Origin of the sequence: Desulfitobacterium metallireducens DSM 15288, assembly GCF_000231405.2 — a bacterium.
In the GTDB taxonomy this organism is placed as follows: Bacteria; Bacillota; Desulfitobacteriia; order Desulfitobacteriales; family Desulfitobacteriaceae; genus Desulfitobacterium_A; species Desulfitobacterium_A metallireducens.
Map to the genome: position 1 here is coordinate 1,496,895 of NZ_CP007032.1, position 115,343 is coordinate 1,612,237.

Annotated in this window: 107 protein-coding genes, 2 tRNA genes, 3 rRNA genes, 3 pseudogenes, 1 riboswitch and 1 other annotated feature (2 of these 117 cut by a window edge); of the genes and pseudogenes, 35 read left to right on the forward strand and 80 right to left on the reverse strand. The window is 41.1% G+C overall.

Annotation, left to right across the window (positions count from 1 at the left end; genetic code table 11):
• On the reverse strand, positions 1-747 hold the 5' portion of the coding sequence (locus tag DESME_RS07205) for an AAA family ATPase (protein WP_006715379.1). The gene continues 150 nt to the left of window position 1, outside the view; 747 of the gene's 897 nt are visible here — the first part of the coding sequence; its start codon is at positions 745-747; the stop codon falls past the left edge of the window.
• 125 nt (positions 748-872) lie between these two features.
• Between DESME_RS07205 and DESME_RS07210 the strand changes: the two genes are divergently transcribed.
• Positions 873-1,247, forward strand: a complete 375-nt coding sequence (locus DESME_RS07210; protein ID WP_006715378.1) for a NifB/NifX family molybdenum-iron cluster-binding protein — start codon at positions 873-875, stop codon at positions 1,245-1,247.
• A gap of 327 nt (positions 1,248-1,574) precedes the next feature.
• On the opposite strand, the gene DESME_RS07215 is transcribed toward DESME_RS07210, so the two are convergent.
• On the reverse strand, positions 1,575-1,865 hold the full coding sequence (locus DESME_RS07215) for a zinc-ribbon domain containing protein (RefSeq protein WP_006715376.1): 291 nt from the start codon (positions 1,863-1,865) through the stop codon (positions 1,575-1,577).
• 263 nt (positions 1,866-2,128) lie between these two features.
• On the opposite strand from DESME_RS07215, the gene DESME_RS07220 reads away from it, so the two are divergent.
• From DESME_RS07220 to pyk, 3 genes are all read left to right on the forward strand, one after another.
• Entirely contained in the window at positions 2,129-3,274 is a 1,146-nt protein-coding gene (locus tag DESME_RS07220; RefSeq protein WP_006715375.1) for a PRK06851 family protein, read from the forward strand.
• Between the two features lie 147 nt (positions 3,275-3,421).
• On the forward strand, positions 3,422-4,432 hold the full coding sequence (gene gap / locus DESME_RS07225) for a type I glyceraldehyde-3-phosphate dehydrogenase (protein WP_006715374.1): 1,011 nt from the start codon (positions 3,422-3,424) through the stop codon (positions 4,430-4,432).
• A gap of 36 nt (positions 4,433-4,468) precedes the next feature.
• Positions 4,469-6,205 (forward strand): pyruvate kinase, encoded by a 1,737-nt coding sequence (pyk, locus tag DESME_RS07230; RefSeq protein ID WP_006715373.1) that lies wholly within the window; start codon positions 4,469-4,471, stop codon positions 6,203-6,205.
• Between the two features lie 63 nt (positions 6,206-6,268).
• Here pyk and DESME_RS07235 read toward each other — a convergent pair whose 3' ends face one another.
• Together DESME_RS07235 and DESME_RS15635 are read right to left on the reverse strand one after the other, a co-directional pair.
• The gene (locus tag DESME_RS07235) at positions 6,269-6,490 is read right to left on the reverse strand and encodes a hypothetical protein (RefSeq protein ID WP_006715372.1); all 222 of its coding nucleotides are present in this window, start codon (positions 6,488-6,490) and stop codon (positions 6,269-6,271) included.
• A 157-nt stretch (positions 6,491-6,647) separates the two neighbouring features.
• Positions 6,648-6,821 carry a DUF896 domain-containing protein gene (locus tag DESME_RS15635; protein WP_006715371.1) on the reverse strand — a complete coding sequence of 58 codons (174 nt, stop codon included), beginning with the start codon at positions 6,819-6,821 and terminating at the stop codon, positions 6,648-6,650.
• A gap of 129 nt (positions 6,822-6,950) precedes the next feature.
• Between DESME_RS15635 and DESME_RS07240 the strand changes: the two genes are divergently transcribed.
• From DESME_RS07240 to DESME_RS07250, 4 genes are all read left to right on the forward strand, one after another.
• The gene (locus DESME_RS07240; protein ID WP_006715370.1) at positions 6,951-7,370 is read left to right on the forward strand and encodes an acyl-CoA thioesterase; all 420 of its coding nucleotides are present in this window, start codon (positions 6,951-6,953) and stop codon (positions 7,368-7,370) included.
• 72 nt (positions 7,371-7,442) lie between these two features.
• On the forward strand, positions 7,443-7,565 hold the full coding sequence (locus DESME_RS16375) for a hypothetical protein (RefSeq protein ID WP_006715369.1): 123 nt from the start codon (positions 7,443-7,445) through the stop codon (positions 7,563-7,565).
• Positions 7,566-7,783: 218 nt separating this feature from the next.
• Complete coding sequence (locus DESME_RS07245) at positions 7,784-8,635, forward strand: DegV family protein (RefSeq protein ID WP_006715368.1); 852 nt, start codon at positions 7,784-7,786, stop codon at positions 8,633-8,635.
• A 77-nt stretch (positions 8,636-8,712) separates the two neighbouring features.
• The gene (locus DESME_RS07250) at positions 8,713-9,957 is read left to right on the forward strand and encodes a D-alanyl-D-alanine carboxypeptidase family protein (RefSeq protein ID WP_006715367.1); all 1,245 of its coding nucleotides are present in this window, start codon (positions 8,713-8,715) and stop codon (positions 9,955-9,957) included.
• Between the two features lie 97 nt (positions 9,958-10,054).
• Here DESME_RS07250 and DESME_RS15640 read toward each other — a convergent pair whose 3' ends face one another.
• On the reverse strand, positions 10,055-10,216 hold the full coding sequence (locus tag DESME_RS15640) for a DUF1540 domain-containing protein (RefSeq protein WP_006715366.1): 162 nt from the start codon (positions 10,214-10,216) through the stop codon (positions 10,055-10,057).
• A 132-nt stretch (positions 10,217-10,348) separates the two neighbouring features.
• Here DESME_RS15640 and miaB point away from each other — a divergent pair, with 132 nt between their 5' ends.
• From miaB to DESME_RS07325, 15 genes are all read left to right on the forward strand, one after another.
• Entirely contained in the window at positions 10,349-11,695 is a 1,347-nt protein-coding gene (gene miaB, locus DESME_RS07255; protein ID WP_006715365.1) for a tRNA (N6-isopentenyl adenosine(37)-C2)-methylthiotransferase MiaB, read from the forward strand.
• Positions 11,696-11,728: 33 nt separating this feature from the next.
• A complete protein-coding gene (locus tag DESME_RS07260; protein WP_006715364.1) occupies positions 11,729-12,142 on the forward strand; it encodes a YlbF/YmcA family competence regulator in 414 nt (137 codons plus the stop codon).
• A gap of 158 nt (positions 12,143-12,300) precedes the next feature.
• A complete protein-coding gene (gene mutS, locus DESME_RS07265) occupies positions 12,301-14,850 on the forward strand; it encodes a DNA mismatch repair protein MutS (protein ID WP_006715363.1) in 2,550 nt (849 codons plus the stop codon).
• 28 nt (positions 14,851-14,878) lie between these two features.
• A complete protein-coding gene (locus DESME_RS07270; RefSeq protein ID WP_006715362.1) occupies positions 14,879-16,552 on the forward strand; it encodes a hydantoinase/oxoprolinase family protein in 1,674 nt (557 codons plus the stop codon).
• Positions 16,549-17,874 (forward strand): histone deacetylase family protein, encoded by a 1,326-nt coding sequence (locus DESME_RS07275; RefSeq protein WP_006715361.1) that lies wholly within the window; start codon positions 16,549-16,551, stop codon positions 17,872-17,874. Before DESME_RS07270 ends, DESME_RS07275 begins: the two co-directional genes overlap by 4 nt.
• Positions 17,871-19,772: a DNA mismatch repair endonuclease MutL gene (gene mutL / locus DESME_RS07280; RefSeq protein WP_006715360.1), complete on the forward strand. Its 1,902-nt coding sequence runs from the start codon at positions 17,871-17,873 to the stop codon at positions 19,770-19,772. The genes DESME_RS07275 and mutL overlap by 4 nt, the downstream gene beginning before the upstream one ends.
• 19 nt (positions 19,773-19,791) lie before the next feature.
• The gene (locus tag DESME_RS07285; protein ID WP_427846189.1) at positions 19,792-20,622 is read left to right on the forward strand and encodes a class I SAM-dependent methyltransferase; all 831 of its coding nucleotides are present in this window, start codon (positions 19,792-19,794) and stop codon (positions 20,620-20,622) included.
• Complete coding sequence (gene miaA, locus DESME_RS07290; RefSeq protein WP_006715358.1) at positions 20,619-21,563, forward strand: tRNA (adenosine(37)-N6)-dimethylallyltransferase MiaA; 945 nt, start codon at positions 20,619-20,621, stop codon at positions 21,561-21,563. The genes DESME_RS07285 and miaA overlap by 4 nt, the downstream gene beginning before the upstream one ends.
• A gap of 40 nt (positions 21,564-21,603) precedes the next feature.
• Positions 21,604-21,858: an RNA chaperone Hfq gene (gene hfq, locus DESME_RS07295; protein WP_006715357.1), complete on the forward strand. Its 255-nt coding sequence runs from the start codon at positions 21,604-21,606 to the stop codon at positions 21,856-21,858.
• Between the two features lie 258 nt (positions 21,859-22,116).
• Complete coding sequence (typA, locus tag DESME_RS07300) at positions 22,117-23,946, forward strand: translational GTPase TypA (protein ID WP_025248716.1); 1,830 nt, start codon at positions 22,117-22,119, stop codon at positions 23,944-23,946.
• An 86-nt stretch (positions 23,947-24,032) separates the two neighbouring features.
• On the forward strand, positions 24,033-25,010 hold the full coding sequence (locus DESME_RS07305) for an AAA family ATPase (RefSeq protein WP_006715355.1): 978 nt from the start codon (positions 24,033-24,035) through the stop codon (positions 25,008-25,010).
• Positions 25,011-25,114: 104 nt separating this feature from the next.
• Positions 25,115-26,719, forward strand: coding sequence for a GTPase HflX (hflX, locus tag DESME_RS07310; protein ID WP_006715354.1), 1,605 nt, complete (start codon positions 25,115-25,117; stop codon positions 26,717-26,719).
• 35 nt (positions 26,720-26,754) lie between these two features.
• Entirely contained in the window at positions 26,755-28,026 is a 1,272-nt protein-coding gene (locus DESME_RS07315) for a methionine gamma-lyase family protein (RefSeq protein WP_006715353.1), read from the forward strand.
• Positions 28,027-28,070: 44 nt separating this feature from the next.
• The gene (lepB, locus tag DESME_RS07320) at positions 28,071-28,589 is read left to right on the forward strand and encodes a signal peptidase I (RefSeq protein ID WP_174377988.1); all 519 of its coding nucleotides are present in this window, start codon (positions 28,071-28,073) and stop codon (positions 28,587-28,589) included.
• Between the two features lie 75 nt (positions 28,590-28,664).
• Positions 28,665-29,759, forward strand: coding sequence for a D-alanine--D-alanine ligase (locus DESME_RS07325; RefSeq protein ID WP_006715351.1), 1,095 nt, complete (start codon positions 28,665-28,667; stop codon positions 29,757-29,759).
• 79 nt (positions 29,760-29,838) lie between these two features.
• On the opposite strand, the gene lexA is transcribed toward DESME_RS07325, so the two are convergent.
• Complete coding sequence (gene lexA, locus DESME_RS07330) at positions 29,839-30,453, reverse strand: transcriptional repressor LexA (RefSeq protein WP_006715350.1); 615 nt, start codon at positions 30,451-30,453, stop codon at positions 29,839-29,841.
• Between the two features lie 122 nt (positions 30,454-30,575).
• Here lexA and DESME_RS07335 point away from each other — a divergent pair, with 122 nt between their 5' ends.
• The 3 genes from DESME_RS07335 (at position 30,576) to DESME_RS07345 (ending at position 32,710) form a co-directional block, all read left to right on the forward strand.
• The gene (locus DESME_RS07335; protein ID WP_025248717.1) at positions 30,576-31,388 is read left to right on the forward strand and encodes a M23 family metallopeptidase; all 813 of its coding nucleotides are present in this window, start codon (positions 30,576-30,578) and stop codon (positions 31,386-31,388) included.
• Positions 31,389-31,470: 82 nt separating this feature from the next.
• Positions 31,471-32,421: a D-alanyl-D-alanine carboxypeptidase family protein gene (locus tag DESME_RS07340; protein WP_006715348.1), complete on the forward strand. Its 951-nt coding sequence runs from the start codon at positions 31,471-31,473 to the stop codon at positions 32,419-32,421.
• Between the two features lie 58 nt (positions 32,422-32,479).
• A complete protein-coding gene (locus DESME_RS07345) occupies positions 32,480-32,710 on the forward strand; it encodes a hypothetical protein (RefSeq protein WP_006715347.1) in 231 nt (76 codons plus the stop codon).
• Between the two features lie 385 nt (positions 32,711-33,095).
• Here DESME_RS07345 and istB read toward each other — a convergent pair whose 3' ends face one another.
• Positions 33,096-33,839: an IS21-like element helper ATPase IstB gene (gene istB / locus DESME_RS07350; RefSeq protein WP_006716269.1), complete on the reverse strand. Its 744-nt coding sequence runs from the start codon at positions 33,837-33,839 to the stop codon at positions 33,096-33,098.
• Positions 33,839-35,380, reverse strand: a complete 1,542-nt coding sequence (gene istA, locus DESME_RS07355; RefSeq protein ID WP_025248718.1) for an IS21 family transposase — start codon at positions 35,378-35,380, stop codon at positions 33,839-33,841. The genes istB and istA overlap by 1 nt, the downstream gene beginning before the upstream one ends.
• Positions 35,381-36,186: 806 nt before the next feature.
• Between istA and DESME_RS07360 the strand changes: the two genes are divergently transcribed.
• Positions 36,187-37,170 carry a tyrosine-type recombinase/integrase gene (locus DESME_RS07360; protein WP_006719020.1) on the forward strand — a complete coding sequence of 328 codons (984 nt, stop codon included), beginning with the start codon at positions 36,187-36,189 and terminating at the stop codon, positions 37,168-37,170.
• 219 nt (positions 37,171-37,389) lie between these two features.
• On the opposite strand, the gene DESME_RS07365 is transcribed toward DESME_RS07360, so the two are convergent.
• Entirely contained in the window at positions 37,390-37,782 is a 393-nt protein-coding gene (locus tag DESME_RS07365) for a TfoX/Sxy family protein (RefSeq protein WP_006719016.1), read from the reverse strand.
• 2,131 nt (positions 37,783-39,913) lie between these two features.
• Here DESME_RS07365 and DESME_RS07375 point away from each other — a divergent pair.
• Positions 39,914-40,222, forward strand: a complete 309-nt coding sequence (locus tag DESME_RS07375) for a thioredoxin family protein (RefSeq protein ID WP_006719014.1) — start codon at positions 39,914-39,916, stop codon at positions 40,220-40,222.
• A gap of 81 nt (positions 40,223-40,303) precedes the next feature.
• On the opposite strand, the gene DESME_RS07380 is transcribed toward DESME_RS07375, so the two are convergent.
• Genes DESME_RS07380 through DESME_RS07390 form a run of 3 tightly spaced genes read right to left on the reverse strand, consistent with a single transcriptional unit; the run spans position 40,304 to position 42,508 of the window.
• Entirely contained in the window at positions 40,304-40,528 is a 225-nt protein-coding gene (locus DESME_RS07380; RefSeq protein ID WP_006719011.1) for a MoaD/ThiS family protein, read from the reverse strand.
• A gap of 31 nt (positions 40,529-40,559) precedes the next feature.
• Complete coding sequence (locus tag DESME_RS07385; RefSeq protein WP_006719009.1) at positions 40,560-40,784, reverse strand: MoaD/ThiS family protein; 225 nt, start codon at positions 40,782-40,784, stop codon at positions 40,560-40,562.
• On the reverse strand, positions 40,784-42,508 hold the full coding sequence (locus tag DESME_RS07390; protein ID WP_006719007.1) for an aldehyde ferredoxin oxidoreductase family protein: 1,725 nt from the start codon (positions 42,506-42,508) through the stop codon (positions 40,784-40,786). The genes DESME_RS07385 and DESME_RS07390 overlap by 1 nt, the downstream gene beginning before the upstream one ends.
• Before the next feature lie 185 nt (positions 42,509-42,693).
• On the opposite strand from DESME_RS07390, the pseudogene DESME_RS15355 reads away from it, so the two are divergent.
• Both DESME_RS15355 and DESME_RS16250 read left to right on the forward strand, forming a co-directional pair.
• Positions 42,694-43,385, forward strand: a pseudogene (locus DESME_RS15355) (IS6 family transposase).
• A 314-nt stretch (positions 43,386-43,699) separates the two neighbouring features.
• The gene (locus tag DESME_RS16250; protein WP_282432828.1) at positions 43,700-44,026 is read left to right on the forward strand and encodes a DUF1003 domain-containing protein; all 327 of its coding nucleotides are present in this window, start codon (positions 43,700-43,702) and stop codon (positions 44,024-44,026) included.
• Here the strand turns inward: DESME_RS16250 and DESME_RS07410 are convergent.
• Positions 44,015-45,355, reverse strand: coding sequence for an amidohydrolase family protein (locus DESME_RS07410; RefSeq protein WP_084553170.1), 1,341 nt, complete (start codon positions 45,353-45,355; stop codon positions 44,015-44,017). The two genes, DESME_RS16250 and DESME_RS07410, sit on opposite strands and share 12 nt — an antisense overlap.
• A 155-nt stretch (positions 45,356-45,510) precedes the next feature.
• Positions 45,511-45,726 carry a small acid-soluble spore protein Tlp gene (gene tlp, locus DESME_RS07415; RefSeq protein WP_006718995.1) on the reverse strand — a complete coding sequence of 72 codons (216 nt, stop codon included), beginning with the start codon at positions 45,724-45,726 and terminating at the stop codon, positions 45,511-45,513.
• Between the two features lie 272 nt (positions 45,727-45,998).
• Between tlp and DESME_RS07420 the strand changes: the two genes are divergently transcribed.
• Positions 45,999-46,595 carry a ribonuclease H1 domain-containing protein gene (locus tag DESME_RS07420; protein WP_006718993.1) on the forward strand — a complete coding sequence of 199 codons (597 nt, stop codon included), beginning with the start codon at positions 45,999-46,001 and terminating at the stop codon, positions 46,593-46,595.
• Between the two features lie 29 nt (positions 46,596-46,624).
• Here the strand turns inward: DESME_RS07420 and DESME_RS07425 are convergent, their stop codons facing one another.
• From DESME_RS07425 to sstT, 32 genes and pseudogenes are all read right to left on the reverse strand, one after another.
• A complete protein-coding gene (locus DESME_RS07425; RefSeq protein WP_006718990.1) occupies positions 46,625-47,152 on the reverse strand; it encodes a TIGR00725 family protein in 528 nt (175 codons plus the stop codon).
• An 18-nt stretch (positions 47,153-47,170) separates the two neighbouring features.
• Positions 47,171-47,920, reverse strand: a complete 750-nt coding sequence (locus DESME_RS07430) for a sulfite exporter TauE/SafE family protein (RefSeq protein WP_006718988.1) — start codon at positions 47,918-47,920, stop codon at positions 47,171-47,173.
• Positions 47,921-48,120: 200 nt separating this feature from the next.
• A complete protein-coding gene (queF, locus tag DESME_RS07435; protein WP_006718986.1) occupies positions 48,121-48,609 on the reverse strand; it encodes a preQ(1) synthase in 489 nt (162 codons plus the stop codon).
• Between the two features lie 15 nt (positions 48,610-48,624).
• A complete protein-coding gene (locus DESME_RS07440) occupies positions 48,625-49,314 on the reverse strand; it encodes a peptidylprolyl isomerase (RefSeq protein WP_006718984.1) in 690 nt (229 codons plus the stop codon).
• A 24-nt stretch (positions 49,315-49,338) separates the two neighbouring features.
• Positions 49,339-50,553 (reverse strand): ArsB/NhaD family transporter, encoded by a 1,215-nt coding sequence (locus tag DESME_RS07445; RefSeq protein ID WP_242837432.1) that lies wholly within the window; start codon positions 50,551-50,553, stop codon positions 49,339-49,341.
• Positions 50,554-50,555: 2 nt separating this feature from the next.
• Positions 50,556-52,013 carry a TrkH family potassium uptake protein gene (locus tag DESME_RS07450; protein ID WP_006718980.1) on the reverse strand — a complete coding sequence of 486 codons (1,458 nt, stop codon included), beginning with the start codon at positions 52,011-52,013 and terminating at the stop codon, positions 50,556-50,558.
• Positions 52,014-52,016: 3 nt separating this feature from the next.
• Positions 52,017-53,369 (reverse strand): Trk system potassium transporter TrkA, encoded by a 1,353-nt coding sequence (gene trkA, locus DESME_RS07455; RefSeq protein ID WP_006718978.1) that lies wholly within the window; start codon positions 53,367-53,369, stop codon positions 52,017-52,019.
• A 157-nt stretch (positions 53,370-53,526) separates the two neighbouring features.
• Positions 53,527-54,309, reverse strand: a complete 783-nt coding sequence (gene trpA, locus DESME_RS07460) for a tryptophan synthase subunit alpha (RefSeq protein WP_006718976.1) — start codon at positions 54,307-54,309, stop codon at positions 53,527-53,529.
• A complete protein-coding gene (gene trpB, locus DESME_RS07465) occupies positions 54,302-55,486 on the reverse strand; it encodes a tryptophan synthase subunit beta (RefSeq protein ID WP_006718974.1) in 1,185 nt (394 codons plus the stop codon). The genes trpA and trpB overlap by 8 nt, the downstream gene beginning before the upstream one ends.
• A 74-nt stretch (positions 55,487-55,560) precedes the next feature.
• Positions 55,561-55,812, reverse strand: a binding site (T-box leader).
• A gap of 112 nt (positions 55,813-55,924) precedes the next feature.
• The gene (locus DESME_RS07470; RefSeq protein ID WP_006718972.1) at positions 55,925-56,368 is read right to left on the reverse strand and encodes a DUF2383 domain-containing protein; all 444 of its coding nucleotides are present in this window, start codon (positions 56,366-56,368) and stop codon (positions 55,925-55,927) included.
• 141 nt (positions 56,369-56,509) lie between these two features.
• Complete coding sequence (locus DESME_RS07475) at positions 56,510-57,490, reverse strand: ABC transporter substrate-binding protein (RefSeq protein ID WP_006718970.1); 981 nt, start codon at positions 57,488-57,490, stop codon at positions 56,510-56,512.
• A 103-nt stretch (positions 57,491-57,593) separates the two neighbouring features.
• A complete protein-coding gene (locus DESME_RS07480; RefSeq protein WP_006718968.1) occupies positions 57,594-58,349 on the reverse strand; it encodes an ABC transporter permease in 756 nt (251 codons plus the stop codon).
• A complete protein-coding gene (locus DESME_RS07485) occupies positions 58,340-59,101 on the reverse strand; it encodes an ABC transporter ATP-binding protein (RefSeq protein ID WP_006718966.1) in 762 nt (253 codons plus the stop codon). Before DESME_RS07485 ends, DESME_RS07480 begins: the two co-directional genes overlap by 10 nt.
• A 22-nt stretch (positions 59,102-59,123) precedes the next feature.
• A complete protein-coding gene (locus tag DESME_RS07490; protein WP_006718965.1) occupies positions 59,124-59,738 on the reverse strand; it encodes a TetR/AcrR family transcriptional regulator in 615 nt (204 codons plus the stop codon).
• 227 nt (positions 59,739-59,965) lie between these two features.
• Positions 59,966-60,082, reverse strand: a 5S ribosomal RNA gene (rrf, locus tag DESME_RS07495).
• Positions 60,083-60,187: 105 nt separating this feature from the next.
• Positions 60,188-63,103: ribosomal RNA gene (locus DESME_RS07500) — 23S ribosomal RNA — on the reverse strand.
• Between the two features lie 353 nt (positions 63,104-63,456).
• A 16S ribosomal RNA gene (locus DESME_RS07505) occupies positions 63,457-65,022 on the reverse strand.
• Together the 16S, 23S and 5S rRNA genes with 2 tRNA genes alongside form the textbook arrangement of a ribosomal RNA operon.
• Positions 65,023-65,299: 277 nt before the next feature.
• Positions 65,300-65,388, reverse strand: a tRNA-Leu gene (locus tag DESME_RS07510).
• 5 nt (positions 65,389-65,393) lie between these two features.
• Positions 65,394-65,468 (reverse strand) — tRNA-Cys (locus DESME_RS07515).
• A 281-nt stretch (positions 65,469-65,749) separates the two neighbouring features.
• Complete coding sequence (gene truA, locus DESME_RS07520; protein WP_006717003.1) at positions 65,750-66,487, reverse strand: tRNA pseudouridine(38-40) synthase TruA; 738 nt, start codon at positions 66,485-66,487, stop codon at positions 65,750-65,752.
• An 89-nt stretch (positions 66,488-66,576) separates the two neighbouring features.
• Positions 66,577-67,863 (reverse strand): methyl-accepting chemotaxis protein, encoded by a 1,287-nt coding sequence (locus DESME_RS07525; RefSeq protein ID WP_006717005.1) that lies wholly within the window; start codon positions 67,861-67,863, stop codon positions 66,577-66,579.
• 714 nt (positions 67,864-68,577) lie between these two features.
• Entirely contained in the window at positions 68,578-69,012 is a 435-nt protein-coding gene (locus DESME_RS16255) for a FadR/GntR family transcriptional regulator (protein WP_006717007.1), read from the reverse strand.
• Between the two features lie 24 nt (positions 69,013-69,036).
• Complete coding sequence (locus DESME_RS07535; RefSeq protein ID WP_006717009.1) at positions 69,037-70,053, reverse strand: LUD domain-containing protein; 1,017 nt, start codon at positions 70,051-70,053, stop codon at positions 69,037-69,039.
• A gap of 6 nt (positions 70,054-70,059) precedes the next feature.
• A complete protein-coding gene (locus tag DESME_RS07540) occupies positions 70,060-72,222 on the reverse strand; it encodes an LUD domain-containing protein (RefSeq protein WP_006717012.1) in 2,163 nt (720 codons plus the stop codon).
• A gap of 118 nt (positions 72,223-72,340) precedes the next feature.
• Positions 72,341-73,069, reverse strand: coding sequence for an ABC transporter ATP-binding protein (locus DESME_RS07545; protein ID WP_006717014.1), 729 nt, complete (start codon positions 73,067-73,069; stop codon positions 72,341-72,343).
• A 2-nt stretch (positions 73,070-73,071) separates the two neighbouring features.
• Entirely contained in the window at positions 73,072-73,833 is a 762-nt protein-coding gene (locus DESME_RS07550) for an ABC transporter ATP-binding protein (protein ID WP_006717016.1), read from the reverse strand.
• A complete protein-coding gene (locus DESME_RS07555; RefSeq protein WP_006717018.1) occupies positions 73,830-74,774 on the reverse strand; it encodes a branched-chain amino acid ABC transporter permease in 945 nt (314 codons plus the stop codon). The genes DESME_RS07550 and DESME_RS07555 overlap by 4 nt, the downstream gene beginning before the upstream one ends.
• Positions 74,774-75,661: a branched-chain amino acid ABC transporter permease gene (locus tag DESME_RS07560; protein ID WP_006717020.1), complete on the reverse strand. Its 888-nt coding sequence runs from the start codon at positions 75,659-75,661 to the stop codon at positions 74,774-74,776. The genes DESME_RS07555 and DESME_RS07560 overlap by 1 nt, the downstream gene beginning before the upstream one ends.
• Before the next feature lie 18 nt (positions 75,662-75,679).
• Complete coding sequence (locus DESME_RS07565) at positions 75,680-76,834, reverse strand: ABC transporter substrate-binding protein (protein WP_006717022.1); 1,155 nt, start codon at positions 76,832-76,834, stop codon at positions 75,680-75,682.
• Positions 76,835-77,039: 205 nt separating this feature from the next.
• Positions 77,040-78,305 carry a nickel-dependent lactate racemase gene (gene larA / locus DESME_RS07570; RefSeq protein WP_006717024.1) on the reverse strand — a complete coding sequence of 422 codons (1,266 nt, stop codon included), beginning with the start codon at positions 78,303-78,305 and terminating at the stop codon, positions 77,040-77,042.
• A 40-nt stretch (positions 78,306-78,345) separates the two neighbouring features.
• Positions 78,346-79,260 carry a DMT family transporter gene (locus DESME_RS07575; RefSeq protein ID WP_006717026.1) on the reverse strand — a complete coding sequence of 305 codons (915 nt, stop codon included), beginning with the start codon at positions 79,258-79,260 and terminating at the stop codon, positions 78,346-78,348.
• Between the two features lie 503 nt (positions 79,261-79,763).
• Positions 79,764-80,395, reverse strand: a pseudogene (sstT, locus tag DESME_RS07580) (serine/threonine transporter SstT); the annotation flags it as partial.
• Between the two features lie 165 nt (positions 80,396-80,560).
• On the opposite strand from sstT, the gene DESME_RS15360 reads away from it, so the two are divergent.
• Positions 80,561-81,463: a DUF1847 domain-containing protein gene (locus tag DESME_RS15360; RefSeq protein WP_006717031.1), complete on the forward strand. Its 903-nt coding sequence runs from the start codon at positions 80,561-80,563 to the stop codon at positions 81,461-81,463.
• A 94-nt stretch (positions 81,464-81,557) separates the two neighbouring features.
• Here DESME_RS15360 and DESME_RS07590 read toward each other — a convergent pair whose 3' ends face one another.
• From DESME_RS07590 to DESME_RS07600, 3 genes are all read right to left on the reverse strand, one after another.
• On the reverse strand, positions 81,558-83,009 hold the full coding sequence (locus tag DESME_RS07590; RefSeq protein ID WP_006717033.1) for a DEAD/DEAH box helicase: 1,452 nt from the start codon (positions 83,007-83,009) through the stop codon (positions 81,558-81,560).
• Positions 83,010-83,035: 26 nt separating this feature from the next.
• Entirely contained in the window at positions 83,036-83,422 is a 387-nt protein-coding gene (locus tag DESME_RS07595; RefSeq protein ID WP_006717035.1) for a hypothetical protein, read from the reverse strand.
• 148 nt (positions 83,423-83,570) lie between these two features.
• Complete coding sequence (locus tag DESME_RS07600) at positions 83,571-83,900, reverse strand: rubredoxin-like domain-containing protein (RefSeq protein ID WP_006717036.1); 330 nt, start codon at positions 83,898-83,900, stop codon at positions 83,571-83,573.
• Between the two features lie 213 nt (positions 83,901-84,113).
• On the opposite strand from DESME_RS07600, the gene DESME_RS07605 reads away from it, so the two are divergent.
• Positions 84,114-85,181, forward strand: a complete 1,068-nt coding sequence (locus DESME_RS07605) for a 4Fe-4S binding protein (protein ID WP_006717038.1) — start codon at positions 84,114-84,116, stop codon at positions 85,179-85,181.
• 37 nt (positions 85,182-85,218) lie between these two features.
• Here the strand turns inward: DESME_RS07605 and DESME_RS07610 are convergent, their stop codons facing one another.
• The 9 genes from DESME_RS07610 to DESME_RS07650 form a co-directional block, all read right to left on the reverse strand.
• Positions 85,219-85,992, reverse strand: a complete 774-nt coding sequence (locus DESME_RS07610) for a YdcF family protein (protein ID WP_006717040.1) — start codon at positions 85,990-85,992, stop codon at positions 85,219-85,221.
• Between the two features lie 55 nt (positions 85,993-86,047).
• Positions 86,048-86,470, reverse strand: a complete 423-nt coding sequence (locus tag DESME_RS07615) for a universal stress protein (protein ID WP_006717042.1) — start codon at positions 86,468-86,470, stop codon at positions 86,048-86,050.
• Between the two features lie 31 nt (positions 86,471-86,501).
• Entirely contained in the window at positions 86,502-87,266 is a 765-nt protein-coding gene (locus DESME_RS07620) for a nitroreductase family protein (protein ID WP_041484150.1), read from the reverse strand.
• Positions 87,267-87,279: 13 nt separating this feature from the next.
• Positions 87,280-87,672 carry a (deoxy)nucleoside triphosphate pyrophosphohydrolase gene (locus DESME_RS07625; protein WP_006717045.1) on the reverse strand — a complete coding sequence of 131 codons (393 nt, stop codon included), beginning with the start codon at positions 87,670-87,672 and terminating at the stop codon, positions 87,280-87,282.
• A 385-nt stretch (positions 87,673-88,057) separates the two neighbouring features.
• Positions 88,058-88,276, reverse strand: coding sequence for a hypothetical protein (locus DESME_RS07630; protein ID WP_242837433.1), 219 nt, complete (start codon positions 88,274-88,276; stop codon positions 88,058-88,060).
• A gap of 222 nt (positions 88,277-88,498) precedes the next feature.
• A complete protein-coding gene (locus DESME_RS07635) occupies positions 88,499-88,945 on the reverse strand; it encodes a hypothetical protein (RefSeq protein ID WP_006717049.1) in 447 nt (148 codons plus the stop codon).
• Positions 88,938-89,867, reverse strand: coding sequence for a ParA family protein (locus DESME_RS07640; RefSeq protein ID WP_006717051.1), 930 nt, complete (start codon positions 89,865-89,867; stop codon positions 88,938-88,940). Before DESME_RS07640 ends, DESME_RS07635 begins: the two co-directional genes overlap by 8 nt.
• A 154-nt stretch (positions 89,868-90,021) precedes the next feature.
• A complete protein-coding gene (locus DESME_RS07645; RefSeq protein ID WP_006717053.1) occupies positions 90,022-93,156 on the reverse strand; it encodes a DEAD/DEAH box helicase in 3,135 nt (1,044 codons plus the stop codon).
• Between the two features lie 153 nt (positions 93,157-93,309).
• Positions 93,310-93,855, reverse strand: a complete 546-nt coding sequence (locus DESME_RS07650; RefSeq protein WP_282432829.1) for a DUF2726 domain-containing protein — start codon at positions 93,853-93,855, stop codon at positions 93,310-93,312.
• A 421-nt stretch (positions 93,856-94,276) separates the two neighbouring features.
• Between DESME_RS07650 and DESME_RS07655 the strand changes: the two genes are divergently transcribed.
• Positions 94,277-94,696: a hypothetical protein gene (locus tag DESME_RS07655; RefSeq protein WP_006717058.1), complete on the forward strand. Its 420-nt coding sequence runs from the start codon at positions 94,277-94,279 to the stop codon at positions 94,694-94,696.
• Here the strand turns inward: DESME_RS07655 and DESME_RS16200 are convergent.
• Positions 94,676-94,954, reverse strand: a pseudogene (locus DESME_RS16200) (hypothetical protein); the annotation flags it as partial. The gene DESME_RS07655 and the pseudogene DESME_RS16200 overlap by 21 nt on opposite strands.
• A 33-nt stretch (positions 94,955-94,987) precedes the next feature.
• Positions 94,988-95,578: a zinc dependent phospholipase C family protein gene (locus DESME_RS07660; RefSeq protein ID WP_006717061.1), complete on the reverse strand. Its 591-nt coding sequence runs from the start codon at positions 95,576-95,578 to the stop codon at positions 94,988-94,990.
• Between the two features lie 240 nt (positions 95,579-95,818).
• Here DESME_RS07660 and DESME_RS07665 point away from each other — a divergent pair, with 240 nt between their 5' ends.
• Positions 95,819-95,938 carry a DUF4023 family protein gene (locus DESME_RS07665; protein ID WP_006717062.1) on the forward strand — a complete coding sequence of 40 codons (120 nt, stop codon included), beginning with the start codon at positions 95,819-95,821 and terminating at the stop codon, positions 95,936-95,938.
• A 118-nt stretch (positions 95,939-96,056) separates the two neighbouring features.
• Here DESME_RS07665 and DESME_RS07670 read toward each other — a convergent pair whose 3' ends face one another.
• The 20 genes from DESME_RS07670 to DESME_RS07765 all read right to left on the reverse strand — a co-directional run.
• Positions 96,057-97,514: a L,D-transpeptidase family protein gene (locus DESME_RS07670; RefSeq protein WP_006717064.1), complete on the reverse strand. Its 1,458-nt coding sequence runs from the start codon at positions 97,512-97,514 to the stop codon at positions 96,057-96,059.
• Between the two features lie 218 nt (positions 97,515-97,732).
• A complete protein-coding gene (locus DESME_RS07675; protein ID WP_006717065.1) occupies positions 97,733-98,581 on the reverse strand; it encodes an MBL fold metallo-hydrolase in 849 nt (282 codons plus the stop codon).
• A gap of 76 nt (positions 98,582-98,657) precedes the next feature.
• Positions 98,658-99,824, reverse strand: a complete 1,167-nt coding sequence (locus DESME_RS07680) for a pyridoxal phosphate-dependent aminotransferase (protein WP_006717066.1) — start codon at positions 99,822-99,824, stop codon at positions 98,658-98,660.
• Complete coding sequence (locus tag DESME_RS07685; protein ID WP_084553172.1) at positions 99,817-100,917, reverse strand: iron-containing alcohol dehydrogenase family protein; 1,101 nt, start codon at positions 100,915-100,917, stop codon at positions 99,817-99,819. The genes DESME_RS07680 and DESME_RS07685 overlap by 8 nt, the downstream gene beginning before the upstream one ends.
• Before the next feature lie 91 nt (positions 100,918-101,008).
• Positions 101,009-101,839: a MetQ/NlpA family ABC transporter substrate-binding protein gene (locus DESME_RS07690; protein WP_006717068.1), complete on the reverse strand. Its 831-nt coding sequence runs from the start codon at positions 101,837-101,839 to the stop codon at positions 101,009-101,011.
• 18 nt (positions 101,840-101,857) lie between these two features.
• Complete coding sequence (locus DESME_RS07695) at positions 101,858-102,532, reverse strand: methionine ABC transporter permease (RefSeq protein ID WP_006717069.1); 675 nt, start codon at positions 102,530-102,532, stop codon at positions 101,858-101,860.
• The gene (locus DESME_RS07700) at positions 102,522-103,535 is read right to left on the reverse strand and encodes a methionine ABC transporter ATP-binding protein (RefSeq protein WP_006717070.1); all 1,014 of its coding nucleotides are present in this window, start codon (positions 103,533-103,535) and stop codon (positions 102,522-102,524) included. The genes DESME_RS07695 and DESME_RS07700 overlap by 11 nt, the downstream gene beginning before the upstream one ends.
• An 81-nt stretch (positions 103,536-103,616) precedes the next feature.
• Positions 103,617-103,720: riboswitch (SAM riboswitch) on the reverse strand.
• 122 nt (positions 103,721-103,842) lie between these two features.
• Positions 103,843-104,835 (reverse strand): potassium channel family protein, encoded by a 993-nt coding sequence (locus tag DESME_RS07705; RefSeq protein ID WP_006717073.1) that lies wholly within the window; start codon positions 104,833-104,835, stop codon positions 103,843-103,845.
• A gap of 100 nt (positions 104,836-104,935) precedes the next feature.
• Positions 104,936-105,769, reverse strand: a complete 834-nt coding sequence (gene speD, locus DESME_RS07710) for an adenosylmethionine decarboxylase (protein WP_006717075.1) — start codon at positions 105,767-105,769, stop codon at positions 104,936-104,938.
• Positions 105,770-105,851: 82 nt separating this feature from the next.
• Positions 105,852-107,375: a PAS domain-containing sensor histidine kinase gene (locus DESME_RS07715; protein WP_006717077.1), complete on the reverse strand. Its 1,524-nt coding sequence runs from the start codon at positions 107,373-107,375 to the stop codon at positions 105,852-105,854.
• Positions 107,376-107,682: 307 nt separating this feature from the next.
• Entirely contained in the window at positions 107,683-108,039 is a 357-nt protein-coding gene (locus DESME_RS15365) for an N-acetylmuramoyl-L-alanine amidase (protein WP_006717079.1), read from the reverse strand.
• 231 nt (positions 108,040-108,270) lie between these two features.
• On the reverse strand, positions 108,271-108,492 hold the full coding sequence (locus DESME_RS07725) for a helix-turn-helix transcriptional regulator (protein WP_006717081.1): 222 nt from the start codon (positions 108,490-108,492) through the stop codon (positions 108,271-108,273).
• Between the two features lie 256 nt (positions 108,493-108,748).
• Entirely contained in the window at positions 108,749-109,507 is a 759-nt protein-coding gene (locus DESME_RS07730) for an NYN domain-containing protein (protein WP_006717082.1), read from the reverse strand.
• A gap of 265 nt (positions 109,508-109,772) precedes the next feature.
• On the reverse strand, positions 109,773-110,795 hold the full coding sequence (locus DESME_RS07735) for a threonine aldolase family protein (RefSeq protein WP_006717084.1): 1,023 nt from the start codon (positions 110,793-110,795) through the stop codon (positions 109,773-109,775).
• Positions 110,796-110,932: 137 nt separating this feature from the next.
• A complete protein-coding gene (locus DESME_RS07740) occupies positions 110,933-111,334 on the reverse strand; it encodes a hypothetical protein (protein ID WP_006717086.1) in 402 nt (133 codons plus the stop codon).
• The gene (locus DESME_RS07745) at positions 111,319-112,494 is read right to left on the reverse strand and encodes an aconitase family protein (RefSeq protein WP_006717088.1); all 1,176 of its coding nucleotides are present in this window, start codon (positions 112,492-112,494) and stop codon (positions 111,319-111,321) included. The genes DESME_RS07740 and DESME_RS07745 overlap by 16 nt, the downstream gene beginning before the upstream one ends.
• Before the next feature lie 90 nt (positions 112,495-112,584).
• On the reverse strand, positions 112,585-113,910 hold the full coding sequence (locus DESME_RS07750; RefSeq protein ID WP_006717090.1) for an SLC13 family permease: 1,326 nt from the start codon (positions 113,908-113,910) through the stop codon (positions 112,585-112,587).
• Between the two features lie 11 nt (positions 113,911-113,921).
• Positions 113,922-114,350 (reverse strand): 2-oxoacid:acceptor oxidoreductase family protein, encoded by a 429-nt coding sequence (locus DESME_RS07755; protein WP_006717092.1) that lies wholly within the window; start codon positions 114,348-114,350, stop codon positions 113,922-113,924.
• Between the two features lie 5 nt (positions 114,351-114,355).
• A complete protein-coding gene (locus DESME_RS07760; protein WP_006717094.1) occupies positions 114,356-115,213 on the reverse strand; it encodes a thiamine pyrophosphate-dependent enzyme in 858 nt (285 codons plus the stop codon).
• A gap of 13 nt (positions 115,214-115,226) precedes the next feature.
• A protein-coding gene (locus DESME_RS07765; protein WP_006717096.1) for a pyruvate synthase crosses the window boundary here: on the reverse strand, positions 115,227-115,343 show its 3' end. The gene runs 1,032 nt beyond the window's last position; 117 of the gene's 1,149 nt are visible here — the last part of the coding sequence; its start codon lies beyond the right edge, outside the window; the stop codon is at positions 115,227-115,229.

A 115,343-nucleotide genomic window follows, 5' to 3' on the forward strand; every position in this document is an offset into this window, starting at 1 on the left:
AAGAATCTGTAAGGCTTGAACAAAGTCGATACTTTCGGATACACTTGGCAATTTGCGTAAGGGAAGTTTACGGACTTTCGCTACAAACTGACAAACATCTTCAATCAGTTTTGATCCTATCTTGGGATTTTTACGTTCAAGAATCATGATTTCCCTTAATATAGAAGGATAGTCGAGTTCAAGGTGCACGCACCGTCTTCGTAGTGCGTCACTCAATTCCCGGGTATTATTGCTTGTTAAAATGACGATTGGACGCGTTGTAGCGTAAAAAGTTCCTCGCTCTGGAATTGTCACTTGAAATTCGCCTAAGAGTTCGAGTAAAAAGCTTTCAAATTCTTCATCACTCTTATCCAATTCGTCAATAAGTAATACGACAGGTTTTGGAGATAAGATCGCTTTAAGCAAGGGACGGGCCAATATAAATTCCTCACTATAGAGATCAAATTTAACATCATTCCAGCTCGAATCTTTACTTTGTAAGCGTAAGAGCTGTTTGGGATAATTCCAATCATAAAGCGCTTTTTGAGCATCAAGCCCTTCATAACATTGTAATCGAATTAAAGGACGGTTACAGGCCCTGGCTAAAGCTATAGCGAGTTGAGTTTTTCCAACTCCTGCTGGCCCTTCAATAAGACAGGGCTTGTCCAAAGCGAGAGCTAAAAATAAGGTCGTCCCTTTTTGCTCGTCCAGGATATAGTCTTGCTCTTCTAAGGACCGGATTAATTCCGTAGGTGAATTCAGCCTCATTGCGAGAACCTCCTTTTTTTAGTTAAAGCGAAAGGCTATTTGACACTCCTTAACTCATCGATTATATTTATGGTGTGGACACCCCCTAGGGGTAGAGCTTTTGAATGTGAAAGGAGCGAATAAATATGGCGAAGAAAATAGCGATACCGACTGAAGGAGAGATTGTCAATGGTCACTTTGGTCGCAGCCAAGCATTCACAGTCTTTGAAATTGGAGATGGTCAGGTTCTTAAGCAAGAATTAATGGATACTCAAGGTTTCGAGCATCAACACGCCGGAATTGCACAACTCTTAAAATCAAAAGGGGTTGAGACAGTCATTTGTGGCGGAATTGGACCAGGAGCGATTCAAGGGTTGGAAAGTAATGGCTTAGAAGTCCTAAGAGGAGCGAGTGGATCGATTCGAGATGTTGCAGAGTCCTACGCTAAAGGAACCTTCAAAGGGACAGATGCTGTCTGTGACCATTCTCACGGCCATGACCATGACCATCATCAACACTAAACTAATATTTAGGTATAAGGGATTCCGTTTTTACAAAAAATAGATTGTGGTTTCTTTAAATTTAAGATCCGTGAAAGGATGGATGTGGAATGGGAGCTCATAAAAAAGTCTCACGTGCCAAATCCCCAATTAGTGTGAGAGACCCTCATTACACGGAGTTTGATGTCCAAAAGGGTCGCGTTACCTTTAAAGGAAAAAAACGACCAGAGTAAGGTAGTTGATTTTCAAAAGGAACGCAAAATTCAAAATTTAAGGAAATCCCATTTGATTAAAAAGAGGGTGCGCTTGACGCACCCTCTTTTTAACTCTAGAAGTTAATCCTAACGCTTAAAATCCTCTTAATCTTTGATAGCAGTCCCGGCAATAAACGGCTTTATCCCCTGAGGGACGGAAAGGAACTTGGGTCTCAGCCCCGCAATCGCTACAAATAGCCGGAAACATTTCACGTCGAGGCCGTTCAGCTCCTGCAACACGTTGGCGTCGAGACGCACGACAAGCCGGACAGCGCGTGGGCTCATTTTCAAATCCTTTTTCTGCGAAAAATTCTTGTTCACCAATGGAGAAAATGAATTCGTTACCACAGTCCCGGCAAACCAATACTTTGTCTTCAAATGCCATAAGAAACTACCTCCTTCCACGCATGAATCGCGCCTCCTGAGTGGAAGTAGTAGCACAAATCACCTGGTTTTGGTCCAACGTGTCCGATAAACTAACTTACACATCTAAGGCTCTAATTAATTATACTTGAAAATTCAGAAATATTACAGTCCCATGATAAGGAAGAAAAGGATTTATTTAATTGAATTGTCCGCTAACACCCTTTAAATAGTATTTGCATAATTATAATCTTGCAAAGGAATTATTTGAAAGGAGTATTGTATATGACTGAAAAAGCAAAGATTAGAAAGATGTTTCCCGGTGGAATTACTTATCAAGGTTTTTACTCCTTCTATAATTATATGATCGAGCGAGATGCCCGTCATATCTTCGTTATCAAGGGCGGTCCAGGAGTGGGTAAGTCAACCTTCATGAAGAAAATTGCTCAATCAATGTTCGAGGCAGGCTATGAAATTGAATATCATTGTTGCTCTTCGGATAATAATTCAATTGATGGTTTAGTGATTCCAGAACTGAACATAGCTCTTCTTGATGGAACGGCACCGCATATCGTTGATCCCAAAACTCCAGGTGCTGTCGATGAAATTATTAATCTTGGCGAGTATTGGAATGAAGCAAAGATGCTTGAATCAAAGGCTGAAATAATGGCCTGTAATCTTCAAGTAAGCCGTTATTTCCAAGCTGCTTATTATTCTTTAAAAGACGCTAAGAACGCAATGGACGAGTGGGAATTTTATATTGAACCCTATCAAAACTGGGATGATATCAACAAAATGTACTTAAAAACTGAGAAGAACATCTTTAAAAATTCACCTCCAGGGAATGGAAAAGCACGCCACTTATTTGCCTGGGCACATACTCCTCAAGGAAAATGTCAATATATTGACTCTCTGCTTAGTGGAATGCAGACTCTGTATACCTTAAAAGGGCAACCGGGTACAGGCAAATCGACCTTTTTATCCCGTATCTCCAATCGTGCTTCAATGCTGGGATTAAGTGTGGAGTATTTTCATAGTACGCTCGATCCCGAAAAATTAGATCTAATCCTTCTTCCAGAAATAAAAGTAGGTCTTGTTATCGATGCAGATCCTTATTCATATACCCCTGATTTTAAATGTACTGTGATAGAGTTAGATTTTGATAAAAGTTTAGATCAGATTTTACTACAAAACTATAAATCTGAGTTAACTTCTTGTAGTGAACGTGTAAACACTAGTTTGGAACGGGCTTTAGCGAATTCAAAGAAGGCAAAAATGAGCCATGATCAAATGGAAACATACTATATTCCTGCGATGGATTTCCAAGCTATTGAAGATAAGCGGGTAGAAACGTTACAAAGAATCCTCAATATGGCTGAGGAACATTCTATCGCGGTTACAACAAATTTATCCCCAACTCCTAAAATTTAGATCCGCAATGATGCATCAACAAAAAATGCAAAGTACGCTTTGCATTTTTTGTATCTCCCTTGGAAAGTTTATTATAGAAGTTTGAATTAAAGTTTTGGATATATTAAGAAGATGAAATAATTTATCTGAATAAAAGGAGGCAGTTCTATGTCTACACGTGTAGCGATTAATGGGTTTGGCCGGATAGGCAGATTATCTTTACGAGCGGCCCTCGAAAGCAAAGCCTCACTTGAAATTGTAGCTGTTAATGACTTAGGAAGTCCAGATTTATTAGGACATCTTTTTAAATATGATTCCATACATGGAATTCTGCCCTATGAAGTCGAGGTAAATGAGAATATAATGAAAGTAGATGGACGCTCTATTCAGCTGTTCGCCGAAAAGAATCCGGAAAGTTTACCTTGGAAAGACCTCGGTGTGGATATCGTAATTGAATCCACTGGCCATTTCATTGAGCGCGATAAAGCAGCACTTCATTTACAAGCAGGGGCGAAAAAAGTGGTTATTTCTGCACCTGGTAAAAATGAAGATATCACGATTGTCATGGGAGTTAATGAGGATCAATATAATCCCAGTCAACATCATATCCTTTCCAATGCTTCTTGTACCACAAACTGTTTGGCTCCCGTCGCTAAAGTTTTACTTGAAGAGTTTGGGATCGAACAGGGGATGATGACCACAACTCATTCTGTGACTAACGATCAACGTATCTTGGATCTAGAGCATAAAGATTGGCGGAGAGCACGAGCTGCTTTCCAATCCATGATTCCTACAAGTACCGGTGCGGCCAAAGCTGTTGCCCTTGTTTTACCTGAATTAAAAGGAAAATTAACGGGATTAGCAGTACGTGTTCCAACTCCGAATGTCTCTATCGTTGACTTTGTTGCTAACTTAACGAAACCGACGACTAAAGAAGAGGTTAACGCTAAATTGAAGGAAGCAGCGGAAGGAAAGCTTAAAGGAATTTTGGCTTATACGGATTTACCTCTTGTCTCACATGATTTTAATGGGGATCCACATAGCTCAACGGTTGATGGCCTTTCGACGATGATGCTTGGAGACCGGATGCTTAAAGTTCTTGTCTGGTATGATAATGAATGGGGATATTCAAACCGAGTAGTTGATCTCGTCTGCTATATTGCAAATAAGGGTTTGTAAGCTATAAGCTATAAAGTAAAAACAAGGGGAGATAAGATGAGAAGAACAAAAATCGTTTGTACAATCGGTCCAGCTAGTGAAACGCCGGAGAAGGTTAAAAACCTTCTTCAGGCGGGAATGAATGTTGCACGTCTAAACTTTTCGCATGGGACTCATGAGGAACATGGCCAACGCTTACGCGTTTTAAAAGATGAAGCTAAAAAATTAGGAAAACATCTCGGGATATTATTAGACACAAAAGGCCCGGAGATTCGAACAGGAATGGTCCCACAAACAGGTATTGAATTAATAAAAGGAGCCTCTTTTATTCTCGATACAGATATAGATAACTTAGGTTCTTTAGAAAGAGTGGGAATTACTTATACTGACCTATGGCAAGAAGTTAATCCCGGAACGCATATCCTTCTCGATGATGGTTTGATTGATTTAGAGGTTGAATCTGTCCATAATGGAAAGATTTACACTCGTATTTGCAACGAAGGTCTTCTAAAATCAAGAAAGGGAGTTAATGTTCCAGGTGTTCCGATTCTGCTTCCCGCTGTCACTGAGAAGGACATTAGTGATATCCGCTTTGGGATTGACCAAGGGATTGATTTTATCGCTGCTTCCTTTACCCGAAAAGCATCAGATATTATTGCCGTTCGAAAAATTGTTGAAGAAGCAAAAGCAAATGTTAAACTCATTGCAAAAATAGAGAGCCGTGAGGGTCTGAACAACCTTGATTCTATCCTAGAAGTTGCGGATGGACTGATGGTTGCAAGGGGAGACCTAGGAGTAGAGATACCGGTGGAAGAAGTGCCTATCGCCCAAAAAGAGATGATTCGTAAATGTCATCTCTTAGGAAAACCGGTCATCGTTGCAACACAAATGTTGGATTCCATGATCCGAAATCCTCGTCCAACGCGAGCTGAAGCCAGTGATGTTGCCAATGCAATTTTAGATGGAACGGATGCTATCATGCTATCAGGGGAAACGGCTGCGGGACAGTACCCGGTTGAAGCTGTCGTCATGATGGATAAAATAGCTCACCATACTGAAACACGCTATTTTGATGAGCAGACATCACGTCATCCTCAGTTGAACGTGGCAGAAGCGATTAGTTATGCAAGTTATACGATCGCCCATGATTTAGATGCTCCAGCTATTTTGACGCCCACCCACTCAGGTTTGACTGCCCGTATGATTTCTAAATATCGCCCTAAATCGTTAATCATTGCCGCTACACCCTTTGAAACTGTAGCTCGGCAACTTACCTTGCATTGGGGCGTTATTTCCTTAATTATTCCTGAAAGTGCTGGCACTGATCAACTTTTATCCAATGCGGTTAACGAAGCTTTATCCCATAACTTGCTTAAAACAGGTGACATTGTTGTGATTACAGCCGGGGTACCCGTCGGTAAAGTGGGAACAACTAATATGATCAAGGTCCAAGTGATTGGTAATGCAGTTGTTAAAGGGACAGGAATTGGTCGCAAATCCGCTTTGGGTCCGGCTCGTCTAATCGTCGATCCCAAGACTACACCTTTCGAAGATGGCGATATTCTCGTCTCTCGGTTTACCGATGCAGAATATATCTCTTTGATCTCTCGAGCGGGGGCTTTAGTTATTGAAGAAGGTGGCTTAACGTCGCACGCTTCGATAGCCGCGCTTAATTACGGCATCCCTGCAATCGTTGGCGTCAAGGGTGTAATGGATAAATTCAAGGACGGGCAGCTTCTTACCGTAGATGCGCTTAGCGGAGTGATCTACGAAGGAACAGTAACGATTTTATAGAGGCTAGGGACAGAGAAAGAGGCAGAAACCAGAATAAATATTTCTGGTACTGCCTCTTTTATATTAAAGTTTATTGGAAAGATCATCGACCAAATCTTGGTCAATTGTACTTTGTTCTCGCTCATTTAGAATTTCAATCAGCCCTGCATCGCTAAGCTCACTTGCGACTTCGAACAAGGAATCTTTTCTAGCTTGCGGCAACTTATTCACAAATCGGTTAATCTTCACAGGGGGTACAAGGTTCCGAAACTTGACTCCACCATATTTCATAATACGTTCAGGCAAAAAATCCCCTCCTTAATACTCTACCACCCGGATCGTTAAATCTTCCGTAAAAATAGTATGCTTTACTTTTTGAAATTCATACAAAAAAGAGGTCTATTTCCTTAAAGTAAAATAAACCTCTTTTTTGTATAATTTAATGCGCTCTAATATATCAATGCTATGAATTAGTACCTTTGACTTGACCTAATGTTGCATGAACTTGCCCACGAATAAAACCTAAATATTCTTGGCGAAGTGCTTCCTGCTCTTCGCGCTCCCATTCTTCAAGTCCCACACTTCTTTGTTTACGGGATAACTCATTAATTCTCTCGATAAGGGTATTTATCTCCACACTATTAGCTCCTTTTCATATAATAATAATTTCATTTATTATATTATAACGATCACTAGTATGAATCTCAAGTTGGTCTGAAAGTACGGGAATGATATAATAGTCTTTATTGAGTGAGGAGGGATAATCTTGTCTTTATTTTCAGAGACTAAATTAAGAGTGCGTTATGCGGAAACAGATCAAATGGGTATCGTTTATCACTCTAACTATTTGATTTGGTTTGAGGTTGGAAGGACAGAACTTTTCCGTAATTTGGGATTACCTTATACAGTTTTTGAAGAGCAAGGTCTGTCGCTAGCTGTTGTCGAGGCTTCTTGTCGGTATCGACAGCCTGCAAAATATGATGATGAACTCGTAGTCTATACACGCTTGGAAAAATTTACTTCGCGAATTATTAAGTTTTCTTACCAAGTCATGATGGAGGATATTCTTTTAACCGATGGAAAGACATCCCACGTTTTCCTTAACAAAGAAGGCAGGGTGGCTGATGTTCGAAAGTATCGAGTATGGAAAGAGGTCGCTACAAAAATTCCATCTTTAAAAATCTAGTTTTTTAATTCATCTTGAACTAAATATGTTCCCATGGTATTATGTATACATAATACAGAAGGGGGTGTTCCGATGTATCTTGTCACTTGGATCGAGGGTGAAGAAGTGAATTACAGGCTAGTAAGAAAGCAAGAACTCACCAAACTCATGACTGCCATCGGACAACACGTTATTGTTCAGAAGTTAGCATCTTAATCTTGATAGAGATAATGTTTTATGACTCATTGAGCTCACTTTAACAGTGGGCTCTTTTTGCACTTTTTAATATTTTAATCTCAGTTTTAATTCCAGGTCTAAAAGATTAAGAAAGTAATGATTGATGAGCAGGGAAAGACGGTAAATATACCGAATAAGTACGGATACCTTCAGCAATTTTTCGAAAGAACAATTCACTCTCATTAAGGAGGACTAAGATGTCTTTTGTTGTTGTCGTTGACAGTTCCGCTGATATTCTCCCAAAGGTTGCACAAGAAGAAGGAATTGTTGTAATTCCTATGCCTGTAAATATTGATGGACAAACCTTTCTCGAAGGAGTTGATATTTTTCCCGAAATCTTTTATTCTCAATTTGGATCTTTTCAAGAATTACCTAAAACGTCCCAACCTAATCCTGGAACACTTAAGGAAAAATATGAAGAAATCATAGCTAACGGGCATGAAGTTGTGGCAATTCATCTTTCATCGGGATTGAGTTCGACCTATTCAACTGCCTTGATGGTTCGGGATATGTGTACTGCTCCAGAAAAAATCCATGTTATTGACAGCTTAGGAGCTACCTTCGGTTATGGTTTACTGGCAATACAGGTAAATCATTATCTCAAAACCTCTCCTACATGGGAAGAAGCTGAACCCCGTATTGTTGAGCTAAGAAATCAAATGCGTTATATCTTCACCTTAGATACGCTCGAATATTTAGTGAAAGGGGGCCGTGTGAGTAAAACGGCTGGCTTTCTCGGTGGAATTCTTGATGTAAAGCCTGTTTTAGAAATTACACCTGATGGACGATTAGAACCTTTTGCTAAAGTTCGTTCTCATAAAGCTGCTTTACGCAAACTGATAGAGGTTATGCTTAAAGAAATTGATCATCCCGAAGAGCAAATTATAGGAATTTCTCATTCCAATTGTTTAGATGAAACTCAAGCTTTTGCTGAAGAAATCCGTAAACAAGTCAATGTCAAAGATATCATGATTAGTAACATCGGCTGTGTTGTTGGAAGTCATACTGGCCCTGGTGCCGTTGCGTTATTTTACAAGCGAGCTCTTTAATAGTATTTAACTTTATTTCAATCTTTTACTTCAATTTAACACTACTTTTTAACACTACTTTACTAGGAGGAACAGTTTTGAGAATCATCACGGCGCTAGTCTGCTTCATCTTTATCTTGCTCAATAGTGTTCCTCCTGTATATGCTCTGTCGAGTTCCAATCCTCCAGAAATTCATGGAGAAGGAGCTTATCTGATTGATGTTCAATCCGGGCAGACGTTATATAGTAAAAATGGAGATGGATTTTTCGCTCCTGCAAGTACTACCAAGATTATGACTGGATTGTTAGCAATCGAAGAAGGGAATCTTGATGATGTCGTTACTCTAAGCTCTACCATGCTCGATTACAAGACCGTTTATGGCACGCGGATCTATCTTGAACCGGGAGAGAAAATGCCTCTGCGAGATCTTCTTTATGCTTTATTGCTTAACTCTGCAAATGATGCTGCAGTAGGCATTGCTGAACATATCGGGGGGAGTCTTCCTCAATTTGTGTTCATGATGAATGAAAAAGCGAAGGAGCTAGGGCTAAAAAATACGACCTTTAAAAATCCCAGCGGGCTGACGAACGAGGGACATGTAACAACTCCTCATGATCTTGCTCGCATCGCACAAGCTGCTTATGCTAACCCGATATTCCGAAATTATGTACAGACGCAACGGCATACTATCACCCGGTCCAAATCGGATGTACCCACTGAAATGATTAACGAGAACAAACTCTTAGGACAAAATCCCTATATCAATGGGATGAAAACGGGTTATACAGAAGTTGCAAAAAATTGTTTAGTGGCTTCCGCTTCGAAGGATGGGCGAGACCTTATCGCAGTTATCCTTAAATCACAAGGCCGCGAGATTTATACAGATATGGAAAATCTCCTCAACTATGGTTTCTCTCAATTTCAGACTACGGTTTATAAACCTGCAGGAAGTGCTATTACACAGACAACAATTGGAACAGATGAAATCAATCTTGTCTTGTCGAAACCTATTTATACTACGGAAAAAATGGGGGAGCCCAGCTCAAAGTTAACACTTAAAATCATTCCTGCAGCGACGAATTTAACAGAAGTTGAGCAAGGACAAACGTTAGGAACTGTCGAAGTCTGGGAGGGTAACGAAAAACTCGAAAATGTTCCACTCACATCAGACAGGAGTGTCAAACACAAATTAAGTCTTCACAATAGCTCACCATGGGCCGCTTTTTTTCTTCTCGTAATAATGTTGGGTATAATTTTATTTTATGCTCAGACGAAGAGAAGTTCTGCCCACCGATTTCAGCGAACACGTAAAAAAAAGAAGAAAACTCAGGTCAGTAAATGAGACAATCTGATTTTTTTAAATCTTAAAAAATAAAGAGGAATCGGAGTTCCGATTCCTTTCTCAAAATAACCTAAAAGGGTGGACTAAACTATTCGCTTTACTTGCTGAGCTCAAAGGTTCCACAATCAGTCGCTTCTGTCGTTCGAACCTCTGCATGATGTTTTGTGACTTGAATTTGACCCGCAGTGCAAATTTTCGCGGATTCATTGTATTTGCACTCAACCACATTGCAAAGAACTTCAGGATTGGTATTAGGCATTCATATCACCTCCTTGTTTAAGAATAACCCAAACGTAAGGAGGTTATGTAAGCACTTGCCAAACCCTTTATCATTCGTCATAATTATACATGAATCCACAATTAGGTCAGGAGTTGAACAATAGGAATGTCCATGAATCATCAAGATAAAAAAGTCGTTACCTTAGCCTATGGGTGTCAAATGTCTGAGCGGGATGCTGACACTTTAACCGCAATATCTGCTCAAGAGGGATATATACGTTCCAATGATTTAGAAAATGCAGATCTAATTATAATTAATACGTGTTGCGTCCGTGAAAGCGCTGAAAATAAGATCCTTGGTAAAATTGGGGAGATGAAAAAACTCAAAGAAAAAAATCCCCACTTGAAAATTGCAGTTTCTGGGTGCATGGTTCAACAACCAGGTGCTTTAGAACGGTTACAACATCGGGCTCCTCATGTTGATATTTGGGCAGGAACTCATAATCTTCCTGAATTTGGTCGCCTCATCCAGCAAGCTGAGGAAAATCAAAAAGTAGCCGAAGTGTGGGATGAACCCGGACCAGCCTTGGAAGCCACTCCATTGGCTGAAAAAGGGAAGTTGAAAGCCAGTGTCAATATCAGTTATGGCTGTAACAATTTTTGCACGTATTGTATTGTTCCCCATGTTCGGGGAAGAGAGCGGAGCAGAAAACCTGAAGATATTCTCTGCGAAGTTCAAGAACTTGTAGAATCGGGTTGTAAAGAAATCACGTTACTAGGGCAAAATGTTAATTCGTATGGACATGATTTAGATATTTCTTATGATTTTGCCGATTTACTTAAACAAGTTGACAAGATACCCGGTTTGCTTCGTGTCCGTTTTTTAACGTCTCACCCCAAGGATTTATCCGATAAACTGATTGGAGCCGTTGCTGCAGGGGAACATCTCTGTGAACACTTTCATCTTCCTATTCAGTCTGGAAGTAATGAAATTCTCAAACGAATGAACCGCAAGTATACACGGGAATACTATTTAAATCGGATCGAAAAGATCCGAGAGATTATTCCAGAGGCTAGTATCACTACAGATGTTATTGTTGGGTTTCCAGGGGAGACAGAGGGAGATTTTGAACAAACATTAGATATTATAGATACGGTCCGCTTCAGTCAGGCCTTCACCTTTATGTACTCCAAGCGTTCGGGTACACCTGCTGCAGTGATGCCAGACCAAATCCCTCTTGATGTAAAGAAACGTCGACTACAGCTTCTTATGGATCATCAGAATGATCAAAGCTTGGAATGGCGCAAAGGAATGCTGGGTAAAATCTATGAAGTTTTAGTCGAAGGGCCGAGTAAATCAAATCCTGATCGGTTAACGGGACGTACTCCGGGAAACGAACTTGTAGTTTTTTCTGGTGATCTTGAACTTAAAGGTTCTCTTGTTAAGGTACGTATGCTAGAAGCGCGATCCTGGACGCTTTTAGGCGAGATTGTCACTTCACTAGCAGGAATTTCTTAATTAGTGTAGAATGAATTTAATGGAGGTGTTTTAATGACAGCGGATATCTTAGAAAAAGCTGAAGTTCTAGCAGCAGCAATTGCGCAAAGTGCTGAGCTCAATGAACTAAGAACAAGCGAAGAAGCAATGCTTGCCGATGAGCAAGCCCAAAAAATTATTGAGGAATTCAATCAAGAACAACAACGTGTATTTACTCTTCAGTCGGAGGGTAAAGAGCTCTCGGAAGAGGACAAAAAGGGAATTGATGAGATGGAGCAGAACGTTGCGAGTCATCCTTTAATTGCTGTCTATTTGCAAGCACAAGACCGTTTTACGCAGTTGTTGGATAGCGTAAATTCCGTCTTAGCGAGCGCTATTGCTTCAGTCCAAGATAATGGTTCAAGTTGTTCTTCATGCGGGTCAGGATGCGGCGATAATCAAGGCGGGTGTGGCTGCGGTGGCTGTTAAAGCCCTACTCTAAGGTGGAGTTCATTTCAATACCTTAAGCCATGACATGAAGAGAAGAGAAGGGAAGAGTTTAACGCTCTTCCCTTTAGAATATTTCCGTAGTTTTTTACTCCTTCTATTTTTCATCGAATATTTAGATGCCTTGGAGGATATAACAGATGACAACTCCAATGATGGTTCAATATAAATCTATAAAAGCACAAGTCCCTGATGCCATTCTCTTTTTTCGCCTTGGGGACTTTTATGAAATGTTTGGGGAAGATGCCCTAACAGCTGCCCCCATTTTGGAAATTGCCTTAACAGGGCGAGAAACGGGTGGAGGAGAGCGTACACCAATGTGTGGCGTACCCTATCATGCAGTTGAAAATTACCTGAACAAGCTTGTTTCGACGGGTTATAAAGTCGCAATTTGTGAGCAAGTTGAGGATCCCCAAACTGCGAAAGGAATAGTCCGCCGAGAAATTATCCGAATTATTTCACCCGGAACCGTAACTGAATCCATCGCGGAGAGAATGAATAATTATTTAGCCTCGATCTTTCACGAAACCAATTGGGGATTAGCATTTCTAGATGTCTCTACTGGGGAATTCACGATTTTCGAGAATGCTTCTTTAGATATCGTTCTTACGGAATTATCGAGGATCAATCCGTCGGAACTTGTTCTCCCTCCAGAGCTAGTTCGTTTAAAACACTGGCGGGGATACTTTATCACAACTCGGGACCGAAAATCCTTTACTCAAACGGATATAATTGAAGAACAATTTAAGAAGCAACACGCCCTCTTCGAAGAGTCTCCAGCTGCTGCCAAGGCGGCTAATGCCCTCTGGAATTATCTTGAGGAGACTCTGCCAGGGAGTGAACTTACGCATATACTTGAGATACAGACTTATCATCCTGACCAGTGGATGATTCTTGATCAGTGGACTCGTCGTAATCTCGAGCTTACCGAACCACTTCGTGGGCAAGGGAAAAAGGGAACGCTCCTTTCAGTCCTTGATTTCACAAAAACAGCTTTTGGAGGGCGGTTGTTAAGGCGTTGGATCGAGCAACCGTTGCTCTCAAAACAAGAAATTGAACACCGTTTGAATATAATTTCTGATTTAACCGAGGATAGTTTTTTACGCGGAGATTTAGCACAATTTCTGACGGGTATTTATGACCTCGAACGTTTGATGGGTAAAGTCTCTTTTGGAACAGCGCATGCTCGCGATCTTTTGGCATTGAAGCAGACTTTATCAACTTTACCTAAAATACGCTCATCTCTATTTGCGAGCCATTCAGAATCTCTCAAAAATTATCTTGCCCATTTGACTGGTTTGGATGAATTAGGCGAAGAGCTTGAGAATGCTCTCAATATTGAAGCTCCGCTTTCCTTAAAAGAAGGAAATCTACTTAAAGACGGTTATTCGCCTGAGATCGATCAACTCAGAGGAACGTCCTCTGGTGGAAAAGACTGGGTCGCTCAACTGGAGGCTCAAGAAAAAGAACGGACAGGAATTCGTTCTTTAAAAGTGGGTTACAATAAGGTTTTTGGCTATTATATCGAAGTTACCCATGCCAACGCTCAACTTGTACCTCCTGAGTACATCCGTAAACAAACGTTAGCGAATGCAGAACGTTTTATCACTCCTGAATTAAAGGAATATGAACAGAAAATTCTAGGAGCTGAGGATAAACTTATTCAGTTGGAATACCAACTCTTTTTAGAAATTCGTGAGACTGTAAGGAGACATATTCCTCAAATTATGGATGCTGCGCATGCTCTTGCAGAAATTGATGTCTTTGTTAGCTTAGCTGAAGTAGCTATCCGCCATCACTATGTTCGCCCCGAGATTACACAAGGGGGAAAGATCCAGATCCTTGAGGGTCGCCATCCTGTTGTTGAAAATATGCTTGAGAATGGTACTTTCGTTCCTAACGATACCCTTCTCTCGCGTTCTAAGCATCTTGCCTTAATCACTGGACCGAATATGGCTGGAAAGTCCACTTATATGCGACAGGTTGCTTTGATTGTACTGATGGCCCAAATCGGAAGTTACATCCCTGCTGAAAAAGCCAGTATCTCGATTGTCGATCATATTTTTACGCGGGTCGGCGCTTCAGATGATTTAGCCTCTGGACAGAGTACGTTTATGGTCGAGATGCGAGAGGTGGCGTACATTCTTCATCATGTTACAGAACATAGTCTGGTCATTTTGGACGAGGTAGGTAGGGGAACCGCAACTTTTGACGGTTTAAGTATTGCCTGGGCTGTTACGGAGTATCTCGCCGATCAAAAGGTTAAACCCAAAACCCTTTTTGCCACTCATTATCATGAATTGACATCTTTAGAAGAGAGCTTACCCGGGATTTTTAATTTACATGTTGGTGTACGCGAACATGGGGAAGATATCATTTTTCTTCATAAAATTATTTCTGGTCGAGCCGATCGAAGCTATGGTATTCAAGTTGCCAAGCTAGCCGGACTTCCTGCACCTCTCCTGCAAAGGGCAAGAATAATTTTGGAGGAGCTTGAAGCCTCCTCTACGCTTAAAGAAAAGTCTTTCCGTCCAGAAGCTGCAACACAGCTTGCTTTATTTGAAGCTCCAGCACTTCACCCTTTGCTTCGCGAAATCGTCGAGATCAATGTGGATGATTTATCACCTCGTCAAGCTCAGGAATATCTCTATGATTTACGCGAACGAATTAAGGCCTTAGAAACTTTGTAAGCTTAATCAAGGATTGGAGGAATTCTTAGTGCACCCAAAAGAAATCCAAGTCGGCATCGATGTGGGGGGGACTTTTACAGACGCAGTTCTTATAGAAGAAAATGTGATTTTTGAAAAAGCCAAAGTTGCCACTCAAGCGGATAATGTGTTGGGTACTGTTCTTCAAGCCCTTGAAGCCTTGAAAATTTACCATAAGCCAGTTACACGAATTACAGTAAGTACTACTTTGATCACGAATGCCATACTTCAACAAAGGCTTCCTCAAGTTGACCTCTTACTCTTTCCGGGTTCTGGTATGAGCCTTAATGCATTCACTTGGCCAGTCACCTATCAGGTGTTGAAAGGAGAACTTGATTATCGAGGTCGAGAGATTTCTCCCCCCGATGACCTCGAATGGCGTCGGCTTCTTAATCGATATCAAGAATCTCCGAAGTCGAAAGTGGCCATTGTAGGGAAATTCTCACACCGTAATGATCTGCATGAGCATAATTTAGCCCTTTTTCTTCACAAACATTGCCCAAATCTTGAAATGAGTTTAGGACATGAGTGGGGGCAAACTAATTTCTACCGTCGAAGCCTTTCGACTTATCTTAACTTAGCATGTGCTGAGATTTATCAAACATTTGCTCAACAATTACAGCAAGCCGTAGAGCAAAAAGGTTGCTCGGCACAGATTAACGTGTTAAAGGCGGATGGAGGAATCGTACCCCTCCAAAAACTTCGTCCAGTTGAATCGATCTTCTCTGGTCCGGCTGCCAGCGTATTAGGTTCTTTAGCTCAATCTGAACCAGGTCAATCTTTCGTGGTTGTTGATATTGGTGGAACGACGACGGATATTGGGCTTATCTTGTCAGGTGAGCCCCTCCTGAGTGCGCATGGGGCACAAATTGGTGCTTTCTCAACTTTAGTGCGTACCTTAGCGGTCCGTTCAATTCCTTACGGAGGAGACTCAGCTATCCTTCCAGAAGCAGATGACTTTAAGATTGCTCCCTATAGACTCGGCCCAGCCTACTGCTTAGGGGGGCCTACGCCGACCCCGACTGATGCCATGCGTTATCTTAATTTAATTCCCTATGGAGATCGTTCTAAAGCGGAACAAGGGTTGCTCCAACTTCTGCCCGAAAAAGATCGAGACTCCTTACACCTTCAGCAACTTTCAGAAAATATCCTTATGCGTTTAGCTGATAGTATTTCACAAGCTGTTGAAAGCTTAAACAAGGAATGGAAGAGGGAACCTGCCTATAAGGTATGGGAGGTTTTGCATCCTCATGATGATAAAAATTTTCATATTTGGGTGAGCGGTGGCGGAGCTCCGGGACTCGCGAAGGCATTAAGCAGGTGCTTACATATCCCGGTAAAGATTGGAGATTATCCTGAAGTTTCGAATGCGATAGGAGCAGCTTTAGCGCGTTCAACTTTCTCCTGCACACTCCATTTGGATACTTTTATGAATCGGTATCGAATCGAAGAAACGGGTCTTCAAGGAGAGTGGTTAGGGTCTCGCAAACCGCATAAAGAAGTTGAAGGATTTTTACAGGAGATTGCTGAAAAAATTGCCTTTGATCAAGGGATTCACCTGAAAGAGGTTCAAATTCAGCCCTTTGATTTTTTTCCGATCGTTAAAGGCTACCAAACTGTAGGCCAAATCATTCGTGGTTCACTTATCGTTCCGCCAGGAGTTCGAGGGAGGCTTGTACCATGAAGCGCAGTGGAATCGTTTTCTTCCCGGCCTTTGACTGGTCTTTAGGGGACACCCATCCTGAACGGGAGGAACGCTTACTCTATACCCAAGAACAGTTTTTTGAGGAAGGAGTCATGGAACTTCCACAGGTTAAACAATACGCACCTGGACTCGTATCCTTGCATGAGGTTCTCAGAACCCAAGCTCTTTTTCCTAATTCGAAACAACATGACCTCGCTGCTCATTTAATAGCAGCTGGAAGTGCAATTGTCTTAGGAGATGCCTGGGCTCAACACGAAATTCGGAATGGCTTCGCTTTGGTTAGACCTCCTGGACACCATTCTGGAGCTACAGTACTTGGAAACAGGGGGTTCTGCACACTTAATAATGAAGCGATACTTATCAATCACTTAAGAACAAAATATGGAATCAAGAAAATCGCGATTGTTGATACGGATGTCCATCATGGCGACGGAACACAAGATATTTTCAACCATGATCCCAATGTTCTTTTTATTTCCCTCCATCAAGACGGACGGACTCTTTATCCGGGAAGTGGATTCACCCACGAAAAAGGCGGTCCTAATGCCAGGGATACAACCCTGAATATCCCTTTACCCCCAGGTACAGGAGATGAGGGAATTCATTACGTCCTTGAAGATTGGGTGTTACCCCTCTTGAATGAATTTCAACCGGATCTCATCATCAATTCTGCTGGGCAAGACAATCATTTTACCGATCCGCTCGCCTCCATGAATGTAACAGCTCGTGGGTATGGGAAAATAACTGAACTTATCCAACCTGATCTTGCTGTTTTAGAGGGAGGATATTCTATTGAAACTGCACTTCCCTATGTTAATTTAGCGATCTTCCTAGCTTTAACTGGTGAGGATTACAGCCATGTTGAAGAACCTCAAAAACCGCAACGACCGCTTCTTAATTTTCAGGAGTTAAAACGTTATGTTAAAGAATTAAAGGTGAATAACAAACAAGCAAATCCGCAATGGACAATTCGTGACGAAAAAACTTTACCTGGTGGGAAATGGGCCTATATTCCGCACTCCGTTTATTATGATACGGAAGGAATTCAAGAAATCCGACAGGATCGAGTCCGGATTTGTGAAGAGTGCGGAGGTACGGTTTTAATTGAAAGCCAGAACGCCGCAACCGGAGAAAGATTTGCCCTGATTCGAATTCCTTTTAATGCTTGTACTACATGTCGACAAGCTGGAGAAGATCTATGGGGTGATTTCAGGGGTCGTAAAATGAGCGTTCTTCTGCAGAATCAATTTCAGGATTCGATCCAGTTTTGGGAAAATTACGAGGGGGTAAGAAATCTTTGATTTCTAAAATTCAAGTTCTTGATCCACAATCCGCAAATCAAATTGCTGCAGGAGAGGTTGTTGAACGACCCGTATCCGTCGTCAAGGAACTTGTAGAAAATTCGTTGGACGCTGGAGCTAAACAGATCGAGATTACGATCGAAGGAAATGGCGTTCCCCTAATTCGGGTTCGTGATGACGGAAGCGGAATTTCTCCTGAAGATTTGCCTCAAGCGGTGTTGCGTCATGCGACGAGCAAGATTAGACGAATTGAAGATTTGAATGAGCTTCAGACGCTAGGCTTTAGAGGAGAGGCACTCCCAAGTATTGCTTCAGTATCTCGCATGGACATTACTTCACGCCAAACAGATAGCGTTCTCGGCATGAATTTAAAACTTATTGGGGGAGAACGGTGTGAGCTTCAGGAAATGGGGTGTCCTCCAGGTACGACCATAACTGTCGAGGATTTATTCTTTAATACCCCAGCTCGCCGTAAATTTCTTAAAACGCAAAATACAGAATTTGGACTTATCTCTGATACACTGGGGCGCTTAGCATTAGCTCGTCCTGATGTTTCATTTACCTTAAAACACCCGAAACAAGTTGTCTTTCAAACTCCTGGAAGAGGAAAGCTGCTTGAGAGCATCGGTGTAATTTATGGGCAAAAATTAGCCCGGCAACTCATTCCTTTGTCTTGTTCCTATAAGGAATGGACTCTTGAAGGATATATCAGCCCTCCGGATTTGGTTCGCTCTACACGTCAGGAAGAAATATTTATTGTCAACGGACGGATTATCCGCTCAAAACTTCTGAGCAGAGCTATTTCTGAAGGGTATCATACGCTTATTCCGAATCGACTCTTTCCAATTATTGTTATACAACTTACGCTTCCTCCCCATGAGTATGATGTTAACGTTCATCCGACCAAAATGGAAATACGTTTTCAAAATGAGAAAGCTCTTGCGCAGTTTATCTCAGAACAGGTACGCAAGACCCTTCTGGATAGCCGCCCCGTAGCTCCGTTCGAGCGATTATCAACTAAGCCAGCATCACCATCACTTGGCACGCAACAGGTTACTAGCAATTTTTCTGATTTTTCAACGGCGCGTTCCACCCAATCTAAGTTGTTTTTTCCTTCATTGACTCGCCCCGAGCTTTTACAGACACAAACACAGCTCGATCATAAAGAACCCTTTACTCCAAAAGTGCAAGAAGAGCCACATATATTCAAGACGCAACCCTATGAAACTCGGGAGAGCTTTGGTACTCAGGAAAGTAATGAGACTCAGAGAAACTTGAATAATTGTATGACTACTTTAATAACCGATCAAGTTCATCCTTTATTGACGCTTCGACCGCTAGGTCAGATTTTAGGGACCTATATCCTCGCTTCAAATGATGAATCTCTTGTGATTATGGATCAACATGCTGCTCACGAGAGAATTAATTATGAACGTATACTCAAGGAGCATCAACATAATCCTGGAGCAAGTCAAACTCTGCTCATTCCAACTTCTATTGATTTTTCCCCGATTGAAGAACAAGCCTTACTTGAAAACTTACCTCATTTAACCAATATGGGCTTTATCCTGGAACACTTTGGAGGAAGAACATATTTAATCCGCGGTGTACCTGCTTATAGCGGTCCTTATTCTGGGGAAGAGCTATTAAGACAGTTTCTTGAAGAAGTGGTTTTCAAGCAAAATCAACCTGCTTTTGATGAACTTCTGAGGGAATGGATTTATATGCTGGCCTGTAAGGAATCGATCAAAGCAAAGGAAAAACTGTCGCTTCTAGAAATGCAAGAACTCCTTGTTCAACTCAGCAAAACCGAAAACCCATACACCTGTCCTCATGGTCGCCCGACGATAATCAAGCTTACCCGAAGTGATTTAGAAAAACGATTTTATCGCATCTAATAAGAATTGTGGATTTGGAGTGCACTTTTTGAATAAAATTCCTGTTTCAATTAAATTAACCCATCCCAACGACCCTATTTTACAAGCAAAAATGAGGTGGTTTATGGATCAACCGGGTTGCTCTTTTCAAACCGGCGAACCTGATTTACTCCCAATTTTACACCTGACTCGTAAGGGAATATTTCTGGATGATGGTCAGAATCGCCTGAGCTTTCATCCGAACCTAGCCATAATCCGAATTTTGCAGGGCCTTCGTGGAGAGCAGGATCGTTTTCTTGTTGCCACTAACGTGAAGCCAGGCCAGACTTTGATCGATGCAACTTTGGGGATGGGTGCAGATGCATTAGTTGCGGCTTGGAAAGTAGGGGAAAGTGGAAAGGTTATTGCTTTTGAACACTCACCACTTCTTGCAGCACTAATGAAAGAAGGACTCCTTAGTTTAAAGGATAAACAATTGCCTAGGATAATGAATTCCCTCAAGCTTAACGCCTGGAAGGAGCTCATCCTCGCCTCGCAACGAATTGAAGTCATATGGGGAGATCATCAAAAACTCCTTACTGAACTGCCAGAGTCTTCGGTTGATGTCGTCTATTTTGACCCGATGTTTCGGCGTACCCGCGAAAAGTCCTCTTCAATTCAACCGTTACATCGGTACTCTGATCATCGACCCTTGCAACAGGAGGCTGTACAGGAGGCCTACCGTGTTGCATGCTCGCGCATAGTTCTTAAAGAACGTAAAGGCAGTTCAGAATTTGTGCGCTTAGGGTTCCAGGTGTTTAATGGAGGACGTTACAGCCAAGTTGATTATGGAATTATCAATTGTTGTTCAACCAAGGAGGAAACATTTTGAAGCCCCTAATTATTATTGTTGGCCCGACGGCGGTAGGAAAAACAGCATTAGGTGTAAGTCTGGCTAAGAGTCTTGATGGAGAGATCATTTCGGGTGATTCTATTCAGGTCTACAAAAGACTCAATATCGGTTCAGCAAAACCTACTCGGGAAGAACAACAAAATATTCCGCATTTTCTTTTGGATATTCTGGACCCGACTGAACCATTTACGGTTGCCCAGTTCCAGAAGATGGCCTTAGCACAAATTCAAGAGATTCAAAGCAGAGGGAAAGTTCCCCTTATTGTCGGAGGGACGGGCCTTTACATTCGTTCTTTGCTGGATCCCTTTGATTTCAGTGAAAATAGCTCGTCAGAAATTCGAGAGGGCTGGGCTAATTTTCTTGAGAAGGAGGGCAAGGAAAAGCTTCATCAGGCACTTATCGAAGTTGATCCAGTTAGCGCAGTGCGCCTGCACCCAAATGATACACGACGTATTATTCGGGCCTTGGAAGTTAATGACCTCACAGGAAAACCTTTTTCTGAGCAACGGGGAAGCCTTGATTATGAATATCCGTCCTTAGACCCATCAATTCTGTATATAGGGTTAACCGCTCCTCGTGAAGTGATTTATGATCGCGTCAATCGCCGGTGTGAAGAAATGATGCAAGAAGGTCTGCTCAAAGAAACCTTGGATTTACTTAAGGACGGATATGATCGTCGACTAAAACCTCTCCAAAGTATAGGGTATCGTCATGCGATCTGGGCCTTAAAGGGAAAAGTGACTTCTTCAGAAATGTTGCGTCTTTTCCAACGAGATACTCGACATTTTGCTAAACGCCAATTAACATGGTTTAAACGGGATCCTCGAATTCAATGGTATGATACTCAAAAGCATAACTTATCTATTCTTTCAGATGAGATCAGCAAGACTTGCAGAGGACTTGAAAGTCGTGTAAAATAAACAGATAGAAATAGAAATAGCTGGTGATGGAGGGAAATAAATGATTAAGTCGCCCATCAATTTACAAGATACTTTTTTAAATCAGGCAAGAAAAGAAAACATGCCCGTCATAATTTATTTGGTTAATGGATTTCAACTGAAGGGAATTGTGCGAGGCTTTGACAACTATGTTGTTGTTTTGGACTTCGAAGGGAAACAGCAGATGATCTATAAACATGCTATTTCTACTGTTATGCCTATGCGACCAATTAACTTAGTTGCTGCAGCGAATGTTGCAACAGAAGAGCAGAACTAAAATAAATAGTAAAAATTTTAAATAACAAAAAAGCCTGTTTCCAGGCTTTTTTACTTAGTTAAGCTCGACGGATGTCGGGTTTTTCTTTTTCTAGAGAATAAAAGAACTACTAATAATGAAAAATAGGAATGAATCCAAGAAATTTAATGAGAGTTAGAGAAAATCTACAAAATATATGCTTAAATAATTGTAGGAATTACAATATCGTGGTAAAATAAAGTTTAGTGTTAAAAACCAAAAAGGGAGTTTTTATTTGTGATTGAAACGGCTAACTTACGCAATATTGCTATTATTGCCCACGTAGACCATGGTAAAACGACATTAGTTGATGCAATGCTCAGACAGAGTGGTACTTTTCGCTCTAATCAACAAGTGATGGAGCGCGTTATGGATTCTAACGATCTCGAAAGAGAAAGAGGAATTACAATTCTTTCCAAGAACACTTCTGTTCATTGGCAGGACACAAAAATAAATATTGTAGATACACCAGGCCATGCTGACTTCGGCGGAGAAGTTGAACGGGTTTTAAAAATGGTCAATGGGGTTTTGCTTATCGTCGATTCTTACGAAGGTCCAATGCCTCAGACCCGTTTCGTTCTAAAAAAGGCCTTAGAACTGAAACTCGTGCCCATTGTAGTTATTAACAAAATTGATCGGTCAGATGCTCGCCCTGCTGAAGTATTAGACGAAATCCTGGAGCTTTTCATGGAGTTAGGAGCAGATGATGATCAACTCGATTTCCCGGTTGTCTATGCTTCCGCACGTCAAGGGATTGCAGGCCTTGAACCCGATCAACTCACTGACAACCTGGCTCCTCTCTTTTCCCTGATTTTAGAGCATATTCCTGCTCCAGTTGTCGATATAGAAGCCCCTTTACAACTCTTGGTTACGACTTTGGACAATGATGATTATGTTGGAAAAATCGTTGTAGGGCGACTGATCCGTGGAACGGTTCATCAAGGCGAACAGGTTGTCTTAATGAAACGAGAAGGGGTTATCGAAAAGAACAAGATTGGTAAAGTTTACGTCTATGAAGGGCTTAAACGTGTGGAGGTCGATGAAGCACCAGCAGGTGAGATTGTCGCTTTGACAGGCTTAACCAGTGCCAACATTGGAGAAACAGTGGCTGATGCAAATGAACCGGAAGCACTTGATGTGATTGAAGTGGACGAGCCTACGCTCACCATGAACTTCATGGTTAACAACAGCCCTTTTGCTGGTAGAGAAGGAACTTATGTGACTTCACGTAAGATTAGGGAAAGATTATACAAAGAAATCGAAACAAACGTGAGCTTAAATGTAGAAGATACAGATTCTGCAGATGTTTTTCGCGTTTCAGGAAGAGGAGAGCTTCATCTTTCTATCTTGATTGAAAATATGCGTCGCGAAGGCTATGAACTCCAAGTGTCGAAACCTGAGGTCATTATTAAGGTCATCGATGGAGTAAAATGTGAACCGATTGAATACCTGACCTGCGATATTGCCGAAAACGCGATGGGTTCTATTATGGAACTATTAGGACAACGCAAAGCAGAAATGGTGAATATGACCAATATTTCAACCACTCAGATTCGCTTAGAGTTTAGAATTCCAGCACGGGGTTTGATTGGTTTCAGGGGTGACTTTTTGACGCAAACGCGCGGCGAAGGAATAATGAGTCATGTCTTCTATAGCTATGAACCCTATAAAGGGGATATCCCTGGTCGAAGTCGCGGCGTGTTAATCGCTTTTGAAGATGGAGAAGCTACAGGATACGGCCTCAATATTGCCCAAGAACGAGGAGTCACGTTTATCGAACCAGGCACTCAAGTTTATGAGGGAATGATCGTCGGTGAAAACAGCCGAGATCAAGATATTGAAGTCAATGTAGCTAAGAAAAAACATGTGACTAATATGCGTTCAAGTAACTCGGAAGAAGCTTTACATTTAGAAAGTCCACGACTTTACAGCCTCGAACAAGCTCTGGAATATATCGATGATGATGAACTTGTTGAAATTACTCCAAAAAGTATTCGTTTGCGTAAAAGATATCTGGATCATTCATCTCGTGTTCGCTACGCAAAGAACAAAGCTTCGATGTCAAACTAATAGAGTTGACTGATTTTACTTCTTTTTAGGACACCTTTTCAGACTTATTGCGTATAGTAATAAGGATGGGGAGGTGCTTCCTACATATGCCGATTCGTATTACATTCCGACCGGATGATCATTTGCCTCCGGTGGTACATTCTCCTAAGCCAAAAGTTGCCCTTGAAAGTCAAAGCGAGCCTACAGTACAAAATTCAAAGTTTCGAAAAACCATATCTAATTCTACGGACAAGGATAAAGTTGAAGAAATCCTCTCAGAGCTAGATGCCCTGATTGGGTTACGAAAGGTTAAAGAGTTAGTTCGTGAACTGCAGGCCTATGTTGAAATACAAAGACGGCGGACACGGGAAAAGCTCCTTGCTGAGTCCTTAGTACTGCATATGATTTTTCGAGGAAATCCTGGTACGGGGAAAACGACTGTTGCTCGACTCATTGGCCGACTTTTTAAGGAAATGGAAGTCCTGCAAAAGGGCCACATTATTGAATGTGAGCGCGCGGATCTCGTTGGCGAGTACATCGGGCATACTGCACAAAAGACACGTGAACAGGTGAAGAAGGCTTTAGGCGGAGTTTTGTTCATCGATGAAGCCTACTCTCTTGCAAGAGGTGGGGAAAAAGATTTTGGAAAAGAAGCCATTGATACTTTAGTCAAATCGATGGAAGATCATAAAAACGAATTTATCTTGATTTTAGCGGGTTACCGTCATGAGATGGATTGGTTTTTACAGACTAACCCAGGACTTCGTTCTCGTTTCCCAATTTATATTGATTTTCCGGATTATACATTGGATGAGCTTCTGGCTATCGGTGAAACGATGCTCAAAGATCGTCAATATGAATTCAGTTTTGAAACGAGAGAAGCATTTCGCTTTATGCTTCAAGGACTCTTAAATTCTCATCCCTACGCTGGAAATGCGCGATTGGTTCGAAATATGGCTGAGAGAGCCATCCGTAAACAGGCAGTTCGCTTATATCAGAAACCCAACTCAACTCGTGAGGAACTTATGCAGATTCTACCTATAGATCTCGCCATCGATGAAAATAATGCTCGGAATTCTTCATAAACTCTAAGTGCAACCAGCGGCTTTCACTCTCCCTAAGGCTCGGCGAAAGTCTGGTTTTCTTTATCTTAATTGATGGCTAATTGCCGCTAAGATGGAGGTAAGGTATGGATATCTTCGGAGATCTATCCGGAATACGGTTAACACAACTCGAAGAATTGAAAACGCTGTCTTCGCTCCGAACTGAACGTCCGGAGCTTATCCATGTCGATTTGCTTGATGGACTAAGTATTTTAACGGATAAGTGGAATAAGGAAATTGCCTTGTATATTAATCGCACGGGGCGAGTTAATGGCATAGCTGTAGGACATCATGCATCAGTTAAACTTCCTTCGGTACGAGTAAGGGAAGCCACCCATACACGATGTATTCATACTCATCCAGGGGGGAATTTTCAATTAAGTTCTGTTGACCTTAGCGCTCTTGAATCTCTCTCCCTTGAAAGTATGACAAGTATTGGAATCCTCAATGGAAAAATCACGGGCGCTGAGCTCGCTTGTTTAACCGAGGATGGGACAATTCTCACTTCGAACTTCTCGCCTCAAGAGCTTGAAAGGCTTGACTATGATGAATTTCTCTCAGAGAATCGTACTCGTCAAACCCCGATAACCCGTGCTCTTCCTGAGGAAGAACGGGCGTATCTTGTTTCAGTTGAAAATGAAGAACTAGCTCAAGAAATATTAACTGAATTAGCGGAACTCGCTCGCACTGCAGGAGTTAAAGTTGTGGGACAATTGTTGCAACCCAAGCGTTACGGTAGTTCTGTTAGTTATCTCGGCAAAGGAAAACTCGAGACATTAAATCAACAACTCCAAAATACACATGCAAATGTTCTCATTTGTGATGATGAGTTAACTCCTGCCCAACTTCGAAATCTTGAAGAATATACCGGAATTAAAGTCTTGGATCGCACGGGACTTATCCTAGATATATTTGCACAGCGTGCTAAGTCTCGGGAAGGAAAACTGCAAGTTGAATTAGCACAACTCCAATATCTCTTACCTCGCTTGACAGGTCAAGGTCGATCACTCTCTCGTTTAGGTGGAGGGATAGGAACGAGAGGTCCTGGTGAATCCAAATTAGAGATGGATAAACGGCGAGTCCGTCAACGAATTTATATTCTCGAACAGGACTTAAAGGAGATTCGTAAACACAGATTGACACAGCGGCAACAACGCATTCGTAGCGGGCTTCAACTTGTTGCGCTAGTAGGATATACAAACGCTGGAAAAACAACATTTTTACAAAAAGCAATGGAACAAACTCGGGCTAAAGGTGAGTCACTTTCTGGAGAGAACAAGCTTTTTGCAACCTTGGATCCGACAGTACGTTCGCTTCAAATTGGCACATACCGTCAAATTCTGATGAGTGATACTGTTGGTTTCATTCAGAAACTCCCGCCTAAGTTACTAAACGCGTTCTTGGCGACTCTAGAGGAAGTTCAAAATGCGGATTTGTTGGTTCACGTTTTAGATGCAAGTCATGCTCGAGCTTTAGAACAGGCTGATACAGTTCATGAAATATTGAAAGAATTAGATTGCGCTGATAAACCCACGATTACCGTCTTAAATAAAACGGATCAAGTTGAACAGATTTCTGATCTTAATCGTTTAGCGCAGCAACTACCACACCCTGTATCACTTTCTCTGAAACAAGGAGATTCACTTGTTCCTGTCTGGAAAATGATTGAGGAACTTTTGCCTGAGAATTAACTGACATGAAAAATAGATGACTAGGAGGCTCAACATTGGAATTATGGGAAGAACTGCCTAGCTTGATTTCTAGGGCAATAGAACAGGCAGAAGCAGTCGTTCAAACACGATTACCTGACCTCAATGTAATCACGGAACATAATCACGCCAAAGTACTCAATGCCTTTCAAACTGAAAAGGTAACAGGTTATCATCTCTCTGGTACAACCGGTTATGGTCTGGGAGATACGGGACGTGAGGTTTTAGATAGGGTAGTGGCGCGTATTTTAGGAACTGAGGCAGCTTTGGTTCGAGGACAGTTCGTTTCAGGTACGCATGCGATTGCTACCGCGTTATTTGGGGTCCTTCGTCCTGGAGATCATTTTATTTCCATGAGTGGAGATCCTTATGATACACTTGAAGAAGTTATTGGAATTCGCGAAACAGGGCAGGGGAGCTTAAAGGAATTTGGCGTTAGTTTTGATGCAATCCCGCTCAGCTCAGAAGGGGAAATTCAGTATAATTTACTTAAAGATGCTCTGAAGCCGAAAACGAAAATGCTGATTGTCCAGCGTTCCAGGGGATATGCTTGGCGGAATTCGATAGGAATCGAAAAAATTTCTGAATTAGTGCATTTCGTTCGGGAAAACTATCCTCAGCTTCTTATTTTCGTCGATAATTGTTATGGGGAGTTGGTCGAGAAACTTGAACCAGGAGATATCGATGTCGATTTGATGGCTGGTTCACTGATTAAAAACCTAGGAGGAACTCTCGCCCCGACCGGAGGATACATTGCAGGGAAAAAGAAGTGGGTGGACCTTGCTGCACAACGACTCACGGCTCCGGGAATTGGTGGAGAAGTCGGCGCTACGCTTGAATGGCAACGTCTCTTTTTCCAAGGACTGTTTTTAAGCCCATTGACTGTAAGTGAAGCTGTACGTGGGGCAGTATTTTCCTCTGCCTTCTGGAAAGCTCTGGGATTTGAGGTCAGTCCATTACCGGAAGAACCTCGAACGGATTTAATTCAAGCAGTTAAGTTGGGATCACGGGATCGAATGATTGGTTTCTGTCAAGGACTTCAGAAAGGATCTCCTCTCGACAGTTATGTTTTACCGATCCCTGCAGGCATGCCAGGGTATGAAGATGAAGTGATCATGGCGGGAGGAACCTTTATTCAAGGTGCAACGAGTGAATTTTCAGCCGATGGTCCGCTCAGAGAACCTTTTATTGTCTACCAACAGGGTGGGATGTCGTATCAGTATGTTAAGTTTGGTAATATTTTAGCAGCCTTAAATCTTTACGAGAAAGATTTACTAAACGGGAGGTGATTTATGTGAGTCATGAACAAGACCTTGAAAAACCTGAAAAAAGTATGGCACGTTATATTTTTGAGCTTGTAGAGATTGTCCTTGTTGCCTTTGCTTTATCCTGGCTCATCCGGACCTTTGTCATTGAAGCCCGCATTATTCCTACAGGCTCTATGCTACCCACAATCCAGCTTCAAGATCGCGTCATTGTTGACAAATTTTTCTTCAAGAATTTTGGCGAACTTCAGCCTGGGGATATTATTGTTTTTCATCCTCCCGCAAGCGCCCATTCTTCAGATGATTTTATCAAACGGTTGATCGCCATGCCTGGGGATAAAGTTGAGATTAAAAATCATGATACTTATGTTAATGGACAAAAACTTATTGAACCGTATCTTAATGAACACCCTAAGGAAGATTTCGGTCCGATCGTTGTTCCAGAAAATTCCTTGTTTGTCATGGGAGATAACCGTAATAATAGTGCTGATTCAAGAGAATGGGGCTTTTTACCTGCACAAAACGTTACAGGTAGGACTTTATTTCGTTACTGGCCGCTTAACCACTTTGGACCTTTAGCTCGTTAGTTGAGGACACGTAGTGTATAGTTCTGCATATATTGAAATTAGAATTTAATACTTCGGAAGAGGGGGGTACATAAGATGAGCAAAATGAAGTCGATAATGGTACTATTCGGAGGACAGTCTGGAGAACACGAGGTTTCTCTGGAGTCTGCCCAATCGGTCTTAAATGCGCTGGATCGTACCCGTTATGAGGTGCAAACTATTGGTATATCGAAGGGGGGAAAATGGTTCTGGGGAGTAGAACCAAAGGATTGGAAAACTTCTGATGTTGTTTCTAACGATAATCCCCAGGTTACATTAGTTCATGACCCTTCAGATCCACGTTTCGTTGCTCTTGACGGAAAAGAGCTTCCCAACCAAGGAAAATTCGATATAATCTTTCCGGTTCTTCATGGACCTTTTGGCGAGGATGGTACAATTCAAGGGCTATTTGAAATGTCTAATGTACCGTATGTTGGCTCAGGAGTGCTTGGTGCCTCTTTAGGAATGGATAAAGATCGGATGAAAGCTGTATTTGCTGAGGCAGGTTTGCCAATGGCTCGTACTTTTACGTTGTTGCGTACTCAGTATAATGATGATTCTGATCAAATTCTTAACCGTATCGAATTAGAAATCGGTTATCCCTGTTTTATTAAACCGGCGAATCTCGGATCGAGTGTCGGAATTTCAAAAGCATATAATCGAGAAGACTTAAGAAAATCGATTGAATTGGCTGCCTTATATGATCGAAAGCTTGTTATTGAAGAAAATATCAATGGACGTGAAATTGAGGTTAGCGTCTTAGGCAATGAATCTCCTCAAGCTTCTGTTCCTGGAGAAATCCTGCCAGCAAACGACTTTTATGATTATGAAGCTAAGTATCATGACACTAGTTCACGTTTGCTTATTCCAGCCCCGCTTGAGACTGAAACTATGAATAAACTTCAAAAAATGGCAGTTAAAGCATTCCAGGCTGTGGAAGCATCTGGCCTAAGTAGAGTCGACTTCTTCCTCACTTCAGATCAGAAGATTTACGTCAATGAAATCAATACAATGCCAGGTTTTACTCAGATTTCGATGTATCCCAAACTATGGGAGGCTTCAGGGATCCCTTATTTGGAACTTATCGACCGTTTAATTTCTTTGGGTTTAGAACGTTTTAAGGATCTTCGCAACCGTAGAATTTCACGTTAGCACTGTAATGAAAGTATAAAAAAGGAAGTGAGTTTATGAAGAAACTCACTTCCTTTTAATTTATTAATAATTTCGTGGTTTAATGAAGAAAACGAAAGACCCCAATGACTTTGCCTAAGATCGTTACATCTTGTGAATAAATAGGTTCCATTAACGAGTTTTCAGGTTGTAAACGAATCAATGTTTTCTCACGGTAAAAACGTTTGACCGTTGCTTCATCCCCAATCATTGCAACGACGATTTCTCCATTACTAGCTGTACTTTGTTGTCTGACCAAGATAAGATCCCCATTGAGGATTCCAGCATTAATCATGCTTTCCCCACGGACTTTTAATAAGAACACTTTATCATCATTGACGAAGTCCAACGGTAGGGGAAAGGTATCCTCAATATTTTCTTGTGCTAAAATAGGTTGGCCCGCCGTAACTCGTCCAACGATTGGAACGTGGACCACTTTCTTTTCAACGACATCATTCGCACTTTCCAAAACTTCTATAGCTCTTGGCTTGATGGGATCGCGACGGATATAACCTTTATCTTCTAAAGTTTGTAGATGCCCATGCACGGTAGAACTGGACATTAAACCAACTGCATCTCCTATTTCACGAACCGAGGGGGGATATCCTTTCACTCTAATTTCTTGCTTAATAAATTTGAGTATCGCGTTTTGACGTTGAGATAAATCAGGATACACAGTATTACCTCCCACAATTTCTTATGAACATTTTACCATTTGAGATAGCAAAGTGCAAACAAATGTTCGTAATAAAATTAAATTCTTCCCATATCATTTAAGTATAATGTGCTTAAGGTGGGATGATCTTGAGAAAAATTATAAACTCCGTTTCTCGCACTTTTGTTCTTGCCCTACAAATTCTCTTAATCTTAAGTATGGGATGGATATCCTGGAAATTACTTAATGAGACCCCAGCTATTTCACCTCATGCATTTCCATATTTAACAAGTATTGCTTCAGAAATTATACTCGATAGTCAAAATGAAGGCAAAAATCTTTCTAAAACAGGATGGGCAGATCTTTTAGCTGTACAATCAACACTTTCGAAACAAGATGCTTCTCCGATTGTTCAGCAATTGAAGCATGGAATTGCCTTCGGTAAAATCAATTGGAAATCTGCGGCTCTTTCTCAACAGTTGATCCATGATGTGAAGGCGAGAAGAACACTTTTGATTAAATATCCTTTATTTGAACCGCAGCGTTATGCCTTTCCGGTTCAGGGAAAACCTTGGTATGAAGATAGTTGGGGTGCAGATCGAGAGGGTGGAATACGTAAACATGAGGGAACAGATCTCTTTGCCAAGGAAGGAACCCCTCTATTTAGCGTGAGTTCTGGCAAAATCGAAAAATTGGGCTGGAATCGCCTGGGAGGAGAACGAGTGGGAATCCGAGGAGAAGACGGTAATTATTACTACTACGCTCATCTTAAACAAATTGAACCCTCATTGAAGATCGGTCAATCTATTCTAAAGGGCGATCCTATCGGAACGATGGGGCACACTGGAGATGCATTAACTACTCCAGATCACTTACACTTCGGAATTCAAATTCCGGATGGAACTTGGATTAACCCATACCCGTTCTTAGCTGTTTGGGAACATTATCCAACCTAATCCTATTGAATTCAATACTTGCCGAATAGCTAATAATTAATTATTATATAAGGGTTGATAAGGAAGGATCGAAAGGAACATTATGAAACGTAAAAAGATTATTCTCATGAGTTTAATATGGGTTATAGCTTTTATTATAAATACACTTTCTTTGACTTATCCTTCTCGATCGATCTCTGCAACTCAACCTACTGTATACCAATCTACTGTGAAACAATCGAATGAGGACAAAAGTCTTAATACCCCAAGTTATTATCTTATCAATGCCCAAAATCAGGATATACTCCTCGCACAAAATGAGACGCTACAGCGTGCCCCGGCCAGCACGGTAAAACTGCTGACCGGTCTAGTAGCTATGCAAACCCTTCATGAAGAAGATGTTGTAACGCTAGGAAACGAGGTAGTGATTGAAAATTCTACTTTGGGCTTGAAACCAGGCGATACCCTCCTTGTTAAAGATTTGTTAACTGCACTATATTTGCCAAGTTCGAACGATGCTGCAGTTGCCTTAGCTGTTGCAGCGAAAGGGTCACTTCCTGCCTTTGTTGAGGCAATGAATCAATATGCACTCCAATTGGGCTGCAATAGTTCACGTTTTCAGACTCCAAATGGATTACCCGCACTTGATCAATATTCTACGGCCCAAGACCTCTCTAAAATTGCGATCGATTTTATACACAATAAAACGTTGATGCAATATGTGGAGAAGGAAGAGGGAAAGGTAGAGTGGACAGGCTCTAACGGACTTAAAAAGAGTATTATTGTCAATAATACAAATGAATTTCTTGGCTTATATCCTGGAGTGCAAGGATTAAAAACAGGAACGACCACTGAGGCGGGTCAGTGCCTTGTCACATATATCACAAGGATGGACGGAGATTTAATCCTTGTTTTATTAGGAAGTGAAAATCGCTATAAAGATACCCAAAATCTCTTAGATCGAGGGATTTCAACTTTACGAACGCAAGCAGCATTACGGAATATAGGAAGTAGCCCTGAATCAATGATTCAAACACCAGGTTTTTTTCAATAGTAAACATTAAAACATTAATTATATTAATTGTATAAAACTAAGATGGAGTGTAGATAAAATGCAAAAATATGGTGAGCCATGCGTTTTAGAAGATCGTTTATGTATTGAATGCGGAGAATGTGATCTTTGCGAATTAGACCCTGAGAAGATTTGTGATAATTGTTGTAAGTGTATTGATTCCGAAGCAGATTTTCGAGCCATTGAAATTGAAGACATTCTTTTAAATACTGAGGATGTGAAGCCGACTCTAAAGAAGACTTCACAGTCTTTGCACATTAAGAAAAGATAAGTTAAAAACAGATCTTGCCATATCATAGAGAGAAGGTAAGATCTGTTTATATTTTTTATTTTGAGTCCTATAATGAATATTATGTAAAGTAGAACACATTATACGGCAGAGGGGTATACATATTTTTAGCCTGATTGGTGGATTTCTAGGCATTCATTCTAGGTTAAACTAGCGTGTTCTTAAGCTCTTGAATATTACGGTTTTAGAGAGCCACTATTCCAGATGTCACTGAGCCATCTCTCTGGAAAAAATGATCCACTGCTCCGGACAGAGAGCCACCCGAATTTCCTTGAGTTTGTGGAGAGTGTGGGCAAGTTCTTTTGAGAAAGACCCAAAAGGGCTTGTCCTCACTCTCCACAGCTCTCTAAACTAGAGTAAGGTTTTGTTATTCCTGTATTCCTTTGCGTTTACGCATGGAATCTTGGCCATCGATCAAGATTGTATAGGAATCATGAACAATTCTGTCCAAGATGGCATCAGCTAAAGTATCCTCACCAATTTTGCCATGCCATCCGGCGGGTGAAAATTGAGAACTGAAAATGGTTGATCCCTTTTTGTGTCTCGCTTCCACGATTTCTAAAAGATCACGTGCTTCACTATTACCCAGTGGAACGAGTAACCATTCATCTAGAATGAGCAGACTGACTTGCTTGTATTGCTTCATTACTTTTTTGTAGATACCTTCTCCTCGTGCTACTGCCAGTTCATTCAGTAAATCGGGAAGCCGAATATACTTCACTGTATAGAAGTTGCGGCAGGCGGCAATACCGAAGGCACAGCTGAGATAGGTTTTTCCTGCGCCGGAAGCACCAAGGATAATGATGTTGTGTTTTTCTTGGATGTAAGTACATGTTGATAACCGAGCGATTTGTGCTTTGTCCAATTTCCTATCCGCATGATATTCAATATCCTCAATGCACGCTTGATTAAAGTAAAGATCGGCTTTGCGGATGAGGCGAGTGAGTTTATTGTTCTTACGCCTTGCCCATTCCGTGTCCACCATGAGCCCGAATCGTTCTTCAAAATTTAATGCGGTATAGGATGGATCTTGAAGTTGTTGGCGAAATGATTCTGCCATAGCAGTGAGTCGCATTTCATTAAGCTTGCCGATTGTTGTTTCGTTAACCATTATGAATTCCTCCTGTAGTAGTCTGCGCCTCGGGTAAAACCAAAGCTGTTAGAGGATTTCTCAGGGTTAACCGGCTCTTCCTTGACGATTTTGTCTTGTCCCGTTTTGATGATGGTCTGAATGCTTTTGTAGCTGGGGTTGGGTGTGTAGGAGAGTGCTTTTTCACAGGCTGCTTCTAAGCGACTAACCGAGTATTTATCTGCTAGTTTGAGTAAACCCATACAGCTTTTGTAGCCTTGTTGTTCTATACGGTGAGAAGACAAGATTGCCTTCACTACCACGGCGGTATGTTTACCAACGTTTTCTGCCCAAGATACGAAGCGTTCGCCATTCCATGCTGTATACTTTTGATGGTCTTCCAGCATATGTTCCGTAACTGTGCTGTATTGTCCGGGACGACCATGCAAGCGAGGATGGGAACATATCCGGTGATTATTAAAAAACACTTCAACTACATAACGGGTGATTCGGACATCGACTTTGTGTTTGATGTATTCATAAGGGACGCTGTAATGCATTTTCTCTACAGTAACATGATAGTTAAATTGGACGGTGGCAACCTTCCAAACTGCTAATTCATAGGGTACTGCGGGAAGAGGTAGTAACAGGGCTTTCTCTTCTTCTCGAAATACGCTCTGACGGCTTCCCGTTTTCTTCTGAAACGGTTTACTGTTGAAGGCCTCCAGTTTCTCTCGTATCGCCAGGTTAAGTTCTGGAAGAGAAAAGAATTGTTGACGACGGAGAGCCGCAACGATCCAGGTGGAAATGGTGCCAACCGTCCCTTCAACACTGGGTTTATCCTTGGGCTTTCTTACCCGAGCAGGAATAACAGCGGTCCCATAGTGCTCGGCCATTTCGTGATAAGACTTGTTGATTATAGGCGTATACCATGAGGAGCGTTCCACACCGGTCTTCAGATTATCCGGTACAAGAATCCGTGTAACGCCTCCAAAATACTTGTAGGCATTGACATGAGCTGTAATCCAGGATTCTTGGCCTTGATTCAGAAAAGCTTCCACATAAGCATATTGACTGTACGGTAGAACAGCTACAAATATGTAGGCAGCAATGCTCTCTCCTGTATCCGTATCCACGAGGCTTGCCGTTTGGCCTGCCCAGTCGACCTCCATTTGTTCGCCAGGCTTTCGTCCGATATGCATGGTCGCTTTGGTCTTCGCCACATACTGCTGATAATGGTAGCAAAACTGAGTATACATGAGGGGAATCTCATTGCTGAGTCTGCAGGATTCGCAGTATTCATTCCAAAGCAGACTGAGCGTTACTCCGCTTTTCGCCATTTCTTTATGAATGTACTCATTATCCGGGCGCTTTCGGGTAGGAGGTAATGTGGATTCAGGATAGAAAAGCTTGTGCAATTCACCATTCGTCCGATCTGGGTTTAACGGCCAAGTAATATTAAGCTCGTTGGATCGTTTCACCACCTTGGCAACAGTGTTGCGTGAGCATTCGCAGCTCACTGCGATGCTGCGTTGACTGATTCCTTGGCTAATTAGCCGAAGAATCTCTCGATAATTGGTCATTTGATGACCTCCTATGAATGTATTTACACTCCTCTCTCGGGTGTATAACTACATTCTAATAAGAAGTTTCATCAAGTGGCTCACAATCCGGAAGGGTGGCTCTAAAAATCCGGAGCTGTGGCTCTCACAGTCCGGAAGCATGGCTCATTTTGCTCCGTAATATTCAGCTCTAGGTACTAATATTCTCGTTATAACTAAAACTTTACAATCTGAATATCAAATTATTTTAAATCTATAAGATTATTCTTCTGACAAAACGCTATAATACTTACCCTTTAAAAGCCTTTGTAAGGATTATAAAATATTAGTCGGTATAATCCATCTAATTGTTAAATTGGATTAGTGTTTGATATAAGCCTTTCAAGATTGAGCCTCTAGGAGCCTCTCTGAGGCTTTAGAATTATACGGCTGGTATGATTCATCCAACACTGAAATCATGAACGCATATAGCTAAAGTTATTTTCGATATTTATTGCTAAGAGTTCTATAATTATTTTGTTTTAAATTAAACACCAGAAGCCTTTATAAGGCATAAAATCTATAACATTATTCAACTATACAATAATTTGTTAGCTACTGAACTTAATGAATATGTTGTATTTAATGATTGGTTATTGTTTACGTATTTAAATAACAAATTGTATAGATTATATTTTACGGGCAAAGTTTTACTCGTTTTAGCTAAGTCCCACTTGAAGCAACTCTGCGCTAAATATCCTTTTAATACATACTTGAGTAAAAGAATTTTATCTTATATAATAGCATTGCATTAAATGTTCGGAATTTTTGGCTTAAAGGAGAATTTTATGACTGACATTTCGAGGCTTCCTCTACCCTCTTACACACGTTCCTACATTAACCATTTAGGAGTTATCAATAAATCTCCCAATACTCAAAAAGCTTATGCCCAGGAACTCCATCTTTTCTTTAATTTCTTATGCCAATACATATCGGATTTTCCCTCCTCCCCCACTTCGTTGACCCTCGATCATATTAATCAAATCCAACATAATGATATTGAGGCCTATTTATGTTGGGCACTAACGAATAGAAACAATGGTGTTCGTGCATTAGCCCGGAAACAGGCTGTAATACGTTCTTTCTATCATTACTTATTAAGAGAGGACTTAGTTTCTAAGGATATCACCCTGAAACTAATACCAATTCATTTAGGTCAAAAAGCACCTAAAGCCCTTGAACCTGAACAAATTGCTGATTTAGTTGACATTCTTGAAACTGGTTCTGGTTTAAGTAAAGGCCAATTAAAATATCATACTTATACGGAAAAAAGAGATTTTGCGATTTTTATAACCTTTATTGGAACAGGGCTACGCCTGACTGAATTATATAGTTTAAATTTACAAAATATTGATTTTAATAAGGGTTGTTTTTTCGTTACACGCAAAGGCAATAAAGAAACCAACATTTACTTTAACTCTGAAGTCGCTACTGCTATACAAGATTACATTAAAAACGAACGTCAACGTTATCTAGTAAAGGAGTCTGATGCTCTTTTTCTTTCAATTCAGGGAAATCGTATGAGTAAACGGGCTATTCAGGATCTCATTAAAAAGTACATGACCATTCTAAAAAAACAAGGGCATAATACCGAAGGCTTTAGTGCCCATAAATTACGTTCGACCTTTGCTACCCTTCTCCTTCGTGAAACAGATAATCTCGCTATTGTACAGGATGCTCTTGGTCATGCTGACCCAAGGACAACTCGTATATACGCCAAGGTCCTTGATGAACAGTTAAAACGAGCTGCTGATTATATTAAGTTTAGATAGTCAAGTTCGAGCCTATTATATAACGTTCCCTGAATTCCTGAAGTGTCTTGTACATGCATTTTTACACGGTTTCTGTAATTCATGGTTAAAAATGAAGTTGGACGCGAAGTCGCCATAGAGGGTGACTCCTTAAATTTAGGCTCTGTCACAACTATTAGTTGATATTTGTATACTTCGAGTTTATTCAATCTGATGAATTAGAACGGTTGAGCTTTATCTTTATTTTTGAGAATTATTCTCTGCCATACGCTTTCTTTCTCTGCGCTTTTTAACTTCGAGCTTTTTGGTCAGAGAAGCTTCCGAGGCGAGATAAGATTTTTTTACCCATTGAATCAGTTTTTTACGGCTTTCCAAAACATCTGCCGGAACCTCATAGTATGGCATGACCATCGGTTTGTCTTCGAAAGGTTTAAAGGGTGACATACCCGCCTTTATATAGTCTTCAACATTCTCTGGCCCGACCTTGAAATACAAGTTGTCGTCATTTATCAGTGCAAAAATAAGGGAATCATAGTAGATTGCAACCGCACCAAACATGCGGCGTGTACTTAACAACTCCAAATCTCGTAACTGATCTAGTACAAAAAGCTTGAAACCTTCGCTAACAGACATTAAACCATAACCTCAACACGAATTTTATGATAAAAATTGCACAATAAATAAAGACAATGATAATCGTACTTTTTAGTGTACCATTATTTATAGCATTGTTTTAGTTTAAAACTGAGAAAAATCCTCAAAAATCAACCATATGTTATGACAGAGCCTAAATTTAATTAAGCCACAAATGCTAATTATCATAATATGGATTAGCGGAAGTTCATTTTCTTGGATTTCACTATAACGAATAAGAATAATTAGCAGCTTAAGCCAACGCTAAATTCTCATAAACAATGCTAACCTTCAAATATTCTTTGTTTTTTTGCTTAATTTCATCGATCATCTTGTCCATGGTTTTGACTTCAAAAATACCTTTTTGTTTCCAAGCTAAGAAGTATAGCTTTAACGATTAGCCTTCATCTTCACGCCACAGGATTATTCAGTCAGAAACATTATACGATGTATTATCTGACAGATAAGTCTCAAATTTTAATAGTATTTTTTTATTACTTTAAGAGCTCATCTTCATTTGTGTTTTCTTAAACACAATCACTGCGTTTTCATAGTTGGCTTCGGTGTATGCCATAGGACAACCTCTTTAACACTAAATCTTATCCGTTACAAAATATGGGCGTAATATCCGTCTTTGGTATGAGAAAACATAACTTTTGAGGGAAACAAGTTCTCTCCCATATTGGCAAATCCGACTAAAGTCATAGCCCAGTCTGCTAACTCTGTTGGAAGCCTATAGCACTTGTTTCGCTTGCTTCCGCTATCGTTACTAATGGAATCATCTCTCTGCTAAAACCGACTGCCAAAACGTCACAGACAAGCCGACCGTTTTTGAATTCAAGCAACGGTTGCTTATCAGCAATTTAGCGTCTGTATGAATTTTGCAGTCTCTAAGTTTAAACTTCAATTATTGTGGGAGTTATCCTCTTATTTATCAAATTTTCATTAAAAAATGGATACACCTTCCCCTACCCCAAATTTGTATATTCGTATTAAATTGCCTAACCCCTAGGAGCTGCTAAAAACAAATTCAGCTTTAAACTTCAGCAAATATAACCCTTTTAATAAAAGCCTTACCATTTCTCGTTGAGTTGTAAAATGGTTTCTCAATCGTCTAAGTAAAAACAATTGTATAATATTCGATGCGATGAATATCAAATAGAGCACAGCTTCTACTGCCTTTCCTCCATGCACAAAGCAATGCTCTAAGCCACATTCACATTTCAAGTTATTAAAAATTGAGTTCTCAATATCCCAACGCGCCCTGATTATTTTAAACAATGTCTTAAGCGCCATGTCCTTACATGTGGTTACAATCATAATCTGCGTTCGCTACTTGTTCTTATGTTTCATTGCGAATTTTACAAAACGCAAGGGTTTCCCCACGTTGTTCATTGAGAAAATTGACTCGTAAACCTCAACTTTCTCATATCCCTTTTCGCACTCCCAAACCTCTACTGCCTCCGTCATATTTATCGTTTTTCTTGCTAAAATCAATGGTTTGACTGTGGTAGAAGCTAAAGTGCTGCCATGCGGACTCTGTACTGGACGACCAGACGTTTGCTGAGGTCTACCGGACGGCTGAAACTAAAAACTGCTGGGGCTGTTGCCGTATCCGCTTTGATGAGGATACGCTGTTTTTTCGCTACCTCGCGTGGGTATCCAACTTAAGGGTTAAAGTATGGTGGATACTATTTACTGAGCATTAAACATGCCCATAGATTTTTGTTTGAAGGAATTGCCTGGAGCACGGGATCTGTTCTTGAAAAAACTTGCGACAAGCTTAAGGATTTAAAGTTATCCAACCACTTCCTAGAAACGAGACGAGATATTGATACGTAGGAAGACTTAATGATGTTTTATCGAAGAACCTTGACGCGTGAGTCTAGTAAAGAATATCGAAGTTATCGTTTTATCGAAAGGTATTATAAAGGAAAGAACGTCTTGTCATAAACATGCTTAAAAAATTCCTTCATTATTATAAACACTACTCGTTTCTTTTTTGCACCGACTTGTTTTGCACCATGATGGTCTCCCTGATTGATAATGTAGGATAAATAAAGAAATGCTGCATGGGAAACACTATTCTTCGGTAGGAATTATCTTCGCCTAAGAAAGGATGTATGTTTCCATGCTTAAAGAGATAGAATCTGGTAAACTGCCTGTCGTTTTAAATAGTCCAACCCCTTTTGCCCTTGAATTTGGTACTAACGGATGTTCTGAATGTAGTCGTTTGAGTTCAACTGTCGAGCAAGTTGCCGATACACTAAAGTCTATAGTAGAGGTTTATTACGTTGATGTGGATAAGGTTCCGGAAATTAAGGATGAGTTTCAAGTTGAGAAGCTACCGACTATCATTCTGTTTAAGGATGGTAAACCCCAAGACACGCTAGTTGGCTATCATCAGGAACGTGAAATACACGATTTTCTAAACCAATAAAAATGTGAGGTTATCAAGCCTTCCTATACATAAAGAAAAACCATACTGAGATTAAGTATGGTTTTTTCTTTGCCATTTGATTTACATACCACCTACTGGAGGCGAAAAAGCAACAGTATCACCATTTTGGAGGACCTGCTCGAATTCTACATTATTACTGTTAACGAGACATATAGCTACTTTATCCAGCGGCAGATTATGTTTCTTAATGACATCAATCACTCGGCTATTTTCCTCAAGATGAGTTATTTGTTGCTCAAATCGACCTTCACGCAGATCCCCGAAAAGTTTTACATTCACATCCATTTGGCTTAACCACCCCTTGTAAAAAAATTTCTTAACCTCCTCCTACTGGAGGAAAAATTGAAAATGTATCACCCTCTTTAAGCGTTTGTTCAGGCTGAACATTTCGACCGTTAACGAGACAAATTGAGACTTCCTCCCGGGGTATAGCATATTGGATGATTATATCAATAATCCGATAAGTATCTTGAACTACAATCTTCTGTTCTTTAAACCGTCCGTCCCGCAAAGTGGCAAACAGCTTTATAGTAATCTTCATTAAAACGTGTAAACCTGATCAAGCTCCTCACCCGTAAAATCCCAAATCGCGTTATGAGGAGGTATAGGTTCGCTAAAGAATTCCGGTAACCGGTCATCCTTTTTGCTGAATCCTGCAGCTTTGTTGAAGGTTCGTTCAGTTTTAAGTACAGTTTTACCGAGTTCGAACCAATCATCTACTGACCAGTTTGTACCATATTGAGCGTTGATCATGTCGACTAGAGCGTGAGAGACAGGTTCGTAGTCCAAGATAGCAAACGCAGTAAAGATACAAAGGCCAGCGCTATCGATGGCAGCGGTGGAAATTTGCATGTTTCTGGAAAGTTCAATCTGACCGTCTTTAGACAACGGGTCGACGTAACCGCCTACTTTCAGTATATTCGATGCAATGGTATACCCGGAGGTATGGTCGGCTCCCATGGGGTTCGTAGCGTAAGTCACGCCGATACCCTTGACAGACCTTGGGTCATAAGCCGTCATCGTTTGATGTTTAACCGTGGGTATACGAGTTACTCCATAGGCTCGTCCCGTAGAATCGGCTCCGTTACCCAGGATTCGACCTAAGGGCGTGCCTTCCTTAATCTCATCTTTCAATAATTTAAGGATCCCGTGACCATCTCCCCAGGGGAGCACTCCCGCTTCCATTGCAACCATCATGGTTCCAGCGGTTTCAATCGTATCAATCCCGATATCATCGCAAATATTATCCACATGCGCGATAATATCCAAATCGTCTACCAGACAGCCGGCCCCAAACCCCCAAATCGTTTCATACTCGAAACCTGAGGTAAGATATCTGCCATCTTTATCATTATAGGTTTGAGAACAACGGATGACACAACCTACATGACAGCCATGAGTGGAATCTCCCTTTCTGCTCATGATCGTATCATACATGGTCTCGCCGCAAATCTTTTCAGCTCCATCGAATTGTCCCAGGCGGAAGTTCTTCGTAGGAAGCCCACCCGCCTCATTGAGAATATTGACCAAGACGTCGGTGCCGTATTTGGGCAGGGCATTACCACTCACGGGGTGGCTCAATAATCCCTTGTTAAAAATCTGAGCTGCATTCTTAAATTTCTCTTTATCGAGAATGTTAATTCCTGTTCCGTCGTTATCGTCAAGTGTAATGAACTTTATCCGTTTTGACCCCATTACAGCTCCGAGTCCACCACGTCCTGCGCTACGAATATGGCCTTTGGGGTCTTTGATTGAAATATTGGCCGCTACCATTTTGTATTCCCCGGCTTGTCCAATAGTCATCACCCCGGTATTTTCTCCATACCGTGAGGTTAACGTATGAAGGACTTCATAGTTGCCTTTACCGAGTAGCTCAGTTTCTTCTTTGATTTCCACGCCATCTTTGTGGACATGAAGACAGTACCATTTATCTCCTTCTGGGATGCCCTCCACAATTAGGGCTTTAACCCCGAGTTTAGCCAGTCTTTGGGCAGCAGTTCCTCCAGCGTTACTCTCTTTAATACCGCCTGTTAACGGACTCTTGGATCCGACTGACAAGCGGCCTGAGTTTGCTGCCATTGTTCCAGCAAGCAATCCCGGCGCAAAGACCAATTTGTTTCTGCTGCCAAGCGGATGACAGGTTGGTTCGACTTCTTTTGCGATGATGGCCGAGGTTAAACCTCTACCACCTAGCACTTTCCACTCTTTAGGGACTTCCTCTGCGACAAAGGAAAGATCCGACATATTGACACGATAGAGTTTCACCTTGTTACCCTCCAAAACTATTGTTTTATGAATCTCTTCATTCAGAATTTCACATAAGTATATTTTTCCCCATCAAACGTGATTTGATTCAATTATAGGTTCTGGTGCAAATAATACTTTCCACTTTTAACATCGTCAAACCCTGTTAAGATGATTTCAATTTCAACTTAGGGGGTACACTGATAATGGTAAATATCTTTAAATGGAAACATTTCGAGTCTGAGATAATATTGCTTTGTGTCCGCTGGTATCTAAAGTACCCTTTATCCTACAGAAATCTTACAGAAATGATGGCTGAACGTGGCTTATCAATATCTCATACAACTATTCTTCGTTGGGTTCAGCAATATTCACCTATTATAAATAGCAGGATCAGAAAACATCTCAGCCCGACCAATGACTCATGGAGAGTCGATGAAACTTATTTAAGATCAAGGGGCAATGGTCTTATTTATACAGAGCTGTTGATTCCGATGGTGCAATAATTGATTTTTGGATTTCCGAAAACCGGGATAAAAAGTCAGCAAAGAAGTTCTTTAACAAAGCCCTGAAAGCCGATCATAATCAAATGCCAATAGTAATTACCACGGATAAATATTACACTTATGAGGTCCTGATTAATGCGCTTATATATGGCGGTAGACTTTCATGTGATACTCAACATCGGCAAATAAAATATCTAAATAACATCGTTGATCAAGACCATCGCTTTATTAAGCGAATTGTCAAACCCATGCTAGGGTTTAAAAGTTTCAAGTCTGCATGCTCCACAATTTCCGGTATTGAAACCATGCACATGATTCGAAAAAACCAAGCAGGCCGAATGACTCCATTTGAAGAAATGGAGTTTATTCAACGTATCATGAATGTTGAGTAATAACTAAATTTTTAAGAACAGTTTAGGCATTTATGCCATTTATATTAAATAGTAACTTTTTTTTGCAACAGAGCCGGTTTAGTATAGGAACTTAATTTTCGCCGATGATAGTAAATAGTTTGCAGTGATATAATTATATAAATAAATTTAATCAACTGATTAGGAAGAGGTACTCAATTATGAACGAGAATCAACTAAAAGATTATACAAAACGTATTGAGGAGGTCGTAAAAGAATATGAGAGCGTTATAGAGCAACAACTAGATGAGCAATACCAGAGAAGCACCAAGTAATCAGACCGTCTGGCTGACCGGATAGCAGCTTTTGGTGGTAGTTGGAACTTCGTCATCTTGTTTAGCTGTTTTTTAGCATTGTGGATAATAACAAACACTGTTTTAGTTATAGGTCATTTCGATCCGCCACCGTTTATTCTATTAAATCTTGTTCTTTCATTTATTGCTACCTTTAAGGCACCTATTATTATGAAGAGCCAAAATCGACATGCAGCGCATGACAAACATGAATCATTGATTGACTTTGCAATTAACTATAAGGCCGAAAAGGAAATTGATGATATGCACAACCATTTGCATGGAATTGAAGAGGATATAGCAAAAATTAAGGAACTGTTAAATAATTGAAAGCCTATAATGATTTCTTATCTCTTGAAGGATATTCTCGATGCTAATTTGGGTAATCCATCTCCCATTCACCATTACTCCTAATTGTGTTTTCATGTTATGAATATTGTCCAATGGGTTTTGGTCAAGAAGAATAAGATCTGCTCGTTTCCCTTCGGACACTGTTCCAAATTCATCTAATTTATTAAGAAATTTCGCAGCATTATAGGTTGCTGTTTTAAGCGCTTGATAAGGCGAAATTCCACATGACACCAAGTTTTCTAATTCTCTGTGGGTTGCAAAACCTGGGATAATGTAGGGCAGATGTGTATCTGTCCCAAGCAAGAGATTACAATTCGCTTCGTATAGTTTTTGAATCGTCTCCTTTACATAGGGTAAACACTTTTGAGGGTATTTATATCCCTTTTTCTCCCCTTCCCTGTCTCTTTTCCAAGTGAAATACCGCCATAACCAGCGGGCCAAAGGAGGAACTAATTTAAGTTCGTCCTCTTCTTCAAATTCAATGGATCTTTTGAAACTTTGAATTCTTTGAAACGATATCATTGTGGGGCAGTTCCAAACGTCATGCTCCTTTGTCGTTCTTATATATTGATCTATCTCATCTTTCTTAATTACCCAATCATCCTTAAATGCATTTATATAGCCCATCAAATGCTCGATCGAACGTTGCCTTAAATTAAGGGCAGAATTCAATGTAACTTCATCTGGAAGATGGCCGGCAACATCCATTCCAGATTCGTGCGCAATGCGGAGTACATCAGAATATTGTGCTAAAGACAAGCCGTCGTGAATTTTTATAAAATCATACCCCGCTTGTTTTTCTTTTAAAATAACTCTTCTGATATCATCTTTTGTTTTAAGCTGTTTGCATATCAGTGGAATCATGGATGTAGAGCCGCATAACATTGATCCGGCAGTATAAATCTGTGGACCGATGACTTCTTGGTTATTCACCTTGTTTTTCAGCCGGAGATGAAAATGATATTTCCCGGCATAAAAAGAACCCATGTTACGAACGGTCGTTATCCCTTTGGAGATGAAGAGAAGCAAATCATTCGAATGAACAATATGAACATGCATATCTGCAAGCCCTGCTATAAGATACTTTCCTTTACTACCGTTAATATAAATAGCTTCCCGAGGGATCGATTCTTCTCCAGCATTAAGGATTTTTTTAATCACCCCGTTTTGGATAAAGACATTTTGATGTTTGATAATACCTTCCTGGTCCATAGGAATGATATTAACATCTTTAAATACCATAAGAGATTCAGGTTTATTTATTATTATTTTGTCTGGAGAAAGGTAACGCATTTTATCACGCTCCATAAGAGGTCTTTATCTAAGAACACAAACCAATCTGGATTATATTATATTCATTATTGAGTTAAGATTTGTCTGCGTGATAAAGTGACAGAGCTCCTTCCGAAATTGGAAGGAGCTGCTTGTTATGGCGGAACACAGATCATAAAGCATGGATTTTTTTACTGTTGAGCTTCGTCTTTCTTTTCGGCTATAAAACTTTTGATACTTTCTTGACGCCGATCATTTTTTGCTTCAATCCTTTGCTTCTCTTCAGTTGTGATCTCCCTTGCGTGCTCATCCAAGTAATCCTCTGCTTCACGCAAATTAGCTAAAGTATGGTCGATATGTTCTTGTAGATGTGCTTGATTATCCGCACGGTTATCAGGTTTAGCCAAAAGGATCACTCCTATCTTCATTTTCTGTATTTAAGATGACCTAAATTCTATGATGTTATACGGTATAAAAATATCTTAAGTTACGCTTTGCAAATGAAGTTGAGACTTTACCGACTTACTGTTTTAGTGATGATTTGCAAAATAGTCAAAGACTTACTACAATGACCGACACTTAGATTGCGTGAATTACCTAAATCTACTAAAATAAGATTGTTATACTGAAATATGAGTCATTTGATCAGAAATAATTAACAAAGTGAGGATTATCGATAATGCCTACAAAAAAGCCTAAGTTTTATGCAGTTAAAGTCGGTCGTGAGTCAGGAATCTTTTTGACCTGGGCAGCGTGTAAAAATGCAGTCCATGGGTTTCCTGGTGCGATTTATAGAAGCTTCGAATCTGAAAGTGAGGCGCAAGATTGGTTTAACGATAAGCGAAGTGAACTTAGAGTAAACTCCCATCCTGTTGATTACGAAGTCTATACAGATGGTAGTTATTTGAGTGGGCAATATTCGTGGGCCTATGCTTTTGTAAAAAATGATGAAGTAATATATGAAGACAGCAGCTCAGGAACAAGCCCAGAAGCTGCCGTGATGCGAAATGTCGCAGGTGAAATTGCTGCCGTTATCTATGCGGTAAAACGTGCAGCTGATTTAGGTGTAACGATCCGGATTTTTCATGATTACGCTGGAATTGCTTTTTGGGTTACAGGTGAATGGAGAGCAAAAAATGAATTTACCCAAAGGTATGCTAAACTAATGAACGAATATCGAGGGGTCTATGTCTTCGAAAAAGTAAAAGCCCATACTGGTAACAAATTTAATGAATATGTAGATAAGAAGGCCAAAGCAGCCTTAGGGATAACATAATAGTACTCTAGCAGTCAGTGCAATTGAAGTTATTTTACATCTTCTATATCGATGCGACTCAAGGCGATATCTAAGGCTTCTTGAACGCTTTGTGCATACTCTAGTTTAATGCTTTTTCTCTCATCAAGGTAAGTTTCTTCATAAGCGACGGATCTTATTTTTCCCGCCCAGCCGCCAGAAGGTTCAAGAACAACAACCGGTTTGCGATTAAGATAGGCTGCTGAAAGTTCACCAAGCGTACCATTTCCGCCACCGATCATAATCAGTGCATCAGAAGAATGAACAAGAATTAAACTCCGATAATCAAAGCTTAATCCGGTCGTAATGGGTATATCAATATAGCTGTTTCCTTTATCCCTCGTATCTCCAGGTAATATTCCGACCACGATTCCGTTCTCTTCTTTCGCACCCTTAGAAGCATATTCCATGATCCCATTTGTACCACCACTCAGTAATACACATCCTCTTCGTGCGATTTCCTTACCAAGTGCCAAAGCTAATTCTCGAATTTCCAGGGGGAGTTCACCCGACTGTCCAATAATTCCAATGCGTATCACGTATAATCTTCCTTTCACTTAAAAATTAAAGAATAATTTAGCAGACATGGCAACTACAGTTACAACTAGGATAATTTGAATCCACTTTTCTCCTTTACTAACCGCAAAGTTACTACCGAGCCATGCCCCAACACCTTGCCCTGAGGCTAAGATTAAGCCATAAGTCCAGTATACATCTCCGAGCAAGACGTAGGTCGTTAAGGATGTAACCATACAAAGGCCGACAATAAGTACTTTAAAACTGTTCACCTTGATTAGCGATATTCCAAACAGAGTACTTGTGAAGGCCATAATGATGAATCCGACCCCAGCCTGAATAAAGCCACTATATAATCCAATTAAGATAAAGCCAAGGACTCCGATAATCTTTTGCTTCCTTTTTAAATGTTCGTTAACTTCAGAAGCATCCTTCTTCTTTTTGGGTTTAATCGTTAACCAAAGTACAACTAACATAATGATTGAAAGAATTTTATTGAATACTGTATCTGGTGTGAATATCGCGAGTCTGGCGCCGATAACTGAACTAATCATTGCTGGAATTCCAAAAAGAAGACCTAGGCGCCAATTAAAAAATCCTTTGCGTCTAAAATTCCAGACGGCAACCCCGTTTTGTGCGACTAAAGCTACCCGATTTGTCCCATTCGCCACTGCAGTCGGTAAGCCTAGAAAAATGAGAATGGGCAAGGTTAATAAGGAGCCGCCCCCTGCTATCGTGTTGAGGAAACCAGCGAATACTCCTACTAGTAAAAGAATGATAATTGCTTCCATGTTTGTCTCCTTTTATACGTGATTATTACTCGATATTACGCTTTTGATGACTATTATTTGTTTGCCACCAACTATAAGTAGGCGTTTCCAGTATAACCAGTATATTCTAAACTTTAAAGAAGAAATTAACTAATAAATGAACCAATATATAACAAAAGCTCTGCCTTTTTAAAGGACAGAGCTTAGCAATTTGAGATTGTCTAACGATTATCGACATGTTCTAGCTGAATATCGTGATAAAGAAGTCGTTGAGCGGCAAACTTCTCCCACTTTTCACTCTTACCATAATTGCAATACGGATCGATACTGATCCCACCCCTGGGCAGAAACTTGCCACAGACTTCAATGTAACGAGGATCCAGTAATTTAATTAAGTCTTTCATGATGATATTGACCACATCTTCATGGAAGTCTCCGTTATTTCTGAAGCTTAACAAATAAAGTTTGAGTGACTTACTTTCGACCATCTTGATGTCAGGAATATAGCTGATATAGATCGTTGCAAAGTCGGGCTGCCCTGTCATAGGGCAAAGTGAAGTAAATTCAGGGCAGTTAAATTTTACCCAATAATCGTTTTCCTGATGCTTATTGACAAAATACTGAAGTATATCAGGATTGTAGTTGAAACTTAAGTCCACATGATTTCCAAGTAAGGTAACTGTTTCAAGTTCGTTTTTTTGTCGTGACATTATGTAATTCCTCTCTTATTTCTTTATAACTTCAGGCTCACTATAGCTTACCCCAAATGTATCGACTGTTACCGTTTTCATGATTTGACTTTGCAAGGGTTTATCATTGGCGTCTTTAGGGCTGCTTACAATTTTATCGGCTGTTTCCATACCACTTAACACTTTTCCAAAGGCCGCATATTTACCATCAAGGCTTGGCGCTGCGGCTACCATGATGAAGAATTGCGATCCGGCTGAATTAGGGGCGTTTGATCTTGCCATCGAGATTACAGATCGTTCGTGCTTTAAGGAATTCTTAAACCCATTTTCAGTGAATTCTCCTTTTATGTTGTACCCTGGTCCACCCAAACCATTACCCTGCGGGTCTCCTCCTTGAATCATAAATTGAGGTATAACTCGATGGAAGGTCGTCCCATTATAAAATCCCTTTTGCACTAAGGAAATAAAATTTTTCACTGTATTGGGAGCGACGTCAGGGTAAAGCTCAATTTTGATCTCTTCCCCACTCTCCATCGTAATCGTAACAACAGGATTCTTCGCATTAGAAGACGCCCCCTCATTTGTAGGTGCCGGTGTATTTGTATTTGGGGCCGTATTGACGGAATTAGAGGTGTTGGCATTGTTTTGTGTTGAGGAACCACATCCGGTAAGGGTAAATAAGAATAAAGATAAACAGGCGAGTAACACAAATTTAAGTTTCTTCAAGAAAATTCCTCCTTTTGTTATCTACTATATCCCAAAAAGCATTTTAAAATAAAGCATCCCGATCAGAACGAGAATAATCGTTATCGGAAAGCCGATTCGCAGATAGTCAAAAAAGCGAATATGAATTCCGTTCTTTTTTGCGAGTTCAACAACGATTAGATTAGCGATTGAGCCTGTTATCGTTAAATTGCCTGCAAGCGTACTGAAGATGGCTATATTCGCCCACCAAATGGAATTTTGTTCCGGTGGTATCATAAATTTCAAAAGCATCACAGCAGGAACATTGCTCACAATATTTGAGAGGATAACAGTTAATATCATGAAAACAGGTAAACTAACCTCCTTCATCGTACCCAAAAGCATGTTCAATAAGCCGCTCTTTTCGACTCCACCAACAACCACAAACAAACCAATAAAGATGACCAGAAGATTATAGTCAATTCCGGCGTAGACTTTATTAGGCTTAAGCCTCCGCGTAATGAGAAGAATTGCTGCACCAAGACTGGCAACTAGAGCAGGATCTAACCCGAACAAAAAACTGAGAATTACGCCCAGTAGAGTAACAATCCCTTTCAATAAAAGAAAGCGAGGTATCGGTTTCACTCGGACTGACTCTGAAGGCAATACCAGAGTCTGACTCAGTTCTTTGGTGTAGATCTTCGCTAAAACGATATACGTCAAAAAGAGGCCTATAAGCGAGATCGGTAAAGCAAGAAGCAAATACCAAGAAAAAGATAGGTGTGAAAGGCTGCCAATTAAAATATTTTGTGGGTTTCCAATGAGGGTTGCGGCACTCCCAATGTTAGAAGCTAGCGCTACAGCAATCAGATACGGTATTGAGGAGAGTTTTGCACGACGAGTTACTGTAATAACGACCGGGGTAAAGAATAAGCATACGATATCATTGATGAGCAAGGCGGATAATAATCCTGCCATAATAATAACAACGATTAGCAATCCTTTCGGAGTTCTAAGTCGCTTCATGATGTAATGACCCAGAAAATCAAATAAACCGATAGCATTCATATATGAGGAAATGAGCATCATAGAAAAAAGTAAAATGATTGTTCGGTAATCCACGGCACTTATTGCTTCATCAAAGGAAAGTACCCCAGTTGCGATAGTTAATGTTGCCCCAATTATCGCTGCTCCTGCCCGATCGACACGGAAAATCGGACTTTTTCCAAGGGTAAAAATCACCAGAACAATGCTGAGAAGGGTTGCTGAAATAATCATCATCTTTACCAATTCTTCTTCGTTCGCCAGAACTCAGGGCGAAGCAAAATGAGCAATGTAAAAAACTCTAAACGCCCCAAAAGCATACAGAATGTCAAGACAGACTTTCCCAAAAGACTGACGTTGGCAAATGTCTTGGTTGGTCCAACTACACCAAAGCCAGGTCCAACATTGCCTAAGGTGGCAGCTACGGCGCTCATCGCATCAAAGGGCTCAAGTCCTGTACCCGTAATAATCATACTTGCTGCAGCAAAAGTCACGATATATAGAAAGAAAAAAATGCTGACCATGACGATTGTGTTGGGTTCTATGGCTTTTCCATCAAGCTTGATACTTAAAACAGCTCGGGGATGAATTGCTCTTTTCAATTCAGCCCATGTACTTTTGGTGAGAAGTATAATGCGAGAAACTTTTATGCCACCCGAGGTAGAGCCTGAACTTCCACCGATGAACATGAGAAGAAATAATATAAGCTTTGTTATCGCAGTCCACCGGTCAAAGTCATCTGAGGCAAAGCCTGTCGTAGTTATAATCGAAGCGACCTGGAATAAGGCGTGACGAAGAGCATAATCGATTGGTTTGCCGCCACTATACCAAAGGCTCCCCGCAATAAGCAATGTCGCTCCAAGAATGATGAGGAGATAAATAGAGAATTCGTTATTACGGAAGGGCTTGAAGTTTTTTTTGCGCCAGGCCATTAAGTAAATTCCAAAGTTTCCACCGGCAAGTATCATAAAAAAGGTCAAAATCAACTCGATGGATAAACTATCATAATACATGACACTTGTGTTTTTAGTTGAAAATCCTCCAGTTGCCATGGTCGCAAACGCATGGTTTATGGCATCAAAGAAGGTCATGCCAGCGCCCCAAAGGAGGAAGGTGAGAATGGCCGTAAAGACAGTGTAGATTTTCCAAAGCGCAGTCGCAGTATCTCGTATCCGTGGCTGAATACGCTCATTGGTAGGCCCAGGAACTTCTGCATTAAAAAGAGTGACTGCGCCAACCCCTGTTCTAGGAAGTAAGGTAATAAAGAAAACAATAATTCCCATTCCGCCTATCCAATGGGTAAGACTTCTCCAAAAAAGAAGTGATTGCGGTAATGCTTCCACATCATTTATGACACTAGCCCCTGTCGTGGTTAACCCAGAGACGGTTTCAAATACTGCATCTATATAAGTAGGGGCGGCATGAGAAAACCAATACGGCAATGCTCCAAACAGAGAAGTAAGAATCCAGGTTGCTGCAACAATTGCAAACCCTTCGCGGGCACCAAATTTCAAATTAGAGAGCTTGCAACGATACACCAGAAAAACTCCAGTTAAACCTGTGATCAAAATAGAAATGATAAAAGCCATTAAGCTAGATTCGTTGAGAATGAGTGCAATCATTAAAGGAATAAACATAGCAAAAGAATACGCGGATAGGAGTTTTCCGAGTATACCCAGCACAAGTCGAATGTTCATTTCTTATTTGCTCCCTAGTTTATTTTCGAAGAGCTTAACGACAGTAGGGACAGTATCAGGTAAAGCAAAGACGATGACGCGATCACCAGGTTCAAGTGAAGTATCTCCATTCGGGATAATTGCTTTTTTGTCTCGAACTATGCATCCAATCAAAGAGTTACGTGGAAGTTTTGCTTCTTTAAGTTTTCGATGTGCAACAGGGCTAGTGCTAGCCACAATGATTTCCATAGCTTCAGCTTTTGCTCCTTCAAGAAGTGAGATCGAGACAATATCGCTTCGTCTAACTTGTCGCAAAATGACACCTGCTGTGAGCACGCGTGGCGATAGGACGACATCAACTCCTACTTGTTCCATAAGGGAGGTATAATCCGAGCGACCGACTCTTACAAACGTTTTTGGAGCACCAAGATGCTTGGCAATGAGCGCGATTAATAAATTAAGCTTATCATCATCAGTCAGACAAATAACAGCATCTGATTCCCCTACTCCCTCTCCCATAAGTAAATCAATATCTGTTCCTTCACCGCAAAGAACTAGTCCATCATTTAGTATCTCAGCTAATTCCTGACAGCGGTTACGATCTTTATCCACGACTTTGACAGAAATTCCTACATTCTCAAGAATTAAAGCTAGGTGGCGACCAATCCTTCCCGCGCCGATGATCATTACTCGTTCAACTTTGGATTTTCGGACGGGAAAGTGCATTTCTAATTTTTTAATTGCGGAGTGCTCTCCAACAAAAAAGACACAATCATGGGGTAGAATTATATCATTCCCATTAGGAATGAGCATGCGATCCTGACGCAGGATTCCGGCGACCAAAACTTGTTGAGGTAAGGTGAGTTGACTCAAAGCAATGTTTGTGAACTTTGAATCGTTCGGGATTTTCACCTCAAGCATTCTTACCCGTCCATCCGCAAAATCTTCAACATCCAAAGCCGCAGGTGTTAGAAGGATGCGACTGATTTCAAGGGCTGTAACCATCTCAGGATTAATTGTTAAATCAATGCCTAAGGATTCATTAAATTTGAGTTTATCTTTTTCAGCATATTCCTGATTCCGGACGCGAGCAATCGTACGCTTAATTCCTGCATGCTTAGCCGACATACACGCGATCATGTTAACTTCGTCACTATCGGTGACAGCAACCATAAGATCTGCTTTACGAATTTCTGAGTCTAAAAGCATCGCTGGACTAGCACCATTTCCAGCGATTGTCATCACATCTAAACTGTTCTGGACGATCGCTCGACGCTCATCATTCTTTTCAATCACGATAACTTCGTGATCCTCCTGAGATAAATATTGAGCCAAGATATAGCCAACCTTGCCCGCTCCTACGATTACGACACGCACCTCAGAACCTCCGTAATAATTACAATAATAATTTCAACAAATTATTAAATATCTATTCGTCAAGTTTCTGAGAATTCCTTCCCGTGTAAACCATAATACATCTTTAGCAATTGTTCAAGTAGGACTATTTTCGAAATAAATAACTGCAACGACAAATCTAAGAATCGCTTTGCATTACTGCCTTCTTCATCTTACGGACATACTCTGCCACAGGGGCTACACATTTCATGCCATATTGTTCAACGATTTTTACAATTGCACTTCCTACAATTGCACCATCCGCATACTGTACCATCTTTGCCGCTTGTTCAGGTGTGGAGATGCCAAAACCAATCGCGCACGGGATATCCTTGATCTCTTTAACTAGTTTAACCATTTCACCCACGTCGGTGCTGATTTCTCGGCGCACGCCTGTGACCCCCATAGAGGATACACAATAAACAAAGCCTTCAGCTTCTCTAGCAATTTGACGGATGCGTTCCTTGGAGGTTGGCGCGATCATCGAAATCAATTCAATGCCATATTGAGAGCAAGCCGGCAAAAGCTCGTCTTTTTCTTCAAAAGGCACATCAGGAACAATTAAAGCGTCAATCCCCGCCTCTTGACAGTTTTCCATAAACTGCTCCGTACCATAAGTAAAGATGGGGTTCACATAAGTCATGAAAGCCATAGGGACCTTGCACACCTTACGGATGTGATGTACCATGTCAAAAATTTTATCAGTTGTTGTACCGCTTGCTAGCGCACGTTCGTCCGCACTTTGAATGACGATGCCCTCTGCGATCGGATCAGAAAATGGAATACCCAGTTCGATTAGATCAGCACCCTCTTCTGCCATCTTAAGCACTAACTTTTCGGTTATTTCCAGTGAGGGATCTCCTGCTGTGATAAAGGGAATAAAAGCTTTACCGTTGGAAAACGCCTGTTGCAGCTTATTCATAGATTTGTACCCCCCTGTAACGGGCTATTGCAGCGACATCTTTATCGCCTCTGCCCGATAGATTAACGACCAGGATTTGGTCTTTGCCCATTGTCGGAGCTAGTTTTCTCGCGTAAGCTACCGCATGGGCACTTTCGATAGCTGGAATAATTCCCTCCATCCGGGAGAGGTATTCGAAGGCCTCAACGGCCTCATCATCGGTAACTGGCACATATTCGGCTCTACCGATATCATGCAGATGGGCATGTTCAGGACCAATACCTGGATAGTCAAGTCCAGCTGAAATGGAATAAACGGGAGCAATCTGACCATACTGATCCTGACAGAAATAAGACTTCATACCATGAAAGATACCTATCGTTCCAGTAGCCATGGTTGCGGCAGTTTTATCGGTGTCGACGCCCTTTCCTGCAGCTTCACAGCCAACGAGGTGAACATCCGGATCTCCGATAAATTCATAAAATAGTCCCATCGCATTGCTGCCACCCCCAACACAGGCGAGTAAGGCGTCCGGTAGTCTGCTCTCTTTTTGGAGCATCTGCTCTTTAACTTCGCGTCCAATCACGCTTTGGAAATCACGAACAATCGTCGGAAACGGGTGGGGTCCCATGACTGAACCGAGCACATAGTGCGTATCTTCCACACGAGCCGTCCATTCACGCATCGTTTCGTTCACTGCATCTTTGAGCGTTTGCGTGCCACTCGTGACAGAATGCACCTTTGCACCTAGCAGTTCCATGCGGTAAACATTGAGCGCTTGACGATCAATGTCTTCCTTTCCCATATATATCTCACATTCCATGCCCATGAGTGCCGCAGCGGTCGCCGTGGCTACACCGTGCTGTCCTGCTCCTGTTTCAGCGATGACGCGGGTTTTACCCATTCTTTTGGCCAAAAGTACTTGGCCGAGAACGTTGTTAAGCTTGTGTGAACCGGTATGGTTGAGATCCTCGCGTTTGAGATAAACCTTTGCTCCGCCGAGATCACGGGTCATCTTTTCTGCGTAATAGAGCAACGAGGGCCTCCCTGCGTAGTTTTTAAGAAGAGAATCTAACTCCTCATTGAATTCAGGATCATTCTTATAGCGGTTGTAAGCCTCTTCTAACTCAATCACTGCATTCATCAACGTTTCGGGAATAAATTGTCCTCCATGGATTCCAAATCGTCCTTGCAACATAGCCAACTCCTCTTTTCATTTTGACCTGTAAGGTTGTTACTGCTTTGAAGACAACAAAAAAGCCTTTATCCCTATAAAGGGACAAAAGCTTTTAACTTCTGCGCTACCACCCAAATTGATGATTAAATATCATCCACCTCATTTTGCATACCATCATATGCACCCCGCTGATAACGGACGAGGTTCCCGTCAGCGTCTACTCCTGGATCACAGTTTCAAGCTGCCCTCGCAAGCCCATTCAGAAAAATCTATGCTACTGCATCACACCACTCGCAGCTCTCTGGATACACCCAATTTTTCGTACTTCTCTTGCTCAACGGTTTTTAGCATATTTAATTTTCATCATCTTAACGCAGTCTGATTCAGTTGTCAATCATTCATAAGTATAATTTTTACATCTTGAAAGGAAAAGTTAGCGCGATTGCTCTTCGAAACATTTTAAATTCGTTCTGATTTTTCCTTTTCCATTCTCGCTTTAAACCATTTCAAGTGTTCATGATCTTCGTTCATAATTTGCCGAACCACATTTTGGCTTACCGTGTCAATCTCATCAATACGGTCTTCATAGGCATGGATTCCTTTATCTTCTCCGTCGTAAATTTGTTCGAGGAGATGTTCCGGGCCTCGCAGGGAATTAACGACTGAGGTAATATTAGCCATAACTCCGGATAAGCCAGTCCCCGCTTCGGGTGTACCCTCTAGGTCCTTTATTCTCTGTGTAAGTTGTTCAGCGTGCCTTTGATGATCTTGTTCGAATTGAATGAGCATTTCGGACACTTGGTTGTCCTGCTGTATGCCCTTTGTGGTGTCATAAACATGGATTGCCATATGTTCGCCTTTTAGTAACTCATTCAGAGTATCAATTTGATGCTGATTTTCCATGCAACTCAGCCCCCTTAATAATATAGAAGCCCTACGTTCGAAGAACGCAAGGCTTTTTACGACATTTATTGAAATGAAGAGCACGATATTATAATGCGCTTCTGTGTAATTTTTATACCTTAAAACAATTTTGAAATCGTCTTAATATAATCCTGACTTAACAAAACCTTGATAAGTGACTTCATTTTTAAGCAAGTTTTTGCTTTTCATCCAAGTAATGACGTTATTAAACTCATTTTCAGTTGGAAGTTGGGGTTTTGAATAGTGCTGTACTTTGTAACTTTCAACAACACTCTCAGGAATATTTGCGTTTTTAACGAGCAAGTCCTTATATTGATCAGGGGTCTGATTGATATCATCTACGGCTTTCGTATAAGCTTTGTAGAAATTGGAAATTGCAGCTGAATTGCTGTCTATCGTCTTCCCTTTCATCAAGATGACGGATTGAGAAAGGTTTGCTCCTTGGGTGTCTTCAGCAACAATTTTTGCGCCTTTTGACACGACATAGGAGATTTGAGGGTCGGGAACTGTGATAGCATCAATTTGATTATTCAAAAGCATTTCGACGCGAACAGGGATTTTGGCAACGGTCGTTTTCTTTACTTCGGATGGGTTGACCCCACCTTCTTGGAGAAGGCCATCTGTTACATACTCAATAATTGAATTGTTTGAAATTCCAACACTTTTTTCTTTTAGATCTTGCACGGTTTTGATACTGCTATTTGGAGAGGCGACAATCGCAAAGCGTCCCTCCAGTGGAGTTGCACCTAGTGCAATCGAAGTCACGCGCAGATCTTGACCTGAACTTTGGAGCATAGCAGCAATCATAATGTCTGTAATCATTCCATCAAGGTCACCCGACTGAAAGGCGCTTTGAAGTTCAACAGGACTTTGAAAAGGAACAAGTTCGACTTTTACCTTCTCATCAGCAAAATACCCATTTTTTTCAGCAACGAATAAAGGTAAGTTTTCTTCAATAGTTAAGGATCCAATTTTCAAAGTAGCGGATTCAGCGTGTTGAGTTTCACCAGGTTTAGCGGGATTGCTTTGAGCACAACCGGTTACTACGGTTAAAAGAAGGGTTATGGCTAGCAATGTAGAGAGTAAAGATTTATAACGCATCTTGACGCCTCCTGAATAATTTTAAATTATGAATTAAAGTTCAATTCTTCAATTATCGTATACTTATAGCTGAATCAAGTCAATAGCTCACGACCCTGATTCTTTAAGGATTTACCCAAGAACACAGGACTTTTTCACACGTATCAAAGAGCAAGTAAAGTAGGAAACCCATGAGCGACATTGCAATAATTCCTGCAAACATTTGATCGTAGGCTAGACTGCTCCAGGAATTCATGATAAAGTAACCGATTCCTTCTTGGGTTGCATAGGTTTCGACTAAGAAAAGAACGGCCAAAGCAACTCCTAAACCTATTTTTAGAGAAGTAAAAATTGCTGGCAAGCAGGCAGGAAAATACACATGTTGATAAAGTTCTCTTTCTGTGGCACGCAACGACTTCACTGAAAGTACATATTCTTGTTGCACATTGCGAGCGGCATCTCGAGTCATGACGAGGATCTGATAAAATACAATTAAAGTAATTAAAACGATTTTAGATGTATTTCCGATCCCCAGAAGAATCATAAAAATCGGGAGAAATACAACTTTGGGAATGGGAAAAGTAAGATAAAGCAAAGGGGCTGAAATTTGATCTGCTCTTTTGCTTTTTCCTAAAAAAAGGCCAAGTGGGACAGCTAATACTGTGGCAATGATCATACTAACGCCAACACGATAAAAGCTGATTTTTAAATGAGGAACGAGATCGCTACTAAAAAGTTCGATAAAGGTCGTAATGGCCTCCTTTGGCGGAGGAAAGGCAGGAGTCTTGAGAATCATTGATAAAATTTGCCAGGCGAAGATAAGAAATAGAATGGCTCCAATGATATAGAGAAGTTTATGAGCTAAGCCTTTTAAGTGCAATCTATGTCCCTCCCTCTTAAGCTTAAACGCAAAGAGTTGCACATTTCTAAGAACTCCATTTTTCCACGGGCGGTATAATCTCCTGCAAGTGGATTTTCAAGTTCCTGAATAATTGTACCTGGAGATGTGGACATCACGAAGATCTTTTGTCCCAGGAAAACAGCCTCTTCGATGTTGTGCGTAATGATGAGAATGGTTAAATTCGTCTCTTGCCAAATATTGAGTAAAAGATCCTGCATCTCTTCCCTTGTCAGGGCATCTAGTGAGGAAAAGGGTTCATCCATTAAAAGAAGCTCAGGTTGGAGAATCAGTGAGCGTGCGATAGCTACTCTTTGCCGTTGGCCGCCACTTAATTGAATGGGAAAGCGCTTCTTCAGATGAAGTAGGTCTAGTTTATTCAGAATTTCCTCAGCCCTTTTGGCGGTTTCTTTTGATGAAACCCCTTTGATTTGGAGACCCAATTTAACATTATCCCAAACCGTTTTCCAAGGCAAAAGGCCATATTCTTGTAGAATTAAAGCAGTTTCACTGCTTTCTAGAGGTGGCTTGTCATGGAGAAGTACATTCCCCTGAAAGTTTTTATTCAAGCCTGCCAAAACACTTAAAAGTGTACTTTTTCCACATCCAGAGGGTCCAATAATTGCTCCTATGCATCCCTGGCGCAAAGTTAAACTTACATCCCTAAGAGCAGGAGTGATGTGTTTGTTTTGAGCATAGTTGACCTGTAAAGAATCAATTGCTATATAATCCATCTCTAAATCTTCCTTATTATATTTATATTATGTATCTGCCTAATGCCCTCATGTTATATTCAATGAGAGTTTTTTGGGCAAGCTCTGAGTCGAGGGGTTCACCAGTACTAATCCAGGATAAAATAACTTCGCGGAACGCTCCAACGAATGCTATTGCGCTGACCAGAGTATCTTGCTTTGGGATTAGTTGTTTATCCATGAGCTCGTCTATGTCTATCTTGGCAAGTCGGATGAGATCGTTTTCAATATATGTATATTTCGAATTCAGTGCCGTATTTTTCTGTGGAACATCAACTAAAACAGTTTTGGCGAGGTGCTTTTCTTTCATAAATAATTGGATACAGACTTCCATAGTTGCCTGTAACTTGTCAAAACCGTTTGAGTACTGCGCCCTTTCATTTTTTATATGCTCGAGTAGTTCTTGGTAGATTTCTTGGACAACAGTATCAATCAAAGTTTCTTTATCCGCAAAGTACAAATAAAATGTACCTGTAGCAATCCCTGCTTTTTGAGCAATTGATTTGATTGATACTTTACCCATATCTTTTTCGGAGAGAATTTCGCGAACAGCTTTAATAATTTTCTGACTTCGTAATTGCTGCTTTTCTAATATTTTTTCGGTTTTATTATAGACCATTCTCAACTCTCCATCATCTGATTTAAAATAAAAAATGAACTTTAATTCAGTTCATTCGAATTAAAGTTTACACTTTGTTCTATTTATAGTCAAGCTAGATTCGCACTTAAGGAAAGACCTAGGCTTTTGATCTAGGTTTTAGATAATTAAATCAAAGTGTACTTCCGCATTAGTAAAAGCAAAAAGCAAAGAGACCATCAATTAAGATAGTCTCTCTGCTTTTGCTTACCTGGCGACGACCTACTTTCCCAGGACCCTGCGGTCCAAGTATCATCGGCCCTGGAGGTCTTAACTTCCGTGTTCGAGATGGGAACGGGTGGAACCCCTCCGGCATAATCACCAGATCGTTTGAAGTTTTCAGGGCTCTTTTCAGAGCTTTCTGTTCCTTCAAAACTACACAGATCTTTTCGTTTTTCTTCAAGTCATCAGTTTCAACCTTCATGGCTCATTAGGTCAAGCCCTCGACCGATTAGTACCCGTCAGCTCCACACGTCACCGCGCTTCCACATTGGGCCTATCTACCTGATCATCTTTCAGGGGTCTTACCAGCTTGTGCTGTGGGAAATCTCATCTTGAGGTCGGTTTCGCGCTTAGATGCTTTCAGCGCTTATCCGATCCGGATATAGCTACCCAGCTATGCCTCTGGCGAGACAACTGGTACACCAGTGATCCGTCCAACCCGGTCCTCTCGTACTAGGGTCAGCTCCCCTCAAATTTCCTGCGCCTGCGACGGATAGGGACCGAACTGTCTCACGACGTTCTGAACCCAGCTCACGTACCGCTTTAATGGGCGAACAGCCCAACCCTTGGGACCTACTACAGCTCCAGGATGCGATGAGCCGACATCGAGGTGCCAAACCTCCCCGTCGATATGGACTCTTGGGGGAGATAAGCCTGTTATCCCCAGGGTAGCTTTTATCCGTTGAGCGATGGCCCTTCCACTCGGTACCACCGGATCACTAAGCCCGACTTTCGTCCCTGCTCGACTTGTTGGTCTCGCAGTCAAGCTCCCTTTTGCCTTTACACTCTTCGCGCGATTTCCATCCGCGCTGAGGGAACCTTTGGGCGCCTCCGTTACTCTTTAGGAGGCGACCGCCCCAGTCAAACTGCCCACCTGACACGGTCCTCAACCCCGATTCAGGGGTCTAAGTTAGAATTTCAGTACAAAAAGAGTGGTATCCCACCGGCGACTCAACCAAGGCTGGCGCCCTAGCTTCTTAGTCTCCCACCTATCCTGTACATTTTATACCAAAATCCAATGTCAAGCTACAGTAAAGCTCCATGGGGTCTTTCTGTCCTGTCGCAGGTAACCCGCATCTTCACGGGTATTACAATTTCGCCGAGTCCCTCGTTGAGACAGTGTCCAGATCGTTACGCCTTTCGTGCGGGTCAGAACTTACCTGACAAGGAATTTCGCTACCTTAGGACCGTTATAGTTACGGCCGCCGTTTACTGGGGCTTCAATTCAAAGCTTCGCCTTGCGGCTAACCTCTCCTCTTAACCTTCCAGCACCGGGCAGGCGTCAGCTCCTATACTTCTCTTTTCTAGATTGGCAGGAACCTGTGTTTTTGTTAAACAGTCGCCTGGACCATTTCTCTGCGGCTCTTCTTGCGAAGAGCGCCCCTTCTCCCGAAGTTACGGGGCTATTTTGCCGAGTTCCTTAACGAGGGTTTTCTCGCGCGCCTTAGGATTCTCTCCTTATCTACCTGTGTCGGTTTGCGGTACGGGCTCTCTCTCACTCACTAGAGGCTTTTCTTGACAGCTTGGAGTCGGTTACTTCGCTACTTATTTTCGCTCCCCATTACCTTTCAGGCAACGCGTAAGACGGATTTACCTGCCTCACACCCTACGGGCTTGGGCGTGCTCAACCAACGGCACGCTTAACCTATCCTTCTGTGTCACCCCATCGCTAATAACGTTTAAGAGAGGTACTGGAATATCCACCAGTTGTCCATCACCTACGCCTTTCGGCCTCGGCTTAGGTCCCGACTGACCCTGGGCGGACGAGCCTTCCCCAGGAAACCTTAGATTTTCGGCGGGTGAGATTCTCACTCACCTTTTCGCATACTCATACCGGCATTCTCACTTCCAAGCTCTCCACCCAACCTTCCAGTTGAACTTCGCTGACCTTGGAACGCTCCCCTACCCCTTACAGTAAACTGTAAAGCCATAGCTTCGGTGATACGCTTGAGCCCCGTTACATTTTCGGCGCAGAACCACTCGACCAGTGAGCTATTACGCACTCTTTAAATGGTGGCTGCTTCTGAGCCAACATCCTGGTTGTCTGTGCAATTCCACATCCTTTTCCACTTAGCGTATACTTTGGGACCTTAGCTGATGGTCTGGGCTGTTTCCCTTTTGACTATGAAGCTTATCCCCCACAGTCTGACTCCCAATCTAAATTCTTGGCATTCAGAGTTTGATAAGGTTCGGTAACCCGGTAAGGCCCCTAGCCTATTCAGTGCTTTACCGCCAAGAATCATCAATTGAGGCTAGCCCTAAAGCTATTTCGGGGAGAACCAGCTATCTCCGTGTTCGATTGGCATTTCACCCCTACCCACAGTTCATCCCTTGCCTTTTCAACGACAGTGAGTTCGGGCCTCCAGTAGGTTTTACCCCACCTTCACCCTGACCATGGGTAGATCACACGGTTTCGGGTCTACAGCATGTAACTTGTCGCCCTTTTCAGACTCGCTTTCGCTTCGGCTCCAGCTTCTCGCTTTAACCTCGCTACATACCGTAACTCGCCGGTTCATTCTACAAAAGGCACGCCATCACACCTCAAGGGTGCTTTGACTGCTTGTAAGCGTACGGTTTCAGGTTCTTTTTCACTCCCCTCCCGGGGTGCTTTTCACCTTTCCCTCACGGTACTGGTTCACTATCGGTCGCTAAGGAGTATTTAGCCTTGGGAGGTGGTCCTCCCGGTTTCCCACGGGGTTTCTCGTGTCCCGCGGTACTCAGGATACCCTCACAGCATTTCTTCTTTTCGCTTACAGGAGTGTTACCTTCTTTGCTGAATCTTTCCAGATTTCTTCAGCTAAGAATTAATGCTTAATAGAGGGTCCTACAACCCCAAGCTCCGAAGAGCTTGGTTTGGGCTCTTCCCGTTTCGCTCGCCGCTACTCAGGGAATCGATTATTCTTTCTCTTCCTCCGGGTACTTAGATGTTTCAGTTCCCCGGGTTGTCCTCTTTAACCTATCTATTCAGTTAAAGATCATTGGATATAACTCCAATGGGGTTGCCCCATTCGGGTATCCACGGATCAATGCATGCTTACTGCTCCCCGTGGCATTTCGCTGTTAACCGCGCCCTTCTTCGACTCTTAGCGCCTAGGCATCCACCGTACGCCCTTAGTAGCTTGACCTAAATCTTTTCGCCACTTCAGGTTTTTATATGAATCCTTTGACTTTTGAAAAACTATTTTCTCTGTGCAGTTTTCAAAGAACACCATTTTTTTGGGCCAATTCTGAGGGTTTATTCTCTGGATTGGACAAAAATTTAGAGAAGCCATTTCTGGTCTCTCAAAACTAAACAACAAAGGAAAGCTTACGCTTCTTTACAGCCTCGCAGATTGCTCTGCGCTTTTGCCTTTTCGGCTTTTGAGTCTTTCGACTCTACCCTTCAATCGATTCCGTTTCTCCAAAGAGATTCTTCCTCGATTGAGGATCGACCATAGGATTAGTTAACTTAAAATCTTAAGCTAACATGTCTCCTTAGAAAGGAGGTGATCCAGCCGCACCTTCCGATACGGCTACCTTGTTACGACTTCACCCCAATCATCGGCCCCACCTTCGACGGCTAGCTCCCTTTCGGGTTACCTCACCGGCTTCGGGTGTTGCAGACTTTCGTGGTGTGACGGGCGGTGTGTACAAGGCCCGGGAACGTATTCACCGCAGTATGCTGACCTGCGATTACTAGCGATTCCAACTTCATGTTCTCGAGTTGCAGAGAACAATCCGAACTGAGACCGGCTTTCTCGGATTTGCTCCACCTCGCGGCTTCGCTTCCGTCTGTACCGGCCATTGTAGCACGTGTGTAGCCCAAGACATAAGGGGCATGATGATTTGACGTCATCCCCACCTTCCTCCGGTTTATCACCGGCAGTCTGTCTAGAGTGCTCGACCTTACTCGTTAGCAACTAAACATAGGGGTTGCGCTCGTTGCGGGACTTAACCCAACATCTCACGACACGAGCTGACGACAACCATGCACCACCTGTCTCTACGTTCCCCGAAGGGCACTCCTTAGTTTCCTAAGAATTCGTAGGATGTCAAGCCTTGGTAAGGTTCTTCGCGTTGCGTCGAATTAAACCACATGCTCCACCGCTTGTGCGGGCCCCCGTCAATTCCTTTGAGTTTCAACCTTGCGGCCGTACTCCCCAGGCGGAGTGCTTATTGTGTTAACTGCGGCACAGAAGGGGTCGATACCCTCTACACCTAGCACTCATCGTTTACGGCGTGGACTACCAGGGTATCTAATCCTGTTTGCTCCCCACGCTTTCGCGCCTCAGCGTCAGTTACAGTCCAGAAAGTCGCCTTCGCCACTGGTGTTCCTCCACATCTCTACGCATTTCACCGCTACACGTGGAATTCCACTTTCCTCTCCTGTCCTCAAGATAACCAGTTTCCGATGCAGGCTTGGGGTTGAGCCCCAAGTTTTCACACCAGACTTAATTATCCGCCTACGCGCCCTTTACGCCCAATGATTCCGGACAACGCTTGCCCCCTACGTATTACCGCGGCTGCTGGCACGTAGTTAGCCGGGGCTTCCTCCTCAGGTACCGTCATGTAAATACACTATTTGCATATCTACCGTTCGTCCCTGAAAACAGTACTTTACAACCCGAAGGCCTTCATCATACACGCGGCGTTGCTCCGTCAGACTTTCGTCCATTGCGGAAGATTCCCCACTGCTGCCTCCCGTAGGAGTCTGGGCCGTGTCTCAGTCCCAGTGTGGCCGTTCACCCTCTCAGGCCGGCTACTGATCGTCGCCTTGGTAGGCCTTTACCCCACCAACTAGCTAATCAGACGCGGGTCCATCCATTATCGATAGCATGTTCAGAGGCCATCTTTCTTTAACCGATGATGCCATCAGTTAAACGTATCCGGTATTAGCCCTCGTTTCCAAGGGTTGTCCCGATTTAATGGGTAGGTTACCCACGCGTTACTCACCCGTCCGCCACTAAAAACTCGCTAAGCAAGCTTATTGAGTTCTCCGTTCGACTTGCATGTGTTAGGCACGCCGCCAGCGTTCGTCCTGAGCCAGGATCAAACTCTCCATAAAATTTATGAAGAAAATTTGATTGCTCAAATTCATCTCAAACTCTTTAACGAGTCACTTGGCTGTTCCTTGTTGTTTAGTTTTCAAAGACCAATCTTTGTCGTCGCAATCACTCGCGACAGTTATTTATTTTAGCAGATTGACCTGTTAAAGTCAACTGCCAATTTCTTCATCACAGTCACCATTTGGCAATTGAGAAAGAAGTGACGGAATGCTAGTTTAACAAAATGTAAAGCATTTGACAACTGGTAATTATTCTCTGAAGAATTTGGACTTAATTTGGTGCCGAAGACCGGAATCGAACCGGTACGGGCTTTAGGGCCCGCGGGATTTTAAGTCCCGTGCGTCTGCCAGTTCCGCCACTCCGGCATGTTTGGAGGCGGTACCCAGAATCGAACATGGGGATAAAGGTTTTGCAGACCTTTGCCTTACCACTTGGCTATACCGCCGCATCTCTTTCACGTCATCACATTAACTTCGCAGTATTTGCGACGGAACTTTATTTTAGTATAAAATGAATGATTAAGCAACTGGGAATTTTTAGATATTATCGAGCCTAACTTATAAATTCATTAACTTATAGATATCTTCACGTCTATGCTGCCAAACAGGTAACGATTGCCATACTTATTCTTTTCTACCTTCATTTGGCACGAGGCAACTTTGACATGACTTATCTATAATTCACCTCCCAAGATGGGGCCTGATTATATCTAAGCTCTTCTATTGTTTAATATTGGACATCTTTTAGAAATAGCCCTTTAGCTTGAGCTAAAGGCCCAGCTTCCCATCTTTTCTTTTCATTTAATATTTTTTCAACATCACTTGGTTTAAGATTACCTTTACCGACTTCAAGAAGTGTTCCAACAATGATTCTTACCATATTCCACAAGAAGCCATTGCCATTCACCTCTATTTCTAGAAGTCCATCCTGTTCACCTATATTGATATAATTGATCGTTCTGATCGTTGATTTGTCTCTGCTTTTTAAGTTAGTAAAACTCTGAAAATCATGCGTGCCAATTAAAACCTCTGAAGCACTTTTCATTTCTCTTAAATTAAGTTTATCAGCAAGGTGATAAGTATACTTTCTGTTAAACACATCTCTGAATTTGTCCGTATTTATTCTATATACATACGTTTTTGATTTTACATTATATCTGGCATGAAACCTTTCAGCTATCTCATCGATAGATTTTACAACGATATCTTCTGGTAAATACTCATAAAGATAATCTACTATTTCGTTGGGACTCAAGGCGCATTTAGTATGGAAATTGGCGATGTAATTTTCAGCATGGACTCCTGAATCGGTTCGACCACATCCCACGAGAAGAATAGATTCTCCAGTCATTTTGGATAAGACGGTTTCTATTTTACCTTGTATTGTGAGATCATTGTCCTTTTGTTTTTGCCAGCCTTTGTATCTAGATCCATCATAGGCAATGGTCAATTTTAAATTTCTCATTATGCTCCACCTTTAATTATTCTAAGTAATACATGTTAGTATACTACAATAATGAGCTAACACGTAAATGTAAATTAAAATGCGTGCATTTAAAGTTTTAGTGAGTCAAGTCCAGCTGTCATTTCAGTTAGGGTTAGTTGTAGGGACTCAGATTGATTGGCAAGCGTTTGTAGGCCGTTTGCTTGCTCTTCAAACAAAGCTCCGATTTTTATAGCAAAATCCCATGAACTATTGCTTAACGTATTCATTTGGCTCAAGGCTGTTTTAACCTGAGATGCTTCTTGATTCGTGCTATCTAACATTTTCTCAGCGGACTGGATGCTATTTTTAAGTAAATTCGCTTTTGTCGCAATTTCACCAAAGACATTCTGTGCTTCTTCCATCGATGATTCTTCTTGGATTAAGGCATTAAACGTATTATCTGTCGAAAAGACCAACGATTCGATATCATCATTCATTGAATGGAGGAGAGCTGCGATTTGTTTTGCGGCATCGGAGGAAGCCACTGCCAGCTTTCGTACTTCGTCAGCAACAACTGAGAAACCTTTACCCGCCTCGCCTGCTCTGGCGGCTTCAATGGAAGCATTCAGTGCCAGCAAATTCGTTTGAGTTGCAATTCCTTGAATCAGTTTAACAATTGAATTGATTTGATTGGAATTTTGTTGAAGCTGATTAACGCGATTTTGGGTGAGGTTTAAATCAGACTTGATGTTTTCAATTCCTTGGTCTAGTTTCTGGACTAAACCCGTTCCTTCTGTCGATGTATTCATAAACTGAACTGCAGTTTGAGTAGCTGATTGAAGAAGCAAATTAATTTCGTTAACTTCCTCGAGCATTTTCTGGATTATCGCACTGACCTGTTGAAAAGTTTCAATTTGGTCAGATGCATTCTGAACTTGTTGATTAGATATTTCCGAAGAGTGATGAGACTTTTCAATATATGATTGAGAGCGCATTGTGACTTGGTCGCTAACCTGAACTACCTTTTGAGCTGCTTTAAGGGTGTTTCCTGAGGTGCGTCTAAAACTTGTAGAGAGCAGTTCAATGGCCTGGGCCAGTTCGCCAATCAGATCGCTCCCTCTGATTTCCATATGAACGGTTAAATCACCTGAAGATAATTCTTTGACTTTTTGAGTGATGGTATTAAATGGATTATAGAGAATAGCGCGGGCAATAAAATAATTTCCTACTCCGAGAAGAAATCCGGCCAAAACACAGCTCACTGTAAATAGTTGGCTTTTCCCCGGCGATATCGTTACAAAAAGTTGCGCAAAAAGCGGGAAAATCAATCCTACAAGTGCTCCCGCAAAAAGCATCGTGCCAAACATGATGGACATTATTGAAAAGCGACTAATAAATTTTGTTAATGAGTGCATTTTGCTCTCCTTTAAATGTTTATTTTTATCACCATGTTCAAAATTTCACATTAAAACTGCTATTACGGTGTTACTTTACCATTATACACCAATTTACATTGAAGTATATATAAATAAATACAAATATAAACAATTAAAATAATTTATTCCTTCAATTTAATTATAATCAATACTCGGCAAAAAAGATTGGGTTAAACGCTGTTCATATATAAGTTTGATAATACCTTTATGTTTATCACAGCATAAATGCGATTCTCACCTGGGTTATCAGTATGTTCATCATCTTCTAGGCAGGGAAAAAGCGACTGACATGTCAGGGTACGTCTTGACTCCTCCTTCCCAATCATAAATCATTTCAAGAAGTAGACTGGGACAGACTATAAGAAGAGATGTAGATGGGTATTCTCGTACATAAGATACAAGGATACCCATCTACATCTGGGGTAAGAGAGGATAAGAGGAAAGAAGTCTATCCCTCGCCTCTCGACTCTTCTAAGTGTTTCTTCATAAGCAACCTTGATTGTTCCGAGTCTTGGCCCATTATCGTTTTCATAAATAGAGATATGCTCTTGAAGCGTGTATAGTCCATCGGAGTGGTCCAGCATTCTTAATAAGTTCATAGATGTGGATGACAAACGTTTGCAAGAGGCGATTCATCATCGAATTCTGAGATGCTTGAGCAACCGTATAGTGAAACAGCATATCCGCTTTAGCCTAGGCATCAAGATCACCCAATTGAGCCTGCATATCACGGAGAGCGTCGGCTATCCGCTGCATGTCTTCCTCTGAGGCCCGTAAGGCAGCTAAGCCTGCACATTTCACCTCAAGAGTAATGCGAGTTTCCCAAAGTTCTTCAATTCGTATCGGCTCCACCGATAAAGCTAATGCCAAAGGGCTAATGATTTCATTTAACTGAGCATCTTGAATGAACGTTCCGCCTCCTGGCTTAATTTTAACCAATCCCAAGAATTCCATGGTCCTGAGCGCCTCTCGTAAAGTTGTCCGACTAACCCCTAACTCAGCAGCCATTTCTCGTTCCCCCATGAGTCGATCGCCGGGGCGGAGCTTTCCTTCGATAACTCGGTTGTTGATTTGTTTTAAAACCTCTTGGTATGTTTTGTGAGGCTTCGTAATCTTCTCAAACTGCATTGAACCTCCATACGTGACGGCAAGTTAAACTTGAATACCTACGGGACAGTTTTGATTACACAGTGAGCAATCTCCACAATCTGCATCATCGGCTTGTTTTGCTCCTTCTAAGAAACTTGCCAGAATCTTCGCCCTTTTCCCGGTGAAGTAATAGCCTTTTTCTATTCCTTCGGTTAGATATTTTGGACAATCGACAAGACAACCACCGCAATGGAAGCATTTAAGTAAATCAAACTGTCGACTCTCTGCCGCTGCCAAACGTCCATTATCAACCAGGATCACGTATACTTCTTTAGGACCGTGCATGCCTTGGACCATTTTATACTCGATATCCGCTGTTCGGCTGGGGCCATTGATAAAGGAAATGTAGCTTAGGAGATCTCTGCCTAGGCCATAAACACTGATTGCACGGCAAACAGCTAAGGCATCTTCAAGTGAGGGAACAATCTTATCGATTCCAACAACCACAATATGATTATACGGAAGATTGGTGGTGAACCGTACATTTCCCTCGCTTTCAAGTAGGGCTATGGTTCCATTTTGTTCGACGATAGCTTCCGCACCAGTAATTCCATACTGCAGATGAGCCACCTGCTCCTTGATCTCATGCTTAGTCTGTATAACCCATTCCTGATTTGGAATTGAGGTATTGATACTCGCAATCCAAGGATGCGCATCAATTTCAGTCCCGGAAGCTCTTTCCCCTAAATCCGTATTAAGAACCTCTACACTATTTGCTTTTAAATAATTTCTCAAAGCGATTTCAGTAAAAACAGGGTTTTTACTCATCGCCACATGTTGATTTCCTCCAAGGATTTTTAAAATTTGCTCTTGTGCTTCAGCTGAATTTTTGGCCACGGTCACATGGCATCCTTTTCTTATGAGGGAGGCAACAGTATTCTCTGTAGAGGCTTTTAGGTTAGTTGCTACTGAAGTTTTGATATCATGAACTTGCTTCGCTAAATTGGGATACTCCTGAATTAGTGCTTTTCGGTTTGTATCAATCTGTTTTAAGATATTCTGTGCTTTTGAGTTACTCATGATTCTCTATCTCCTCCCGTATGCTCTACTCAGTATTTGAACAACGTGAGCAACCTTTTGCTTCATGTGGTGCTGAGTAATTCCATCCTGAAAATGAATCATGCATCCAGGACAACTCGTTGCAAGGGTAGTGGCTTGGGTGTCGTCAATGTTATCCAACTTATCTTCATTAATCCGGTGCGAGAGTTCATAGAAGCTTAAACTGAAGGATCCGCCAAAACCACAACACATATCTGCATCTTTCATTTCTACAAACTTCACTCCTTGAATCTTCTGAAGAATTTCCCGAGGTTCCTCTTTAATGTTCAAACTTCGGGCAAGATGACAAGGATCATGATAAGTTACGATTTCCGTAACTTCTTGCTCAGGAAGCTTCAATTCGATATCGTGGAGTAAAAACTCATTGATATCTTTCACCTTCGACGCGAGTTTTTGAACTTTTTCACGAATCTCCGGTGAAGCATCTGCGAAAAGCTTAGGATATTCTTCTTTGAAAGCAACGGCACAACTTGGGCAAACAAAAGCTAATGCATCTATATCAAAAGCACTATAGGCATTGATATTTTTCAAAGCCATCTCTTTAGCATGAGCCAAGTCTCCGCTGACAATGCTGGGAATTCCGCAGCAAAGGTCCTCTTTTCCAATTTTGACTTCCACGTTATTTTCACCTAAGACATGGAGAAGTGCTTCACCCAGATCTGTATCGGTATAATTCACCACACATCCTGGGAAAAATCCGACTTTCTTCACGGGATTGATAATCATCTTGGGTTGAGCGGTTTCTGCAAAAGTTTTTCCTTTGAATCGAGGAAGCACTCGTTCCTTCGGCATTCCCATGGAATTCAAAGCGACTCGAGAAGTCATTCCCTTATTCGCGTCTTCTAAAATCACTCCGCCAAACAACGTTCCTAGCTTGCTAACCAAGGGTAAGATTTGTTTTCTTGTTAGCGCGGAGAAAACGAAATTCTTGGTCTTGCTTAATCCCTCGTTGGTTACGGCCTTTTGACGCAACTTCCAGATCATATCCGGAGTTCTCATTTGAACTGGACATGCTTTTACACATTTTTGACAACCAATACAGAGTGATAAGCCGCCTTCTTCCGCTTTTTCGAGGTCACCATGAAAGGCGCCAAAAACTACGCCACGACCTCCAAGATACTTATATCCATACTTGCTGCCGACTTCCGCATATACCGGACAAAAGTTCAAACAGCTACCACAATTAATACAATAAAGAGATTCTTTAAACCCTGCATCAATCGCTTCTTTACGACCGTGTTTTAAGAAAACGATATGAACTTCTCCTGGGCCCTGTCCTTGAGAAAAGGTATTTAAATCAGGATCAAGTGATTCGCTCACGCCTGAAATCATTGAAACATAAGTCCCAATATCTTGACCTACGCCATAAACTGCTGCTGACCTCAGAACTTGCATGGCATCTTCGAGGGTTGGCACAATTTTCTCAACACCTGCGATCACAATGTGAACTTTAGGCATCATCGTAACAGCCCGGATATTTCCTTCGTTCTCAGTTAGAAAGACACTTCCCGTATCTGCGGCAATAGCGTTAGCTCCTGAGATTCCTACATCTGCATTTACTAAATAATCACGAAGTTGTTTGCGGGCAGATATTACTAACGCTTCAGGCGTACATTTTAGCTGCTCGCCAGCTTCTTCGGAAAAAAGCTCGGTGACTCTTTCTATGGGGATATGAATAGCAGGAGCTAAAGAGTGGCTCGCTTCTCCCTTATCGAGTTGGTTAATTCGATCACCAAGATCTGTTTCTACCACTGTTACATCGCAATCTTCGAGGTAATGAGAAATATTAATCTCTTTACCGGCATTCGACTTGGACTTAACGACCAAGCCGTTGTTTGGAATCAGACTTGCTATATACTTCTGAGCATCCTCAACAGATTCAGCAAAGAATACTTTACACCCCTTTTTCTCTAATGACTTTTGCGCTTTAGTAATCATTTCATCCAAATGATCAATACTATATTCCTTAATTCCGCGCAAGCGGTTGGAAAGTTCAGGATAATTAGGAACCATGTTTGTCATCGCAGGACGAATCGAATTAAAAGCAATAAATCTTCCCTTCCGCGATTGGATATCATGGAGCCCTTCCGTGACTTTACTTTTTACGATTTTGTAGGCATGTTTTCCCATAGTATAATTCTCCTCTCTTAGGTTTACTGGTTGGACCACTTTTATAAATAACTCTATTCAAAAGACATAACCCGCTTTAAACACAAAGCGGGATCATGCTGTTAATAAAAAGTGCGAATTAATTACTAGGGTTCTTTTCTGCCTTAGCTCCGCCGAGATAGGCTTCCTTTACACGAGGATTGCTCGCAATCTCGTCAGCACTCCCATGCAGGACAATCTTTCCTGTTTCCAGGACATAAGCAGAGTCAGCAATTTTTAGGGCCTGACGAACATTTTGCTCAACAAGAAGAATTGTTGTACCGTCCTGATTGATCTCTTGAATAACCCTAAAGATATCAGCAACGACGAGAGGAGCTAAGCCCATGGAAGGTTCATCAAGCAATAAAAGCTTCGGTCTAGCCATAAGTGCACGGCCTATGGCCAGCATCTGTTGTTGCCCTCCAGAAAGGGTTCCTCCTAATTGCTGCTTACGTTCCTCTAAGATGGGAAAACGTTTAAAAACCTTTTTAAAATCAGCTTCAATTTCCTTATCTTTTCTCTGATAAGCTCCCATTTCCAAGTTCTCAAAAACCGTCATTCCTGATAATATATTTCGGCCTTCAGGAACCAGAGAGATTCCCAAGTTTACGATTTTGTGAGGAGCTAAGCCCTGAATCTCCTGACCCTGAAACTTAATCTGACCAGCCTGAGGCTTGAGAAGCCCAACAAGAGATTTCATCGTGGTTGTTTTCCCTGCTCCATTCGCTCCGAGGAGAGAGACAATCGATCCTTGAGGTACGTCAATGTCAATCCCTTTAATAGCATTAATAGTTCCATAACATGTTGTCAAACCTCTGATGTTTAGCATCTCTACGCCTCCTCCCGGCCCAAATACGCCTCAATAACCAATGGATTCTGTTGAATTTCGGCCGGAATACCTTCGGCAATCTTTTGCCCGAAATTAATAACCACAAGTCGGTCACAGACGTTCATTACAAGGTTCATATCGTGTTCGATTAGAATGATGGTTTTACCCATCGCTTGTATTTTTTTAATGAGAAGACGTAAGTCTTCTGTTTCACTTTCATTCATTCCTGCAGCAGGCTCATCGAGAAGAAGAATTTCCGGCTCTGTTGCGAGCGCTCGCGCAATCTCTAAACGACGTTGCTGTCCATAGGGAAGCGAACCCGCTGGAGTGTCAATATTAGCATCGACTCCCACCAATTGAAGCAGTTCACTGGCTCGTTCTCTAGTTGCCTTTTCTTCCTTGCGTTGGGCGGGAGTACGCCATAATCCCTTCCACACTCCTGCTTTGGTCCGGCAATGTGCCCCAACCATGACATTTTCTAACGGACTTAACTGGCCGAATAAACGGATATTCTGAAAGGTTCGGGCTAAGCCTAACGCCGTCACTTTATGCGGTCGTAATCCTAACATATTTTTACCTTTGTAGGTTATTTTCCCTTCAGTAGGCGGAAAAATCCCGGTAATTAAATTGAAAAGGGTTGTTTTTCCTGCACCATTTGGTCCGATAACCCCATAGATTTCCCCTTTATTCACAGTAAAACTGATATCACTTAACGCAGCCAATCCGCCAAAACTTTTACTCACTTGATCAAGGACTAATATCATGGCTTAATCCTCCTTCCAAGCTTAACCTTCCAGAAACGAACAGTCACTTCACTGATGAGTCCCTGTGGCCGAAAGGCCATCATAGCGACCATAAGTGCTCCATAAATCATCATGCGATATTCAGAAGCTGAGCGCAAAAGTTCGGGCATTAAGGTTAGAAGAAAGGCTCCGATAATTGGGCCAGCAATTAAGTCACTTCCACCTAAAACAGCATAGGAAAGGATTTCGACGGTACGGTTATAGGCGAAATCTTTCGCCCCGATGTAAGATGTTAAATGGGCAGATAACCCGCCCGCAATGCCTGCGATTAAAGCGCCTAAGGCAAAAGCAAGAATTTTATAATAGGTTGTATTAATCCCCATTGCTTCGGCCGCAGCCTCATCTGCTTTAATAGCGTCAAAAGCTCGGCCAACTCTTGATCGTTTAAGCCTGGTAGAGAAAAAGATGAGAAAAATGAGGATGAGAAGGAGAATAATTAAAACCAGCAAGTTACTGAACTGCTGAATGGTTAATCCTCCAAACCCGTGGGACAGGCCTACGGAAGAAAGCATTTTGCTAATTCTTGTACCAAGAGTCTGGATTCCTGATATTCCTAACGCACCATTCGTAATTTTTAGGTTTAAAACGATAACTCGAACAACTTCGCCAAATCCCAAAGTAGCAATCGCCAAGTAAATCCCCGAGAGTCGCAGCGCGGGAAAACCGATGATGAGTGAAATGAAACTTGCGGCAATACCGCCTAGAGGGATAGCCAAATAGACGGGTAAGCCTGCCTTTACGGTTAAAATCGCACCAGTGTAGGCTCCAATACTCATAAATCCGGCATTTCCCAAAGATAACTGGCCGGTCGACAGCGTCATGTAAATGCTCACCCCAAGGATAGCATTCAACAAAACAAATATTGCAATTTGAACATAATATTGATTTAATAAAACTCCCATTAAAAACGTCCTCCTTGCCGCGATGAAGATCCAAAAAGTCCTTGAGGACGAATAAATAGAATTAGAATAATCATGCCAAAGGCAACGGCATCTCGATAGGAAGAAGCGCCGTAAGCTACAGTAAATACTTCGGCGATTCCTAAAATTAGTCCTCCCAGCATCGCGCCGGTGATATTTCCCATACCCCCGAGGATCAGAACGGCAAGCCCTTTTAAGCCCATACTTAAGCCCATCGTGGGCTCAACTGCATTAAAGGAAAGTCCAACCAAAACTCCTGCAATTCCTCCTAATCCTGAAGCGAGTGCAACGGTTAATAAGATGATTTTATTGGTGTTGATCCCTAAAAGGTTAGCCGTCTCGATGCTTTCAGCAGTTGTCCGGATGGCCTTTCCAGCACGGGTTTTAGACAGCCAAAAACGAAGAGCAAACATTAAGCCAAAGGATATCGCGAGTATTACAATTTGCACGGTAGTAATTCGAATCGGCCCGAGTTGTATCTGACCACCGGGTAATACACCATCAGGAAAAGCCTGTGATTGCGGCCCAAAAACCTTTAATGCAAGATTTTCAAGAAAAATTGAGACCCCAATCGTACTAATCAAAGGAGCTAGTTCGGATACAGCTCGACGTCTCAAAGGACGCAGGGCCAGTAGTTCCATAAGTGTTCCTAGTAACGCACTGACCACCATGGCACCTGCCATAGCAACAAAGATATTTACCTTCAGATAAGTCACCAGTAACAATCCGATGAAAGCCCCAAACATAAAAATTTCACCATGAGCCATATTGATAATGTTTAGGACTCCCATAATCAAGGTATAGCCTAAAGCGACTAGTGAATACGTACTTCCTAATGTTAAGCCATTAACCAATTGCTGCCAGAACAAGGACTTCACTCCTAATGTTTATTTTAATTCCGTAAACTGACCGTCTTTAACAATCAAAACAGTAGCATCCATCAATGGATTTCGTTTCTCATCAAAGGCAAATTTTCCAGTTACGCCTTCGAAATCTTTAATAGTTGCCAGGCTGTCGCGAAGTTTTTGACGATCTGTGGTTGATCCGGCTTTTTCTAAGGCACTGGCATAGATGTAAAGTGCATCATAGGATTGGGCAGCAAACTGGTCGGGTACTTTGTTGTATTTTGCTTTATAGTCTGCTACAAACTTCTTAATTTTTTCGTTGTCTTTAGCGGGATACCAAGGGCTTGCCACGACAGCTCCATCGGCAGCTTTACCTGCGATCTTGATGAGCTCGGGAGAGTTAAAGCCATTCGTACCCACAAAAGGAACTGTAATTCCAATTTCTCTGGCTTTTTTCAATACTAGGGCTGCTTCTTGATAAAGGCCCGATACCATTACCGCGTCAGGTTTCAATGCTTGAATTTTTGTCAATTGAGCAGAGAAATCTGTATCTTTAGTGGCGAAGGTTTCGGTAGCTAAGATTTCCACACCACTTTCCTTAAGGGTTTTCTCCATTGTCTTATAACCAGACACTGCCCAGTCGTCATTACTAGCATACATAACCGCAACTTTTTTCAAGTTATATTTTTCAATTGACTTCTTGACAGCTTGAGGAACCGCTGAAGATTCTGGCAATGCATTCCGGAAGACATACTCTCCGATATCAGTTACCCCTTCAGCCGTAGTTGAAGTTCCCATAATTGGAACGCCTGACTGGTTAGCAATCGGTCCAAGAGCAAACATTTCTCCACTCAAGGTTGGACCAATAAGTCCTACGACATTATCTTTGTTGATTAATTTATTACCCGCGTTCATTGCTTCCGTCTTGTCTCCACGGGAATCCTCGTAAAGGAGATCAATTTTAACTTTACCTTGGGTATTGATTTCATCTTTAGCGAGCTCCAGCCCTTCCTTCTGTGACTGACCATAGGCAGCTGATCCCCCAGACAAAATGGTAACGACACCAATCTTAGCTACGCTATCTTGTGAACCAGCAGAACTTGCTGAGGAAGCTGTTCCTCCTCCACATCCGGCTGTCGTAAGCAGCAGTGATCCAATCACCATACCGGTGAACCATTTTGTAATACTCTTTTTCATACAGTTTTTCCACCTTTTTCGTTTTATATAGTTCTGTTACATAATAGTTCTAATATTCGTCAAATTTTATGGAATACCTTCTTTTTGTTTCAAAAAAACTCATAAAAGTTTAATTGTACTATATCACAGGCGGAAATAATGGGCATAAAAAATCCTCCAATCATATCTTGTCGTTTATACAAAATATGATTGGAGGAATATTATTTTATTTTTCTTCAACATAGGGAATTGTCAACGGTCCAAGAGGCAATACCGCAATACTCATGCTAGCGCCGTACTTTTGCTTAAGCTCGTCCAACGTTTGCTCAATATTCTTCGTTGGAGTGAGTTTGGCGATTTCGACGGATTCGTCAGGTAAATTTGAGTACATGTAGACATCTGCCCACTCTTGGATCATTGCTAGGCGCTGTGCTTCCCATTGATCGAACATCTGAAAAGATGGATCATTAATCATTTCCAGGAGTTCCTTTGATGTATTACGCATCTGCAGGATTTTGGAAAAGTTACCATGACTGGGCATTCCATCGCTACATTCTGCTGCGCAAATAATAGTACCCTCTTGCTTGACGATTTTGCGAGCCGCATCCATCCCTTTGACCGCCTGATAGAGGTTTTGATCGAGAGGGTATCCTGCATTCGTTGTAATTACGACGTCGTAGCGATGTTCACATTGCATCATAGCATGCTTTTTTACATATGCGCATCCTTCACTATGCGTTTGAGTTAACTCTCCTGCAAAAACATTAGTAATCTCTTTTTTCCCATTTAAGGCAACATTCAGAAGAAAATCGGGTTTGCAAAATGAATTCACTTCTCTTGCAAATTCTTGAAGTGGGTTATTTTCCAAAACACCCCAAGTTGCTAAGGAATGTCCAATCATTTTGGCATTATGAAAGGCAAGAATTGTTTCCAGCCCTGCAATACCCGGCATTACGCCCTTTGGACCTCCAGAAAAGCCTGCAAAAAAGTGGGGTTCAATAAACCCAGTGACAATTCGAAAATCCGCTTCAACAAATTCCTTATTAAGGTAAACCTCACATCCGAATTTACTGGTGCCGATCCGTGAAAGCTCGGATTTTTCCTGACAGTGATGATTAATAATGCGCACTGAGTCAACAATATTTTTCCCTAACATTTCAATAAGTTCTTCTTGTGTATTATCGCGATGTGTCCCTAAGCCATTTATGATCGTAATATTCCCGATAGGCACATGTTGAAGTTCCTCAAGGATCCAGGGAACTAATTTATGACTGGGAGTCGGTCGAGTGATATCACTGATCACAATGACCACCCGGTCACTCGGCTTAACCATTTCGCTTAGAGGTTGCGTCCCGATGGGGTTACGTAGCGCCTGTAACACAGCTTTATGGTCATCCTCAATGCGATTCAGGTGGGTAGGAATAATTACTTTAGAGTCATTAGAAACCTCAATATTCATGCCACTTTTTCCGTAAGCCAACTTAACTTTCATCGTCGGTTTCCTCCTTGAAATTTTTCCCGCATTGTTAAAATTAACCTAAGCTATCATGACTTTCATTTTGACGCTTAACCTTCACAGGGAATGAAATCGGTATCTCCACAAGAATACATCGTATTGTAATGGCCATAAGCACAATGAAACCACCGATTAAAGACCAAGAACCAGGTTTTTCACCTAAAAATAGCAGGACCCATAAGGGGTTTAGGATCGGTTCGATAACTGGAATGAGGATGGCTTCAAGGGCTGTTGTGTGCTTAATCGCAATAGTATACAAAATATAGGGTAGGCCAAGCTGAACAACTCCTAAAATAAGTAGTTCTACCCAATCGAATGCATTAGGCCATGCTGTTGTAAGAAAAGGCAGCCCAATAATGGCTGTAATAATATTTCCTAAAAACACCGATTCCCAAGGAGATCCATCTTTCTGCATACGGAGGAAAATGATTTGTAAAGCAAAGCAGATTCCGCTTATTATACCAAATATATTTCCCATTATACCGGTGGTGCTTAAATTATCTAGAAAGAATAAAACCATACCTCCAAGGACAATTAAAACTGTAACCCAATCTAAGACTTTCGTCTTTTCTTTTAACAACCGGCTGCTTAAGAGAGCGACATAGATAGGAGCTGTATATTGGAGAAAGATGGCATTAGCCGCAGTCGTCGCTTTCGTGGCAATCACAAAAAATATGACTGTCCCCGCATAAGATGCCGCTGCACCCATTTGGACCCTAGTCCAGTTCATTCTTGGCTTACCTAAAATTATTAAAAAAACTACGGATGCGATAGCGCTTCTTACACCGGCTATTGCTAAAGGATGCGCATTTATGGATTTAATCAGCATTCCGCCAAGGCTCCACATAGTAGCAGTAATCAGCAAAAGGAGAATGGCTTTTAATCTTACATTTTTAAATTTAAATAATGTTAGGTTTGTAGTTAGGCTCACAGGTTAACTCCCTTTCATAATTCACTTTTTGCTATAAAATTATATCATGATAATTTATTTGATTATAGTTAAAAGAATCCAGCTTTTTAAGCTGGATTCTTTTAACTATAATTATTTGGATTTGTTAATGGTGTCTGTTGAAGAAGATATCGGAGAAATAGTCTTGACCTTTTTATCAGCCTTCTTTTTCTTCTTTTCCTTGTTCTTCGGACTCTTATCGCCCATAGTAACTACCTCCAATCACTCTTTAACTTAAGTATACTCTCTTGCTGATCATAGTACCAACAGCTGTATAACTGAAAAACCTTGTGGATTACTTAACTGGACCTCCATTAGTTCCTGACGCAGGCTTACCTTGTTATCTTTCATGATATAGGCAGATTTCAAACCATGTCGGCACTATGGGTTTATAATTCATGATAATAATGCTCATGATTATTCCTCACTAAAAAAGCCCCCCATTGTAGAATCATAATCTACAAAAAGGGGGCTGAGTTTCGATGCTATTTATTGATCACGAAACTGCGCCCCACTTTACGCTGTTGCGCAAATTCAGCGGTTGCTGTGAATAGGACGTCTGTGGATGAGTTGAGTGCTGTTTCGCAAGAGTCTTGTAAAACACCGACGATAAAGCCAACACCAACGACTTGCATCGCGATATCATTGGGAATACCAAACAAGCTACAAGCTAGAGGAATGAGCAAGAGTGAACCACCTGCGACACCAGAATCATCGGCGGCGGCTACTGCCGATAGTAAGCTCAAGATGAGAGCCGTAGCAATATCTACATTAATTCCAAGGGTGTGAACTGCAGCAAGGGTCATGATCGAAATCGTAACCGTAACCGCTGCACCAGCCATGTTAACTGTAGCACCTAAAGGAATGGAGACGAATACGTATTTTTATCTAAGCCAAGATCTTCACATAGACGCATATTGACAGGGATGTTTGCAGCAGAGCTTCGCGTAAAGAATGCCGTAATCCCACTATCTTTTAAACATTTAAGTACGAGTGGATATGGGTTTTTACGAATATTCAAGAAGACGATGAGTGGATTTATCACAAGGGCCACAAATACCATACATCCCAGTAATAGGGTAAGTAGTTGTCCGTAGCCGAGTAAAGTCCTAAGACCCATGGATATCAAATAAAAAAACCTCCCATAAATATCTTGGTAATTACTTCAAGATATCGATTGGAGGAAAGTTGATATATATTGGAGGAAAGTTGATATATATATATATACCTACTAGGGGTATAATACAAGATAATTATTAGCAAGTTGTACTTGGAGGTAATTATGGACTGTACAAGATGTTTATCTAAAGGTTGTAGAACGTTATCCCCTTGTGTTGACCGTCGCTTGGATTATTTCGAAAACTACACAACTGAAGATAATCAGGATTTTACTCGTGCGGCCTCTGCACTCATCGATGGAGGACGAGCCGGAACCTTAAATCGTCTGGAGGAAATTACCGAGTTTGTTAAACTGAAAGACTATCAAAAAATTGGCGTTGCTTATTGCTTTGGTATGGAGAAAGAAGCGACTCTCTTAAGAGACTATCTTATCCAGCACACGGGATTAAAACCGGTTATGGTTTCCTGTACTGTTGATGGCATAAAAGAATCTGAGCTTGATACCCAGAAGACAAACTCCACAGTATCCTGTAACCCCCTTGGACAAGCGAATATTCTCAATTCTTCAGGCGTTGAGTTTACGATTCTGATGGGGCTTTGTCTAGGTCACGACATTCTTATTCAAAAATATTTAACGATGGATTTCACCACATTTGTTGTCAAAGATAGAGTGTTAGAGCATAATCCAATACTCGCCCTACCCGGTTACAAGACAGCAGAAGATCTGTTTGTGGAGAGCCTTCCTCGCGATTTTAATCTTATTAAAATGGACGAGTTTATAACTAAACTTAAGAATGGAAAAAGTCCTGAGGATTTTTATCTGCTTGATTTAAGAGGACCTGAAGTTTTTCAGGAAAATAGTATTTCGGGTTCTATAAACTGTCTTTTAAACGAGCTTCCTGAACGTTACCGCACTCTTTTTCCTGATAAACATAAAGAAATCATCGTATATTGTAATGGCGGTATGCAATCACTCTATGGTGTGATGTACCTTGCCTTAAAAGGATATACCCATGTTAAAAGCCTTAGTGGTGGATATTCAAAATATCGGGCTCAAACAGTATAGCCCTTGAGGAAAGACTAATATAGAATAGAGAAGTCGCATTAGATACGGCTTCTTTTTTCTATATCGGTTGGAACTTTGTTTTGCGCGAGTTTAGCTAAAACTGCCGGTCTGCTTTACTGACCTTCCGAAGCCGGCCTTTAATCGGAGTGTTTTGTAACTCTTGTAGCACCAGCTCACCTTTATTATTTAAGATTTCAAAAAAGGTAGATACATCCAGTACATTGATGACTCCGATATCTACGGCAGTAATGCCTGGAATGTTACAAAGTGTGCCGACAATATCGACCGGTCTCATCTTTGTTTTTTTTCCGGCATTCACATGGATTTTCATTATTTCAGCGCTCAGTTGCGCACCTTTTGATTCCTTGATTTCTGGCAGCGTATTGATTTTCGTAATAAATTCTTGTTTCGCCTCAAGCACTGTTTTTGCCTTCGGTCTTTCCTTTAGAATAATCTCTTTTCCGATGTAGTCTTGAATATCGTTTAAAAATTTAACGTCATTTTCCGTAACAAAGGTAAGGGCTTTCCCCAACTTGTTGACGCGGCCTGTTCTTCCGATTCGGTGAATATAGCTTTCTTTGTCATAGGGGATATCATAATTGATCACCAAAGTAATGTCCTCAATATCCAGGCCTCTAGCCGCGACATCTGTGGCAACAAGATATCTGAATAATCCGTGTCTAAAATCCTGCATGACGCTTAATCGGTCACGTTGTTCCATACCTCCGTGTAACTTCTCACAGGAATAGTTCTGCTTCACGAGTTCAGCGTATACCTCATCGACCGTTTGTTTGGTATTGCAAAATATCATGCAGCTATCCGGGTTTTCAACCCTTGTTAGATCTTCAAGAAGCTGAATTTTATCGCTCTCATTAACGTGATATCTTTCCTGAGCGATCCGGTCGGTCGCAGGATTTTGTTCTTCGATTTCGACTCGAAGCGGATCTTTCATGATGTTATGACATAAGACATCAATGTCTTGAGGCATTGTCGCTGACAAGAGAAGGGTTACCCGTTCTAAGGGCAAGCGCGGAATGATGGCTTCGATCTGCTCTATGAAACCCATATTCAACATTTCATCGGCTTCATCAATGACGAGATATCTTATATGGGATGGATCCAATGTCCCCCTTTCGAGATGATCGATTAAGCGGCCCGGGGTTCCAACCACGACATGTGTTTTTTGCCTAAGTACCTTCTCCTGAACCTGGAAAGAGTACTTCCCATAAATTGCCGCTACTTTTAACCGTTTAAACCGTCCAATGTTAAATAGATCCTCTCTGGCCTGGACTGCAAGTTCTCGGGTGGGGGTAAGCACTAAGGCTTGCGGTTTATTCTGTTCCCAATCGACTAATTCGCAAATAGGAATGGCAAAAGCTGCCGTCTTCCCGCTTCCCGTTTGGGACTTGATGATGATATCTTTTTGAGACAAAACAGCCGGGATTACTTGCTCCTGGACTTGAGTGGGACTGTTGAAATTTAATAAGCGGATTGCTTTTAATAACTCATGGCTTAATTGATACGTATCAAAGTTACTATTACTCATACATTTATCTCTTTCTAATTAAAATATTAAGGCTTTAATACTTCGTTCCATTTCGCCAATTCTTCATAAGTTGCACTAACATCCCTAATCTCACAATGGGCAAATCGGCTTAACTTTTCTTGCATTTCCTTACTTGTTTGTAGAACATCCTTGTTTTTGGTTGTAAGGGTCCCTCTAAGGATCTCCTTGATAACGGGATCATTTATAAAAATGACGATCTCTTTATCCCTATATTTTTCTAATTCCTTGAGGAGTATCATCAAGGCAACCTGTCCAACAATTGCGGGTTTTCTGTATTCCAACATGACAGATTCTTTGCATAAGAGCTCCTGATCCTCAAAAATCCGATATCGAACTTCTATATCCTCGCCCTCATAAAGGGATGAAATCCCTACTGTATATGCTTTAATCATCAGAAGACCTCCCTCCTTTGGTTATCGTTCACGTTCTTTAAAACATCATCATAGTACATTTTGCTAATTATTACTACTTCCATGTACTTATTGTGCCATCTTCTAATACAAAAAAAAGCCCCGAAATTCGGGGCGAACAGATTCTATCTTACCACTTGCCTTTTCCTACATGACCTGCAATTTCAGCTTTGCTTCTTTGCTTAATGACCCAAGCTTCATCCTGAGCTTGCTTAAACAATGCTACGCAAGGAGGGTCAAGATTAATGTCTATCCCTTCTTTGGCTAAATCTTTAATTTTCATTGCAAGTTCGATAATTTCCATGTGAATCTCATTTGTACGATCCGAATCATAGACTTTTTTAGCATCTTCTTCGGATAAAGCCGAGAATTTCTCCTTAGGCACTCCACATTTTGGACATTTTTCTGGAGCCTCTTTACCTTCATGAAGGTAGCCGCATACAGAACATTTCCACAACATAATTTTGATCTCCTTTCATACTTGAAATGATTTCCTAAATTCCACTTCTTATAATTTACCTTCATTTCTTAACAATAAACCAAGAGAATTTAGGAAATTTCTACTTAATTATACCATTTTTCCACCATCTTGCCTCGTTTTCCCCAAAACCTTTTATTATAGGAGATGATCATCATAGTATAATACACATATACTTTATATCGAGGTGAAACGATGAAGAGTAAAAATACATTTGAATTACCCCTACTTAAAACAATTCTCTGGGTTTATATTATCATGTGTGTCATCATTGCTGGCTTGAATTATGGCTATGCCAGTAAGGCCCCGGCTTCTGTTTCAGCCCTTATCCGTTGGATCTGGGAATTCTATGAAAACTGGATAAAAACCCTTTTTATATTCATCGGCAGTATACTTACCCTGAGGATTATTGGTTCCTCGCAAAGAACTACTCTAAGAAAAATGAATCTAATGGGTTTTATTATAGCCGCCCTTGTTGTCCATATTGTAGCTCCTTTGCTTTTACATAATGGAGAGTTGTATTTTTTTGCAATGCCTTTACCTTGGACAACTACGCCTTTACAACTCCTCAATTCAGAATCCTCTTTTTACTTAAGCCGTTTCCCCGTGTGGGGTTTATCGGGTATTACCTTTGCTTTGATTTTCTATGTGTGTATCAGCGCCTTGGTCATTGTGGGAACCCTTCTCTTTGGTAGACGTTGGCAATGTTCTACGCTTTGTCTTTTTAACGGGTTTATCTCAGAAGTATTTGCTCCAGCTTTCCCTTTAGTGGGAAAAGCTAAAAAAATGAAGTCTAAAGCGCTCAACTTTTTCTCCATTCTCCGTTGGATTTTTTTAGTAATTGCCCTATTTTTCACTTTCTATTGGCTACTTCTTTTAGGGGGTATTTCCTTACCTGGCGATATTCATCTCATGAGCAAGATCGAGAACTATAAATACTTGAGTTCAGAGCTTTTAACCGCAATGTTTTTCTGGATCGCTTTTACAGGCAGAGGGTATTGCTATTACTGTCCCTTAGGTACAATGTTAAGTTTGTTAGGAAAAGTAGCTGGCCAAAAAATCATCACTAATAATGCAAATTGCCTTCAGTGTACTCAATGTAATACAGCATGTCCCATGTCCATCGATATAAAAATTAATGCAAAAAATGGTGACCCTGTCACCTCAAGCCGGTGTGTAGGCTGTGGCCATTGTGTCGATGCTTGCCCTACAAGAAATCTATCCTATTCAACGACGTTTTTAAAGAAGATTTCGCACAATTGAGCAACTCTCTATGAGGCATTATAAAGCAGCATATACCCTACCGATCAAATACAAAGGACTTCACTAACGCAAAATACTCCCGCAAGTAGACATTTGGCCTTAAATACCAGGGTGTTGGTGATGGAACACCGACTGGGTTTATACCATTGCGTCTTGCCAAAAGCTTTGAACGGAGCATATGGAAGTCATTTGTAATGACCGGGACAGGTTCATTAGGGTCATAATCCGTCTGTTGATCGAGAAGTACTCGTGAATAGCGGAAATTCTCCATCGTGCTCGTCGACTTTTCTTCCTTTAGAATTCGTTCTTTAGCGATACCCTGTTTAATCAGATATCGCTGCATCGCCTCAGCTTCAGTGATCCATTCTCCTTGTCCCTGCCCACCAGAGACAACCACTTTCATTTCCTTATTATCCTGTAAAATCCTTAAACCTTTATCGACCCGCTCCCAAAGTGTCCAAGAGAGTTGATCCCCATTCAGGCCAGCGCCAAGAATGATGAGATAATCGACCTGACTGGGTACTGAATCCTTGGTATTATACAGAAGCAAACTCTCGATAAGCATAAATGAAGCAAGGAACACGGAGATACCTATCCGAAACAAGAGACGTAGCTTCGGAAAGTGGTTCTTAAGAAAATGGTGCTTTAGATAGTTCCGCGACACGACCCAAAGAACCACCGCTATTCCAAGGATTCCTGGCAGAATGGTTCCTAAATTTAGCCCCCCATTAAGACCAGTAACGAATATCGTGTCGAGAATTCCTGCTAATCCTAACACGATATAAATCCAAGAGACTGGGTTATTAGTCAATCTATTTAGCCCCCCTTTTGATAAAAGGCAGCGATTTTTGTAAAGCACTACCGAATTAGGGAACAATCGTTACCGGACAAGGTGTCTCATGGAGCACGTGGGTTGCTACGCTCCCCAGAATTACCCTTTTGATAGCCCCTAGTCCTCGATAACCCATCACGATGAAATTGACAGAGCTATCCATTGCTTCCTTACAGATCTCATTACCAGGTATTCCGAGTCTAAGAACTGTGCGAACTGGAGTAGAAAAACCTTTTGTAATCTCGAGTGTGTGATCTAATACCTGTTTGCTTAATTCATCTTGATAAGAACGAATTTGTTCTTGACTAAAAAAGCGCTTTACATTGGGTGTATCATAGCTGGGTTGAACGTTTATTAGGATAATTTCATTATCCTTTCCTTCTGAAAGAGAAAGTGCAAAACGCAGTGCCTTATCGGAGCCAGCAGATCCATCAACGGGTACTAATATCTTTGTCATGGTCAAACACCCCTTTCGCTATTTTAAGGTATTATTTCCAACGAATCTTCGCCTTTTTACGAGGTACAGTTCGATAGTATTTTATCTTCGGATACCCTACCGCCATGCAGGTGATGATTTCTTCCCCAGGTTTCATTTCCAGAATCGCTTTGATCTCCTGATCCTGATTGGCAATTCTAACAAAAAAACCGATAAAGAAAGCCCCTAACCCTTGCGTAACTGCCATGATCTCCATATTCGAGGCGGCCAATCCAGCATCCACTTTGCTTTTAGAAACGGTTAAAATAAGCACTGGGGCATTTCGAAAGAGAAAATCCCCCTCATCCAAATTCAGACCTGATGAATTGTAACCCGATTCAATTAGCGTTCTCAGCTGCTTTGTGGCTTGTTCTCTTAACTTAGGAATCTCTTTCTGAACGACGATATAAGAAACCCCTTGGCTGTTCGAAGCCGTTTCCGTATAGCGACCGGCTTCGATGATCTTTTCAATTTTTTCCCGTTTCACCTCCTTATCCAGATAATGGCGAACCGAACGTCGAAATTTCACCACATTCAAAAAGGTTTCCGGTTCAATGGTAAAAGTACTCTCCTCAAAGTCCTTAATTTCACTCATGTCATAGTTTTCAACACTAACCGCCTGCTGCGGACAAATCGCAATACAATGTCCGCATTTAAAACAATATTGATGAAGAGGTACCGCTTTATTATTAATCAGCTCAAGGTCATGAGTTAAACAATCGTTGACACAAAGTTCACAGCCTATACACTGATCAGGATCAATTATAATTTCAAACATATCATCACCCACTCTAGAAAAATTTATCATGCTTCCCTAACTTTTCGACAAAATGAATATCTGCAGGTGCAAATTCAAACGATTGTAACTCACTGGCTTTAACCCATTTTACCCTTTCATGTTCGACTAATTTAAGATCACCTGATATCCATTGCGCAGAAAATGCAATTAACTTGATCTTACCAGATGGATAATCATAGATGTTTTCGCCAAACTTCGCTCCAACCTCAATCTCGATATTGAGTTCTTCTTTTATTTCTCGGACAAGACTTTCTTCGGGCGTTTCGTCAGCTTCAAGTTTTCCACCTGGAAATTCCCACATTAAACCTTGCGCTTTATTTCGACCTCTTTGCGCAATAAGAAAGGTTTCGCCTTTTTTGATTATTGCTGCACTAACTTCTATCATATGATCTCCTTCTTGACAGCCTCTTCTTAAGCTTCCCTTAATGTAATGCTAACATATTCATGTTGTGAATAACAATACTTGTGAATCAAGAAATATCACCTGAGCAAGATAAAAATGCCCTCTGCAAGCAGATTGTTTAGTCTACTAACAGAGGGTATTTTCGTTTGTAAAGATAGTAAAAAGCGTGTCTCTTACTCTCTTTATGGTTGTGGGGAATTCACTTTCTTCTCGGACTTTTTATTTTCTTTTTTGGTCTTTTTACTTTGATCTCCCATCTTAAATCCCTCCCAGTATTAGTTTAACTTCAGTATTCCAAAATTCGTTTTCGTTCATACTAAACTTAATAGATCGGAGGAGTTTGTTGATGAATTATTAACCAAATTGATTAGTCCTCGTCGGCATTAATCTCTTCGATTGAATCAATAATATTGATGTTAACTACATCTCCGTCCGTAAGCGTAATAAGATATTCCGATTGAAGCTGATCTTCAAAACTTTGTTCAATGGCCTGCAGGTCCTTTTCGGTTAAATAGGCTTGACCCAAAAATCGCTCAATGGTTTCAGCTAAAGTGTAAACAGCGTATAGCTTTGACAAACGGCTCACCCTTTTCAAATATATTTTGCAATTCAAGACATTTTTCTTGAGGGAATGGTTAACTGCATTACACCATTAAATTTCTATATGATTTCTGGTAATCCTGCAATGATCGTAGTATGAGGCAGATTATAAAAGTATCATTTGTATTTATAGAGATATCTATTTATTAGTCAAAAAAAGATCATTTCTTGAATGAAGATATGCTTTAATCTCCTCATCATAACATTATCAAAAATCCATACGTTTTTTACGTAACTCGGTATCCTTAATAGCTTTAGATCTAAGCTTAGTTCCGACAATCGACTCGATTATTTTATAACTAATTATTTCCTTTGTATCGTTTTTTTGTACGTGAACAGATAGAACAGAAGCGATTTCCAAGAGAATTGCTTTCTTTAGTCTTTGTGGGATTATTAGCTGCGCTTCTTCTTTTGTTTTAGCAGCTAATAATTTTGGAATGAATTCTTCTACTGAAATCTCGTGTTGACTAGAGTCCCCCTTTTCTTTGAGCATACTTTCAGACTTTCCTTGACTTAGATATAAATTCTTTTTCGGTTCATAGACAAGATATCCTTCACCTGCAATTAATCCTTGATATTCGGTAGCTCCCAAATTCTCAAGCATATCTTCGAGCACTTTTAAGAGGATGAGCACGTCTTTTCTACTTTTAACCATTATATAAAACAACCTTTCCACAAAACTCTTGTGTTAAGTCCTGGAGTTCCTTACGGATATTTACATAAGTCTCCCCAGAATTTCGCTGTACAACGACGGGTACGCCATATTGAGGAGCATCCGCGTAGATCGTTTTATTCTCTCGAATTTTCGTATCAAAAATAGGTAGCCCAACTCTCCTAATGTTTGATATGTAATGTTCCTGAGCAGAAATGGGTTGTCCGTTTCTCAGCCCAATCATGGTAAAAACAATGCCTAGTAATTCCGGCGCAATGGTTGAATACCCCTCAGGATCTTTTTCAATATACGAATTGTATTCGCTAACGAGATCCTCTACGTGTTTATTGAGTTGCTCAATTCCCAAAGTTGATAGATAATCGGGTTTCGCTGGAACCAGGTAAAAGTCACTGGCTACAAGAGCATTTCTTGTGACAATATTAAAGTTTGGAGGGCAATCAATTAAAACAATATCATACTTTGTATGTCCTTCCGCCAAAAGAGTCTGCAGCCCCTTTTGCAGGAGCGAATAAACCTTGATAAAGTTATTCCTTTGTTGGCGTTGCGAAGCCCCACCTAACTTGACAGCAAATTCAAGATCGACATTAATTAAACCTAGATGAGAGCAAATTAGATCTAAGGTTCCACTAAGGGTCCGGCCTATGGTTCTGGGTCTTACAATCAAATCTCCGAGTCCAATAATCTCTTCTCTATCAATAAAGGCATCGAACCAGGTTTTAATCGTACCTCCCTCTTGATAAGAGGGATCATCAACAGGAATAAATGAAAAGGTTAGATTCGATTGGGGGTCAAGATCAATTAGCAGAACTTTTTTTCCCCGGTACGCCAACTCTGCTCCAATATTTGCTGTAAGAGTGGTTTTGCCAACTCCCCCTTTATAGTTAATTACAGATACAATAGGCATAAAAAAACTCCCTTCATATCTTGTCAATCTTTACAAGATATGAAGGGAGGGATAGGTTGATGTTTCTGTTATTAAGTGTTTTTTATGTATTCCAGCTATATATTATAATAGATTATACAACAAAACTATATGAGAAACGTCTTATTGCTTTTACTTATCCTACGATCAGCTTATTCGTTATCTTTGAGTACTTTGCTGGGATAGGCCTATGCAGCCGCCACGTGATATTCATCGGTCGGCTGCCTTCATGTTGTACATAATCAGCTAATCCAAGAAAGGTATACGGCGCTGTCCCTATCTGATCGTTTTTATATTCCCTCACAAATAACAAGACCTTACTTCCTAAAACTTTATGGTTAATATAACGCTGACCTGTTGTAGAATCAGCAGATGTGGTACTTTGACTTTGCCAATGAAACAACCTTTCGTTGATGGAATAATCTTGATACATGGTACTCGGGGAATAATCTTTATCGGATTTGTTCAGGGTTATGAAAAATACATCGATCTTCTTCTCTGGCAAAAATTTTACACCCTCACGTACGGTGGCTGGTTTCATAAAATCCATCGCTACGAGAATTTGATCTCTGGTATACGTACAGTGTAAATCTAGAGGAGAGTCAAAACCCAAATCAACTTGTTCATCCATTAAATCGATATGATCATAATTGTATCGTAGAACTTCAATTATTTCAGCCAGCATCACAGGAGAATTTCTGAGCTGTGAAAGACTTTCTTCAAGCGAAGAAAAACCGCACTCTACGAGCGTTTTTTGCCAAATCGTAAAATGAAACATTTGGAGCATCCGAGTATCTGATTCACTTAAGCTTTCAATCTTCACTTGGTAGGACTGAGATAAAACTTCAAGCAGAAAACTAATCCATCTTCTAGAATCAATAGCACTGATACGCCCCAAGGCTTTGGTGACTATAGTCTCTAAAGGTTCATCAAAGTCAGTTATAACATGAGATAAAACACAATATCTAGAAAAACTTACTTTAGCCTTATAGATCATCTTCATTTCAAGATGATAATACCCTAAAAAATTAGGGAGATTTAGTTTTAGTCCTGTATCTTCGGTAAAGTTGGCAATCCTAGCAATTAAACCAGTTTTGTTGCTATAGGAACTTCGAATATTATCCAAAATATAGTCCTTGGCCTTGCGTTCTAGCTGAATATAACAGCCTTTAGGCAAAGAAGTAAAACCTTCCTTAATCTCTCTCTGAACACTCTTAGTATTGTTTAATAGAGCTGTGAACTTATCTTCAAAATCATATTTTTTATTGGCCTGTCCTATAAAATCGAGAACTGTTAAGCATTCTTTATCTTCAGCTAACCTCAGTCCACGCCCCAGCTGTTGCAAGAATACCGTTAAACTTTCCGTAGGACGCAAAAACAAGATTGTATTCACTTCAGGAATATCCACACCCTCATTATACAAATCCACAACAAAGATAAACCGAATCTCGCCGTCAACGAGCCTTTTCTTGGCTGAATTTCTGTCTTCATCACTAGAATCCGAAATCAAAAACATAGATAAGATCCCAAATCGATTAAAAGAGCGTGCCATGTATTCAGCGTGCTCTTTGCAAACACAGAACCCCAAGCCCTTAATCTCCGCCAAGTCCGTCGTATACTTACGAATAGCCTTTACAATGGTACTCACGCGTAAGTCGTTTTCCGTATAAACCTTGGAAAGTTCACTTTTGTCATATCCTCCACGTGACCATTTCAAACTATTGAGGTCTACCTGGTCTGTAACTCCAAAGTACTGAAAAGGGCTGAGAAGCTTCCGGCCGATGGCTTCAGGTAAACGAATCTCTGCTGCAATCCTCTGATCAAAAAATTTTAGAATGCTTTTGCCATCCATACGTTCTGGGGTTGCCGTAAGGCCCAGTAAAATCTTCGGCATATAGTAGGTGAGTAACTTTTGGTAGGTTGGTGCCGCAGCATGATGGAATTCGTCCACAATGATAAAATCATAAAAATCGGGTGACGTGCTTTGATCCAGTTCACAGGAATTAAAAGTCTGAATGGAAATGAATAAATGTTCGATGCTTTCTGGCTTATAATTTCCTACATAGAGCTCACCAAAATTAGCATCTTTCAAAACCCCGCGAAAACAAGCTAGACTTTGCTTTAAGATTTCTTCTCGGTGTGCAACAAAAAGGAGCCGGCAAGGTTTTTCTTTGTTCTCCTTCCGATAGCGTAAATAATCAAAAGCAGAGATGACTGTTTTCCCAGTACCTGTAGCAGCCACGATAAGGTTCCGATAATATCCTTTAACCTTTCTCTCTACATTCAGTCGGTCTAATATTTCTTGTTGATAAGAAAAGGGCGTAAGATCGAAAAGGTAAGGAATCCCTTCTTCTTTTCCGAGGTATTTTTCTTTCTTTAAGGCTTGGGCTAATCTTTCTATTTCAGCGGAAGTATAAACTTCAAATTCTTTTGCATACCAATAACTTTCAAAGGTCGCTTCAATCTTCTGAATGATATCCGGCAAATCCTTGGCAGTAGCTTTAACGTTCCATTCTAGTCCACTGGAAAGAGCTGAATTCGAAAGATTGGAGGAGCCTATATAAGCCGTAATAAACCCCGTATTACGATAAAACACGTAGGCCTTGGCATGAAGTCGTGTTCTTTTCGTATCATACGATATCTTTATCTCCGTATTTGGCAATTCCCTTAGTTCTTCAATAGCCTTCAAATCAGTGGCGCCCAAATAGGAAGTAGTGATCACACGGAGTTTGCCACCGGCTTCAGTAAAAGATCTTAGCTCATCAATAATTAAACGTAGACCGCTCCATTTAATAAAAGAAACAAGCATATCGATCCGGTCACAGGACACTATTTCTCTTTTGAGTTCCGTAAACATACTGGGTTCATATCCCGCTCCTGTAAATAAAGAACTTTCAGCAAGGGAAGTAACAGGACGTTGGATTTCTGCCTTGTCATTAATCGCATAAATTTTATTCTTTTTATCGAGTAAGGCAAGCAACATCTCTCCCGCTTCGTCTATAGAATGTTCTAATAAACTCTTTTCACCTACGGTCTGGACAAGGGTGTCGATCAGCTTATTAGCAAGGCTAAGCTGGGCCTGTAAATCCTTGCCATGATCTTTCACATTATGTAATCCATTTTCGATGACTTCTGACAGGTATTTAGCAATCATTCTTGGTGATTCTTCTTCCTCAAGGAGCGCAGTTTTTATGAACTTGTCCGATTGCTGATCAAGCTGAGTTTTTAAAAATTTACTAATAATTTGTTCGTACAGCCCTGACTGTAGCATTTAATACCACCCATTCTTCCTACCATGCCTCAAGTCTGAAGAAGGATATGGGGCATGGTTTCTTCTATTAGTAGCATCATTTTGCCGACACATAGAAGTAGCAAGCGAAAAACTTAAATTCCTCCTCATGATTTGGTATAAAATCTCGAGGCACTAACAATCGATATTAATTATTTCCTTACATTTCGGAAAATTAGGACAACCATAAAATTCCTTCCCAGCATTTTGTCCCTTACTTGCTTTACGAATAACCATAGGCATACTACATTTGGGACACAAAACTATCTCAGTATTATTTTGAATGGTAAATATCTTTTTTGATTTATCGAAAACTCCTGTTAAAGCTGTTTCCACTTCGCTTAAAGTATACCCGGACTTTGATGAAATTCGGATAAGCTCTAAATTTGCATCATTATATACCTTTTCAACAAATATGTCCCGCTTATAAGCTTTCTTGTTTGTATGGCTGATATCATCTAGTTCGATTCCGCATAATGGCTCCATTGAATCTGGGTCACACAGAAGAAAGTCAACATGTTTTTGCGCAATTTTACCAAAATACTTCATGTAGTCTTTACCAACACCCTTATCGATAAAGAAAATATCCTTCAAGCCTACTTTGGGACATATGACTGCTTTATTCCCAACACATTGCCGCAAAACGTGATAAAAAGATTTCTCGAGATCCGTTAAAAAGATATCCGTGACCTTATAAGGAAGCTTCTCTCTTTGATAACCTTAGTTGCATCCTCACCTTTCTTCATAAATTTGGCGATGACGAAGAAAATGATGAAGGCCACGATTATAACTCCTAAAAAAAATTCCATTAACAAAACTCCTCACTCTTTAATATTTTATACTAAATTCTACATTATTTTCCTAAACCCTACCAATCTTTCATTTTTTTATACACAAAAGGCTTAGGAATGCGTTAAGATGCATTCCTAAGCCTTTTGCTTTCTCCTATAAACTTTTTAATAAACGCTTTAAGTAAAGCAAAGGCTAGCTAACCCTCAACAAACTTTCAGATAACCTTCAGGTAACTTTCAGCTTCTGTGAGTAAAATAACAGTAAACCTAATTTTAAATACAATCCGTTTTAGAGAAAGGAACAAATTCAAATGAAATTCAAAAGAAATGGAAATTTCAAACAGCCTATCAGTTCAATTGTCCTATATACAGCTGGCACTGTAGTAGCTCTTATTGCAATTGCGTTCTTGGTTAATAATATTTTATTATTCAAAAACGTTGTTGCTCAATATGTAGATCAAGGCTATCCTTCTTCTGAAGTTCTTAGTCAATTGATCCCTAATCAACTCCTTCCAGGAGTATTTGAGCCAGTTGCTGTTTATGGTGGCATTGCTTTCCTCTTAATTGGTGTGGGTATAATCAACCGAAAAGTATCTGAAGGCTTAAAAATATTGACTAAGGATGAAACTACCTCTTTGTGTATTGATACTCCTGAACACGTGGAAGCGGTTGAAGATATGAGTCAAGCTACTACTAATGAAAACGAACAATCACCGGAAAATCAGATTTAGCTGAGAAACTATAAGAATATGCAAAATTGAAAATGCAGCTATGCCCGCTTTAAGCGAGTTTAGCTGCGTTTTTATAACTTCAGAACAAGCTGCATCACGACTTTTCATAAGAATGGATACACGACAAAAGAGACCCGTCAAGGTCTCTTTACTCATTAAGCGATTATTCTTCCAGGTTGCGCCATAACGATCTTCACGCCGATTGGGGTGTGGCGAGAAAAACTGCTGAATCAAATTACGATTGGCCCCGTGGATTTCGACGCCGTCGTAGTAATTACCTTCGTATTATCTTTATAATATGGCAGCCTCTACCTTCTCATAGGAATTTAATGGAGCATTTTCTTGAATGGTTTGAACAATAAGTGCAGAGATAATCGATGAAATTTTAACTGAATACCTTAAATCATTCATGTAATCTTCTCGGAGTTGATATTGAGCCTGCAATTGCATAACGAAAGAGGAGATGTTTTCCTCAGATAAGTTGAGCTGTGAAAATGACCCTTGCGAAGCCTTATGTTGAAGAAGAGTTTCATATTTTAGATGCTTTGAGGTGGCAGAGATTGAATCTAATTTCAAACGTTGACTATGAGGAAGCGTGAAGAAATCAGATAGAAAGTGGCAGATAATACCGATTTGTGCGCTTACATATCTACGTTTCATTGGGATATCTAAAATAGAAGCTGGAAGACAACACAAAGACAATGTGCTCTTGACTATATAATTTAGACTTTCATTCAGATAATGGGGTTTGGCTATTAAGTTTGGAGCAATATCAGGGATCATATTTCCCCAGATAAAACACCTTTTATCTAAAGGATAATTGCTACGACTGAGCTGCGCGAGGGTTTGTTGCGCAACGATTTTATGTGTGGTCATAAACATTTTTTACTTCCCTTTTTCACAGCCTATTTTCTCTATAATATAGAAGGCATAAAAGCAATAAGAATACACTGACTTAAATATACGCTATGAAAATGAAGGCTCGCTGAAACTAAGCTGAATTATTTCTGAAAAGGGCGGACAAAGGATCCGCGCTATAAATTGAATGCACTTCACTGAAGAATGTTTATAAGTTTTAATGGTTAAAGTAATAGGAGATTTAATAGACAAGGGGGTTAAGGTATGGATTTTGTAGAGAAATTTAATGAAGACAAGAAAAAAGCAGAAGAGAATAGAAAACATCAAGGTCATGGAAATCCGGATAGAAATTTACCCAATAAACAACATAGTACGAATAAATAACTTTCAAACTATAAAATGACATGCGAAGCATTAAAGCTCTCGCATGTCATTTTCCTATAGATGTGTTTCAAGCCCCAAGCCCCGTGATTCCTCTTTTCTTCATTTTTACATCAATCCATTAGTTGCAAATAATAGGCGTATTTACATCAATATTATCAAATATCGTCTTGGCTACATTGGAAGGCATATTCACGCAACCATGAGACCCGTTTGTCTCATAAATTCTTCCTCCAAACTCGCTCCTCCAGCTTGCATCATGCAACCCAATTCCTCCATTAAAGGGCATCCAGAAGGTAACCGGGACAGCATAATCAGATCCTTTTAAGACTGTGTTACTCTGCTTATATTTTAATCTGTAAACACCTTGAGGTGTTGCATGGCCGGTTCCCAAATTGCCTGTGACGACATTTCCCTGAACGATGAGCGAGCCATCTTTATAAAACCATACATGCTGCTTGGTCAGATCTATCTCGACATAAGTATTACCGATATCCTTATTTTCATGTGAAAGTGAAAAGGCTTTCTGACTGTAATCAGGTTCTTTTGTAATGGTTTGACCTTCTTTGATGGCCGCAATTAGATTCTGGGTTTCTTTAGCCACATTGATCGACCATCCATAATCACCGCCGCCAATATTTATCGTTGTTCCCGAGGAGGTTGCAAAACTTCTTGTCATACCTACTGTATTATAGGTCTTAGAAAGTGCATCGATATAATCCTTCGCTTTACTCTCATTCAGTTTAACTTCAAAATTTTGATCAACTTCAAGCCATTGATGGATTGTCGAACCCTCCAAAGATTCTTTAGCTTCTCCAAAAGTATAGTCGATCTTTGCAGATACATATTTGTTCAGAAGATCTCTAGCTTCTATCGTTTTTTCCGACTTGGAAGTATACTCAGGTCTTATATATGCACCAGCCGATTCCAAGTCTATCTCCGTTTCCCCTTTACTGAGGGCATTGGCTACCAGGTTAGACAAAACATCCTTAGCCACTTTGTTTCCAGGGACTTCATCTACAATCACATAAGCAAAATCAGAATACTTGAAGCTCGCGTTTTTAGGTTCCGTAAATTTGCTGCTATTAAAACAAGCGAGCCTATCGATACGTTCGTTTAAGAGGTCGTTATCATATGAAAATTCTACGCTCATTTTAGTGTTCTTAGCTTTAAAACTTGCTAAAACCCAGCCAAAAGGATTCTGGCTATTTTTTAACTTTATAAATTCCTCCTCAGAACTGTACTTTAACCCGACATCACTAGCTTTGATTTGTTCGGTTTTACCCTCTCGCTCTTTTAGATTTAATGAATACTTCTGAAGGATTAGGCCTTTGGCTTCTTCTATCGTTTTTCCAGTTACATCAACAGAATTAATCTCCGATTCAAAACAAAAATGATTTGTGAAATATTTCGTTATCCCGAAGTAAAGAAAAAGCAGCATGCAAAGAGAAATGGCTATTCCAGCTCCAATTCTTTTGCGTTTTTTATTGGGCAGTGGATCTTCTTTTGGATCTTCTATTAATTTCTCCTTTTCCTCTTCCTGTGGCTTTACTTTGAATTCATCTTCCGTGTCCCCCACTCCTCTTAAACCTTGTAGAATAAAGTTTTCTCTGCATTCTATGTATTAACATCCTCATTTACAACAAATGTTGAAGGCAAATAACGTTATTTAATTCCAAGGCAATCTACTGATGTAATATATAAACGCCGATTACCCAAAAGTAACCAGCGTTTACGGTCTATCTATTCAATTTATCAATTTATCAATCTTAAAGTATTCATAACTGAAACGGTCCCTTAACTCTTAATCCAAGTAGCTCCGATATCCTGAATTGCAATCTTATCGAGCTTACCAGACATTGCTAGATTAAACCGTTTTATCGGTTCGTCTATACACTCTTGGGATAGCTTAAAAGTCCCCCAATGCATCGGTAAGATCTTCTTCGCGCCGATTTCTTCTGCCATCTGAATGGCTTGCTCAGGTGTGGCATGATGGGCCTCAAAGGACTTGGGAGAGTAAGCTCCAATCCCCATAATAGCTAAATCAATGTCTACTTCACGAAGTTGTTGCTGAATCGCTTCCGTATACCCTGTATCCGCTCCAAAAAACAGGTTGACGCCATTTTTGGATATTAAGATACTATTGGCCTGCATTTCTTTATTCCAAGGAAGCCTAGCTCCCCAGTGCCTGCCTTCAATAGCCTTTACCTTCAAGGCTCCGAATTGTTTTTCTTCCCCCCACTGAATTTCATCAATGGATTGGAAACTCATTCCATCCCAGAGTTGTTTAGTATTTTTAGCCGTGAAGACGGAAGTTTTCGCGGATTGAAAATGACGTAGAGTTGGGTAATCAAAATGATCCGTATGCGCATGAGAACAAATGAGTAAATCAACCTGGCCGATTTGGGTAGCGGGTAAGGGGCTTTGAACATACCGTTTAACCCCTAGCGTATAATTTCCAATGGGTGTAATCCCAATTTTGTCATATAAAGCAGGATCGATTAGAATTTTGGTCCCATGAAAATTAATGAGAAATCCAGCATGGCCAAGCCAAGTTAGTGTAAGATCTTCATTCCTCCATTTTTCAGGTGTGGGAATGTATTTCGGTTGAAGGACCGTGTGTTTATTTTCATTCTCTAATCCCATAAACTTCCTTCGTTTCATTATATTATCTCGCACAATTTAATTCATCTTTGAAGTTGTTCCCTGCCCGAAGCAGTCCCTAAATCCTTTTAAACTTTTTCCTTAAGGTGGACAAGCGATTTAAAGCCTCGTGAAGTGTCTCTGTTTTCTTCGCAAAGTGGAACCGGATCAGATGATTGACATCTTCTCTAAAAAAGCTCGATCCAGGGACTGCACCTACCCCAACTTCTTGGGCAAGCCACTCACAAAATTCATTGTCGTCCCGACTGTCAAATTCAGAAATATCCATCATCACATAATATGCACCTTGAGGTGTCGTATAGGCCAGGTTTAAATTCTCTAAGCCTTTAATAAAAAGATTTCTTTTTTCAGTATAGTGGCGTTGCAATTCTTCATAGTAGTCATCCGAAAAATTAAGACCCACGACAGCGGCTTCTTGCAGTGGTGCTGCAGCTCCTACCGTTAAAAAGTCATGGACTTTTTTGGCCACATCGATGATATGAGGAGGCGCGATAATGTAGCCCAGTCTCCAGCCTGTAATCGAATACGTTTTCGAAAGCGAACTACAAGAAATCGTTCTTTCAAACATATGGGGCAGCGATGCGAAATAGGTATGGACGTAAGGCTTATAGACAATATGCTCATAGACTTCATCTGTAATCACAAACGTATCATATTTTTCAGCGAAATCAGCAATAACTTTAAGCTCGGAATACATAAATACTTTGCCGCTCGGATTCGAAGGATTGCATAAAATAAGGGCTTTAGGTTTTTGCTTAAAGGCAGCTTCCAATTCATCTACATTAAAATTGAATTCCGGTGGATGAAGAGGGACAAAAATAGGTTCCGCTCCTGATAGAATAGTGTCTGCCGTGTAATTCTCATAAAAGGGTGAAAATACAATGACTTTATCCCCTGGATCACATATGGTCATCATCGCGGCCATCATAGCTTCGGTACTTCCACAGGTCACGACAAGCTCACTATCAGGGTCTATCGTTCGATTCATCAGCTTAGATTGTTTCCGGGCTAGTGCTACTCGAAAGTTATCTGCTCCCCAGGTGACGGCATACTGATGGGGTCCCTCATGAGATACTTCCTTTAGTCGATCTAAAATTTGTTGCGGAGGGTCAAAATCCGGAAAACCTTGGGATAAGTTGACCGCATTAAATTGGTTACATATCCTTGTCATTTTTCGAATGATGGACTCGGTAAAGCCCTCTGTTCTATGGCTTAAATTAGGCATAGTATCCTCCTCTTTGCTCAAGAGTCGTTATTGCCTCGCTGACTCTTGAAGCAGTGATCGGTCCAATCGGCATAACATGGATTGATTCTTCGGGAATGGCCGATTTTTGGGCTAGTGCGTTAATGATCGTTTCAGTTATTTCCTTAACCCCGAGCTGAGATAATGAAACGGGCAATTTTAGCGTCTGATAAAAAGGAATCAATGACTTGATTTCCTCCCATTTCTCCTCTAAGACGAGCTGAACCAGAATGCCATAGGCCACTTTTTCGCCATGGAGAGCATGATGTGTTTCTTCTAGAATCGTGAGTCCATTATGAATTGCATGGGCACCGGCAATTCGTCCATATTGATCGCCAAATCCGCCCACCATTCCGGCCAGAACGATAATCGTCTCAGCGACTTTAACAAAGTCATCGTTTGAAGTGCCGGTTTTCGCGGCGTGGATTGCTCCTTCGGAATGGGCAAGCAATATTTCTTTACATTGTCTTGCGGCATAGTGGGATATTTGAAGAGGAATAGGTTTGTTCTCAATCGCTGCCATTTGGACATCGGCTTCATACCATTTGGCTAGAGTATCTCCAATACCCGCGATAAGCAGGTTGATCGGTGCATTGACGAGAATTCTCGGCTCGATGACCACAAGACTTGCACTGTTAGGATAAATATCATAACGAATAAAGGCTCCAGATTCATCGTAAATGACACTGAGTGGAGTCCAGGGAGAACAATTCGAAGCGAGTGTGGGTATAAGGATAAAGGATTTATGGGTTAAATGACTTACCGCTTTAACGAGATCAAGGACTTTTCCACCGCCGACTGCGAGGAGTCCATCATAGGAATTTTCAACTACAATTTTTCGAAGCGTTTCAATTTCCGCGATCGAACATTCGCCACCATAGGTAAATTCTTCATATTTAATCTGGGTAAATTGGGGCCAAAACGTCTTGGCTGCCTGCCAAGAGTTTATCCCATGCACAATGAGAACTTTGTGATAGCTTCGTTCCAGGAGCTTCGCTTCTAACTGATCTAAAACACCTTCAATTAGAATATATTCACTCGGTGCTCCGTGCACTGAAAAGCTTTCCACTTTCATCACTCTTTTCTTCGCTTCAGATGACTACAAAACAGCAGTCTTCCCCAATCGAAATAACAGATTTGGGAAGACTACCTAAATGGCCTTTATATTATTTGGTCATCCATGTCGGTTTTCCAAAACCTTTGAATTCTGTATCAATAACATTTTTAAATTCATCAGATTGGATAACGGTTTTGATATCTTTGGCGATTTGTGAATTTTCATTAGCAGCTGTTACAGCGACAACATTGCGATATGGATCGAGCATATTTTCAAGTGCTAAAGCATCAAGCAAGTTCATTTTAGCTGCTATGGCGAAGTTTCCAGGTACGGCTGCTAGGTCGACACTGTCTACAGAACGAGGAAGCTGGCCGGATTCAAGCGGTTTAAAGACTAATTTTTTCGGATTTTCGATGATATCCTTTTCGGAAACTTTGAGTGGATCGGCATCCGCCTTAACTTTAATGATACCTTGATCTTGGAGGGTATTAAAAGCACGTGCTGCATTGGTAGGGTCATTCGGAATGCTGACCGATGCTCCGTCTTTCACTTCAGCTAGGGATTTATATTTCTTTGAATAAATGCCCATGGGTGCTGTTGGAACTGAAATTAAAGCGGTTAAATCCATTTTATTTTCTTTTTCAAAGTTTTCTAGGTAAATCGTGTGCTGAAAAAGATTGGCTTGGATATCGCCATTATTCAACGCTTTATTGGGTTGGATATAATCGCTAAACTCAACAACTTTCACGGTATAGCCCAATTTTTCTAAACCCGGTTTTATGGCCTTGGTGACCATGTCACTATAGGGACCTGCAGTCGCTCCAAATTTGATTTCTTTGGCTGCTGTGGTTGTCTGTTGTCCAGCAGTCTTGCTCGTGCCGCAACCGGCTAGAACTCCTACGGCTAAAATGACTGTTAATACGGCTAACCATTTTTTCATGAAATTTCCCTCTTTCTGTTATTTCCTTTTATCTACAACTTTGGCAATAAAATCACCAGCAAATTGGATAACTTGAACTAAAACAATTAAAATCACAACGGTAGCAATCATGATGGTGTTATCATAGCGATAATATCCGAAGCGAATGGCCAAATCACCGATTCCGCCACCCCCAACTGTCCCGGCCATGGCTGAAAAACCAATTAAACTAATCAGCGTTAAGGTGACACCTGAGATAATCCCTGATCGCGCTTCGAGGAGCAGTACCTCCTTGATGATCATCCAGGGAGTTGCTCCCACAGCAATCGCAGCCTCAATGACGCCTTTATCAATCTCACGTAAGGAGGATTCTACGATACGTCCAAAAAAAGGAATGGCTGCAACCGATAAGGAAACGCTAGCTGCTGTCGGACCAATGGTTGTACCCACGAGAAATTCGGTTAAGGGTATAAGTGCGACCAGTAAAATGATGAATGGAATGGACCGCACCATATTAACAACAAAACCTAAAATATTCTGGACGGTCCGATTTTCCATAAATAATCCTTGGTCAGTAATATAGAGAAGGATTCCAATGGGCAAGCCAATCAAAATCGCAATAAATAAGGAAATGGAAATCATATAAATGGTTTGGATAAACGCTGCGTTAATATCTGGGATAAGTTCGAGAAAATGATTAAACTCAAAGCCCATTGTGTAACACCTCCACTTTCACTTCACGGCTTTCAATATACTGGAGGGCCCTCGCAATTTCTTCCTTTTGCCCTTTTAGTTCCATAATAAAGATGCCCAGCGGTAACTCTTGAATATATTCAATGGAACCATGCAGAAAGTTCCCTTTGACGTTAAATTTTTGGAGCGTATCGGAAATGATTCCCTCTCCAGCCACATCCCCCTTGAAGGTTATTTTAACCAGAGGGCCTTTACAGCTCTTTAAAATAACCTCGGGTATTTCAAAGGAAACAACACTGGCGATAAATTCTTGGGTCAGTACTGCTTGCGGACTGGCAAACAGATCATAGACAGAGCCTTCTTCGATAACTCTTCCGTCTTGCATGATGGCCATTCGGTTACAAATTTCCTTCACCACGTTCATTTCGTGCGTAATCAAAACAATTGTGATATTAAATTCCTTATTGATTCTTTTGAGTAAACTTAAGATGGACTTTGTCGTCGTTGGATCTAAGGCCGAAGTCGCTTCATCGCATAGAAGGACGGTTGGATTATTTGCAAGGGCCCGAGCGATCGCTACTCTTTGTTTTTGCCCGCCGCTTAACTGTGCAGGATAGACATCTCTTTTCTCGGCAAGACCGACCAATTCAAGCAGTTTTTCCACTCTCTCTTTGATTTTGGCAGTCGGTACCTTAGCCGCTTTCAGGGAAAATGCGACATTCTCAAACACCGTTTTTTGGCTGATTAAATAGAAATGTTGAAAAATCATGCCTATTTTTAATCGGGCTTGACGTAGATCTTCGCTTTTTAAACAGGTTAGATCCTTCCCATCTACAGTGATTCTCCCCGAGGTTGGCTTTTCTAACAGATTGATGCAACGAAGTAAGGAACTTTTTCCCGCCCCTGAGTAACCTACAATACCAAAAATTTCACCTTCTTGAATAGTTAAGGACACACTATCGACAGCACTCACGGTTCCGCTTTTTGTATCATAAACCTTTGAAAGATTACGAATTTCGATCATATCATTCCCTCCTTATTTCTCAGTAATATTCAAAAATGCCTCTTTCAAACTGAAAGAGGCATCGAAAAATAACAGTGTTTCGACTTATCTTTCAGAATGTTAGTCATTCTGCAGGAATTGGCACCTTCCCCTAAGGGGGTTGCCGGACGTCATCGGGCCAGACCCTCGGTCACTCTGGATAAGCATAATTGCATATTCATTTGTGAATTAAATACTAAGTAATCCTATGTACTTTATATAATTAACAGTGATTGAAATTATACTATTACATAACAGACGTTTTGTCAACAGATTTCTTTCATATCTTCTACCGGCTTGTGGCTACATTTCCCAATCGTTCCACCTGCTCTCTCAACCCAAAAACGATGAGAACATCGTCTGCAGAAATCTGTTCTGTTGCACTAGGATTACTCAAAACCTGATCACCGCGAATGATCGCGAGAATCGTTGCCCCTGTGTTCTGTTTAATCTTGCTCTCCCCAAGGGTGAGGCCATTCAGTTGGGATCCTTGTTCAACCTGAATTTCTTCAATTTCGATTTGAATATTGTGATCATGTACGACTGTGTCCAGGTAATCAATACTCATCGGCTTCATGATCGCTAGAGCCATCCGCCGACCGCTGAGAATGGCCGGAGAAATCACTCGATCTGCTCCCGCTCGATAAAGTTTCGCTTCAGATTCCAACTTATCTACCCGGGCAACGACTTGAATCTGAGGATTTAAACCTTTAGCCGTCAGAGTAACAAAAACATTGAGAGCATCTTCGGGCAGAGCCGTAATTAAGCCCCGGGCATGTTCAATTCCAGCCCTTTTAAGAATCTCATCCTGAGTAGCATCGCCTGGAATCACTAAAAACCCCTGCTTAAGATATTCTTGGACTAACTCTTCTCTTTGTTCGATGATGACAACCATGGTTTTATCTTCTGTAAGGTACTTGGCTACCTGTTGCCCAACCCGTCCTGCTCCGCAAATAATGATGTGATCTTTTAGCTGTGACATTTTCTTTTCCCTCTTTCGTTTCCCGTACACATCCGCCAAATGACCTTCGATGATAAAGCCCATCATACGTCCCACAAAATAAACGCTCACCGCGACCCCGCCAAGCATCAATACAAGCAGGATAACTTGCCCTGCTCGAGACTGAACTTGAATATCGCCAAACCCCACAGTTGTTAACGTTTCAGCCGTCAGAAAGAGTGCCTGCCAAGCACTTAGATGCTCAGACAACATTAGTCCAAACATCCCCACCAACAGGACCAGAGTTATAGCGAAAAATGTTGTTCTGAAATGTTTATACATTCTATAGTCCCTTTCAAGTAAAATACCTAATAAAAAATGCGTTGGCGAGAGACCTTTATGCTTTGCTTCTCAACCCACGCATTAAAATATTCAATTGAATTTACATTTTAGACATATTTTGTCCATAGAAAATCTCAGACATTTCTTTTTTTAGACGTTGCTTGATCTTTCGTTTTTCTCCAATAGAAAGTTCTTTTTTTGCTGTTCCAAAGAGATAATTATCCAGGTCAAAATCCTTTAGCAGCATTTTCGTATGGAAGATTTTTTCCTGATACACATTAACATCAATCATCTGATAAAGATCTCTTGTTTTATAATTGATATAATTTTGAATTGAATTGATTTTATGATCGATAAATATTTTTCTGCCATTAATATCTCGTGTGAATCCTCGAACACGGTAATCCACGGTAACTATATCCGAACAAAAGCTTGTCATAAGATAGTTGAGTGCCTTCAGTGGTGAGATTTCTCCACATGTCGACACGTCTATGTCTGCGCGAAAGGTACTGATCCCCCCATGAGGATGACTTTCAGGATAGGTATGCACCGTAATATGACTTTTGTCTAGATGAGCTACGACCGCTTCAGGAAGGGGTTTCACATTTTCAGTTACCATCGGCTCAAAGGGCTCATCATCTGGTGGTTTACCGGGTTCCACGTGTTCCTCAGCAATAAGCATCGTTACGCTAGCCCCTTGGGGATCATAATCTTGTTGGGCAATGTTAAGTATATTCGCGCCGATGATTCGAGCGACTTCAGTTAGAATATTCGTCAGTCTTTCCGCATTATATTCTTCGTCAATATACTCAATATAAGCATCCCGATGTTCTGGGGTTTTAGCATAACAAATATCATACATATTAAAGCTTAACGTTTTCGTCAAATTATTAAAACCATAAAGCTTTAACTTTTTTAGTGGTTTTACGTTCATCGTACTCCTCCATGCTGTCTGATCTATACTCTATGTTTTAGCTAACTTAATTATACCTTTTGTATATAATAATAACTACCTATCATGAAACCTGGATTGGAAAATATACAAAAAATATCGTTCCAGCGGGTCCGCTCTCTACTTCAATTTTACCCTTGTGACGCTCGATGATACTATAGCTTGAAGCGAGTCCTAGCCCCGTGCCATTCTCCTTGGTTGTAAAAAAGGGTATTCCCAACTTTTCTAGATTCTCTTGTGGAATACCGATTCCCTCATCCTGCACAGCCAATACCACTTGCTCATCCTTTGTATACGTTCTGATCGTAAGCGTTCCTTGCTCCCTCATGGCATCCAGACCGTTTCGAGCTAAGTTGAGGATCATTTGCGTAATTTCTTTCGAACTCATCAATATATCTGGTGTATCCCCAGCAAGAAACACAACTTGTTTGCTTTGGTTATAAGCTTCAGCCTCGAGTAATGGATACAAATTACTCAAGATGTCATTTATATTTATACTTGTTGAATCCGTCGGTGCATTCCTCGCAAGGGATAGGTATTCCGTTATAATCGAATTGGCACGGTCAATTTCACTAATCATTAACTCCAACGTGTTACCGTAGTATTCAAATTCCGGCTTTTTCTCAAGAAGTTGAAGATATCCTCGAACGGCAGTCATGGGATTGCGGATTTCGTGAGCAATTCCTGCCGCCATTTTTACAACTAGATTAAGTCGATCCAGCCGAGCTATATCATCTTGCATTTTTTTCATTTCCGTAATATTAGATGAGGAGACTAATATACACTCTTCACCATTTAATTGAATATGCTCCGCTGATAAGAAAACGGAGACCTTTTTAGCGTTGCCCTTCAAATAACAGATTTCAAGATTATGAATTGACTCTTGCTTTTCCAACACGTCCATTAGTATTGAAAATTCACTTTCAGGCAGACCCAACTCTATGGGAGATTTGCCTATTAACTCTTCAGGTAAGACGTTTAAAGCCCTTGAAAATTGATAATTAGCTTCAAGCAAACGAAAGTCTGAACTTCGATATATTGAAAGGGCTTGGGGATTATTGAGAAAGACTTTAGCAAATCGTTCTTCTGATTTTTGTAGTGCATCAGTGCGTTCATGAACCATCTCCTCTAAATGCACTTCATGTCTTTGAAGTTCTCTCGTCATCTGAACGACATCGGTTATATCTTCCATCGTTGCTATACATCCACAAATAATACCATTTTCATTACGTAATGGGCTGGCATTCCAACGGGCAATTTTAGAAATACCATCTTCCCATACAAATTCTAATTCACACCCTACTGTTTCTTTTCCATACCAGGCTGCTTGTTCAATAGGCATATCTTCTGCAGGTATAAACTTACCCTTTTGATAGACTTTTACTGGGGGCGGAACTTTCGCTGAATGAGAAAACAGGCCATAGGGTTCTATTCGTAAGAAATTGGCTGTCACTGGATTATGGATGATGGTTTCACAACTGACATCCGTTGCGATGGAAAACCCGCCGGGAATTATATCAAGAAGCTTCGAGTTCATTAAAATCCTTTGCAAATTGGGGTTGAAGTTCAGCGCGGCAAGCATGTTCATTATTATCCCTCCTCCGACAAGAGTACAAAGGCATAGGCCTGTAGCTTTGTATTAAATTCTGCATAAATTTATTATTTTCCTACTTAAATTTTCCTAACTCATAAATTTCCTGCAAGAAATCTCAAAAAACTTTCTTAACAGCAGAAGCTCCGCCACCTGTTAATCAAGTGACGGAGCTTTTGCTCTGATTATTCATTTTATGAGCAGATTACAAACTAAATCGCTCTTGAAGTTCTTTCCTTAGAATATCTGCTGGAAAATAGCGGCCCGGACATTCTGTTGCTGCTCCTGGAACTTCACGATGTAACTAGATATCCTGAAGACTTAAGTGAAATGCTGCCATCAAGGATACAAGCTTATCCGTTAGACCATTCAGTTGAGCTTCTGGTACCTCCTCAAGTTCGCTAAAGTTCTCAACTAAACAGATCCAAATCCCAATGAAGTTACGATAAGAAACGTTGCAATGGGCTCCGGGTCGATAAAGCGGCCGCCTTTCCTCACAATGTCCATCCGGAAGAATTATAAAGTGATACCCGATATCACTCCACCCTTTAGTCAGATGCCACTCCCGAATCATGGCCGCATTTACAGGAATGATATCTTTTCCTCGACGTACACTAATCGGACTAGCTGAATGATGAACCACGACTTTTTGCCATTCCATTGATTTGACCCCTCCATTTCTTATGCTTCAACCGATGTTCTCTACGTAAAAAAGCAGCCGGACCTGCCGACTGCTATTCACAAGGGATGTTCACGAATCTCCGGGCAGGAAGAGTTCATGAACAAATTCCCCTGCCCGAGAACGTTTGTTCTGATTATAGTTTATCCAGATCGGTACAACCTGTCAACAGGACGACTGGAGATCGGTTGTGAAATTACACACTACAACTCTTCATTCTACTTCCTCCTCAAATAGATTTTGCCACGAGGTGCCCACGGCCTCGGCGATTCGCATTGCCCAGGAAGGATTCAGCTCCCGTCGTCCGCGTTCTAAATCACTAATGATCGTTGGCGAAATTTTAGCCCGATTAGCAAGCTCCTTTTGGGTCGCAATTCCCGCATGTAAGCGTAAGGTTCTCACTTTGTTTCCATGATACATTGCACTACTTTCCATTCTGTTACCCCTCTCTATTCTTCATATAATATAGAATACTTATTCTTAGCCAATTATATCCTGTTCCTAAAGTTAGAACAATAGTTCAGAGTTGTTCGACAAATAATCGGTTATGAATAATCATTTTCGCCAAGTTTCGACGAAGAAAGAAATTGTTGTACGGAGGTGTTATGCAGGGTCGCGCATAAAAAACAGCCTCCAAGGGGTGTCCGTCAAAGACATCCTCATGGAGGTTTAAATAAGGATCAATTTCTATTTATTTTCTCATTATATTTCTAACAAAATAATGAATGATGTGGGGATTACTCGTTTTCCGAGGCTGAATTTCAAATTGCTTCAAAGATGAAATTAGCGGGGTGAGTTTGGTGTGACCGTAGTTACGAGTATCAAAGTCTGGATAACGCTTATTAAGCCTTTTCCCTACCTCGCCTAAAAAAGCCCATCCATCTTCATCTGAACTCTCCGTGATGATCATTTTTATGGTTTTGATTAACTCTTCGATACTTGCCATGCCATCCTTTAGTAACTCGGGTTTTTCTATTTTTGGATTCGCTGTGATTTGATAAGGATTTGAAGAAATCCCAGCTAAAACTTCAAGATATTTAAATTTTTCGCAAGCTGCAATAAATGGTGTTGGGGTTTTCTTTTCACCCATGCCGATGACATACATGCCAGCTTCTCGGAGCCTTGAAGCGAGTTTTGTGAAATCACTGTCACTGGAAACAATGCAAAAACCATCAACATGGTTGGAATAGAGTATATCCATTGCATCAATGATTAGGGCTGAATCTGTCGCGTTTTTACCTGTCGTATAGCTATATTGCTGAATTGGGGTAATCGAATAATTAAGTAACACTGTTTTCCATGAGCCCAGTTGAGGCTTTGTCCAATCCCCATAGATTCTCTTATACGTAGGAATTCCATGGTTGGACACTTCATCAAGGATATATTTTATATATTTATCCGATACATTATCTGCGTCAATTAAAACTGCGATTTTCTTATCGTTTTCCATTTGAATATCCCCTTACTTAGATATAGTTTATTATACATTTAATCAAAGCAGTCAATGAATTATCACTTTATGGTGATTATATCATAATTACCGGAAGTAATCCCTTTGAGTTCTTTAGTGCTCAGATCCGTTCTGTCTGGAATCTTTCACGCTCCTTAATTGGAGCAATTAAGTCCCCATCACGAAATAGGCGCCTTTTCAGAAAAAATATAATACCACAGCCGCGCTATTGCACGACTGTGGTATTAATATCCTTGGTATAAAACTATTGATTATTCAATTTTGTAATAAATGAGGATACGGCTTCCTCGGGTGTCGCCCAGGAGGTCACGAGCCGGATAGCGGAATGATCTGAATCAATCTTTTTCCAGAAGGAAAAGGAATATCCAGCTTTAAGATCTGCAATTAAAGAATTAGGCAGAATCGGAAATATCTGATTTGTCGATGAGTCGGAGAGAAATCCTAAACCGGCTTGAGTTATAGCCTCTCTAAGCAAACTTGCCATCTTATTGGCGTGACTTGCCAAATCAAAATACAGGTTGTCCCTAAAAAGCTCAAGAAACTGTATCCCCAGGAGCCTTCCTTTCGCAAGGAGTGCTCCTTTTTGTTTTAAAGAATATCGAAAATCCTCCTTTAGTGAATCACGACAAATCACAAGGGCTTCTCCGAGAAGTGCACCATTCTTTGTTCCGCCGATATAGAACGCATCCAGATAGGTTGCCAAATCAGAGAGGTCCAAGTCATTTTCTCGGGAGCTCAAAGCTGAACCCAAGCGGGCACCATCCATGTATAAAAAAAGCTTGTTTTCCTTACAGAATTTACTGAGATGTTCAAGTTCGCTTTTACTGTATATCGTTCCTAATTCTGTCGAATCGGAAATATAAACTAACTTAGGTTTTACCATATGCTCATCAGGATGATCCTTGAGTACCGCTTGAAGATGAGAAGGATTCAATTTTCCGTCACTCACTTCTACTGATATAACTTTATGCCCAGTGGCCTCGATTGCTCCAGTCTCATGTCCTAAAATATGGCCGGTATTGGCTGCAATCGCGGCTTCATGAGGTCTTAAGAAAGCAGAAATAGCGATAAGATTCGTTTGTGTCCCGCCTGATAGAAAGTGAATATCAATATCGTTCCGTCCGATTCGTTTCTTTAACACTTCCATTGCTTGACGTGAATAGCGATCTTCTCCATAACCGTCCGCTTGCTTGAGGTTTGATTCCATTAAAGCGTTCAGGATTCTAGGGTGTGCCCCTTCACTGTAATCGTTAGTAAAGCTGTACATTGGTTAGCCTCCATCTTAATGTTTGTTGTTAAACTTCATTTTCCGTTAAATTTAATAATATCACGAATTCGCAGCTCAAAAAAGACTGTCTGAAAATGTCAGACAGTCCATAAGGATCTATATATTTTATGATAATATCAACCTTTATTATTTACGAGTTGAAACCATTCCTTAGCTCCTTTGTGCAAGAGAAAATATACAGCACTAAGTTGTATGAGTATATTCACCATTTGTAATAAACCGTTAAACGGTACCGATGTAAACAGCGTAACCCATTGGGGTACATAATAGATTAGACTCAGCAAAGTAAATACAATATAAAACTTTCTGGCCCAGTTACGATTTTGAGATATCTTATAGACAAAATAGCCGTTAAAAAGCAAGCCTAATAAGATGATGTAGGAGTAAATTATGAGGTAATCGTTGTCTGTTGAGGCGGAAATATTGGTGAATCCTGCAACAACTCCAAAAACCAAAGATGTTAACAGCAATTTTATCGCATATTCCACTTCTTTGGGGCGCGTTATGATTTCGGGCATGAAATCACTCCCTTGAGTGCCGATTCGGCAACGGTCCGTGGTGAAGCCAGAAGAATTTCTGCATCCTCAGAGCCTATACGTCCCGGTGAATTGCGGATGGTCGTCGTTATTGCTACATCTTGGGGCGAAAGCAGTCCAAAGTGTTTTCCTGGACAAGGACCACAACCTGGAGGCATTATGATCGCTCCACTCTTTCGAAGAATTGGCGTTAAGCCAAGCTCATCCATTTCGTTAGCAATTTTACTGGAGGCAGGCGTGATGATAAGCGTTACCTCTGGAGGTATCTTTCTTCCTTTTAAAACTGCGGCACAGATCATCATATCCTCTATTCTGCCAGCTGAACAGCCTCCAAGGATGGCTACTGTTATCTTCTTTCCTACTAAGTCCTTAACCGATTGAACATGAGTTGGAGAAGGAGGAACAGCAATCATGGGTTCAATGACACTCACGTCGACCTGGTATACTTCACCTTCTGCTTCTTCTTGGGAAGGAAGAACAAAAGCTGTGACAACTCCTGCTTCCGGGAGTAAATTACATAAGGCCATTTTGCTTGCGATACTTGCTTGTTCTAAGAAAGATCCGGTTAAAGCAACAGCTTTACCTTTAATGTTCGAACCCCACTTTCCTAAGATATAAAGAGCTACATCCCTGGCCATGACATTAGACTGGAGCTGATTTTCTAATGTAATTGTGACAATTTCAGGTACGGTCAACTTATAATAGCCTGTTTCGAGGGGGTTCACCAATTCTTCTGCAGAAAGAGAGAACGCCAGAGCCCCGAATGCTCCTGAAGTGGCGACATGTCCGTCGGCTCCGACAATAATCATCCCGGGTCGTAAAGATCCTTCTTCAGCGACGACTTGATGCAATACTCCTTCCCCATGACTATATAAGTGAAGATCCATCTCATTAGAAACCTTGAAAAGCTCTTGTTGTAAAGTTCGTTCCTGAATCGTAGGGGCTGGATAAGCATGATCGATGGTTATCAGGACCTTATTTTCAGGTGCTTTTTCAAATTCTGAATTTTTCCATGTCTTAAGTAATTTAGAGGCAGTCCCATCATGCCCGAGGATAAGATTAACTTTGACCTTAATTTCTTGTCCAGAGACAACTTCAATCAATGAAGCAGCCTTTGCTAAAGATTGTGAGAAAAATGGCATCACAAGCCCCCCTTTTTTGAAAGGGGGTGCGACACCTTGAACGCTTAGTTCAAGTGCCGCATCCCCTTCAATTTTATTAAAATTTAAGTTCTAAAGAATTCCTAGAACTGTGTAAAGGAACCAGCAGAGAACTGCTCCGACGACCGACATCGACAAGCCCCAAATCATCATTCCTTTAAACAATGGTTTGGAATCCACACTATCTGGTGCACCAGAGATAAATACTGCTCCAGTGGTTGAAAGCGGACTCATATCTGTAAGGTGACCGGCCACAACGATCGTTGTAATTAAGCCAGGAAGAGCTGCAGGGTTGGCCCCAATTTTTTCAAGAAGGAGTGGCGCCATAGGCAGGAAGGCGGGCATAATAACTCCCGAAGTACTGGCATAGGCCGATACAATACCTGAGAAGAAACCCACCACCAGATTGGCTGTAAACGGTGTGGAGAAATTGGACATAATTTCAGCAAAGAGATTCATACCCCCGATTTTTGACATCAGGGAAACCATAACAGAAACACCCGTTACGAGCATGATTGCTCCCCAAGGCATTGATTTAAAAGCTGCCTTCTCATCGCCACATTTCATCAGGATGAGAATGGAACCCAGTAAGAAAGAAGTGAAACCGATATCAAGATTAAAGAACACAACCCCGATAACTAAAAAGGCAATAGCACCCAATGTCCATCTCTGTTGATTATTAAAGGGTTCAACATGGATTTTAGCTAAAACCAAAGCAGGACTGTTCACATCATTGCGTTTTTTCCATAATTTCATCCCGCCAAAGAGGAAATAGGCCAGTGCTGCCACGAGAATGTGTACAATAAGCATGTTGAGCCATAAGGTCATCGCCATATCATGAATACCCATCTGGGCTAAAACAGAGTTACCGACAATTCCGTTTTGAGCTAGTGGGGACATGGCACCCGCTTGAGCACCATTTCCTACGACCAAGGCCATAAGAAGGGGTGGAATTCCAACTTCTGTAGCCAAGACCATAACTGGGGCTGCTAACAAAGCAGCAGTAGAGATTTGACCAGGTCCAATTGAGGAAACGGCAAAAGCTAAGAAGAATAAGACGATAGGAATGACCGCGACATTGCCTTTTGCGGATTTAACGGTATAGGTCGTAATCTTTTCCAAAGTACCATTCGTCTGAGCAATACCAAAAAGAAAAGTGACACCGGCGAGCATTATGAGCAAGCTCGTGGGATATCCGGCGATCAACGTCTTAATGGGTACTCCACCGATAAAATAGCCTACAATAAGAGCTAAGCCTAAGGAAAGTGTTCCGAGGTTGGTATTTTTCCAAATAGAAATGATAATGGCTACCACTAGCAGTAACAAGGATATAACATCCATGTTATTAGCTAGAAAATGGGCAAAACCTGTATCAGCCAAAAATCTAACGCTGAACATAACCTTCCTCCTTACATTCCGAAAATATGATTCTCTTTCAACACTTTGAGGAGCTCCAGTTCAGGAGCAGCGTCTTTGTTAAATCCGGGATCCATTGGAAGAAATTCTATCTTCTTGGCTTTTTCACTGAGAACCTCTGAGGTAACTTGTAGAGCCATAACTTTACCGCCGGATTTGAGTCCTTTCGTCACATCAGCAACCTCGAAAAGGCTATTGTCCAAGACGACGACAATATCTGGGGTTGTGTCATTAACCGAGCGTTCAAGGATAACCTCGTCTGAGACTCTTAGAGTGGAGTACATTGGGTTGCCAGGACGGAATGCACCAAAGCCATCAAAGACTTGAACATGTTTTCCTTCAGTCATGAGCTGCTTGCCTATAGCTCTTGTTACTTTTCCCACAGGTTGACCATAACGTCCATGAAATCTGAGTTCAACCACACAGCTCACTCCCCTCTCTTGTAATACATGTTGACCGATTTCTGATATTGTTCGATTTGCTCCATCGTAAGATTTTTAAATCGACCTTGAGATTTAAAATAATCTGCAACAGGACTGAAGCTTGGCTCATATGTTCGGGTTCTCTTCCCTTCATCCACTTCAAAGAGTTCCCAAAGACCACTTTCAGTCGCTTTTCTAGAAATCTCAATCGTTTCTTCCGGTTTGATGCCCCAACCCCGGTGACAGGGGGCTAAGATATGAATATAGGAAAACCCTTTTTTGGAGGTAGCCTTTTTAAATTTGGCCATAAGATCTTCCGGATAGGCAATATTCGCACTTGCGATATAATCAATCTCGTGCGCTTCCATGATCGCTAGCATGTTCTTTTTACGAACCGGTTTTCCGAGTTCACTATTGCTGGTCATAGCATATAGCGGAGTCTGGCTACCTGTCTGTCCACCGGTATTCATGTACATCTCATTGTCATAGAGGACATGAATCATGTGTTCTTGGCGTTCAGCTGCTCCCGTAAGAGACTGAAATCCGATATCAGCGCTTCCAGCATCTCCTCCCCATGAAACCACGTTAACATCCTGTATTCCTTGAATATCTAGGGCTGCCCTAATCCCAGATGAAATAGCGGGTGCGCATTCGAAGAGCGTATGATAGAACGGCACTCTCCATGTTGTCTTGGTGTTATTTCCGCCGAGTGTTGCCATACAGGAAGCAGGGATAGTGATTATTGTTTTTTCACCAAGAACCTTCATCGCTTGTCTCCCAGCGATTGCAGCTCCACAGCCTTTACAGCCGACATGTCCTTGTCCAAACAATTCCTCTTGCGGGAGGTTCTTGAAGTCGATCATCTTATTCCCTCCTTTACAGTCCGATCCATTCGGATCTATTTTTTTCGGCATCACTGCTTTCTGTATGCTCAACGGCCTCTTGGATTTCATTAACACCACATTTGCCGCCTCCGAGTCCGAGGATAACGCC

Bases quoted from the DNA above. Each gene is read 5' to 3' on its own strand.
- DESME_RS15365 (WP_006717079.1), bottom strand. From the start codon at position 108,039: ATGGAATGGCAAAAAGTCGTGGTTCATCATTCAGCTAGTCCGATTAGT.
- miaB (WP_006715365.1), top strand. From the start codon at position 10,349: ATGAATCATCAAGATAAAAAAGTCGTTACCTTAGCCTATGGGTGTCAA.
- pyk (WP_006715373.1), top strand. From the start codon at position 4,469: ATGAGAAGAACAAAAATCGTTTGTACAATCGGTCCAGCTAGTGAAACG.
- DESME_RS07450 (WP_006718980.1), bottom strand. From the start codon at position 52,013: ATGAACATTCGACTTGTGCTGGGTATACTCGGAAAACTCCTATCCGCG.
- DESME_RS07325 (WP_006715351.1), top strand. From the start codon at position 28,665: ATGAGCAAAATGAAGTCGATAATGGTACTATTCGGAGGACAGTCTGGA.
- DESME_RS07635 (WP_006717049.1), bottom strand. From the start codon at position 88,945: ATGGTTAAAAGTAGAAAAGACGTGCTCATCCTCTTAAAAGTGCTCGAA.
- DESME_RS07360 (WP_006719020.1), top strand. From the start codon at position 36,187: ATGACTGACATTTCGAGGCTTCCTCTACCCTCTTACACACGTTCCTAC.
- DESME_RS07705 (WP_006717073.1), bottom strand. From the start codon at position 104,835: ATGTATAAACATTTCAGAACAACATTTTTCGCTATAACTCTGGTCCTG.
- DESME_RS07210 (WP_006715378.1), top strand. From the start codon at position 873: ATGGCGAAGAAAATAGCGATACCGACTGAAGGAGAGATTGTCAATGGT.
- DESME_RS16375 (WP_006715369.1), top strand. From the start codon at position 7,443: ATGTATCTTGTCACTTGGATCGAGGGTGAAGAAGTGAATTACAGGCTA.
- DESME_RS07545 (WP_006717014.1), bottom strand. From the start codon at position 73,069: ATGCTAAACATCAGAGGTTTGACAACATGTTATGGAACTATTAATGCT.
- DESME_RS07640 (WP_006717051.1), bottom strand. From the start codon at position 89,867: ATGCCTATTGTATCTGTAATTAACTATAAAGGGGGAGTTGGCAAAACC.
- istB (WP_006716269.1), bottom strand. From the start codon at position 33,839: ATGGTTAACGAAACAACAATCGGCAAGCTTAATGAAATGCGACTCACT.
- trpB (WP_006718974.1), bottom strand. From the start codon at position 55,486: ATGTTGCAAGGACGATTTGGAATCCATGGAGGACAATTTATTCCCGAA.
- DESME_RS07695 (WP_006717069.1), bottom strand. From the start codon at position 102,532: ATGGGCTTTGAGTTTAATCATTTTCTCGAACTTATCCCAGATATTAAC.
- hflX (WP_006715354.1), top strand. From the start codon at position 25,115: ATGGATATCTTCGGAGATCTATCCGGAATACGGTTAACACAACTCGAA.
- DESME_RS07615 (WP_006717042.1), bottom strand. From the start codon at position 86,470: ATGACAAAGATATTAGTACCCGTTGATGGATCTGCTGGCTCCGATAAG.
- DESME_RS15360 (WP_006717031.1), top strand. From the start codon at position 80,561: ATGGACTGTACAAGATGTTTATCTAAAGGTTGTAGAACGTTATCCCCT.
- DESME_RS07730 (WP_006717082.1), bottom strand. From the start codon at position 109,507: ATGGAAAACGATAAGAAAATCGCAGTTTTAATTGACGCAGATAATGTA.
- DESME_RS07605 (WP_006717038.1), top strand. From the start codon at position 84,114: ATGAAGAGTAAAAATACATTTGAATTACCCCTACTTAAAACAATTCTC.
- DESME_RS07725 (WP_006717081.1), bottom strand. From the start codon at position 108,492: ATGGAAAGTAGTGCAATGTATCATGGAAACAAAGTGAGAACCTTACGC.
- DESME_RS07490 (WP_006718965.1), bottom strand. From the start codon at position 59,738: ATGGTCTATAATAAAACCGAAAAAATATTAGAAAAGCAGCAATTACGA.
- speD (WP_006717075.1), bottom strand. From the start codon at position 105,769: ATGAACGTAAAACCACTAAAAAAGTTAAAGCTTTATGGTTTTAATAAT.
- DESME_RS07735 (WP_006717084.1), bottom strand. From the start codon at position 110,795: ATGTACAGCTTTACTAACGATTACAGTGAAGGGGCACACCCTAGAATC.
- DESME_RS07675 (WP_006717065.1), bottom strand. From the start codon at position 98,581: ATGGGATTAGAGAATGAAAATAAACACACGGTCCTTCAACCGAAATAC.
- DESME_RS07475 (WP_006718970.1), bottom strand. From the start codon at position 57,490: ATGCGTTATAAATCTTTACTCTCTACATTGCTAGCCATAACCCTTCTT.
- DESME_RS07680 (WP_006717066.1), bottom strand. From the start codon at position 99,824: ATGCCTAATTTAAGCCATAGAACAGAGGGCTTTACCGAGTCCATCATT.
- DESME_RS07445 (WP_242837432.1), bottom strand. From the start codon at position 50,553: ATGATGATTATTTCAGCAACCCTTCTCAGCATTGTTCTGGTGATTTTT.
- DESME_RS07590 (WP_006717033.1), bottom strand. From the start codon at position 83,009: ATGAGTAATAGTAACTTTGATACGTATCAATTAAGCCATGAGTTATTA.
- DESME_RS07745 (WP_006717088.1), bottom strand. From the start codon at position 112,494: ATGCCATTTTTCTCACAATCTTTAGCAAAGGCTGCTTCATTGATTGAA.
- DESME_RS07595 (WP_006717035.1), bottom strand. From the start codon at position 83,422: ATGATTAAAGCATATACAGTAGGGATTTCATCCCTTTATGAGGGCGAG.
- DESME_RS07645 (WP_006717053.1), bottom strand. From the start codon at position 93,156: ATGCTACAGTCAGGGCTGTACGAACAAATTATTAGTAAATTTTTAAAA.
- DESME_RS07750 (WP_006717090.1), bottom strand. From the start codon at position 113,910: ATGTTCAGCGTTAGATTTTTGGCTGATACAGGTTTTGCCCATTTTCTA.
- DESME_RS07420 (WP_006718993.1), top strand. From the start codon at position 45,999: ATGCCTACAAAAAAGCCTAAGTTTTATGCAGTTAAAGTCGGTCGTGAG.
- DESME_RS07525 (WP_006717005.1), bottom strand. From the start codon at position 67,863: ATGCACTCATTAACAAAATTTATTAGTCGCTTTTCAATAATGTCCATC.
- DESME_RS07430 (WP_006718988.1), bottom strand. From the start codon at position 47,920: ATGGAAGCAATTATCATTCTTTTACTAGTAGGAGTATTCGCTGGTTTC.
- DESME_RS07540 (WP_006717012.1), bottom strand. From the start codon at position 72,222: ATGGGAAAACATGCCTACAAAATCGTAAAAAGTAAAGTCACGGAAGGG.
- DESME_RS07275 (WP_006715361.1), top strand. From the start codon at position 16,549: ATGAAGCGCAGTGGAATCGTTTTCTTCCCGGCCTTTGACTGGTCTTTA.
- hfq (WP_006715357.1), top strand. From the start codon at position 21,604: ATGATTAAGTCGCCCATCAATTTACAAGATACTTTTTTAAATCAGGCA.
- DESME_RS07655 (WP_006717058.1), top strand. From the start codon at position 94,277: ATGAAATTCAAAAGAAATGGAAATTTCAAACAGCCTATCAGTTCAATT.
- istA (WP_025248718.1), bottom strand. From the start codon at position 35,380: ATGACCAATTATCGAGAGATTCTTCGGCTAATTAGCCAAGGAATCAGT.
- DESME_RS16255 (WP_006717007.1), bottom strand. From the start codon at position 69,012: ATGCAGTTTGAGAAGATTACGAAGCCTCACAAAACATACCAAGAGGTT.
- DESME_RS07375 (WP_006719014.1), top strand. From the start codon at position 39,914: ATGCTTAAAGAGATAGAATCTGGTAAACTGCCTGTCGTTTTAAATAGT.
- DESME_RS07620 (WP_041484150.1), bottom strand. From the start codon at position 87,266: ATGTTTGAAATTATAATTGATCCTGATCAGTGTATAGGCTGTGAACTT.
- DESME_RS07535 (WP_006717009.1), bottom strand. From the start codon at position 70,053: ATGAGTAACTCAAAAGCACAGAATATCTTAAAACAGATTGATACAAAC.
- mutS (WP_006715363.1), top strand. From the start codon at position 12,301: ATGACAACTCCAATGATGGTTCAATATAAATCTATAAAAGCACAAGTC.
- DESME_RS07220 (WP_006715375.1), top strand. From the start codon at position 2,129: ATGACTGAAAAAGCAAAGATTAGAAAGATGTTTCCCGGTGGAATTACT.
- DESME_RS07470 (WP_006718972.1), bottom strand. From the start codon at position 56,368: ATGGAAAATCAGCATCAAATTGATACTCTGAATGAGTTACTAAAAGGC.
- DESME_RS07335 (WP_025248717.1), top strand. From the start codon at position 30,576: ATGATCTTGAGAAAAATTATAAACTCCGTTTCTCGCACTTTTGTTCTT.
- queF (WP_006718986.1), bottom strand. From the start codon at position 48,609: ATGTCACGACAAAAAAACGAACTTGAAACAGTTACCTTACTTGGAAAT.
- DESME_RS07260 (WP_006715364.1), top strand. From the start codon at position 11,729: ATGACAGCGGATATCTTAGAAAAAGCTGAAGTTCTAGCAGCAGCAATT.
- lepB (WP_174377988.1), top strand. From the start codon at position 28,071: ATGGCACGTTATATTTTTGAGCTTGTAGAGATTGTCCTTGTTGCCTTT.
- DESME_RS07625 (WP_006717045.1), bottom strand. From the start codon at position 87,672: ATGATAGAAGTTAGTGCAGCAATAATCAAAAAAGGCGAAACCTTTCTT.
- DESME_RS07565 (WP_006717022.1), bottom strand. From the start codon at position 76,834: ATGAAAAAGAGTATTACAAAATGGTTCACCGGTATGGTGATTGGATCA.
- DESME_RS07760 (WP_006717094.1), bottom strand. From the start codon at position 115,213: ATGATCGACTTCAAGAACCTCCCGCAAGAGGAATTGTTTGGACAAGGA.
- DESME_RS07555 (WP_006717018.1), bottom strand. From the start codon at position 74,774: ATGGGAGTTTTATTAAATCAATATTATGTTCAAATTGCAATATTTGTT.
- DESME_RS07410 (WP_084553170.1), bottom strand. From the start codon at position 45,355: ATGGAGCGTGATAAAATGCGTTACCTTTCTCCAGACAAAATAATAATA.
- DESME_RS07715 (WP_006717077.1), bottom strand. From the start codon at position 107,375: ATGAACATGCTTGCCGCGCTGAACTTCAACCCCAATTTGCAAAGGATT.
- larA (WP_006717024.1), bottom strand. From the start codon at position 78,305: ATGAAAGTTAAGTTGGCTTACGGAAAAAGTGGCATGAATATTGAGGTT.
- DESME_RS07685 (WP_084553172.1), bottom strand. From the start codon at position 100,917: ATGAAAGTGGAAAGCTTTTCAGTGCACGGAGCACCGAGTGAATATATT.
- DESME_RS07660 (WP_006717061.1), bottom strand. From the start codon at position 95,578: ATGTTTATGACCACACATAAAATCGTTGCGCAACAAACCCTCGCGCAG.
- DESME_RS07365 (WP_006719016.1), bottom strand. From the start codon at position 37,782: ATGTCTGTTAGCGAAGGTTTCAAGCTTTTTGTACTAGATCAGTTACGA.
- DESME_RS07740 (WP_006717086.1), bottom strand. From the start codon at position 111,334: ATGCCCGAAATCATAACGCGCCCCAAAGAAGTGGAATATGCGATAAAA.
- DESME_RS07245 (WP_006715368.1), top strand. From the start codon at position 7,784: ATGTCTTTTGTTGTTGTCGTTGACAGTTCCGCTGATATTCTCCCAAAG.
- DESME_RS07215 (WP_006715376.1), bottom strand. From the start codon at position 1,865: ATGGCATTTGAAGACAAAGTATTGGTTTGCCGGGACTGTGGTAACGAA.
- truA (WP_006717003.1), bottom strand. From the start codon at position 66,487: ATGAGAAATTTAAAATTGACCATTGCCTATGATGGATCTAGATACAAA.
- DESME_RS07700 (WP_006717070.1), bottom strand. From the start codon at position 103,535: ATGATCGAAATTCGTAATCTTTCAAAGGTTTATGATACAAAAAGCGGA.
- DESME_RS07305 (WP_006715355.1), top strand. From the start codon at position 24,033: ATGCCGATTCGTATTACATTCCGACCGGATGATCATTTGCCTCCGGTG.
- DESME_RS07340 (WP_006715348.1), top strand. From the start codon at position 31,471: ATGAAACGTAAAAAGATTATTCTCATGAGTTTAATATGGGTTATAGCT.
- DESME_RS07345 (WP_006715347.1), top strand. From the start codon at position 32,480: ATGCAAAAATATGGTGAGCCATGCGTTTTAGAAGATCGTTTATGTATT.
- DESME_RS15640 (WP_006715366.1), bottom strand. From the start codon at position 10,216: ATGCCTAATACCAATCCTGAAGTTCTTTGCAATGTGGTTGAGTGCAAA.
- DESME_RS07690 (WP_006717068.1), bottom strand. From the start codon at position 101,839: ATGAAAAAATGGTTAGCCGTATTAACAGTCATTTTAGCCGTAGGAGTT.
- DESME_RS07485 (WP_006718966.1), bottom strand. From the start codon at position 59,101: ATGGATTATATAGCAATTGATTCTTTACAGGTCAACTATGCTCAAAAC.
- DESME_RS07600 (WP_006717036.1), bottom strand. From the start codon at position 83,900: ATGTTGTGGAAATGTTCTGTATGCGGCTACCTTCATGAAGGTAAAGAG.
- DESME_RS07550 (WP_006717016.1), bottom strand. From the start codon at position 73,833: ATGATATTAGTCCTTGATCAAGTGAGTAAAAGTTTTGGCGGATTGGCT.
- DESME_RS07380 (WP_006719011.1), bottom strand. From the start codon at position 40,528: ATGGATGTGAATGTAAAACTTTTCGGGGATCTGCGTGAAGGTCGATTT.
- trpA (WP_006718976.1), bottom strand. From the start codon at position 54,309: ATGAATAAGCTGCAACAGGCGTTTTCCAACGGTAAAGCTTTTATTCCC.
- gap (WP_006715374.1), top strand. From the start codon at position 3,422: ATGTCTACACGTGTAGCGATTAATGGGTTTGGCCGGATAGGCAGATTA.
- DESME_RS07665 (WP_006717062.1), top strand. From the start codon at position 95,819: ATGGATTTTGTAGAGAAATTTAATGAAGACAAGAAAAAAGCAGAAGAG.
- DESME_RS07385 (WP_006719009.1), bottom strand. From the start codon at position 40,784: ATGAAGATTACTATAAAGCTGTTTGCCACTTTGCGGGACGGACGGTTT.